Below are 115,343 nucleotides of genomic sequence, written 5' to 3'. Positions count from 1 at the left end.
TGGCGTTGACGCGCTCCGGAACCACGACCGAGGTGCTGGAACTCGTGGAGCGAGTGAAGGGCAAGGTGCGCACGATCGGCGTGATCGGTGACCCCACCTCTCCCCTGGTCTCCTTGGTCGATGATGCAGCGCTTCTCCCCTTCGCTGATGAGCAGTCGGTCGTGCAGACGCGCTTCGCAACCACCGCCCTCGCGCTGTTTCGCGCTTCGCTCGGTGAAGACCTGACCGGCGCGATCAACGACGCTGCCGCCGTTCTGGCTGGCACAGACGACGACGCCCTGCGTGATGCCGAGCAGTACACCTTCCTTGGTCGCGGTTGGGCGATCGGCCTGGCACACGAGGCCGCACTCAAGATGCGCGAGTCATCCCAGTCATGGACCGAGTCGTACCCGTCGATGGAGTACCGCCACGGCCCGATGGCGATTGCCGCACCGGGCCGCGTGGTCTGGCAGTTTGGCGAGGCGCCAACCGGGCTCTCCACCGAAGTGGGCCGCACCGGCGCCCGCTTTGTGCAGCACCCGATTGACCCGATGGCCGACCTCGTGCGCCTGCACCGCGTCGCCCTCGACCGTGCCGTGGTGCGCGGACTCGACCCGGATCAACCACGCAACCTCAGCCGTTCCGTCATCCTGGATGCATGAATGGTATGAACCGTCACGATCCTGCGGCTGGTTCCGCGCCGCCTTTTGAGCCTTCCGGCGCGGAACCATCGCGCGTTGCCGCCATCGGCCCCGGCGCGCCCGTACTCGCCTTTGACGTCGGCGGCACCGATATCAAATCCGCCCTATTTACCGCCGAGGGCACTGCACTGGGGTTGCGGCGCACACCCACGCCGGTGGTCGCGGGCGACCGCACGGCGGCCGTGATCGATGCGCTCGAGGCGCTTGCCGATAACCTCCGCGCGACCTACGCAGACGTGGTTCCGCAGTCGGTCGGCCTCGTTGTTCCCGGCATCGTTGACGCGACCGCGGGCGTCGGCGTTATCGCCACCAACATGGGTTGGCGAAACGCGCCGCTGCGCGATCTCGCCGCCGCGCGACTCGGGCTGCCCGTCGCGTTTGAACATGATGTCAGCGCCGCAAGCTGGGCAGAACGCATGCTGGGCGGCGCGCGTGGATATGATGACGCCGTCGTGCTCGTCATCGGAACCGGCATCGCTGGCGCGCTTCTGATCGGCGGGGTGCCCTACACAGCCGCCGGCTACGCCGGCGAGATCGGCCACTCACCCATCGCCGACGGGCCGCTGTGCGTGTGTGGCGCCCGCGGCTGCCTGGAGGCGGTTGCCTCCGCCGGAGCCATCGCGCGTCGCTACTTCGAGGCGACGGGTATCGAGCCGCAGGGCGCCAAAGACGTCATCGCCCGCGCCATGACTGGCGATGCGGCCGCCGCGGAGATCTGGAACTCAGCGCTTGACGCACTCACTCTGTCGCTGGCGCAGCTCACTGCGGTTTTCGCACCGCAGGCGATCGTGATTGGCGGCGGGCTCTCCCGCGCTGGCGGAGCGCTGTTCGACGAGCTTCGCACTCGCCTGCGTGAGCGGCTGAGTTTTCACCGTATCCCCAAGCTGGTCGCGGCCGAGCTGTCGGGCAACGCCGGGCTCCTCGGTGCCGCGCTACGCGGGCGTGAGCTCGCATGATCGTCACCGTCACGCCCAACCCGGCACTTGATCTCACCTGGCACGTCGACCGGCTCGAGACCGGTGAAACCCATCGCGCCGACGCCGGAGTCTCCCGCGCCGGCGGCAAGGGCCTCAACGTGGCGCGCGTCGCCGCAGCGCACGCGCCAGTTTTGGCCCTGACGACGGCGGGCGGAACCACGGGCGCAGAGTTCGCCGCAGACCTCGCGGCCAGCGGCGTGCCGCACCGCCTGGTTCCGGTGCTCGCACCCACACGCCGCAGCATCGCCATCGTTGATCGTGCTGCGGGCGACACCACGATCATCAACGAGCGCGGCAGCAACCCCAGCGACACGGAGTGGGGCGCGCTTATTGCCGAGGTCGTCGAAGCTATGCCGGGTGCGAGCGTGCTCGTGGTTTCGGGAAGCTTGCCGCCGGGCGCGCCGCCTTCCCTGCTGCCGGTTCTTATCACGATCGGCCGAGATGCTGGCGTTCCGGTGATTGTCGACACCTCTGGCGCCGCGCTCCTGGTGGCGGCTGAAGCCAGTGCGACCGTGCTCAAGCCCAACGCCGCCGAACTCGCCGACGCGACCGGCCTCACAGACCCGCTGGAGGGGGCACGCGCCCTCATCGCGCGCGGCGTCGAGCTGGTGCTGCTTTCACTTGGCGCCGATGGCATGCTCGCCGTGACCGCCACCGAGGCGCACCACGCCAGCCTCGACTCGGCACTTTCGGGCAATCCGACGGGCGCCGGCGACTCCGCCGTGGCCGCGTGCGCTGTGCTCTACGAAGCCGGCGAGCGCGATATCGAGCAGGTACTGCGCCGTGCGACCTCGTGGTCTGCGGCCGCTGTCTTGATGCCGTTGGCTGGCGATATCCACGAGTCGTGGCCGGAGCTGGAAAGCCGACTCACCATTTCACCGTATCCCCGAGAGGACTAGTCATGACCCTCGTGACCGCCCGTGAACTCGTCGCCGCAGCCGCAACCGCAGGCACCGGCGTTGGCGCGTTCAACGTCATCCACCTGGAAACCGCCGAAGCTCTTGTGCGCGCATCTGCCCAGGCCCAGCTGCCGGTGATTCTGCAAATCTCGCAGACTGCGCCGACTACCACGGCGGCCTCGAACCCATCGCGTTGGCAACGCTCGCGATCGCTCGTCGGGCGCAAACGCCGGTGGCGGTGCACCTCGACCACGCCGAGCGCCCGGAACTCGTAGGCGAGGCTGTTGCGCTCGGCTTCGGCTCCGTCATGTTTGACGGCGGCGCCCTCCCCTACGAAGAAAACGTCGCCATCACGGCCGCTGTCACCCAGAATGCGCATGCCGCTGGCGTTTATGTTGAGGGCGAGTTGGGCGAGGTCGGTGGCAAAGACGGCGCCCACGCGCCCGGCGTTCGCACCGACCCGGATGAGGCCCGAGCGTTTGTCGAGGCAACTGGGGTCGACGCCCTGGCTGTTGCCGTTGGCTCCTCGCACGCCATGACCGACCGCACTGCGTCGCTTGATCTTGACCTGATCGCACGCCTGCACAACGCTCTCGATGTTCCGCTCGTGCTGCACGGCTCGTCGGGGGTGGCCGATGACGTTATCGCCGCGGCGGTGCGCGCCGGAATGACGAAGATCAACGTCTCCACTCACCTCAATGGCTTCTTCACGCGGGCGGTGCGCGAGAAGCTGGCAGCCGACCCTCATCTCGTCGACTCTCGAAAGTACCTGGCGCCCGCGCGCGATGCCCTCGCAGACGAAGCGGCGCGCATGCTCCGGCTGTTCGCCCTAGACTCGCAATCGTGAAGCGGGCCGCACGACTCAACACGATTCTTGACCTTCTCGCCGCGTTCGGTGAGGTCACGGTCGATGACCTCGTCGAACGATTCGAAACGTCGCCCGCGACGATCCGGCGTGATCTCGACTCGCTCGCCGAGCAGCGCCTCCTCACCCGCACGCATGGTGGCGCCGTGGCGCAGACCGTCGCGTACGAGCTGCCCATCCGCTACAAAAGCCACCTGCGTACGCACGCCAAGGAGCGCATTGCCGCGGCTGCCGCAGCACGCGTGCTGCCGGGTTCCGTCGTCGGCTTGTCGGGCGGAACCACGACAACAGCGATTGCCGCGGCTCTCGCTGCGCGCGAAGACCTTGCCGAGCGTGGCGGCATCACCGTCGTCACCAATGCCGTGAACATTGCCGCGCAGCTGGCGACGCGCCCCGACATCAAGGTTGTGGTGACCGGAGGGGTGATTCATTCGCGTAGCTACGAGCTGGTCGGCCCGTTTGTCGAGCAACTGTTGCGCGGCGTGCACCTCGATCTGGCCTTCATCGGCGTTAACGGCATCGACGCCGCGGCCGGAGCCACCACGCAAGACGAGCGCGAAGCCGCCGTCAACCGCATCATGGCCGAACAAGCCAGTCGCGCCTTTGTCGTCACCGACAGCACCAAGCTGGGATCAACCGCATTCGCGCACGTCGGCGGCGCAGAACTGTTCGCGGGCGTCCTCACCGACGCTGACGCCGATGACGGCGTCGTTGCAGCACTGCGTGGCGCGGGCTACGACGTCTTCATCGCCGAATGAGCGAACCTCGTCGCGGGTGACGGCAACCCTCCAGGTGCCGCCGCTAAGATGGAGCGGTTCTGCCCCCTGACCCGGAAGAGTTATGACGACGCCACTGCTGGTCGCCTTTGACCTCGACGACACCCTTGCCCCTTCGAAGACCGCGATTGACGCGCGCATGGGTGCGCTGCTCGCAGCCCTCAGCCAGCGCGTTGAGGTGGCCATTATTTCGGGTGGCCAGTGGGAGCAATTCAACAGCCAGCTCGTCGCCAACCTGCCGGCCGACACCAACCTCACGCGCATTCACCTGCTGCCCACGTGCGGCACACAGTACTGGCGCCACGATGGTTCCACCTTCGCGCCGCTGTACGCAGAAAACCTCACCGAGCAGCAAAAGGCTGACGCCCTGCGCATTGTGGAGGCCGAGGCTCGCGAGCTGGATCTGTGGGAGGCGGAACCATGGGGCAACATTCTCGAAGATCGCGGCTCGCAAATCACCTTCTCGGCCCTCGGCCAGCAGGCGCCGCTTGACGCGAAGAAGGCGTGGGACCCGGACGGAACCAAGAAGGCTACGCTGCGCGATGCCGTCGCCGTGCACCTGCCCGAGCTTGAGGTGCGCTCCGGCGGTTCCACCTCAATCGACATCACCCGTAAGGGCATCGACAAGGCCTACGGCATGAACAAGCTGGCTGCTGCCACCGGCATTGCCCTGGCCGACATGCTGTTCTACGGCGATCGACTCGATGAGGGTGGCAACGATCGCCCCGTGCTCGACATGGGCGTCGCCTGCGTGAGCGTTGAAGGCCCGGCGCACACCGCCGACTTCCTTGACGCGCTCATTCCCGAGCTTTCCTAACGCATACGGCAATGGCGGCCAGGATCACTCCTGGCCGCCATTGCCGTATCTGGGTGCTACCCGATCAGACGTTGTAGCCCTGCGGGTTCTTGGTCTGCCACGTCCAGTAGTCGCGGCAGGCATCGTCAATCGTGAGTTGTGCCTTCCAGCCAAGCTCGCGTGCGGCCTTTGCCGGGTCGCAGTACGTGGCCGCAACATCGCCGGGGCGGCGCGGCTTGATGTTGACGGGAAGTTCGCGCCCGATGGCACGCTCGAACGCCGCAACGACGCCCTTCACGCTGACCGGCTCGCCGGTTCCGAGGTTGTAGACCGCGTACCCGGGCTGGGCCTGCTCCAGCGCCACCACATGGCCGGCCGCGAGGTCAACGACGTGAATGTAGTCACGCAGTCCCGTGCCGTCCGGAGTGTCGTAGTCGTCACCGAAGATGCCAACTTCGCTGAGCGTTCCGATGGCAACGCGCGAAACAAACGGCATCAGGTTGTTGGGGATTCCGGCCGGGTCTTCACCGATGAGGCCCGAGGCGTGCGCACCCACCGGGTTGAAGTATCGCAGCACCGTGACGGCCAAATCGGGCGTCACGGCCGCCACATCTTCGAGCACCTTCTCGTTCATGCGCTTGGACTTCGAGTACGGGTTGGAGAGGTCAACGCTCGTCGTTGACTCCTCGGTAAACGGCAGATCCGCAGGGTCGGAATACACGGTTCCGGTGCTGGAGAACACAAACGACTTGAGCCCGCGCTCGAGCCCCACGCGCAGCAGCGCGAAGGTGCTGTCGAGGTTGTTGGCGTAGTACTTCAGCGGCAGCTGCGTTGACTCGCCAACAGCCTTGTGTGCGGCGAGGTGGATGATCGAATCGAACGGACCATACTCGTCAAAAACCCGGGCAACGGTGGCATCGTCTTTCGCATCGCCGATGACGAGGGGTGCCGGCTTGCCGGTGATTTCTTGAACCCGCTCGGCCGCGATCGCAGACGTCGCCGACAGATCGTCAAGCAGAACAACCTCGTGCCCGGCATCGAGCAGGGCAACGGCCGTGTGAGTGCCAATGTAACCGGCTCCGCCGGCAAGAAGAACGCGCATGCACCCAGCTTAGTTTGCCGAGGCGCGCGAGCCGAGGCGATTGCGCGCTCTCTGGCGCGACAGCCAGGCTATTCGGCGGCTGCCGGCAGCAGCACGCCGCCAGACTCCTCCAGATAGCACGCACCGCACAGCGACTCATACGTGACGAAGTGCTCGTCGCGCACGGTGGCGGTGGCGGCATCAATGGCGACCTGGTCACCGTCGAAGATGAACCGACCGCCAATCACGCGGCCGTTAAAGACGGCCTTGCGCCCGCAACGGCAGATCGTCTTAAGCTCTTCAAGCGAATGCGCGATCTCCAACAGGCGGCGGGAACCAGGAAAGGCCTGGGTGCGAAAGTCCGTGCGGATGCCGTAAGCGAGCACCGGAATGCCATCGAGAACGGCGATGCGAAACAGATCGTCAATCTGCTGCGGTGTCAAGAACTGCGCCTCGTCGACCAGCAGACAGGCCACGCGGTGCTCGCCCGGAACCAGGGCCTCCGCGGCGTCGCGCACCAGGCGCGCGCACTCGGCGGCGATCACCTGACGAGCGTCGTCGTCTGGGGCCAGCAGAATGTCGACCTCACGCGTCATGCCGAGGCGTGATTCGACCTGACTGGCGCCCTTGGTATCGATCGCCGGCTTCACCAGCAGCACGTGTTGACCGCGCTCTTCGTAGTTGTAGGCCGCCTGCAACAGGGCAGTCGACTTGCCGGAGTTCATCGCGCCGTAGCGGAAGTACAGTTTGGCCACCAGAAGAGTCTACAAAGGTGTGACGCGCTCCCACGCCGCAATCGGCCCCTCAACCAACACGAACGTGGTTCCGCACCTCGGCTCGCCGGCCAGCCGGTCTAACCAGGCGGGGTCGCGCACACTCACCTTGGCGCGCAGCCAGTCACGCTCGTACGCGAGCTGACCTGTCGCGACGGCGATATGCGGGTTGGCCGCGCTGGGCCGCAAGATGCGCGTGATGTCAAAGCGATAGCCACGAGCGGTCGCCTCCCGCTGTAGATCGGCGAGAAAGTACCCAATCGCATCGAGAGGGTCGGCGCACTCACGAAAGCGCTCCAATTGCGGGTGGCGTGTGTATCCGCGCGTGTTGCCCGCCAGCACCTTTTGCGCGAGCAAAGCTTCGCGCCAACAAGCGACGAGCGCCGCCCTGTCAAGCAGGGCGGGCTCGAGCGACCACAGCCGCATTAGCGGTTGATGTGGAGAGCCTCGGCGGTCTCGGTGACGATCTTGTCTGCCTCGGCCGGCTTGTCGTTCAGCGTCTCGCCGTAGCTCGGAATGAGCTGCTTGAGGCGCGGCTCCCACTCGGCGATGCGGTCGGGGAAGCACGAGTTCAGCAGGTCGAGCATGATCGACACGGCGGTCGATGCTCCCGGCGATGCACCCAGCAATCCGGCAATCGAGCCGTCTGCGTGGGCGATGACCTCGGTTCCGAACTGCAGCTTGCCGCCCTTCATCACCTGTGCGCGCTGGCCGGCGTTGAGCAGCACCCAGTCTTCGTCCTTCGCGGTCGGCACAAACTCGCGCAGCGACTCGACCTTGCCCTTGTGGGTCTTGGCGAGCTCGCTCACCAGGTACTTGATCAGGTTGAAGTTGGTGAAGGCGACCTTCAGCATGCTGAAGACGTTGTGAAACCGCACCTGGGTTACGAGGTCAAGCATGTGTCCGTGCTTGAGGAACTTCGGCGTGAACGTCGCAAACGGGCCGAACAGAATGGAGGTCTCGCCGTCAACCACGCGGGTGTCAAGGTGCGGCACCGACATCGGCGGGGCACCAACGGCCGCCTGCGAGTACACCTTGGCGTGGTGCTGCGCGACGATCGCGGGGTTCGAGGTCTTGAGCCACTGCCCACCAATCGGGAAGCAACCGTAACCCTTGATCTCAGGAATGCCAGAGGCCTGCAGCAACTTGAGCGCCCAACCACCAGCACCAACGAACACGAATCGTGCGTTCATCGATCCCGGGGTCTTGCCCAGCATGTCGCGGAAGTTGAGCTTCCAGGTTCCGTCTTTCTGACGCTTGAGCTTGCGCACCTCACGGTTGGTGTAGAGCGTCGCGCCCTTGGCCGTCAGGTTGTCAAAAAGCTGGCGGGTGACGGAACCAAAGTCAACGTCGGTTCCGGCAGGAACGCGGGTGGCGGCGAACGGCTCGCCAGCGACACGCTTCTGCATCAGCAGCGGCGCCCACTGGTTGATGACGCGGCTGTCTTCGCTGTACTCGATACCGGCGAACAGCGGCTGGTCTTTCAGCGCCTCGTAGCGCTTGCGCAGGTACTTCACGTCTTTTTCGCCCTGCACAAACGTCATGTGCGGGGTCGGGTTGATGAAGGTATCGGGCGCGTGCAGCACGCCCTCCTCCATCAGCGTGGTCCACAGCTGGCGGCTCTGCTGAAACTGCTCGTTGATCGAGATCGCCTTGGCGGGGTCGACGGAACCATCGGGGGCTGCCGGCATGTAGTTCAGCTCGCACAGTGCCGCGTGGCCCGTGCCAGCGTTGTTCCACGCGTTGGACGACTCCTGCGCGACGTCAGAGAGTCGTTCAAAGACGACGATCTTCCAGTCCGGCTGCAGTTCTGAGATAAGGGTGCCGAGGGTGGCACTCATCACTCCGCCACCAATAAGAACGACGTCTACAGTTTCACTCACCCGACTAGTTTACGGCGCTTGGCGCGTGACCCTTGCCCGTAGCGAGGTTCTCCCTGTGCCCAATTGAGCTGACGCGAAAGAAGTCACCTTCTTTCGGCAGTATTGGCGCTACGAGGCGAGGCGCTGAGCGACGACCTCGGCGATTTGTACCGCGTTGAGCGCCGCACCCTTTCGCAGGTTGTCGTTGGAGATGAACAGCACGAGACCCTTGTTCTCGGGTGCAGACTGATCGGCGCGAATACGGCCAACGTAGCTGGGGTCATTTCCGGCGGCCTGCAGGGGGGTCGGAACCTCTTCCAGCGTCACGCCCGGTGCGTTCGCGAGAATCTCGCGCGCCTGATCTGGCGTGATGTCGCGGGAGAATTCGACGTGGATCGACAGCGAGTGCCCGGTGAACACCGGAACGCGCACGCAGGTTCCGGCGACGCGAAGGTCAGGCAGACCCAGAATCTTGCGGCTCTCGTTGCGCAGCTTCTTTTCTTCGTCGGTCTCGTTGAGCCCGTCATCGACGAGGCTGCCGGCCAACGGAATAACGTCGAACGCGATCGGCGCGATGTACTTCTCCGGCTGCGGAAAATCTACGGCCGCGCCATCGTGCACCAGGTCAAGCGTGTTGCCCTGGGCGAGAACGCCCTCGACCTGGCCGAGCAACTCTTGTGCGCCGGCAAGACCCGAACCGCTCACGGCCTGGTAGGTCGAAACAATGAGGCGCTCGAGCCCAGCAGCATCGTGAAGCGGCTTCAGCACGGGCATAGCCGCCATCGTGGTGCAGTTGGGGTTGGCGATGATGCCCTTCGGGAGGGCAAGGGTAGCCTCGGGGTTGACCTCGCTAACGACCAGCGGAACCTCGGGGTCCATGCGCCAGGCGCTGGAGTTATCGATGACGACGGCGCCTGCCTCGGCGAAGCGAGGCGCGTGTGCGCGCGAGCCGGTCGCACCCGCGGAGAACAGGGCAATCTCGATGCCTGCCGGATCGGCGGACGCCACGTCTTCGACGATGATCGAGTGGCCGCCGAAGTCAATGGCGGTGCCTGCGGAGCGAGCGGTGGAGAACAGGCGGAGCTCTCGAATGGGGAAGGCGCGCTCCTGCAGAATCTCGCGCATCACGGTGCCGACCTGACCGGTCGCGCCGACGATGGCAACGGAGTATCCAGTTTCAGAAATGCGCGTCATGTCGAACCCTTCTTGGGAGAGTGCACGCGCCAGGGCCGACGCGTTGCCACGTTCGGCGTTCATTGCCGTTTGCTGATCTTACCGCCGCGCGCTGGGTGGCATGCATTTTGTGACGTTGCGGGTGCGTGTGAGGGTGCGGGTGCGCGTCCTTGCCGCGCCACCCGCGCGACGAAGAATATTCATGGGAATGGAAATCATGGTTCCGTGGTTTCATAGAGCATGAAGAAAATCGGCTTCCTTTCCTTCGGGCACTGGACTCCACATCCCGACTCCCAGACTCGTTCAGCACGCGACGTGCTGCACCAGTCGATTGACCTGGCGGTGGCTGCTGAAGAGATCGGCGCCGACGGCGCGTACTTCCGCGTGCATCACTACGCACGCCAGCTCGCCTCGCCGTTTCCGTTGCTCGCCGCCATCGGCGCGAAGACCTCGAAAATCGAGATCGGCACCGGCGTCATCGACATGCGTTACGAAAACCCGCTGTACATGGCAGAAGACGCGGGCGCCGCAGACCTCATCTCCGACGGCCGACTGCAGCTCGGCGTGAGCCGCGGTTCACCCGAGCAGGTCATCGACGGTTACAAGCATTTCGGTTATGACGCTCCCGAGGGCATGACCATGGCTGATGTCGCTCGCAACAACACCGAGACCTTCTTGCAGGTCATCGACGGGGCACGCTTTGCCGAGCCGAACCCCCGACCGATGTTCCCCAACCCCTACCCCGGCGCGTTGGGCATCGAGCCGCAGTCCCCCGGCCTTCGCGACCGCATTTGGTGGGGCGCAGCCTCCAACGCGACCGCCGTGTGGGCAGCAGAGGCAGGCATGAACCTGATGAGCTCCACGCTGAAGGCTGACGAGAGCGGCAAGCCGTTTCACGTTCAGCAGCGTGAGCAGATCGACCTGTTCCGCGACGCATGGAAAGAAGCAGGGCACGAGCGCGAGGCTCGCGTATCGGTAAGCCGCTCCATTTTCGCGCTGACCACGGACGAGGACTACCGCTACTTCGGCTTTGACCGCGACACCGACGACCAGATCGGCACCATCGGTGGGGACCCCATCGGACGCGCCATTTTCGGCCGCTCGTTTGCCGCCGAGCCCGAGGCTCTGATCGAGCAACTGCGCGGTGACGAGGCCATTGCCGCCGCAGACACCCTTCTGCTGACAGTCCCCAACCAGTTGGGCGTTGAGTACAACACCCACGTGATGGAGAACATCATCAAGCACGTCGCCCCGGCCCTCGGCTGGCGCTAACGTCATACCGCCACCTGACTGGCGCAAGGGCGGGGTCGGAACCATGTGGTTCCGACCCCGCCCTTCGTGCGCTCCGTGGTCCCACCCGGCGGCACTCTGGCGCCCCGCGGCGTTCCCAAATGTCGAACGACTCGACGCAACACGCCGCTAGAGCTGCCCGTCGGGCCCCCTCGGCACCATCGGTTCCGACATTTGGGAAGAACCGGAACCGCGGTGCGGGCACAGAACGGTGTGGGCGCAGACGAAGCAGCCCACCGGAACGCGCCGCGCGGCGTTCCCAAATGTCGAACGACTTGACGCAACACGCCGCTAGGGCCGCCCATCAGGCCCCCTCAGCACCATCGGCTCCGACATTTGGGAAGAACCGGAACCACGGAACGGGCAGAGAACGGTGCGGGCCGCAGACGAAGCAGCCCGCCGGAACGCCCACCGCGGCGTTCCCAAATGTCGAACCACTTGACGCGACACGCCGGTAGAGCTGCCCGCTTGGACCCCTCGGCACCATCGGCTCCGACATTTGGGAAGAAGCGGAACCACGGTGCGGGCAGAGAACAGTGCGGGCAGATAGCGGTGCGCCCGCCGACCACGGTGCGCGCACCACGGTGCGGTCACCGATCGCGGTGCGCTCCGGCTGACGCGGTGACCGTGAAAATGTGGGGCTCCGTGAAGCCGGCGGCAGCAAATGCCGCTCGAACCGCATCCGAGACCGCGCCGACCGCGTGATCTTCAACGAGAGCGATGGCGGCGCCGCCAAAGCCGCCGCCCGTCATGCGCGCGCCGAGCGCGCCGACTGCGAGCGCAGACTCGACCGCCGTGTCGAGCTCGGGCACCGAGATTTCAAAGTCATCGCGCATCGACGCGTGCGAGGCGGTGAGTAGCGCGCCGATGCCGCGAACCCCCTCGCTTCGCAGCACCCGCACGGTGTCGAGCACGCGCTGGTTCTCTGTCACGACGTGGCGCACGCGGCGAAAAGTCACATCGTCCATCAGCGCTTGAGCGCGCTCGAGGTCTGCCACAGTCAGGTCTCGGAGTGCTGGCACGCCCATGATGGCGGCGCCACGCTCGCACGCCGCGCGACGTTCGCCGTAGCCGCCCGTCGAGTGCGCGTGCTTGACGCGGGTGTCGATGACCACAATGCTGAGCTCGGCGTCCGTGAGGCCGAGCGGAACCAGTTCTGCGGCAAGAGTGCGGCAATCGAGAAAGACGGCAGCATCGGGCTCCCCCAGCGTCGACGCCATCTGATCCATGATGCCGGTGGGGGCACCGACCGCCTCGTTCTCAGCCATGCGCCCGATCGACGCCAGCTCCGCGCCACGCAATTCGAGGTTCCACACATCGCTCAGCGCCAACGCAACGGCGCCCTCGATGGCCGCCGATGACGACAGCCCCGCGCCGACCGGAACATCGGAGGCGATGGCAATGTCCACGCCAACAAACTCATCGGGTGCTACCCGAACGCCGTGTTCGTGAGCGCGCTGCGCCAGTTGCATGACCGCCCACGCAACACCGAGCGGGTACGCCGCCCATTCTGGAACGGCCGGATGTTCACCCACCGGGGTCGGGAAGATGGTGGCCAAATCGTCGAGTGCGACCTCTACCGCTTCTTCTGAAAATGCCGACGCCACCCGAATCATGCGGTCGGCGCGAACGTCAACGGCGGCCACCGTGCGCTGCGCGATGGCAAACGGCAGTACGAACCCCTCGTTGTAGTCGGTGTGCTCGCCGATCAGGTTGACGCGGCCGGGCGCCGACCAAAAGCCGCCGGGCAAGCGGCCAGTCATCGCCACGAACAGCTTCGCCGCCGCGTCGTGCGTTGCCTCAGCAGCGCCGGACACGGGGGCATCGGCGGCCGAAGATGTCGGTTCAGTCACGTTGTTCTTTCGTGTTGAGTCGGGTCGGGCGACGCGCGCCTCAGAGTTGTATGCGCGGCTCAGAGTTCTACGGTTTGCAGCGCGTCGCGGAGGCGCGCGGCACCCTGTTCCGGCGTGACTTCGGTTGCCCACGCCCACATCGCAGCCTCCGACCCCGCCAAGAACTTCATCTTGTCGGCGGCTCGCCGCGGACTGGTCAACTGCAGGTGAAGGCGCACGGTGTCACGGCCAACATGAACGGGTGCCTGGTGCCATGCGGCAATGTAGGGCGTCGGAGTCTCGTAGAGCGCATCAACGCCACGCAACAGGCGCAGGTACAGGTGCGCGAGCTCATCGCGCTCGGCCGCACTGGTCTCGGCAAAATCTGCAACGTGGCGGTGCGGCATGAGGTGCACCTCGATGGGCCATCGCGCGGCAAACGGAACGAATGCACTCCAGTGTTCTCCGGCGAGCACGACACGCTCAGAGCGCTGTTCGAATTCGAGAATGCGTTGAAACATGTCGGGCGCCGTGCGGTCAATGCTCTCCAACACACGCGTCGTTCGCGGGGTGATGTACGGGTAGGCGTAAATCTGGCCATGCGGGTGCGGCAGCGTCACGCCAATGGCCTCGCCACGATTTTCGAACGGAAAGACCTGTTCCACCCCGGGCAGCGCCGAAAGCGCGGCGGTGCGATCGGCCCAGGCCTCGATCACGGTTCGCGCGCGTGTGACGCTCTGGGTTCCAAACGATCCCGATGGTTCCGGGCTGAAGCACACCACTTCGCATCGCCCCACCGCGGAGCGCGAACGTCCAAGCCCCAAAGCGGCGAGGTCATCAAGCCCGCGCGTGGGGTTGATCGCCTCCGGCGCTCCCCCGATCGCCTCGTTGAGCGCCGGGCCGAACGCTGGCGACTTGTTCTCAAACACCGCGACGTCGTAGCGCGACGGAACCTCGGACGGGTTGGTTGGTGACTGCGGCGCGAGCGGGTCGGCTTCGGCACCCGGCATCATGACGCGGTTCTGCCGGTTGGCCGCGACCGTGATCCAGTCGCCGGTGAGGATGTCTTGACGCATCGATGAGGTCGCCGGACGCGGGTCGAGCTCGCGCGCGTCGATCGCACGTTCGCCACCCAGCGAGGTATCTGGGTCGTCGTAGTAGATGAGGTCGCGGCCATCGGCGAGCACCGTGGAGCGCCGCACGACACCCGCGGAAAGTGCGGTGACATCCTGATACGTGTTCACGTAAACATGGTTCCACACCCGCCGTGATAACGTCAACATGCATCGATCATGTCGAGGGAGCACGATGATGAGCCAACCGCTCGAACCAGAGCCCAGCCCAGCGCAGCCAACGCATCCCGCACCGGGTGCCACCGGGCGCGTTTCAATGGCGATGGTTGCCGCACGCGCCGGCGTCTCCGGCCAGACGGTCTCGCGCGTAGTCAACGGCAGCCCCCGCGTTGATCCAGCCACACGAGCGCGGATTGAAGACGCCATGGCGGCGCTCGGCTACCGCCCGCATCGGGCCGCACGCACCCTGCGCACCGGCCGCTCGCAGACCATCGGCCTCATCGTGACCACCCTCACCACCATCGGCAACTCACGCATGCTTCAGGCCACGGCCGAAGCTGCCGCCGAGCGGGGCTACGCCCTCACCCTGGTCACCGCGGCACACGGCATCGCCGCCGCCTTCGATTCGCTCATCGCACAGGAGGTCGATGGCGCGATCGTGCTCAACGAAGCCTCGGCGCAGGTTGCCGCCGCCACCCTCCCACCCGACCTCAGGTTGGTGATCGTCGACGCCCCCAAGGCCGCCAACTCCACGTCTGTGCACAGCGATCACGCGCGCGGAGCCTTCACGGCCACCACGCATTTGCTGCAGCGCGGCTACCACGTCGTTCACCACTTGGCGGGCCCCGCCGACTCCTTCGCCGCGAACGAGCGCGAGCGCGGCTGGCGTGAGGCACTGCTGCAGGCGGGTATCGGGGCCCCGGAACCAGTGCGCGGCAATTGGAGCGCCGAGTCTGGGTACAGCGCCGGCGCCTTGCTAAGCGGCGCACCCGCCGTCTTCTGCGCCAACGATCAGATGGCGCTGGGGTTGTTGCGTTCGTTCGCGAATCAGGGCCGCCGCGTGCCTGAACAGGTGGGAGTTGTTGGCTTCGACGATGTTCCCGACGCAGCAAACTACCAACCACCCCTCACCACCATTCGTCAGGATTTCACGGCACTCGCGCACCGCGCGGTCCAGGCGCTGGTGGCTGATATCGAGGGCACCAGCACCACGTGGTCGACGACCGTCATTCCCACCACGCTGATCGACCGCGACAGCACTCGGTGACGCCTCGGCGCCCACCCGCCGCGAATCGCGGATGTCGTCGGCAGCCGATAGTGTCGCAACCGTGTCAATAACGCGTGATGAGCGAGTGCGCGCCGCGCGATCCCTGCCGAGCCGCCCACCGCAGTATCGCAGGCCAACCCCGCGGCGACGACGGCGGCGTCAAACGCACTGGGGGGTCACGGCAGCCCTCATTTTCGTGATCGCCGTTGTCGCGCTCGTCATTTCCTCCCTGCTCGCCCCCGGGGCTTCCGCCCCAACCGGTGTGCACACCCCGAGCGCATCGTCGGCCACCCAACCCGCACCCGCACCCACACCCGCGCCCGCGCCCGCTGCTCCGGCAACCATCGCCTCTGGTTCCGTTGCCGACCCCGCAGGGGCCATCGCGGCCCTCGCGATGGTGCCGTCCAACGACGGCTACTCAGCACCCGACTACGATCGTGACCTCTTCGGGCAGCGCTGGGCAGACGTTGACCGCAACGGCTGCGATACCCGCAACGATGTGCTCGCGCGAGACCTGGTCACGCCGACATTTAAGCCGGGAACGCGCGACTGCAAGGTTCTCTCCGGCACGCTCACCGACCCCTATTCGGGAGCATCGATCGCGTTTGTGAATGGCCCTGATACGTCACCGCACGTACAAATCGACCACGTCGTTGCGCTCGCTTGGGCGTGGCGCCAGGGCGCACACGAATGGACCCCCGAGCAGCGAGAAGCCTTCGCCAACGATCCCCGAAACCTCCGGGCGTCAGGCGAGGTAACGAATCAGGCAAAGAGTGATTCTGGGCCGTCGAAATGGCTTCCGCCCGCGCCAGAGCTGCAATGCCGGTTCGTGATGGAGTGGGTTTCAGTCGTCGTTGACTACAAGCTCACCATTAACGACTTCGATCGCTACTCCGCCCACCAGGTGCTACAAACCTGCCCCACACCGTGAGGCGCAGGGCAGGAGTTCGTCTCGCCTGTTAGCGGCCGGTGCCTGCGTGAACGATGGCTTCGGTCTCCGAGTCGAGACCGTACGCCGTGTGAACCGCCTTGGCCGCCACCATGATGTCGTCGGCGCGCAGCACCACCGAGATGCGGATCTCTGAGGTGGAGATCATCTCGATGTTGATGCCCGCGGTGCTCAGCGCCTCAAAGAGCGTCGCCGACACACCGGAGTGCACCCGCATGCCCGCGCCAACCACGGAGAGCTTGCCGATCTGGTCGTCGTGCACCAGGTTTTCGAATCCGACCTCGGCCTGATCGGCGGCAAGCGCGCGCAATGCAACAGCCGCGTCGGACTTCGGAACCGTGAAAGAAATATCGGTGCGGTTGGTCGCCGCCGCCGACACGTTCTGCACGATCATGTCGACGTTTGCGCCCGATTTGGCGACAATCTTGAAGATCTCGGCGGCCTTGCCAGGCACGTCTGGCACACCGGCAACCGTGATCTTGGCTTGGCCGAGATCGGTGGCAACTCCGGCGACGATGGGCTCTTCCATGGCAGCTCCCTCGAGATTGTGGGGCAGGGTTTGGCCCTCCCCCAGAACATATGTGCCCTCGTTCGACGAGAACGTCGAGCGAGCGTGGATCAGAACGTTGTGGCGGCGAGCAAACTCAACCGCGCGAATGTACAGCACCTTGGCGCCGTTGGCGGCAAGTTCCAACATCTCCTCGCTGGAGATCGTCGACAGCTTGCGCGCGTTCGGAACCACGCGCGGGTCAGCGGTGAAAATGCCGTCAACATCGCTGTAGATTTCACAAACATCGGCGTTCAGCGCCGCCGCGAGGGCGACAGCCGTCGTGTCAGAGCCGCCGCGGCCGAGAGTGGTGATGTCACGGGTGTCGCGGTTGAAACCTTGGAATCCGGCGACGATAACGATCGCGCCCTCGTCGAGCGCTTCGCGCACGCGCACCGGGGTGACATCGACGATGCGAGCGGAACCATGGTGCGAGTCGGTGATCATGCCGGCTTGGCTGCCGGTGAAGGAGCGCGCTTCAAAACCCATCGAGTGAATCGTCATGGCAAGCAGTGCCATCGAAATGCGCTCGCCGCTGGAGAGCAGCATGTCGAGCTCGCGCGGCGCCGGAATCGGTGCAACCTGGTGCGCAAGGTCAAGCAGTTCGTCGGTGGTGTCGCCCATCGCGCTGACGGCGACTACAACATCGTGACCGGCACGGCGGGTGTCAACGATGCGCTTGGCGACGCGCTTGATGCTCGCGGCATCCGCAACGGATGAGCCACCGTACTTCTGCACGATCAACGCCACTATGTCACTCCTGAGTTTGGTGAGCACTGTGCTCAGTTCTCACCAGTTTACGACCGCTCACATGCTCGAACTGCCATGTGACGGTCGGGGGCACCGCCGCCCGCTATGCGCGCGTTGGGTCAGGCTCAGGCAGGATTGCGTCCTTTTTCTTGCCTCCCATGGCCGCAAGCCAGCACCCGAGCAGCACAATCGGTGCACCGATCAGCAGCTCAACGCCGAGGTGCTCGTTGAGAATGAGCACGCCCGCCACCAGGGCAACGATGGGGTTGATGTAGGTGAACAGCGGCGCGTTCACCGGGCCAACTTCGCGAATGAGAGCGAAGAACAGAATGAACGCGACGGCGGTGCACACGACGCCTAGAAGGATGAGCGCGACGGTGGCATCGAGAGTCGGAACCTCGTGTTGGGTGAGCAACGCGAAGGGCAGGTAGCCGACGCCGATCATCAGTAGAGAGAGGGTGATCGAGCCGAGGGCCGGAACATCGTTGAGCTTGCGTGCGACGATGAACGGCGCGATGGCGTACATCACGGCGACGAGCAAGACCTCGCCGGCCGCCAGCAACCATCCGTTGCCGCCGACACCGAGCCCCGGCACCAAGACAATCACCGCGACACCGATGAACCCGAGCACAAGCCCGGCGACGCGGGTGGGCCGCAATGCTCCCCGCTCCCCGCCGAACAGGGCGATGATGGTGGCCCAGAGCGGAACGGTGGCCACGAGCAATCCGGTAAGACCGGAGGGCAGGCTCTGCTCGGCGTGGCCGAGAAGGAAGAAGGGCCCAGCCATCTCAACGAGACCAAACGCCAGCACCCAGCGCCAGTGATTGAGGGCGCCGCGAAGTGCACCGCTGCGGATCGCAAAGGGCAACAGGATCGCGGCCCCGATGAGGGTGCGCCCGGCCACAATCGCGGCGGGCGAGTACGACTCGACCGAGATCTTGATGAGCAAATAGGGAATGCCCCAGATCGCCGCCATTGCGAAGAACAGCAGCCATCCACGCTTGGTGAATGAGCGCGACACGTTAGATCGCAGACCGGCGGCCCTCGAATGCGCGGCCGAGGGTCACCTCGTCGGCGTATTCGAGGTCGCCGCCGACGGGCAGACCCGAGGCGAGGCGTGTGACCTGAATGCTCATCGAAGTGAGGAGTCGGCTCAGGTAGGTCGCCGTCGCCTCTCCTTCGAGGTTGGGGTTGGTTGCCAGAATGACTTCTTGCACCGTGCCGTCGGCAAGACGCCCCATCAGCTCGGTGATGCGAAGGTCGTCAGGGCCACGGTTTGCGATGGGGCTAATGGAACCACCGAGCACGTGATAGAGGCCACGGAATTCCCGTGTGCGTTCAATTGCCGCAACATCTTTGGCGTCTTCGACGACACAAATGATGGTTTGGTTGCGTCGGGCATCGCGGCAAATCGCGCACCGCTCTTGTTCCGAGACGTTGCCGCAGATTTCACAGAATCGCACTCGGTTTCGCACCTCGGCGAGGAGTTCTGCCAGACGGGAGACGTCAAAAGACGGCGTCTGCAGAATGTGAAACGTGATGCGCTGTGCAGACTTCGGGCCGACGCCGGGTAGACGCCCGAATTCATCGATGAGTTCTTGAACAATGCCGTCGTACATCAGTTAAACCTCGTTGGTGGGTTGTACGTGTCTTCGCGCACAAAGGTGGCACCGAGCACTTGTCGCACCACGGCCTCGCCGTAGCGCTGGGCACCTCCGGTCATGAGCGGGCGTGACCGCACGGTGGGCGCCGGGCCGCGCTGCTGAATGGCGAGGTCTTCGTCGTCGCCGTCGGGGCCATCCGCGTCGATCGGCGTCTGGTCGCCGTCATGGGGCGGGGCGACCGGCTTGGCGAGGGCTTCCTCCGGCTCGTCGTCGACAGGCAGAGGCGCGGAGGCGCCACCGGGAATCGCAACAACGGCCCACTCCGTGACGGGTGCCACACGAGTCGGTTGCGGCGCCCGCGGCGGCGCCGTGACCGGCTGCGGAGTCGATGGCCGTGGTGATGGTGGGCGCTGCCAGCCGTCATCGGGCGGCAGCGACTCGGGGTCGTACGGTGGTTCGTCGTCGTGCCAGCCGTCACCCGATGGAGAAGGCTCCGACGGCGACTCACGCGGAGGATGCTGCGGTGCGAACGCGCTCTCGTGCTTTGCAATGTACTTCACGCGCACACCGAGCACATCGACAATCACCTGCCGAAGGTCTTCGCTGACGCCCGCGCCAGCCTTCAGCTCTTTGAACTTCGCGATGTCTGGGTGGTTGGAAAACGCGAGAGTCAGCACCTCGTTATCGAACTGCACCACGCGCGCGTTCGAGACGACCATGAATGCGGCGCGGCTCGTCTCCTGCAGGCGCTGAACGATGCCAGACCAGTTGGCCTCGATCACAGCCTGCGTGACCGGCTCGTCGGCAGAACTTGCTTCTACCGTCTCCGGTGCCGACTCAACAGCGGGTGCCGAAGCGGGTGAAGCAGCCGCCGCGGGCTCCGTTTCTGACCGCGCCTCAAGCTCGGGCTCGGGCTCGGGCTCGGCAGGTGCCGATTGCGGCTCTGGTTCCGGCACAGACTCGGGTTCGGGCTCTACCAAAGCAGGCGCAGCCTCCGACTCAGGTGCAGACTCCGCCTCCGCCTCCGCCTCCGCCTCCGGTGCAGGGTCGGGCTCCGGCACAGACTCCGCCAAAGCCAGCTCCACCGGCACATTCCGAGGTTCCGGCGCGGGAGCAGCAGCCGCCACCGCGGGAGCAGCAGCAGCCGTGGGAGCCTGCTGCGTACCCGCACCAGCATTGCGGTGGCGGGCATCGGCCGACAGCACGCGGGCGACCAGAAGCTCAAGGTGCAGTCGCGGCGACGTTGCGCCAGACATGTCATCCAGCGCCTTCGAAACCACATCGGCCGTCTGCGACAGTCGGATGGTTCCGTAGCCCATTGCCTGCTGCGTCATGCGAGCGAGTTCGTCTTCGGCGATACCGCGAAGCACCGCGCTCGCCTCGGCGCCCGTGGCAGAAATAATGATGAGGTCGCGGAGCCGCTCGAGCAGGTCATCAACAAACCGTCGCGGATCTTGCCCGGTCTGGATTACGCGGTCAACGGCGGCGAACGCCATCGCGGCGTCGCCCGTCGAGAACGCACTGATCACATCGTCGAGCAGGGCGGTGTGCGTGTATCCGAGCAGCGCAACGGCGCGCTCGTACTCCACCGTATTGTTCTCTGAGCCCGCGATGAGCTGGTCAAGAAGCGACAGCGTGTCACGGGGCGACCCGCCACCGGCGCGCACCACAAGCGGCAGCACACCGGTTTGCACGGTCACGCCCTCTTGCGCGCACAGCTCTTCAATGTAGGCGAGCATCGCGGCGGGCGGAACCAGCCGGAACGGATAGTGGTGCGTGCGGGAGCGAATGGTGCCGAGTACCTTCTCGGGCTCGGTCGTCGCGAAAATGAACTTGACGTGGGGCGGCGGCTCTTCGACGAGCTTGAGCAGGGCGTTGAATCCCTGCTGGGTGACCATGTGCGCCTCATCGAGGATGAAGATCTTGAAGCGGTCGCGTGCTGGCGCAAAAACGGCGCGCTCACGCAAATCACGAGCGTCATCAACACCGTTGTGGCTGGCCGCGTCAATCTCCACCACATCGAGCGAGCCGCTGCCGCCGCGTGCCAGCTCGACACAGCTATCGCATACGCCACACGGCGTATCGGTGGGCCCCTCAGCGCAGTTCAAGCAGCGCGCGAGAATGCGAGCAGACGTCGTCTTGCCACACCCGCGCGGGCCTGAAAAAAGGTAGGCGTGGCCAACGCGATCTGCGCGCAGGGCAGTCATCAGCGGATCGGTCACTTGGGATTGACCGATCATCTCCGCGAACGTCTCGGGACGGTAGCGGCGGTATAGAGCGGTGGTCACCGAACCAGCCTACGGGGTGCCACCGACGTTGGCTTCGCGCTGTCGTAAATCACTCCGCGTACGGCTCAACGGGCGTGTGGTGATGCCCCTCATCGTTGATCGCGTCCAGCAACGTTATCGGCGCCGTCGACGTCGGAACCGACACCGAAATCAGCGAGCCATCCTCCAACCGCTGGTCTTCGATCTGACGCACTGAGGGCCGGCCCTGCAGATCGGGCCCCTGCCCCTTGAGCGGAACCACGACGCTGCCGCCGGCGGGAGCGAGGTATCGTTCGCCGCGCACGTGGAAGACCACATCTTCGCCTTCTGTCACGGTCGCCGTCAGCGCATCAGCCGTGATCGAAATGTCAAGCACGCTCGACCCCCAGCGCAGCGGGTAGCGCAGTTCCGGCCAGGAGCTCGGCAGGCGCGGGTCGAAGGTGAGGGCGCCGCGGTGATCGCGCATACCGCCGAAACCACTGACGAGCGCCGTCCACACACCGCCGGCAGACGCCACGTGCACACCATCGGAGGCGTTGTGGTGCAGATCGGCGAGGTCAACGAACAGGGCGGCGGTGAAGTACTCCATCGCCAGATCCCGATAGCCCACCTCGGCAGCCAGAATGGACTGCACCACCGCGGAGAGGGTGGAATCCCCCGTCGTCAGCGCGTCGTAGTAGTCAAAGTCGGCGCGCTTTTGCTCAGGCGTGAACTGGTCGCCTTGCAAGAACAGGCCAAGCACCACATCGGCCTGCTTGAGCACCTGGAACCGGTAGATGACCAGTGGGTGAAAGTGCAGAAGCAGCGGCCGCTTGTCTTTCGGCGTGTTTTCTAGATCCCACACCTCTTTTTCCAAGAAGGCGGAATCTTGCGGGTGAATGCCCAGCGCGTCGCTATACGGAATCGACATCGCATCGGCCGCCACATCCCACGCGTCGGCCTCGGTGGGGTCGAGCTTGAGACGATCCGCCATACGGATGTAGCCCTCAGGGTCAGCCGCCGCGAGCGCGCGAACGCTTTCGGCCGCGTACCGCAGGTTGAACCGTGCCATCACGTTGGTGAAGAGGTTGTCGTTCACGACGGTGGTGTACTCGTCGGGACCGGTGACTCCGTGAATGTGGAAGGAGTCTTCGCCATTCATGGAGCGCCAGAAGCCGAGCGTCGCCCACAACCGAGCCGTCTCGACGGCAATGTCGATGCCCTCGTTGAACAAGAAGTCGGTGTCACCCGATGCCCGAACGTACTTCGCCAGCGCATACGTCACGTCGGCGTTGATATGGTACTGCGCGGTTCCCGCCGCATAGTAGGCGGAGGCCTCTTCGCCGTTGATCGTGCGCCACGGAAACAGGGCTCCCGCTTCGTTGAGTTGACGCGCGCGCTTACGCGCGGACGGCAGCATGAGCGAGCGCATGCGCAGCGCGTTTCGTGCCCACAACGGCGTGGTGTAGGCCATGAACGGCAGCACATATACCTCGGTGTCCCAGAAGTAGTGCCCGGAGTAGCCGCTGCCCGTTACGCCCTTCGCTGCAATGCCCTGCGAGTCGGCACGTGCCGCAGCCTGCGCCAATTGCAACAGGTTCCATCGCACGGCTTGCTGCAACTCGTCTTTGCCAACGATCTGCACGTCAGAGCGCTCCCAAAACGCGCTCATCCACACGGCCTGCGCGCGGAAGATGGCGTCGGCGCCCTGAGCCAGCGCGCGATGCAGCGTGCGACGGGCGCGGTCGATGAGCTCACGCGTCGGCACGGATCGTGAGGTGTGGTACGCCAAGAACTTGGTGACGGTCGTCGGAACACCCGCGGTGGCGTTGACGTGGAACACCACCTTGGCGGTGTCGCCGTCGGCGAAGCCATCCACCACATCAACGTCGTTTGCCGTCTCGACAACGTGATCGGCGGCAACCGCGAGCGTCATACCGGAGTGCGCGACTCGGTACGACAGCGACATCTGTGTGCCCTCGCTGTGGTGCTCCTGCGGCAGCAGCACTCGCCCGCCGACACGCTCCGCCTTGCGCGGGTCAAAGCCCGCAGCGCCGGCCGCCTTGGCCGTGCCGTATACGTCGCCGCCGTCCTGACGGTTCACGAGCTGGCTGCTGATAACGATGGAGGCATCCGCGTCAAGCACGGTCACGCTGATCTGCTCAAGGGCGAGGTGGCGCTCATCAAACGAGACGAGGCGATCCATGTCGATCACCACATTCTTGCCCGAAGGCGTACGCCACAGAATGTGTCGGTGAAGCACCCCCTCACGCATGTCTAGCGAACGCTCGTATTCGCGCATTTCGGCAACATCGAGGGTAAGCGGCTCGTCGTCGACGTACACCCGCATGATCTTGCCGTCGGGCGCGTTAACGATGGTCTGTCCGACCTCGGCGAAGCCGTACGCCTGCTCGGCGTGCCGAATCGCAAACGTCTCGTGCAAGCCGTTGATAAAGGTTCCGTGCTCGTGCGCGTTTCGCCCCTCGGGGTGATTGCCGCGCATTCCGAGGTACCCATTTCCGATGGCAAAGAGGGTCTCGGTTACGCCCTCATCGGTGCTGGAAAATTCGGTCTCTACGAGGCGCCACGGGTCAACCGGAAAGCGGTCGCGATCCATCATCATGCGTTGTGATTCCTTGTCGACAATGCCGGAACAAATTCTGCGAGATCAGACACCACGAGCGTTGCGCCGTGGCTCAGGAGGGCCTCCGCGCCAGCGCCGCGATCAACACCGACCACGAGGGCGATGTCGGCGGCGGCGGCCGAGGCAACCCCGCTGTGCGCGTCTTCAAACGCCGCGATGCGCGAGGGTGAGATGCCGAGATCGTGCGCTCCGCGCGCGAACATATCGGCGGCGGGTTTTGAGGCCAGGTCGTCGTCTTCGGCAACAATGCCGTCAACAATCGTGACGAAGCGGTTGGCGATGCCGGCCGCGGCCAGCACGTCGCGCGCGTTCTTGGAGCTGGAGACGACACCGAGCGGGTAGCCCTGAAGCTGATCAAGCAGTGCGAGGGAGCCGGGGTACGGCGCGATCCCCTGCTCGTTCAGCACGCGCGTGAAGACCTCGTTCTTGCGGTTTCCGATGCCACAAATGGTGTCTGCGGTGATCGGATCACTGGGGTGGCCCCACGGAATTTCGACATCGCGCGAGCGCAGCAGCGAGGCAACGCCGTCGTAGCGCTTCTTGCCGTCGACGTACTGGAAATAGTCGCTGTCGGTATACGGCGGCTGAATATCCCACGCTTCAAAGAGTTCGTCGAACATCGCCTTCCATGCCCTCATGTGCACCTCGGCGGTGGGGGTGAGCACCCCATCGAGGTCAAACAGAAAGGCATCGAATGATGTGAGATCTGGCAACTGAGACACAACACCTCCGATTCGTTTGTGGGACGATCCAGCGTAACTCTGTGGAACGTTCCAGGTCAGCACTCAGGAGATGGCTTGTAGCGTCTGCCGCGCGATCTCCAGTTCTTCATTGGTCGGAACCACGAGCACGGTGACGGGTGAGTCCTCGGTGGAGATGACGCGGATGCCAGATCCGCGCTCCTCATTGCGTGCCTCGTCCATCACGATGCCCGCCCACTCCATATTGGCGAGCGCCTCCGCGCGCACCGGCGCGGCGTTTTCACCGACGCCAGCCGTGAACGAAATCACGTCGACGCCGCCGAGTTGAGCCAAGTAGGCGCCAATGTAGGCGCGCAGGCGATGAACGTACACATCAAACGCGAGCGTCGCCGCCTGATCCCCCGCCGCACGCCCGGTCAACACGTCGCGCATGTCCGCCTTGCCCGTCATCCCCAGCAGGCCGCTGCTCTTGTTGAGCAGGTGATCAAGCTGATCGACTGACATTTCGGCGCGACGGTGCAGCTGAAACAGCAGCGCGGGGTCGATGTCGCCCGAACGCGTTCCCATCACCAGGCCCTCCAGCGGAGTGAAACCCATGGAGGTATCGATGGAGATGCCACCGTTAATGGCACACATTGACGCGCCATTTCCCAAGTGCAGCACGATCTGCTTGAGCGTCTCGTTCTCGCGCCCCAGATAGTCGGCGGCAGCCTGCGAAACGTACTTGTGACTGGTTCCGTGAAATCCGTACTTGCGAATGCGGTGCTGCCGCGCGAGTTGCGCGTCAATGGCATAGGTGTATGCGGCCGGCGCGAGGGTTTGGTGAAACGCGGTATCGAAGACGGCGACGTGTGGCACGGAACCAAAGGCTTTGCGGGCGGCGATGATGCCTTCCAGCGCGCCCGGGTTGTGAAGAGGCGCGAGCATCGAGAGATCTTCAATGTTGATCTCGACCAGAGGTGTGATGATCGTCGGCTCGAAGAAGCGAGCGCCGCCGTGAACAACGCGATGACCGACGGCGATGGGGGCGTTTTCGGTGAGCGAGGGACCATCGAGAGCGAACGCATCGAGCATGGCCTGAAAGCCAACGGTGTGATCGGCAATCGGCTGCTCGCGCTGGGTCGTCTGCTTCTCGATGGCCGGCACGGGCTCACCGGGTTCGGCCCAAAAGTACCGCGTGTGGGTGGTGATTCCCAGGGGCTCACCAATGCGCTCGACGAGGCCAGCGGCAAGAACGCGCTCGTTGGTCATGTCGAGAAGCTGGTATTTGAACGAGCTCGATCCGCTGTTAACGACGAGGACGGTGCTCACGTTTCTCCCTAACCCTGCGCCTGAATCGCGGTAATCGCGACGGTATTGACGATGTCGGCGACCAGCGCACCACGCGACAGGTCATTGATGGGCTTGTTGAGCCCCTGAAGCACCGGCCCGATCGCTAGCGCTCCCGCCGACCGCTGCACGGCCTTGTAGGTGTTGTTTCCGGTGTTGAGGTCGGGAAACACAAACACGGTGGCTTGGCCGGCGACCGCCGAGCCCGGCATCTTCTTCGCGGCAACGGCGGCGTCGGCGGCTGCGTCGTACTGGATGGGACCCTCGACGAGCAGGTGCGGGGCGCGCTCGCGCACCAGCTCCGTGGCTTCGCGCACCTTGTCGACATCGGCACCGGAACCAGAGTCTCCCGTTGAGTACGAAAGCATGGCAATGCGCGGGCTGATGCCGAACTGGATGGCGGTAGCGGCGGAGGAGACCGCGATATCGGCAAGCTGGTCGGCCGTCGGGTCGGGAATCACGGCGCAGTCGCCGTATACCAGCACCCGATCGGCCAGTGCCATCAGGAAGACGCTGGAGACAACGGAGGTCAGCGGCTTGGTTTTGATGATCTCGAACGCCGGGCGAATGGTGTGCGCGGTGGTGTGGGCAGCTCCCGACACCATGCCGTCAGCCAACCCCAGGTGCACCATCATGGTTCCGAAGTACGACACGTCGGTGACGGTGTCGGCCGCCTGCGCGAGCGTGACGCCCTTGTGCGCACGCAATGCGGCGTATTCTGCGGCGAATCGCGCGACATACTCGGGGTCAAACGGGCTGATGATGTGCGCGCCATCGAGCGAAATGCCGAGCTCGGCGGCACGTGCATGAATGGTTTCGGCATCGCCGAGAATCGTCAGATCGGCAATGTTGCGAGCCAGCACGGTTGCTGCGGCGCGAAGGATGCGATCGTCGTCGCCCTCAGGCAACACGATACGTTTGCGGTCAGCGCGGGCACGCTCGACGAGCGCGTACTCGAACATCAGCGGTGTGACAACGGCCGGTTTCGCCAAGCCCACCGCCGCCGCGAGCGCCTCTTCGTCGACGTGGGTGGCAAACAGCGCCAGCGCAGTGTCGTAGCGCCGCTGGGCATCAAGTTCCATGCGAGCGCGGGCGTTCATGACTCGCACGGCGGTGTCGAACGTGCCGAGGTCGGTGGCGATGATCGGCAGCGGCGACGATAGGCCTTCGAGCAGTCGGGTGACCTCGGCGGGCAGCTCGAAGGGGCCGTTGAGGATCACGGCGCTGAGCGCAGGGAAGGTGCCCGACTTGTGTGCGAGGAGCGTCGCGAGCAGCACATCGGTGCGGTCGGCCGCGATCACCACGACCGCGTCGGCGGTGAGGCGCGGCAACACGTTGACCATCGACATGCCTGCGACAACAACGCTGAGCACCTCGCGGGTGAGCAGTTCGCGATCGCCGCGGATGAGCGTGCCGTCAACGGCCCGAATCACATCGCGAACCGACGGTGCGACCAGGGTGCGGTCTTCTGGCACGGCCCACACCGGAACCTGGCGGCCAAGGTCAACCTCGACCGCGTGAGCGACGGCACCGGCAATGTCGACGAGGGCATCGGGGTCGGCACGGTTGACCACGATGGCGAGCAGATCGGCGCGGTTGGATACCAGCTCGGTGACCGCGAGATCTGCCGCCTGCGCAACCTGCAATGCGCTGCGCGCTGTCGTGGTTCCGAGTCTCTCCGCTTGCGCCTGCTGATCCCGCCCACCCAGCACCAGCAGCACGGGCGCGCCGAGGTTGGCGGCAATGCGCGCGTTGAAGCTGAGCTCGGCCGGGCTTGCCACGTCGGTGTAGTCGCTACCGAGAATGACGACGGCGTCGCACTGTGCTTCTACCGCCTTGAAGCGGGCAACGATCGTCGCGAGCGCGGCCTCGGGGTTGGCCCGCACATCGTCGTAGGTCGCGCCAATGCAGTCGTCGTAGCTGAGGTCGGCTCCATCGTGCGCGAGCAACATTTCGAGCACGTAGTCACGCTCAACAGTGGAGCGGGCGATGGCGCGGAACACGCCTACGCGCGGCGCAGATCGAGCCAGGGTGCGAAGCACACCGAGCGCAATCGTTGACTTTCCGGAGTGCCCTTCGGCAGACGAAATATAGATGCTCTTAGCCACGCTCTAACCCTACGCGCCCCACGATATGGGGCGCCCGGGAAAATAAGGCTCTCCGCAGGTCCGCGTCGCACGCCGCGGGCCGTACCTGCACGCCGCGGGCCGCACCTGCACGCCGCGGGCCGCACCTGTCCCCGCACTCCGCGGACGCAGCTGTCCCCGCGCGCGCGTTTCCCCTGCGAAACACATTTTGGTCGGCGAGAAACATGCGGCGCGGCGGTGTTTCGCCGACCAGAGTGCGTTTCGCGGCGGGGCGCGAAACGCGGGTGCGAAGCGCGGGTGCGAGGGGCGCGGGGCGCGGAAATGAAGAAGGGCGCCCGGGCAAATGAGGCTCTCCGAGCACCCGGCCGTCCCGCACTCCGCGGACGCAGCTGTCCCCGCGCGCGCGTTTCCCCTGCGAAACACATTTTGGTCGGCGAGAAACATGCGGCGCGGCGGTGTTTCGCCGACCAGAGTGCGTTTCGCCGGAATGGGCGGGGGCGCGAGGCGTCGGGCCGTGCGGGGAGGGCGCGGGCCAGGGGCGGGCGCGGGCGCGGGCGGAAATGAAGAAGGGCGCCGGGGCGCCCACCACGCGCGGGGGGAACCACGCGCGCGGCGAAGCGCGCGGGAAAAATAAAGACCCTCCGCGCACCCGGCAGAGCCTGGTTACCCTTGCTACGTTTCCGTCCTGGGGGAGTTGGCCTGGATGCCGCCGCGCGGAGAGCTGTTTCTATCTTACAGGCTCATGGGAGTGCTCTCGTTCGCGGGCCGCCCCGATGGCGTTGGGACTACCATCAAGCCAACGATGTTGTTGATCCGGATGGGTGGCCCAATGCAAGACTCCGATACTCCCGAGCTGATGTCGCCCACCGAGTTTCGTGCTCTCACCACGGCCATCACCGACTCTGTCGGAACCGTGATCGACGGCAAGCCCGGTGCTCTGAACGCCGCTCTGGTGTGTCTTCTTGCCGAGGGGCATTTGCTTATCGAAGACGTTCCGGGTGTCGGAAAGACTATGCTTGCGCGCGCACTGGCGTCGTCAATGGATGCCGTCGTGCGCCGTATTCAGTTCACCCCCGATTTGCTCCCCGGTGACGTCACGGGCGTGTCGGTGTTTAACCCGGTGTCTCGGGAGTTTGAGTTCAAGCCCGGCGCGGTGTTTGCCAACATCGTCATTGCCGACGAGATCAACCGAGCCTCCCCCAAAACGCAGTCCGCATTGCTTGAGGCGATGGAAGAGCACCAGGTCACTGTCGATGGCGAGACACACCTGCTTCCCGCTCCGTTCCTGGTGGTCGCGACGCAAAACCCGTTGGAGATGGAGGGAACCTACGCGCTGCCCGAGGCGCAGCGCGACCGTTTCATGATGCGGCTCTCCATGGGATATCCCGATGCCGCGGCCGAGATGGCGATGCTTCGTCAGCGCGATGTTCGCAACCCGCTGGAGGGTATTGCTCCCGTCGTTGACGCCACGACCGTTCGCCGTCTCATCTGGTTCGCGCGCAATATTCATGTCTCCCCTGTGATCGAGTCGTACGCGGTGCAACTGATTCACGCGACGCGCTCCCACCCAGAAGTTCGCCTCGGCGCCAGCCCCCGCGCCACACTTCAGCTCGTGCGGGCGGCAAAAGTGTGGGCAGCGTTGAGTGACCGCGAATTTGTCATTCCCGATGACATCACCGACCTGTTGGAACCAGTGCTGGCGCACCGACTCATTCCGACGCGCGCCGTGTCAGGATCGCGGTCTCGGTCAACGACGGATGCAGTCGCCGACATTCTGGCGTCGATCGCCCGGAGCACTCCGGTTCCGATCGCAACCCGAGGCTAGTGTGCAAACCCGTCTCGTACTGACGATTCGCGGTTGGTGTCTGCTCATCATCGGCGCGGCAGCGCTGTGGGGCGCAACGCTCATCGCGCTGCCTGACCTCGCGTACATCGGATGCATCTTTCTCGCGATACTCGTCGCTGCCGCGCTGTGGCAGTTCATCGGCCGCAAAGCCGGTGAACTCACGCGTAGTGTCTCAACCGAGATCCTGAGCGTCGGCCACGAATCGACCATTGAGGCGCGGTTTCGCGCGCAATCGCTCATGCCCACCCCCGTCGGCTCCTGCACCGATGCGCTGCCCGACGCGCTCCGCGGCGATGCCACCGGCACGGTGCCGACGATCGGCTCGTCGCTGCGACGGGGTGCGCAGACTCTGACGGTGCGGTACCCCGTCACCGGCGTACGGCGCGGTGTGCACAAGATCGGCCCGTTTCGCATCACGACGACCGACCCTTTCGGTCTCGTGCGTCGCCACACCTCACTGGGCGAGGCCACTCCCGTCACTATCGCACCTGCCCTGGTTCCGATCGCCGCACTCCCCATCTCCGCGGGCGAATCTGGCGGATCGCTGCACTCAAGCACATCGCACCTCGGCGAGGGCGCCGACAATCTCATCGCGCGGCCCTACGCGCCGGGCGACTCCATGCGCCGCATTCATTGGCGCGCCACCGCACACCGCGACCAGCTCATGGTGCGCCAGGAGGAGAAGGAGTCGACGCCGCGCGCGATCATCGTCTTGGACCGCGCCGTGACGCGTTGGCACGCGGCTGCCGGACAGTCGGAGGCGAAAGACGCGGCGTTTGAAACCATGCTGTCGATGTGCGTTTCGGTGGCCGCTCGGCTGATGTTTGAGGGGTATCTGGTCGTCGTCTGCGACCAGGACGGCGTGGAGCTGTGCGATCCGCTCACCGACGACGCTGACATTCCCGGCATGCTGTCCGCATTCGCCACCGTCACGACGCACGGCGGCGATCGTTGGGAGCAACTGCGCGCCCTGGCACCCGAGGGCGGAGCTGGGCCGCTCGTGTTGCTGACGCGCGGCGTCACGCCGCAGCAGACCGCGGCCATCGCCCCGCTCGCGCACTCATCGACCTTCGCCGTGCTGTTCGCGGCAGACACCGAAGCCACCGTGCTTGACGAGTGCCACCATGCCGGATGGCGCACCAGCGCCGTTGACGCCGCCGATATTCGTCGCCGCGACGACGCCGTCATTTCAGCCTGGCTGACCGCTCTGGAGCAGGGAGCGTCGCGTGTCGATTCGTGAGGCCGAGCCGCAAGCGTACGTCGAGTCTCTCCCGTCTGGCGCGACGGGCGGAACCATGAGCGGCGGTTTCGAGTCAGAGGCGGCAGCCCCAAAGCGCCGCGCGCCGCGATCGCGCCCCGACCTGCTCCTCAGCGCGCTCACCGCGACGCTGCTGGGAGCCGGAATATTCTCCCTGCTCGGCCCCATCGTGGTCGGCATGTGGATGATGATGACGATCGTCATGATCGCTCTGGTCTTTTCCGCCGGCTACCTGCTGCGCCGCTTGCGGGTTCCGCTTGCCGTGGTTCCGCTGATTCAGGCGCTACTTGTCATCGGCGCACTCACCCTGTTCTTCGTGCCGTCGACGGCGGCGCTAGGCGTGGTTCCGACCGCGAGCGCGATCGAGGGCATGGAACGGTTGTTGTCGCGGGCCGTGAACGACATTGTGTTCGGCATCGCGCCGATGGTTGCCACCGACGCGCTGACCTTCTTGCTCGTCGCCGCTACCGGTGCGCTGGCCGTCGTGCTCGACACGCTCATCGTGAGCGCACGCCTGCCTGTCTTGGGTGGGGCGATTGTGTTGGTGGTGGGACTCATTGCGCCGCTCATCGTTCCGGGCGCGGTCAATCTCAATGCGCTGATCCTCATGCTGGTGCTGATGTTTTTGGTGGTGCGGCGCGTCACCGCGCTCGGGGAGCGCCGGCTGAGCGCCACTGCCGAACGCGGCGGCCCGGCGGCGTCGGCAGCGATCATCGTGGTGTCGGCGCTGGTCGTTGGCGGCGCGATTGCACCGCTCGTCGAGGGGCCGCGTTCTCAGATCATTCCGGGGTTTGGCCCCGCGCTGAGCATCTCCCCCTCTCTCAATCTCGGCAATGACCTGCGCCAGCCGCGAGAAACCGACGTGCTCACCGTCTCCGGTGACAGAACTACTCCGCCGTACTTGCGCATCTCCACCCTCAGCATTTTCGACGGCGAAACGTGGGTCGCCAGCCCCGACAGCGCGGTCGGCTCACTCGCAACGCTGGCGGCATCGCCCACGGTCGAGGTGGGGCCCGATATGCGCGTAACGGAATACACCTCGATGATCGACGTGAAAAACCTGGCGATGGCGTGGCTGCCGTTGCCCTACGCTGCGGTAGAAATTTCTGGTTTGACGGGCGAATGGCAGACGGGCTCTGACACGCGCACGGCCAGGTCAGCTGCCGAAAGTACGAGTGCTGGCAGCCAGAGCTACACGGTGCTCAGCCGCGAAGTGCGCCCGTCGGCCGAGCAAATTCGCGCCGCGGCAACCGGCAGTGCCCGCTATCCAGACCTCGCCGAGTTGCCGGCGGGAACGCCCGCGAGAGTCAGTGAGCTGGCGGCGGCCGTCACAGCCGAGGCAACGAACGACTATGACCGCCTCGTGGCGCTGCAAACCTGGTTCCGCTCATCAGAGTTTGAATACTCGCTCGACGCGCCGGTTGAGGATGGTTTCGACGGCGACAGCATGGCGGCGATCGACCGCTTTCTCGAGGTGCGCGCCGGATACTGCGCGCATTTTGCCGCCGCGTTCACGCTGATGGCGCGCTCCCTCGACATGCCCGCACGCATCGTCGTCGGATTCCTGCCCGGCTCCTCGACGAACGACGTTGACGCCGACAATCAGCGCGTCTACAAGGTGACTTCCAGCCAACTGCACGCGTGGCCCGAGGTGTATTTCGAGGGCATCGGGTGGGTGGCCTTTGAGCCAACACAGTCGCTCGGCACCCCGACGGCATTTGCCGCAGACCAGCCCGCCGAGGCTGGCGGAACGGAGGTGGGCGCCACGGCCGCGCCAACCGAGGCTCCGGTGGTTCCCGAGGCGACAGCGCGCCCGACGGTCGCACCTACGACGGCGGCTGCCCCGGCAACGCAGACGCCGGCGTTCCCGTGGATGCCCGTGCTGCTGGTGGCGCTTGCCGTGTTGGTTGTGGCGCTGATTCCTGCCGGCGCGCGCGCCGTACTCGGTTCCTCCCGCGCGGCGACCATTCGCGATGGTTCCGCCGCCGCCGCATGGCGGGAGGTGGTGGCAACGGCCGCCGACTACGGAACCGCGCCATCGCCCACCATGTCGGCCCGCGAAATGGGGGTGCGCCTCATCGACCGCGGCGCGCCGGCTGACGCCGTGACGACGCTCGTGACGTCCATCGAGCGCGCATCGTATGGTTCCGGAACCACGTGGCAGGCCGATAGCGGCGGCGATATGTGGGCGGCGGTGCAGGAGGTTCGCCGCGGCCTCCGAGCGAAGGCGACGACGCCGCGACGTATCGGCGCGTTCTTCGCTCCGCTCTCGCTGGTGTCGGTTCCGCTCATGAACCTCGCCACCCGAGGCGATGCAACCGCGCGCGATCGATCGATCGATTCACAACAATCGGTCGATGTGGTTCGTCGCACCCTCCGCGACAGGGTAGGCTAGTCGAGGCTTACGCCGAGGAGAATTCGCCTAGTGGCCTATGGCGCACGCTTGGAAAGCGTGTTGGGTGTTAAAGCCCTCGGGGGTTCGAATCCCCCATTCTCCGCCAAAAGTTAACGCGCCGCCCCCAGGGCTGGCGCGTTAACTTTTTCTTCCGCCAGAGTGAGCTACCTCCTCCTTCAGCCAGAGCGAACTCCGACTTGCACGGTCATCCCGGGCGAGCTCGGACTTCCACGGTCACCGCGGGTGCACCTCCACACTCCCCCTCGACTTGCCCGCGGTTCCACACCCCACGGGAGAGCAGGAGATTCACCTGGCACAAAGAGAAAACCGCAATAATCTCCTTCTTTCACGTGAGTCTCCTGCTGTCGCGTCGAAGGTGCAGCGCACCAGGCCGCCACGGCGCGGGTTCGGCGCAAAAGCCTCCACATCGCGGGCGAGCCCCCGCGATCTCCTCAACCTGCTCCGTGGTTCCACACCCCACGGGAGAGCAGGAGATTCACCTGGCACAAGGAGAAAACCGCAATAATCTCCTTCCCTCACGTGAATCTCCTGCTGTCGCGTCGGAAGTCCGGGTCGCAGGGACGGCGCACAGGTTTCCTACCCACACCGGGCCAGACCACATTCCCCCTCCCGCGCGGCGGGGTTGTGTGGGAGGATCAACGCCCAGAGGGCACGATGGTCGGCGAGGAGAAAACGTGAGTGAAATGAAGTTGCCGGCTGCCGTGCAGCGGGTAATCGATGCGATCAACGATGGCGACAGTGATGCGTTTGTCGCCGCATTCACCGACTCCGGAACCATTGATGACTGGGGACGATTGCTCACCGGTGCGAGCGGATTGCGTCAGTGGGCACGAACCGACGCGATCGGCGCCAACGCCACGATGACGGTAATGACCGCGGTGACACACGGAGCGACGACAGCCATGCGGTTCGCGTGGGCGAGCGAAGTGTTCAACGGTGAATCGTCCGGTGTGTTCGAGGTCGAGGGCGACCGCGTCACCCGTTTCACCATTCTCGAGGCCGACGCCGAGCCCGCCGACGCTTAGCCCGACCCCGCAAACGCCGCCGCTAACTAGCTAACTGGCTAGCTACCGCTGCGCCTCCGCGCCGAACGGGCTCTTGCGGGTCGACACGATTCGTGCGCCCAGCGGCATCAGCGACACCGGAATCATCTTGAAGTCTGCGATGCCCATCGGAATTCCGATGATCGTGACGCACAGCGCAATGCCCGAGAGCACGTGTGCGAGCGCCAACCACCATCCGGCCAGAATCAGCCAAATCACGTTGCCGAGAAGCGAAGCAATGCCCGCGTCTTGCTTGGGAATCACGGTGCGCCCGAATGGCCAAATCGCGAACCGCGCGATGCGGAACGACGCGATACCCCACGGAATACCAATGATCGTGATGCACAACAGCGCGCCAGCCACCATGTAGCCGACGAACAGCACCCATCCAGAGAGCACCAGCCAAATAAGGTTCAGAATGAAACGGAACATGTGGCTATCGTCGCACGCATCGCGCGCGGTGGGGTGAGCCGAACCGCGCAGCCCATGAGCCAGACCGCTCAGCCCAGCTGACGGCGCAGCTCAGCACTCGACAGCGTCGCCCCAAACAGCGCCTGCCCTGGCTGCAGCGCATACGTCGACGCCAAGTCTTCGATAACGACAGGATCAAACCCCAACGCATCAACCCACGCGGCAACAATGGCAGCGGACCGGGTATCGTCGGCGACGACCGCAATGCCCCACCGATGGGGGTCACCCGCACGGCGAGATCCGCCCGCGAGGTCTCTGTATGCGACGTGGTTGAACGCCTTCACAACGCTCGCGCCGGGCAGCCAGCGCTTCACCAGCACGCTCGTCGGCATTGCCGCATCATCAAAATCAGGGCGCGGCCCGTCGGCCTCTTCCCAATAATTCATCGGATCCACCACAACGCCGTGGAACAACGCCGAGTCGAGCTCTTCGGCATCGCTCAACCCAATCGCGAGCACCACAATGTCGGCGGCCACCACCTCGTCGAGCGTCGCCGCGACCGCGCCGGGAGCGAAGGTTTCAATGATTCGCGCAGTGCGGGCACGAGGGCCGGAACCATGAAGCAGCACTGAAAATCCGGCGGCGAGCGAGAGGCTCGCGAGGGTTCGCCCGAGCTTGCCTGCGCCGATGATCCCGATCGACTCGGGGTGTGCAACGGGCATTGCGCTCTCTTCCGGGATTGTGCGCGGGGCGTTCCGCGAATAGTGCCAAACTCGGCTGCGCTCTCAGACATTGCCGATAATAGAAGTATGGCCTCGTCACATCCTGGCTACAGCGCGATCTCGAGTGAGTCGCGAGTCCAGATTTTGCACCTGCTTCAGACCCGACCCTTGCGCACCATTGACGAGTTAGTAGAGTCCACCGGGCTCCACCCCAATACGGTGCGCGAACACTTGCAGCGACTGAGCGATGACGGCTATATCGTCTCGCAAACCGAGCGTCGCGAAACACGGGGGCGGCCACGCACGCTGTACAGCGCCGCCACCGGCGACGAAGAGGCCATGAGCCCGGTGGCCCAGCGCAAGGTGCAGGAGGCTGCCGAGCGCGGTGACCTGATGCGACGGGTCTTGCCCGACACCGACAACGGCGACCTCAACGACGACGAGTTGCACCAGATCGACGCGCTTGTCGAAAACCTCATCGACTCCGGCTTTGACCCGATCGTCGACCCGACAGACCTCACCATCGACCTCTCCCCGTGCGCGCACCTTGGGCAGGCCGATGACGCGCCAACAACCCGGTGCGCCGTTCACGTCACGCTATTGCAGGCCATCGTCACCCAGGCTGGCGGACCCCTCAACGTTGACGGCCTCCGCCCCGCCTGCAATCCGCAGGACTGCGTGATTCAGCTGCGCCGTGGTTCCGCCGCAACGTAGCTTTTTATTCACGGCCATCGGGGGTGCGGGTTTGAAACCCGCGTCGTACGGTTGAGCTATGCGTGACAGATCGATGCCACGCGCTCTCGGAGGCCCCCATGGATCTGCTTGACCCACTGGCTCTCGCCCGATGGCAATTCGGGTTGACGACCGTCTATCACTACCTGTTTGTTCCCCTCACCATCGGCATGGTTTTGGCGGTCGCCATCTTCCAAACCGCGTGGGTACGAACCGGCAAGATTCACTACCTGCACTTGACGCGATTCTTCGGCAAGATCTTCTTGATCAACTTCGCCATGGGCGTCGTCACCGGCATCGTGCAGGAGTTTCAGTTCGGCATGAACTGGTCGGACTACTCGCGCTTTGTGGGCGATATCTTCGGCGCTCCGCTGGCCTTTGAAGGTCTGATCGCCTTCTTCTTCGAGGCGACATTCATCGGACTGTGGATTTTCGGTTGGAACAAACTCCCGGCCAAGATTCACCTCCTCACCATCTGGGCAACCGCGTTCGGATCGATCATCTCGGCGTACTTCATCATCGCCGCGAACGCCTTCATGCAAAATCCCGTCGGCTTCGAGCTCAACGCCGACAAGGGGCGCGCTGAGCTCGTCGACTTCGGCGCGCTGATGACCAACCCGGTCGCACTCGCCGCCTTCCCGCACACCATCTTCGCGGCCTTCATGTTTGCCGCCGGCGTCATCATCTCCGTCGCGGCATGGCACGTCTCACGTGGCCAGCACCTCGACTCCATGCGCACGGCATTGCGGTTTGGCCTGTGGTTCATGATCGCTTCGACGATCGGCGTGGTCATCACCGGTGACCAGCTGAGCCTCGCCATGTACGCCACGCAGCCCATGAAGATGGCGGCGGCAGAAGCGACCTTCAATACGGTGTGCGGGCCCGACGCCTCGTTCTCGTTGTTCACGCTCGGAACGCCCGACGGCAAGACCGAGCTGTTCTCCATTCGCGTGCCGTACCTGCTCTCCCTGCTGTCAAATCACACTTTCGACGGCTGCGTGCACGGCATCAATGATCTAAACGCGGAGTACGCGGTGACATATGCCGGAATGGGAATCGATGACTTCACCCCGACCCTGTGGATCACCTACTGGGCGTTTCGCTGGATGATCGGCCTGGGTCTGGTGCACTGCCTCATCGCCGTTGCCGGCCTGTGGGTTACGCGTAAGAAGGCGAAGAAGCCGGTCGCGAAGTGGATGTGGAAGATTGCGATCTGGTCGTACCCGCTGAGCCTGCTGGCCTCCATCGTCGGGTGGATCTTCACCGAGATGGGCCGCCAACCGTGGATCGTGTTTGGTCTCATGACCACGCGTGACGGAGTCAGCCCCGACGTCTCCGGCGGTGAGGTGCTCACCTCGCTGATCGCCTTCACCGCCATCTACGCGGCACTCGCCTTCGTCGAGTTCCGTCTCATCATCCGCACGGCACAAAAGGGCCCCGACGACACGGAACAGGTGGGCGTCGACGACAAGCCTGCCTCGGTCGTCTACTAAGAGAGGGACATCATGGATCTCAACACCCTGTGGTTCTGGATCGTCGCCTTCCTCTTCGTTGGCTACTTCGTTCTGGACGGTTTCGACTTCGGCGTCGGCATGTCGTTGCCCTTCCTGGGCAAAGACGATGTCTCACGTCGACAGATCATCAACACCATCGGCCCGGTATGGGACCTCAACGAGACGTGGGTGATCGTTGCCGGCGCCTGCCTGTTTGCGTCGTTCCCCGAGTGGTACGCCACCCTCTTCAGTGGCTTCTACCTGCCGTTGCTGTTGATTCTGCTGGCGCTCATTCTGCGTGGCGTGTCGTTTGAGTACCGGCACCAGCGGCCCGATTCGGCATGGCGCAACCGCTTCGACTGGATGATCATCATCGGCTCTGCCGTGCCCGCGCTGCTGTGGGGCGTGGCCTTCGCAAACATCGTGCAGGGTGTTCCGCTGGATGAAAACCACCACTTCACGGGCACCCTGTTCACGCTGCTGAACCCGTACGGCCTGCTCGGCGGTCTCACCACCCTGCTGTTGTTCTTCGTACACGGCGTCACCTTTGTCGCACTCAAGACCGACGGCGAACTGCGTGAAAACGCTCGCAAGCTGGCGCTGAAGGCCGGGCTTGTCACCGTGGTCGTGGCCGCAACCTTCTTGGTGTGGACGATCGTCGCGAACTTCTCGGTCGCTGGCCTGATCTTCGCCGCTCTCGCCGCGGTATCGCTCATCGGCTCGGTCGTGGCCAACTGGCGCGGCCGCGAAGGGTGGGCCTTCACCGGTGGCGCACTCACGGTCGCGTTCGCCGTGATCGCGCTGTTCGCTTCGCTCTTCCCGAACGTCATGCCCTCCACCACTGACCCGGCGTTCAGCCTCAACATTTACAACGCATCGAGCTCTGACTACACGCTGGGCATCATGAGTTGGCTTGCCCTCATCGCCCTGCCGCTCGTGCTGCTGTACCAGGGCTGGACGTACTGGGTCTTCCGCAAGCGCGTCACGCGTGCCTCGATTGAGGCGGCGCCCCACCAGGCCAGCGACACCACCCCCGACGAGAAGGTCACCGCATAGGCGGAGTGCGCCACCCGCACTGAGGTTTCATCATCAGCACGAAAGCCCGCTCCGGGCCCGTTGACCCGCGGCTGCTGCGCCACGCACGCAGCGTCCGCGGGTTCTTCGCCGCTCAGGCCGTGATCTCCTTCATCAACACCGTCGCCATCATTGCCTTCGCGTGGCTCATCACCGACGGCATCGTGGACGCGGTAGACGGCACCGGAACCATCGGCTTGGTGCTGTGGCAGCTCGTGGTTGTCGTCGTGGTGCGGGCCGCAATGGTGTGGGCAACTGAGCGGGTAAGCGCGCGAGCCGCGGCGGGAGTCGGCTCCCAACTGCGCACTGCACTGATCACCGCGATCTCAGCACGTGGTTCCGCGTGGCTCGCCTCACAAAACTCGGCGAAACTCACCCTCACCGCCACGCGCGGTCTTGGCGCTCTCGACGCGTACTTTGGCCGGTTTCTGCCCCAACTCTTCGCGACCGTTGTGACCACGCCCACCCTGGTGGCGGTGATGTGGGCGAGCGATCTCCCCACCGGCATCACGCTGATTGTGACGTTGCCACTCATTCCGGTGTTCATGATCTTGATCGGCCTGGCGACCCGCACCGTGCAAGAGAAGCAGTGGAGCACGCTGCAGCGTCTGGCCGTGCGGTTCTCCGATACCGTGCAGGGCCTGGCGACGCTGCGAATTTTCGGTCGTGCCGAACGCGCGGCGACCTCCGTTGAGCGCTCGAGCGACGAATACCGCGTGGCGACAATGAAGGTCCTGCGGGTGACGTTTCTCTCCGGCTTTGCCCTTGAATTGCTGTCGTCTCTTGCCGTCGCGCTGATCGCCGTCTCCGTCGGTCTGCGACTGCTCACCGGAGACCTTGACCTCAGCGTCGGCCTGTTCGTGCTCTTGCTCGCTCCCGACGCCTTCTTGCCGCTGCGACAAGTGGGAGCCCAGTTTCACGCCGCGACCGAGGGCGTTCAGGCGACGCGTGATGTGCTCGATCTGCTCGATGACGACGAGTCTGCCCCGCCGCGCAGGGTCGCCCTGCCCGGCGGCGAATTGGTGCTGCGAGACGTGCGGGTGATCCGCGGCGAGCGGGAGCTTGCGCCGGTGTCTTTGGTGGCGACGCCCGGAACCATCACCGCGTTGGGCGGGCCGAGCGGGGCAGGTAAGTCCAGTGTTTTCGCCGCGCTCCGCGGTGCTGCGCCCTTCACCGGTACGAGCGTGTTTGGTGGGGTTTCTACGGCAGAGCTTGACCCGTCATCTTGGCTCGCGTGGGCCGGGCAGTCGCCGATGCTGTTTGCCGGCACCGTTGGTTCCAATGTGACGCTTGGTTCGTCGCCGGACGATGCGCTCACGGCGTGGGCGTTGCGTACGGCAGGAGCCGCGGAGATCGCGACGAGTACGCCCATCGCAGCCGATGGTTCCGGCCTCTCCGGCGGCCAAGCGCAGCGCGTCGCCGTGGCCCGCGCGCTGTATCGGTGGCGAGTGGGTGCTGCGTCGGTCATCGCGCTGGATGAGCCCTCGAGCGCACTCGATGCCGAGGCCGAAGCCGCGCTGTGGGCAGGGCTTCGCCAGGTCGCCGATGAGGGTGCCGCGGTGCTGCTGATCTCGCACCGCCCGTCGGCGTTTGAGCTTGCCGACGCGGTCGTTGTGATGGCGGAGGTGCCCGCATGACCACTCGCGAGGTGCTGCGCGCAGCGATGCCGAGTCGCAAGAAGTTTGCCCTCGCCCTGTTTTGGGGCTTCCTTTCGGCATCGGCCGCCGTTGCCCTGCTGACGGTGAGCGGCTGGCTGATCGTGTCGGCCGCGATCGTCAATTCGCTCGTGTATCTCAATGTGGCGATCGTTGGCGTGCGTTTTTTTGCCACTTCGCGTGCGGTGTTCCGTTATTTGGAGCGTCTGTCCGGGCATGACGCCGCCTTCGGGCAGCTCGCGAAGAGCCGCGCCGATATTGTGCGACGGCTCACCCCGCTCTCCCCCGCCGGGTTGGGGCGTACCGATCAATCCGGCGTTCTCGCGACGCTCGTCGACGATGTGGATGAGCTGCAGAATCTCTCATTGCGCGTCGTGCAGCCCCTGGTCGTTGGTGCCAGCGTGTCACTGGGTGCGGTCGTCGTGGTGACGATCATTTGGCCGCTAGCAGGCCTCACGCTGTTTGTTTCGTTGGCCGTAGCCACGGTCGCCGCGGTCACGCTCGGCTGGCTGGCCGGCGGGCGGTCGGAACGTGCCATCGCCGGTGCCCGCGCACACCTGTCGCAAACGGTGACGGCGTACGTGCAGGGCTTCGATGTGCTCACCGCCTACGGCACCGAGCCACAGGTGCGAAACGATGTGTTCGCCGCCGACGCGGCGCTCCGCTCAGCCCTCACGCGGGCGACGAGCGCGCAAGGGTTGTCATCGGCCATGGTGTCACTCGCCGCCGGGCTGGCATCGATTCTGGCGCTGGCCGTTGGCTCCCCCGCCGTGATTGCCGGAACGCTCGATCCGGCGTGGTTTGCCGTCACCGTGCTCGTGCCGATGGCCGTCTTTGATGTGTTTGCAACGGTTCCGGCAGCCGCCAGCGCCTGGCGAATCGTGCGGGCAAGTGCCGAGCGCATCGCCACGGTGGTGCCCGAGCAGATTCCCGCGGGCGTCGTCGTTGATACCGATGGCGCCGCGCCCTCCGGAACGGCCATCCACATGCGGGAGGTCAATATCTCCTGGCCAGGTGGGCCCGACGTATTGCACGGCGCAAACTTTGATATCGCCCCCGGTGAGCGCGTGCTGATCACCGGCTCAAGCGGAACGGGCAAGTCGACGTTGGCATATGCGCTGACGCGGTTCTTGGCGGTGCGGGGCACCTTCACGATTGGTGGCGATGCGGCGTCTGACCTATCGCCGGTGGCGGTGCGCACTCGCATCGGACTGTGCGAGCAGCGCCCCTACCTGTTTGACGAAGACCTTCGCCAGAACCTGCTGTTCGCGAAAGATGATGCCACCGACGCCGAGCTGTTCGCCGTGCTCGATCGTGTGGGCCTGGCCGCGTGGGCGCGAGAGCGCGGCGGCTTGGATGCCCGCGTGGGCGAACGCGGCGCGCTGGTGTCTGGCGGACAAGCGCAGCGCATTGCGCTCGCGCGGGCGCTGCTGCGCGGGTTCGACGTGCTGATTCTGGATGAGCCCACCGCGGGCGTCGACGGTGACACCTCCGACGCCCTCCTCACCGACCTGCTCACGGCGGCCGGTGTCGATGGCCGCACCGTGGTGCTCATCTCCCACGTCGCCCCTCCCGCGGGGCTCGTTGACCGCACCCTGCGCCTGCGGGACGGCAAGCTCGTCGTGTGAGCGGGGAGCCTGCGGCGGGCAGGTGTGGGATGCCTGCTGGGGCGGCGGCGGAACGAGTGAGGTGATTGGGGCGGCGGAACCAGTGCCGCGGTAGCGTGCGCCGGAACCAGAACTGGCGCTAGTCGAGTCGCATGCCGTAGGCGGCCGCGTCGCCCGCGTCAAGGCGCTCGAAGCCCAGCTTCTCGTAGAACCGTTGGGCGTTCTCATTGTCGAGTGATGCCACCAGGTGAACGCCGGGCACGCCGTGCTCGCGCAGCTGCGCGGTGAGGGTTTCGATCAGGGTGCGCCCCCACCCGCCGCCACGCAGATCGTCCAGCAGGTTGATGTGCAGGTGCGCGGGGTAGGTATCGGCATAGCGGGCGGCATCTTCGCGGCGGCGCGCCACCCCGTCGATGAGGGCGAGCGTCTCAGCATTCGCGTCGGCACGATAGGCCGCGTCGCGCTCGGGCCACCATGAGGTGATAAACCACTCCTCAAATGCCGTGGTGTCGGGGGTCGCCACCAGATATCCCTTGGCGCCCTCGCCATCGTCAACAACCCACGCCCAGTGCGGATCGCGCACCGCGTACGGCACCGCGTAAATGTCACCCAACACGCGATCGTCGCTGTACCGGCCGGTCGCATCGAGGCCAGAGGAGCCCGTCAGCAGGCAGATGCGCGTGAGGGCATCGGCGTCGTGGGGCTCATACCGTCGCAGGGTGGCGGGCATCATTCTCCTTTTCCAGCTGCGCAGAAAACACACCAAGCATCACCAACGCGGCACCGGTTCCGATCGCAATTCCTGCAATCGTATCGGTGAGCCAGTGCGCGCCCAGATACGTGCGCGACCAGGCCATCGCGATGATCCACACCACGCCGATGATCGTCATGACCGGGTTTCGCAGCAGCACAATCAGCACCACCATGACGGTGGCGGCATTTGCTGCGTGCCCGGAGGGAAACGAGCCGAAGTCACTCACCACGAGCATGTCTTCTGGCCGAGCCCGCGCAAATATCGATTTGAGAAGTTGCACGAGAATCACGGAGAGCAGCGCCGACGACGCGAAGAAAGCGATCCCCCACGGCCGGCGGAGCAGCGCCAGCGCCGCAACGACAATTCCCGGAACCAGCAGCGTTGCGCGCCATCCGCCGCCCAGCCAGTCGAAGAAGCGACCCACCGCCACCATCGGATCAACGCGCGCCTCGACCATGAGCGCCATCCACCCGCGATCCAGCGCGTTGACCGGGCCAATTGCGGTGACCACAACGCCAATCAGCACGCCCACCAGAATCAGCGCGACGCCCCACAGTGAGATGGTCAGTGCCCGCGTCCGTTTCATTCGACCATTGTGCCGCGAGCGCCCCGATTCGCACGCCGCCGCGCAACGAAACCCGTGGTTCCGCCCGACCTTCTCCGACTCTTCCCCCTGCATTCGCCGGAATTTGCGGTACGCGCGCTCTCCTTGCTTACACGAGTTTCCGCGACGCTCGTCATGGTTCTGCAGGATCCGTTGGGGCTGGTGTTACTGAAGTGACAGGTGAGGCACTTTTCGGCCCAAAATTCGCGAGCGATCCTGCAGAACCGCCGCGCGGCGTTGTTCCGCGGCCGCTGGCACCCCACCGCGGCGTTGTTCCGCGGTCCGTTCTTCCGCGGTCGCCCGCACCCCATCCGCCGGCACCCCGCGGCGCCTCCGGCGACCCGCGCCCCGTGGTTCCGCTCGGCGCAGCCGCGTCTTAAGGGTTGAGTAGCCCGACGGTGCGGGGGCGCACCAGGGTCCACAGCGAAATGATGCCGATGGCCGCACACCCCACCATCACGACAGCCATGGTGGTCGCCGTGATACCGGAGCCCGCCGAAATCAGGCCAACGAGGGGTGAAATCAGGGCGGCGACCGCGTTGTTGCTGGCACCGAGCAGGGAGGCCGCGGTTCCGGCGGCGCTGCCGTGACGGTCAAGTGCCAGCACCTGAACGCAGGGGAAGGTAAAGCCGCACGCCGTCATGAAGACGAAGAGCGGAACCACGGTGCCCCAGAGCCCGAGATCCAGCGCGTCGGTGATGAGAATGGCGACGCCAGCCAGCAGTAGCGCTACCGTCGACCAGGCCAGCACCCACTGCGGGCCGAAGCGCGCCGCAAGCCGCGCGGAGACCTGGTTGCCGGTGATGAGGCCGATCGAGTTCGCGGCGAACAGCAGACCATACTGCACCGCGGTGAAGTCGTAGGTCACCTGAAAGAGGAAGCTCGATGCGCTGAGATAGCTGAACAGTCCGGAGAAGGTCATGCCGCCGATAATGAGCACGCCGACATAGACGCGGTCGCTGAGCACATTGCGGTATCGGCGCCACACGGTCTCGTTGCCCTTGTCGTGGCGACGTTCCTTCGGCAGGGTCTCTGGCAGGAAGAAGATTGAGCAGATGACCATGAAGAGGCCGTAGCCCATCAGCACCCAGAAGATGCCGCGCCAGTCCATGTGTTCGAGCAACCACGAGCCGATCAGCGGCGCCACGACGGGTGCCACACCCATCACCAGCGCCAGGCGTGACAGCATCACAACAAGGCGTTTGCCGCCAAAGAGGTCGCGCACAATCGCCATCGCGACCACGCTGCCGGCCGCCGCGCCCATGCCCTGCACCACGCGGGCGCCAGCCAGAATCTCCAGCGTCGGTGCGATAGCGGCGACCAAACTCGCGAGAATATGGAGCGACGTTGCGACCAGGAGCGGAATGCGCCGGCCGATCTTGTCGGTCAGCGGCCCGACAATGATCTGCCCGAGCCCGAAGCCCAGCATGGTTCCGGTCAGGGTCAACTGGATCGCCGACGGCGAGGTCGCAAAGTACTCTTCGAGCACCGGGAAGGCCGGCAAGTACAGGTCAACGGTGAACGGCCCGAGAGCGGTGAGCGCACCGAGCAGAATCACGTAGAGCACGCGGCGCCGCGACGACAGCGCGTCGCCGGGGTGCAACATGATCGGCGCCGTGGCGGGGTTTGCGCCGAGCGAGCGGATGGCGCCCGTGCTGGTGGGAACCACAATTGACCCGGTGTGCGTTGCCGCGCCAGCGCGGGTGGCGGCGTCAAAGGGTTCGTCGGCCTGCCGTGCGGCGGAACCTGAAACCGGGTTGCCGGAGGCGTCGCGGGTATCGCGGTGGTCTGGGTTAACTGGGTGTCTTGGGTCTTCTGGGAATGCGGCAGAGGTGGGGGTGCTCACGATGGCTTTCGGCTTATCTAGTTTCGAAACGATTCGGCGCTGGGCGGTACTATGTTACTCCTGCGGGCAGCCGAGCGAAACGCCTGGCGCTGGCGGGTGGGCGTCGGATCGATCGCCACATCCCGTGCGGTCGAGAGCAATACCACAGCCCGTTACCGCGGGCTCTGCCGCGGCCAGGTCTGTGCCTTTTCACAGTGATGTTTTCATCCACTCGCATACGATGACGACATGAGCTCGACGCCTCCTCGAAAAAGCGGAAACCCCGCTAAGAACAACGGCACGATGAATGCCGCCTCGCAGAAGCAGCAGCGCCAGGAAGAACGACAGGCGAAGCTCGCCGAGTATCAGCGCAACATCGCCCGCCGCAAGCGCAATAAGACGCTCGCCTGGGTGCTCAGCGGCGTCGGCGTGATCGCGGTCGTTGGCCTCGTGGTGGCTTCGTACATTATGACGCCGCGCCCGGTGAGCTATGAATCGGCCAACGGCTCGATGACCATCGAGGGCGTCGAGACCTTCGAGCACCAGACCCTGCACACCGAAGATCCGGTGGACTACGAACAATCCCCGCCGGCTGGCGGTCCGCACTCTTACCGGTGGTTGACCTGTGCCGTGTACGAAGAGCCCGTGCGTGACGAGAACGCCGTGCACAGCATGGAGCACGGCGCCGTCTGGGTGACCTATGACCCCGCACAGGTGACCGATGAAGACGTGCAGAAGCTTAAGAGCATGACGCCCGACACCTACGCGATTCTCAGCCCCTACGAGGGCATGGATACTCCCATCACGATGAGCGCTTGGAACGCGCAGCTCAAGCTGGACTCGGTCGACGACGAGCGCGTCACCGACTTCTTCACAAACTACTGGCGCAGCAACCAGGTGCCGGAGCCCGGCGCCCTGTGCGTAGAACCGAATGGCGGTTGGCCCGAATAATGTCGGCTGACGCAATCGATTCGTCGACCCTGCCCGCGGAACCTCCGATGCCGCGCTGGCAAAAGGTGCTCGCGGTCACGGTCGCTGTGGCGACGATCGCGGCGGCGGCCTTCGCTATCGGCCGCTTCAGTGCCTTTGACTCGACACCCGCAGCCCAGGTTCCGCTTGACTCTTCGGCAGAAGCCGGCTTCGCCCGCGACATGCAGAGCCACCACCAGCAGGCGGTGGAGATGGCGATGATCATCTACCCGAAGACGCAAGATGCAGACCTGCGTGCGATCGCGTACGACATCGCGACGGCGCAGTCGGCGCAGCTGGGCCAGATGCAGCAGTGGCTCATCGACTGGAACCTGCCGGCGTATGGTTCCGCCCCCGCGATGCGGTGGATGGCAAGCAGCAGTGAGCACAGCGGCCACGGCGACCCGGCACTCACCCCGGAGGAGCTCAACGCCCAGATGGGCATGGCGACCGACGAGCAGCTGAAGCAACTCGCTGCAGCAAGCGGAACGGCCGCCGACTGCCAGTTTCTTGAGCTGATGATCCGCCACCACGAGGGTGCGATCGACATGGTTGATGCGATTGAAGAGCTCGGCTCCAACGCAAACGTGCTGGATCTGGCCGGAAAAATGGCGGCCACCCAGACCAGCGAGATTTCTGCCATGCAGTCGCTGCAGAGTCGGTTTGGCTGCTCCGGCTAAAGCCGCCCGCCAAAAATTCAGGGGGCCCGTGACAATGTCACGAGCCCCCTTCCCCCGTTTTCCCCCTACCCCTTCGTCGCGCCTGCGAGCAGGCCGCGAACGAAGAAGCGTTGCAGAGCGAAGAACACAATCAGCGGAACGATGATCGCGATGAACGCACCCGCCGACTGCAGGAACCATTGGTCGCCCCAACTGCCGGAGAGCGAGTTCAACGTCTGCGTTAGTGGTAGCGACGTATCTGGCGCGAATATTGTCGCGACCAGCAGGTCGTTCCAGACCCACAAGAACTGGAAAATACCGAACGATGCGATAGCCGGCATCGCCAGCGGCAGGATGATGCGGAAGAACACCTGGCCGTGGCCGGCACCATCCACACGTGCTGCCTCAATAACCTCGTTCGGAATTTCCGAAATGAAGTTGTGGAGCATGAAGATGGCCAGCGGCAGTGCGAAAATCGCGTGAGCGATCCACACCGTCGCGAAGCTGTGATCAGCATCGCGAAGCGCTAGACCCGGGAAGATCGTCACGTCGTTGATCGTGAGTCCGCGAGAGAACATCGACAGCAACGGAACCAGGGCCATCTGAATCGGCACGATTTGCAGCGCGAAGACAAAGATGAACAGGCCGTTGCGACCCTTGAACGGAATCCACGCGAAGGCGTATGCCGCAAGCGATGCGACAACGATCGGAATGATGGTCGCCGGAATCGAGATCGCGAGGGAGTTGATGAACGACTCCCCCAACGTCAACGAGGTTCCGCCTGCCGTCAGCGCCTGGAAGTAGTTGTCCAGCGTGAACGACGGGTTGACGAAGACTGTCCACCAACCCGTGCTCGACGAATCAGCACCCGGACGGAACGAGGTCACCAACAGTCCGAAGGTGGGGATGCTCCAGAAGATTGCGATAATTGCTGCCGCAATCGTGGCACCCTTCGAGGTCAACCGCTTGTGAGCGGTCTTCTCGTTGCGGCGCGTTTCACGCTCAATCTGGCGCGCATTGCGCTGATCCATGACGATGGCCGTTGTTTCGCTCATCAGCGGATCTCCCTCTGCTTCGCAAGCTGTCTGGCGTTGAAGATGATCAACGGCAGCACGAATATGAACAGCACGACCGCAAGCGCCGACGAGTGGCCGTAGCTCTGGAATCGTTGCTGCTGGTTCACCATCTCAAAGCCCAACACGGTGGTGTCTGCGCGGCCACCGGTCATCACCGCGACGATGTCGTAAACCTTGAGCGACATGATGGTGATGGTGGTGAGCACGACGATCAGCGAGCCGCGAATGCCTGGCACGGTGACATTGACGAAGCGCTGCCACGAGTTTGCGCCGTCGAGACCAGCGGCCTCGGTTTGCTCGGTGGGAACCGCCTTGATGGCGGCCGACAGAATCACCATCGCGAAGCCGGTTTGGGTCCAGATGAACACGATCAGCAGGAACAGCGTGTTCCAAATGGGGCGTGCATCGAGCCAGCTGACCGGGTCGCCGCCGAAGGCAGTCACGATCGCGTTCAACAGACCGATCTGCTCGCCCTCGCGAACGTCGTACATGAACTTCCAGATGATACCGGCGCCCACGAACGAGATGGCGACCGGCATGAAGACGAGAACCTTGAGCACCTTCTCGCCACGAGCGCGGTCAATAAAGACCGCGTACGCGAGACCAATCGCGGTAGAAATCGTTGGTGCCAGCAGCGCCCAAATCAACGTGTTGATGATCGACCAGGTGCCCTCTGGGTTGGTAAGCACCCAGTGGTAATTCTCGAGCCCGACGAAGTTGTCACCCGTCTTGTCGAAGAATGACTGCACGACCGTGGAGATCGCTGGGTAGATCAGGCCGAGGGCCAGAAGAATGGTCGCTGGGGCCATGAAGAGCACCAGCTGGAACAGGTAGCCGGAACCTTCGCGAGCGCGAAGGTCTGCGAAGAACAGCAAGCCACCGCTGGCGAGTGCGATCGCGACGACGTACAGCAGCGCGTTCGCATACGGACGCAGCAACATGAAGGCGATCAGCGGAATCACGAAGCACGCGATGAGGCGGATCCAGAAGTACACCGGACCGCGGCGAGGCGCGTACTCCACCAACAGCAGGATCAGACCAACGACCGCCGCGAAGACCAAGACCACAATGGGGATCTGCACGAGCGGGCCGAGATTGCCCAGCCACTGGAAGAACGAGTTGAGCGAGAAACCCAGCGACCGCGGATTGGCATCCGGGTTCGGGGTGCTGAAGACGAGCGCGACGATCAAGCCGACGATGAGAATGATCCCACCGACCACGCCGAGCGTCGTCACCTTGGGGTTGTACCCACCAGATTTCGCTTGTGCTTCGGTAGCAACGCTATGGGACATGAAGACCTCCTTCTGAGTGCGACAGTGAACTCAAAGTCCGCCAGGGTCACGTGAGGGGCCGGGGCGCTGGGCCTCGACCCCTCACGTTGTCTGACGAGACCAGACTAGTTCTCGTAACCAGCCTGAATATCGCTAAGCACGTCCGGCGTGCTCTTGCCGTCGATCCAGCTGACCATTCCCTTCCAGAATGATCCGGAACCAACCGTGGTCGGCATGAGGTCGGAGGCGTCAAAACGAACAACCGTCGTGTCGTCCTGCAGCACCATCATTGCCTCGGTCAAGAACTCGCTCGAAGCCAGCGACGGGTCGGCGTTCTTGTTGGCCGACATGGCGCCACCAAGCTCAACGCGAGCGTCAGCGAACTCCTTGCTCGCCATGAACTCCAGCACAGCCTGCGTGGCAGCGTCATCGCTGAAGCCAACGACGAACTCGCCACCAACCTCAACCTGCAGCTCGCCCTCGGTCATGCCGGGCATGATGAACGCGTAGACGTCGCCGTCCGGTGCGATCTCGGGCGTCTCGCCATCCGCGGTCTTGGTCGTCAGCAGGTTTGCCGTAAGGAACGATCCCTGGTGCGTCAGCGCACAGGTTCCGTCTGCCAGCTTGGCTGCAACGTCTGCAAACGCGGTGGTGTTGATGCTCTTCACATCACCAAAACCGGCGTTGACGTAGTCGGGGTTCAAGAGAATCTCACCAACGGCGTCGAAGGCACTCTCGATCTCCGGGTCGGTGAACTTGACGTCGCCGGCGATCCACTGGTCGTAGACATCGGCGCCAGACTGACGCAAAACGAGGTCTTCAACCCAGTCGGTTCCGGGCCAGCCTGAAGCGGCATCGGAGGCGAAGCCCGCACACCACGGTGCGTCCCCCGTGGTCTCCTGGATCGTCTTGGTAAGCGTGAGCATTTCATCCCACGTCTTGGGAACTTCAACACCCCACTCCTCGAACTGCTTCGGCGAGTAGAAAACGTAGCCCTTCACGTTCGCAAGCATCGGTGCCGCGTAGAACGTGCCGTCGACCGTTCCGTAGCCCTTCCAGTCTGCTGACCAGTTCTCGTCAACGAGCGCCTCAACGGCTTCGGGGGCGGGCTTTGCCTCACCCGTCGCGATGAGCGTGTTCATCAGACCAGGCTGGGGAACGATCGCGATGTCGGGGGCGGAGCCACCGTCAACCTTGGTGACGATGTTGCCTTCGAAGCCCTTGTCACCGGTGTATTCCACCGAGATGCCGGTGTCTTTTTCAAACTGCAGGAACGAGTCATTCAGCGCTTCTGCTTCGGTTCCGGTGATGCCGCCGGAGATCTTGACCGTCTCGCCCTCGAGCGAGGAGCCATCGCCCGGTGCAGCGCCACCGTCTTCCGACTCGGCGCATCCGGCGAGAGTTAATGCAGCGATGCCAGCGACAGCAAAGCCAACCAGCACACGACGTCGGCGTGGAACACCCATGTCGACACTCCTTTCTAGCGCGAGGAGCCCTTCCTTGCGCTCCCGGTTCCGAATGAGGAACCGCTTCCAGCAGAATCTATTGATACTTCGGCTTGAGCACAAGACTTTGGTGTATTACGACTCGATAACCTCTGTGAAACGCGTTTGGGAGCGCTCTCACGACCAGGATGCTCAAGCCGACCCCGACTCGTCAATGTGGAACCGGTTCCATTTCGGCTGTGATTCACCTATGCTGGAAATCACGTTCGAGAGGAGGAGCCGGAATGAGCGGAATTGCAGACGTTGCTCGGAGAGCCGGAGTATCCAAGTCCACCGCCTCGCGCGCGCTCACGGGCAGCGGATACGTGTCTGACGCCACGCGGCAGCGCGTGCGCGATGCCGCAAACACGCTGGGATACGTGCCATCAACCCACGCCGTTTCTCTCGCAACCGGCAAGACCCAAACGATCGGCGTGATTGTTCCACACGTCACCCGCTGGTACTTCGGCGAAGTGGTTGACGGCATCCAAAACGCGCTGATCGCCCGCGATCTGGACTGCGCCCTGTTCTCCGCCGAGCCCGGCTCCGCCAACCGCCAACGAATGTTTGACACCTACCTTGGGCGTCGCCGCTTCGACGGCCTCATCACCGTCGGTCTGGAACCATCAACACGCGAGCTGGACCGCATCACCACGATCGGCAAGCCGTTGGTCACCATTGGCAGTTATGACGCTGGCACCAGCGCCGTGTCGATCGACGACTTTGAAGCCGCGCTCAGGGCAACACAGCACCTCATTGCGCTCGGACACTCCAACATCGTCTTTCTCGGCGGCGCGCCAGAAGACTCCGATCACAGCTTTGGTGACGCCCGGCGCGTGGGCGGTTATCGAACCGCCATGACCGAGGCGGGGCTCGCCGAATTTGTACAGCACATACCCTGCGACGTTGACATGCCTGACGGCTACGCCGTGGCGGTCGATTTTCTCAGCGGTAGCCACGCCCGACCGACCGCCATCGTCGCGGTGTGTGACGAGGTCGCGATCGGCGCGATTATTGCGGCCCGCCGCCAGGGAATCGGGGTGCCGAACGACCTCAGCGTCATCGGCATTGACGACCACACGCACGCCGAGATGTTCTCCCTCACAACGCTGCGCCAAAGCCCGCGCGAGCAGGGCGAGACGGCCGTCGAACTCCTCTCCCGCCTGATCGCCAAGCCGCGCAGCACGCCCGAGCGCGTGTGGGCGCCCGCCACAATGGTCATCCGCAGCTCCACTGCCCCACCGCCCGAGCCCGCCCGCCTCTGACCCTGGTTCCGTGGGTCTGTGGGTCTGGTTCCGTGGTTCCGTCGTTCCGGCGTTCCGCAGCTCTGTGGTTCCGAGGTTTTGTGGTTCGGGGATTCTGAGGTTCTGAGGTTCCGTGGGTCCGCAGGGCGTGTCGGACGTTCCCAAATGTCGGAGCACTCGGCACGACACGCCGACAACCACAGCGCCCAGGGCATTGCCGACGGCACCGGTCCGACATTTGGGACCGGAACCACGATCGGCCGGGGCACGCCGCCTGCGGAACCACGCAAAGCGTCGAACCACGCAAAGTACGGTCGCGGGGTTCCCAAATGTCGGAGCGTCCGCGCCGACACACCGAAATCCGCGGCGCTACGGGCTCAGCACACGGCGCCGGTCCGACATTTGGGACCGGAACCACGAAGCACCGGGTCGCGGCGCCGGTGGAGCCACAACAGGCGCGCCTCCTGCAGAACCGCGGGGACGGAACCACGGAACCACAGATCCACGGAAACAGTCGCCTGCGCGAAACGTCTCACAAACGAACACAGGGCCCCGGGAAAACCCGGAGCCCTGTGCGAAACGCTAAAGCGTAATTACTTAACGGAAACCGTTGCACCAGCCTCTTCGAGAGCTGCCTTAGCCTTCTCGGCCGTCTCCTTGTTTGCGCCCTCAAGAACAGCCTTGGGTGCACCGTCGACGACAGCCTTAGCCTCGCCGAGGCCGAGCGAGGTGAGCTCGCGAACGACCTTGATGACCTGGATCTTCTTGTCGCCAGCTGCCTCGAGAACGACGTCGAACGAGTCCTTCTCTTCTTCAGCCTCAGCAGCGCCAGCGCCAGCAGCGCCTGCAACAGCAACCGGAGCTGCAGCGGTAACGTCAAACTTCTCTTCGAAAGCCTTGACGAACTCGCTCAGTTCAACGAGCGTCAGGCCGGCGAACTGCTCGAGCAGCTCCTCAGTGGTGAGCTTAGCCATGGTTTATCTCCTAGATATATGTTTTTGTCGAAGAATCGGGGGCTGCTTACGCAGCTTCGGCCGACTCCAGCTTTTCGCGAAGAGCGTCGATGGTGGCAGCTGCCTTGCCCATCGTGGCCTTCATCATGCCCGCAGCCTTCGCCAGCAGAACCTCACGGCTCTCGAGCGAGGCGTACTTGTTGACCTCGTCAGCGGTGAGAGCGTTGCCCTCGAACACGCCGCCCTTGATCACGAGAAGCGGGTTTGCCTTGGCAAAGTCACGCAGAGCCTTCGCGGTGGCGACGAAGTCACCGTGCACGAATGCGATTGCCGACGGACCCTTGAGGTCGTCGTCAAGCGCCGTGATTCCTGCCTTGTTGGCAGCAATCTTGGTCAGCGTGTTCTTCACCACGGCGTACTCAGCGTCCTGGCGGATAGCCGTACGCAGCTGCTTGAGCTGGGCTACCGTCAGACCGCGGTACTCGGTCAGCAGGACGGCGTTGGAGTTCTCGAAGTTCTTCGTGAGCTCAACGACCGATGCATCCTTCTGCGCCATGGTCACTCCTTGATGTGTACATAACACCTCGCGGGTGCGGGGTGTCTGCCTTGACCTCACGCAACAAAAAAGCTCCGGCGCAAGCGCACGGAGCAAAATCTTCAGAAGATAATTCGTGTCACCTGCGTGGGCCTCTGCGATGCAGTGCTTCGATTGTCACGCGAACATGACAATGACCGACGGTCTTTGGCTTCCCCCAGAATAGCCCACCGATTCGGTCACGCCAAATCGAGCGCGTGGTTCACGCGACCCACGCACACAACGCCAGCCTCGAGCGCAAACAGGCGTAGCCTCGAAGGGTGACTCCCGAACTTGCCGCCCGAATTGTTGCGGACTCCCGCGATCGGGTGGCGTGGGTGCGGGCCCGCTCGCGCGGCATCACCGCAACCGATGTCGCAACGCTGACCTCCGCCGCCTCGATTCAGCGGGCGGCCACCGCAAAACTCGGCGGCGGTGCCCGGTTTGGCGGCAATGCTTACACCGATCACGGGCGTCGTCGCGAGCCCGAAATTGCCGGCTGGATGGCCGCCACTCACGGCATCGTGTCGTCGTCGGCGCTGTTTCACGCCGAGGTTGAAAAGCGGCACCTTGCGACGCCCGACGGCATCAAGCAAGACGGCGAAGGCCGCGTAACGCTGGCCGAAATCAAGACCACCAACAAGCCGTTCCGCTCGATTCCGCGCAACTATTTGCGCCAGATCTGGTGGCAGCAGCACGTGCTGGGCGCCGAGCGCACCCTGTTTGTGTGGGAAGAACACGACAACTTCGTACCGTTGCATGACGAGCCAAAGTGTCAGTGGGTTGACCGCGACGACGCCGAGATCGCCAAGCTCGTTGGCCTCGCCACCACCCTCATCGACGAGCTCTACCGCCGCACCACCGGCAACGTGGTTCCGCAGCGCGCCGCGCGCGAGCAGTATCGCGCGCTCGCCCTCGCAGACTAGCCACGAACACTAGTCACGAACGGAACCACGGCACCCGCGGGAGCGGAACCACGGAACCACGGCACCCGCGGGAGCGGAAGTGCCAGCGGAACCACATCACGCTCGCCGGCCGAGCACCGCCCTACAGGCGAACCGTGTGCGCGACGGCCTTACGAACCTCTTCGCGGTCGTCGATATCGATGAGGGCACCCGCGATGTCTTGCACGGTCTCGTGACCGCGACCGGCGACCACGACGACGTCATCCGGCGCCGCCATCTCAATCGCCGCGGCGATGGCATCTGCCCGCGGGAAGATTTCGAGAACCTCACGGCCGTCACGAAGGTTCGCCTGCGCACCGTGAAGCACCTGCTGACGAATCGCGGCGGCATCTTCGGTGTGCGGGTCATCATCCGTGATGATCGCGATGTCGGAGAAGCGCGCGGCAATCTCCCCCATTGATGCCCGCTTCAGCGCGTCACGCTCTCCGGCCGCACCGAACACCAAAATGACGCGACCATTCGTGGTCTGCACCGTCTCCAGCATGCGCATCAGACCACCGGGGTTGTGCGCGAAATCGACGTATACGGTCGGTGAGGTGTTGACGATCTCCATGCGACCGGGAACACCCTGCGATAGCGGCTGGGCGGCAGAGGCTGTAGCCGCCGCCACCGCGTCAACATCGAAGCCAGCTTCAATAATCATCACGAGCGCCAGGGCTGCGTTTGAAACGTTGAATCGACCCGGGAGCCCGACGGTGGTGGTGAGTGAACGCCCGTCACGGTGAGCCAGGGTGAAGGTGTACCCGATCGGTTGCGGCACAACGTCTGTGACAAACCAGTCGCCGTCGCGCGTTTCGTCGGTGCTCAGGGTGACGTGGTCGACGCTCACTTCTCGCGCCATCCGCTCGCCCCATTCGTCATCGATCACGATGACGGCGCGCGCGATGTGGTTCGGGTCAAACAGCGCCTTCTTGGCCTGAAAGTAAGCCTCCATGGTGCCGTGCAGGTCGAGGTGATCCTGTGACAGGTTGGTGAAGCCGGCGACGGCAAACTCCAGCCCAGCGGTGCGCTGGAAAACCATGGAGTGCGACGACACTTCCATCACGGCGGCTCCGAGGCCGCTCTCTGCCATGCGCGCCATGAGACCGTGCAGTTGTGGGGCTTCTGGCGTCGTCATGGTGGAGGGCAGGTAGTCCTCGCCGACCGTAATGCCGATGGTTCCGATGGTTCCGATACTGACGTCAAGCGCCCGCAGCAACGACGAAATCATGAACGTCGTCGTGGTCTTGCCGTTGGTTCCGGTGACGCCAAACAATTGCGGCTGCAACTGCGCGGTGTTGTAGACGATGCCGCTGACGACTCCGAGTTGGCGGCGCACGTCGTCGATAATGATCGCGGCAGCGCCAGCCTCGCGAGCGGCCCGCAGGCCTGCGGTGTCGGTCACAACGGCACGCGCACCACGCTCGATCGCCGCGCGAATAAAGTCGCCGCCGTGAACGTGCGCACCGGGCAACGCGGCGTACAGATCGCCGGGCAATACCGATCGGGAGTCGAGCGAGATTCCGGTCACTTCGACCGTGCCGTCACCTTCGAGTCGGGCGCCGCGCAGGCGTGCGGCGAGGTCGGCAAGAGATACCGGAACCACGTGCTGCGGTCGAAAATGCCGTTCTCGATCGGCTGCTACCGCGAATAGATCGCGCGGTTCTTCAGCGAGCGCCAACTTCGTCCCATCGATCGGCCTGTGAGGCGCCTATGGAACGCCAATACGAATATCCACATTACTCCTGCCCGCATCAGATTCCTGAGAGTCTTTGCGCAGTTACTCAGCTAGGCGCCGCTTTGGGCGTTTTCTCGAGATCCTCAACTAGTTGATCTTTGTCAACATGTTTGCTGTATAGTTGACCTACCTCAACTAATGAATGGCAACACTCCCCTATGACGTCACCCGCAACGACCCCACAGATGAGCCACAGGCAGGTTCTCGAGGCGCTGTCTGGCCTGCTCCTCGGCATGTTCGTCTCGATGATCGCCGGCACCGTGGTTTCCACCTCGCTGCCCGTTATCGTGCACGAGCTCAAAGGCGACCAAACCGCTTTCACCTGGGTCATCACCTCCACCCTGCTGACGACAGCGATCTCAACCCCGATCTGGGGAAAGCTTGCCGACCTCTTCAACCGCAAGCTGCTGATCCAAATCGCCCTCGTGCTGTTCGTCGCCGCAAGCGCCGTCGCGGGCTTCTCCGACTCGGCAACCTCGCTCATCGCCGCCCGCGCCGTGCAGGGCATCGGCGCTGGTGGCCTCGCCGCCCTCAGCCAGATCATCATGGCCGACATCATCAGCCCGCGCGAGCGCGGCCGTTACGCCGGCCTCTTCGGCGCGGTCATGGCGCTGGCAACGGTCGGCGGCCCGCTCCTCGGCGGCCTCATCACCGACACGCTGGGGTGGCGCTGGAACTTCTTCGTCGCCGTGCCTTTTGCTATCGCGGCGCTCATCATGCTTCAGCTCACACTGCACCTGCCGCGCTACCCCAAGCGCCGCGTGCACATTGACTATCTCGGCATTGTGCTGCTGTCGGTATCGGTGTCGCTCCTGCTCGTGTGGGTCACCATGGGCGGCTCGCAGTTTGAGTGGAACAGCCTCACCTCGATTCTCATGGGCGTCGGCGCCGGCGTCGGCATCATTGCCTTCGTCATCGTGGAGCACTTCGTCAAGGAGCCCCTGGTTCCGATGTCACTGTTCCGCAACCGCACCTTCACGCTGTCTGTCATCGCCTCGATCGCCACGGGCCTTGCCATGTTTGGCATGTCGGTCTACCTCAGCCAGTACATGCAGATGTCGCGCGGCGCCTCCCCGACGGAGGCGGGTCTGATGACCCTGCCGATGATCGGCGGCCTGCTGATTTCAAGCATCGTCATCGGTCAGCGGATTAGCCGCTACGGACGCTGGAAGGCCTTTATGGTCACCGGTGCCGCCATGCTTGCCGTCGGCTCCTTCCTGCTGACCACCATCCACTACGACACCAACTTCTGGCTGCTCTCGGTCTTCATGTTCTTGGCAGGCGCCGGCGTCGGCGTGACCATGCAGAACCTGGTGCTGGTGGTACAGAACACGGCCAATCCGTCTGAAATGGGCGTCGCCTCCTCCGGCGTTGCGTTCTTCCGTTCGGTGGGCGGCACGGTGGGTGTCTCCGTCATGGGCGCGATGCTCGCGTCGCGTCTGCTGGAGGTTTTCGGAACCAATGCCGCCGCCTTGAAAAAGGCCGCGGTCGCCGCGGGAGACAAGGGCATTGAGGCGCTTGAGCAGTTGAGTTCTGGCACGATTCCCGAAGTACGTTTGCTGCCGGACGGCCTCCGCGAAATCGTGGAAGACTCCTATGCGCAAGCCATTGCCTTCTCGTTCTGGATCGCGGTTCCGCTCGCCATCATCAGCCTGATCGCGATCATTGCGTTGCCCAACATTCCGCTTGCTCGCCAGACAAATGTGGAGCGTCTCGCCGACGATGAGGCGGCCCTCGCCGCGGTCACCGCCAATGTTGCGGTGACAACCGGAACCATTGATCTGCGTGAGGTAGCGGCGCGCGCCGCCGCTGATGGCCGCCGCACAGTAGGCGCGACGCCGCCCAGATCGAGCGACACACGCTCACCCGATGGCACCGGCGGATCGTCCGGACAAACACCATGACCGAGACCACGCCCGACGCCTTCGATACCGCGATCCGTGGCCTCGAGAGTGAGTTCGCTCATCTGATGGGTCACATTCGCCGGTCGTTTCGAGAGACTGCGCATCGTGTGTCTCCCGGCATGTTGCCCGGCACCTACAAGGTGTTGTCGTTTCTTGCCTCGGACGGCCCACTGACCGCGTCTGATGTGGCTGAACGGCTCATGATCGACAAGGGTCACCTGAGCCGCATGATCAAGGATCTTGATGAGCGAGGCCTGGTGCAACGAGACGTTGACCCCAGTGACAAGCGGGCTAGCCTGTTGTCGGTTAGCGATCTCGGGCGCGAACGCCTCAACGCGGCGCGTCGCCCCACCCGCGAGAGCCTCAAGATCGCCCTCGTCGGAATCGACCCGGCCGATATCGACACAACCTCACGGGTGCTTCGGGCACTGTCGGAATTGTCGGCAGAAAGCCAGGGGTTGGTGCAGTAGCACGCCATCGAATGGTTGCTGTCGCGCCGGGAACCAGGCGCGCCAGCAACCAGAAATGCCATACCTGGAGGTATGGCATTTCTGGTGTTGTGACTCGTGCGGCCTCTACTGATTGGAGAACGCCGCGTCGAATGAGGCGGTCGGCGGGGTGAACAGCAGCGATCGCACGAAGTTCACGGCCTGGGCTGCTCCCTGCAATCGATCCATGCCGGCGTCTTCCCATTCGATCGAAATCGGGCCGGTGTATCCCACTGAATCCAGCGCACGAAACGCGTCTTCCCATGGCACGTCACCGTGCCCCGTGGAGACGAAGTCCCATCCGCGACGCGGGTCACCCCAGGGCAGGTGCGAGCCCAGCACGCCGGCGCGACCATTGTGGGGGCGCAGGCGCGTGTCTTTGCAGTCCACGTGATAGATGCGATCTTGAAAGTCCCAAATAAAGCCAACGGGATCGATGTTCTGCCACATCATGTGGCTCGGGTCCCAGTTAAAGCCAAACGCGGCACGGTGATCGATCGCCTCCAGCGCGCGCCTGTGCATCGGCCGCGGGCTCGGCGCCAAGGGCCGCCGCCGCTTCTGCCGAGCGCTCCGGCGTCGACGCTGCCACGGCAACAACGGTGCCGCCAGCGCCTCGGATTGCGGTGGCGTGCACACGCGCCATGAAGCCGGCGCCGATCACGCCCGCTCGAATCGTGGCGGTGTGGGCCATTCCAACACCGGTCAGGGTGACATCCATTGTCATGTCGGCCATTCTGACACGACACAACAGACTTTTGCTAGCCCGTCGTCAAAATTATTTTCTTGGTGATCAAAAGTCGCTTGTTTGACGTCAGGAGTGCAAAGATGGCGCCATGGCTTCAGACGTGCGTGCGACAACCTCGGTGACCGGCGCGGGTGAGATCTTTCAACTGCTGCGCGACGGCGTCGCCCGCACCAAAGCCGAGCTCGCCGCCCTCACGGGCCTGGCTCGTTCCACCGTGTCTTCACGCGTCGACGCCCTCCTGACCACCGGCCTCATCCACCCTGCCGGCGAGGCGATGTCAACGGGTGGTCGCCCGCCCGCGCGCGTGGCGTTTAACCCACGCGCCGGAACCATCATCGCAATCGACCTGGGAGCCACCCACGCCACCGTCGCAATCGCGGATCTTGGCGCCACGATCCTCGCCGCCCACACCCGTGAGCTCGATATCGCGCTCGGGCCCGAGGCTGTGTTGCGCGCCGTGCTTGATGATGCCGCCCGTCTGCTCGCCGAGACGCACGCTTCGGAACGCCTCGTGGGCGTTGGCATCGGGGTTCCCGGCCCCGTCGAACATTCCACGGGCACACCAACCAACCCGCCGATCATGCCCGGGTGGGATCAGTTCGATGTGCCCACCTTCGTGCAGCAAACCTTCGATGTTCCGGTGCTCGTCGACAACGATGTCAACCTGCTGGCGCTCGGTGAGCACGCCCTCCGCTGGCCAGGCACCGACAACCTCATCTTCATTAAGGTCGCCACCGGCATCGGCGCCGGCATCATTCTTGGCGGGCGCATCCAGCGCGGCGCGCAGGGTTCCGCCGGGGATATTGGGCACGTGCAGGTTCCGTACAGCCACGACTCGCCACGCGATGCGGCCGACGAGCGCGACCTTGAAGCAATCGCGAGCGGACCGGCGATTGCAACCGAACTACGTCGCGCCGGCGTAGACGCGACGGGAAGCGCTGACGTTGTGGCGCTGGTTCGGGCCGGAAACACCGCAGCCATCGATGCCACCCGCCAAGCCGGACGCGAGGTCGGCGAGGTGTTGGCAACCGTGGTCAACATGCTCAACCCGTCGGTCATCGTGATTGGTGGTTCCGTCGCCCGCGCCGGCGAGCACCTACTCGCCGGCATTCGCGAGGTGGTCTACCGACGTTCCATCCCGCTGGCGACGAAGCATCTTGGCATCGTGCAGTCTGAGGGCGGCGACCGCGCCGGCGTGCTGGGCGCCGTGATCATGGTGAGCCAACTCGTGCTCGCGCCCGCTCACGTCGACGCGCTCGCGTCAGCCCCGTAGCCGCAGGCCTGCGCCGCCCCGAGCGGGGGCGCCACACCCCTACCCTCCCGCGAAACACATTCTGGTCGGCGAAACATCGGATGGCCGCATGTTTCTCGCCGACCAGAATGTGTATCGAGGTGGGCTGTTGCCTGCTTAGGCTTCGGAAGCTTCTTGCTTTCCGGCCTGCTGCTCGGCAATCTGGCGACGCACATCGTCCATGTCGAGGCCCTTGACGGCGGTAATGACCTGCTCCAGGCCCTCGGCGGGCAAGGCGCCCGGCTGCGAGAACACCAGGATGTTGTCACGGAAAGCCATCAGCGTCGGAATCGACGTAATCTGGAAGGCGCCGGCGAGCTGCTGCTCGGCCTCGGTGTCAACCTTGCCAAACACCACGTCTGCATGTTGCTGTGAGGCCTGGTCGTAGATGGGGGCGAAGTTGCGGCACGGGCCACACCATTCTGCCCAGAAGTCAACGAGCACAATGGGGTTGTCGATAACGGTCGATTCGAAGTCGGCCATGGTCAAGTCGCGAGTAGCCATGCCACCACGCTACCCGCCAACGCGAAGGTGTGGGCCGGTGTTCGGCGTTAGCGCAATGCGGCCAGCAAATTCTCAGCGCCGCATCACTCCAAAACGGCGCGCGCGTGGCGCAGCACGGCGTCGGCCACGGCATCGAGCAACTCCGAGCGCATGTTCCACTGTTGCCAATACAGCGGAACCTCGACGTGCGAGTCATCGAGGGCGTGAAGTCGCCCTGCGGCGATCGCTTCGTCCATCTGAAACGGCAGCAGTTGCCCCCAGCCGAGGCCCATGCGAATCGCGTCGGCGAAGTCACTCGATGCTGGCACCCGGTGCCGCGGCGGCATGGCAGGATCAACACCGCGCTCGATCAGCCAGCGCGTTTGCAGGTCATCGCGCCGGTCAAAATCCACCAGCGGAGCGCGCTCCAACGCGACCCTGGTGACACCGTCTGCGAACCACCGGGCATGAAACGCCGTGGTGGCGACGGGCGTATAGCGCATGCTGCCGAGCGGAACCACGCGGCAGCCAGCCAGTGGTTCCGCTCGGCTGGTGACGGCCGCGACCACGACGCCCTGCTCTAGCAGCCGCTCGGTGAAATCCTGGTCGTCGCGGTGCAGGTCAAAGGTCACCGGAAGACGCTCGGCAAGCTCGACCAGCGGCGGCAGCATCCAGGTGCTGAGCGAATCGGAGTTGACGGCGATGGGCAGGCTCGTGCGCGTTGCGGTATTGCCCATGCCGAGCGCGGCGATGGCATCGCGCTCTAGGTGCGCGAGTTGCCGCGCGAAGCGAATAACCGACTCCCCCGCCTCGGTGGGGCGCACCGGGCGCGATCGCACCAGCATGACCTGGCCGGTCAGCGCCTCAAGCGCGCGGACGCGCTGACTCACCGCGGGTTGCGTGATGCCTAGCACGGCGGCCGCTCCCTCCATGGTTCCCTCATCGACAACAGCCGCCAGGGTGAGGGCGTTTTCGGGTGGGATTCTCATGCGACCTCCGATCGACCGCTGCGACGTCGTCGCCGCGAGTATAAGCAAGCCTAATAGTCACTAAGCAATCTCTATTCGATCTTTTGTTCAGGCGGTCGCAGAATATTGACATGTCATTCTTGATCGGCCTCGGAATCGGCCTCTCGCTCATCATCGCCATCGGCGCACAGAACGCCTTTGTGCTGCGACAGGGCGTACGCCGCGAACACGTTTTCGCGGTCGCCCTGGTGTGCGCCCTGTCGGATGCGGTGCTGATTCTGCTCGGCGTGGCCGGCGTTGGCGTCGCGCTGGAAGCCGCCCCGTGGCTCATCGTCATCGCACGATGGGCGGGCGTCGCCTTTTTGGTGACGTACGCCGTGCTGGCCCTGCGCCGCGCACTCAAGCCGGCAGACACCGGCCTGGTAGCCGAGGCGGAACCAGCAGCTGGCGACAGCACCGCTGGCACCGCAGCGGGTGGTTCCGTTGGAACACTCACCGCGAAGAAGACGCTCACCAGCACGGTGCTGGCGGCCCTTGCGATTACGTGGCTGAACCCGCACGTTTACCTCGACACCATCGTGTTTCTGGGATCAGTCGCGCAGACCGAGGGCGACGGCCGCTGGCTGTTTGCAATGGGCGCTTTCACCGGCAGCTTCGTCTGGTTCTTCGCGCTCGCCTACGGCGCCCGCTACCTCGGCCGCTTTCTCAGCAGCCCGCGCTCGTGGCGCATCCTCGACATCATCATCGCCGTCTTCATGCTGGTGATTGCGGGCATCCTCGCCTTCGGCGGCTGAGGTAGCGGCGGCTGCGCAAACGACAAACGGCTCTCACCCGAAGGTGAGAGCCGTTTGCGTGAAGCGAATTAGATCGCGTTTACATCGAGCGGGATGCCCGGGCCGAACGTGGTCGACACAGCACCCTTCTGGATGTAGCGGCCCTTCGAGCTCGAGGGCTTGAGGCGAACGATCTCCTCGAGAGCTGCCTTGACGTTGTCGTCAAGCTGCTCAGCGGTGAACGATGCCTTGCCAACGATGAAGTGCACGTTTGCGTGCTTGTCAACGCGGAACTCGATCTTTCCGCCCTTGATCTCTTCAACAGCTTTCGCAGGGTTCGGCGTAACGGTGCCGGTCTTGGGGTTCGGCATAAGGCCGCGCGGACCAAGAACCTTACCCAGACGACCAACCTGGCCCATGAGCTCAGGGGTCGAGACGGCTGCGTCAAATGCGGTCCAGCCGCCAGCAACCTTCTCGATGAGCTCTGCGCCACCGACCTCGTCAGCGCCAGCAGCGATTGCTGCCTCTGCTGCCGGGCCCGTTGCGAAAACGATCACGCGCGCGGTCTTACCCGTGCCGTGCGGAAGCATAACCGTGCCGCGGACCATCTGGTCTGCCTTACGGGGGTCAACCGAGAGCTTGAGAGCAACCTCAACGGTCGAGTCGAACTTTGCCGAACCGGTCTCCTTGGCGAGTGCAACAGCCTCGGTGGGCGTGTAGAACTTGCCTTCTTCGATCTTGGCGGCAGCAGCCTTAAATGCCTTGGACTTCGTAGCCATGATGTTCCCCTTAGCCCTCGACCGTGATGCCCATGGAGCGAGCGGTACCGGCGATGATCAGCGAAGCTGCATCGAGGTCGTTCGCGTTCAGGTCGGCCATCTTCTGCTCTGCGATCGCGCGAACCTGGTCAGCGCTGATCTTTGCAACCTTGACGGTGTGCGGCGTGGACGAACCCTTGGCAACACCAGCTGCCTTCTTGATGAGCTCGGCTGCCGGCGGCGTCTTCAGGATGAACGTGAAGCTGCGGTCTTCGTAAACGGTGATCTCAACCGGAACAACGTTTCCGCGCTGCGACTCGGTCGCTGCGTTGTAAGCCTTGCAGAACTCCATGATGTTCACGCCGTGCTGACCCAGAGCGGGACCAATCGGCGGAGCGGGGTTGGCTGCACCGGCGTTGATCTGAAGCTTGATCAGGCCGGTCACCTTCTTCTTAGGTGCCATTTCCTTTTCCTTTCTTCGAACGAAACTTGCGCCTCGTTCTCCCGCATTTCCGGCCGTTCCGGAACGCGGTTTGCTTGCACGCGCCAAAAGCGGCGCACAAACCACACAAGTCTACCCCATCTACAGCCTCACGAGCGACGCCTTCCGCGCGCCTTCATCCGTGGTTCCGGCGCTCCGGTTCCGGGCCTGTGGTTCCGCGCCTGTGGTTCCGCGCCTTTGGTTCCGCACCTGTGGTTCCGCGCCTGTGGTTCCGCGCCTTTGGTTCCGCACCTGTGGTTCCGCGCCCGATTTCTCGCCGGCAATTCCTGTTCTGCACGATGAACACGCGCCACGACCGCAAAATCACGGCGTGTCGCCGCAATCGGCGCATCTCATCGTGCAGAACAGGATTGGCATCGTGCACAACAGGAGGCAGCGCGGAACCATGAGTGCGGGGCGGGACGGAACCATGCCACGCGGCAGGGCGGAACCATGCCACGCGGCAGGGCGGAACCATGCTGCGCGGCAGGGCGGAACCACGCGGCAGGGCGGAACCATGCTGCGCGGCGGAACCATGCCACGCGGCAGGGAGGGACGACGCGACCCCGGAAATGCAGAAGGCCCCGGCGAACCGGGGCTTTCTGCAGGAAAAGTCTTAGATCATCTTGGTGACCTGGTCGAACGACAGCTCGACCGGGGTCTCACGCTCGAAGAGCGACACCAGCACCGTGAGCTTGCCGCTTTCCGGCTTGATCTCGGAGATGGTTCCGGGCAGACCCGCGAACGAGCCTTCCTTGATGGTGATCGTCTCGCCGACCTCGAAGTCAACCTCGGCGGCCACAGAGCGCACGGGAGCGGCGATGCCGTTCTTGCCTGCTGCCTTCGCGAGCTGAACGTCCTTCACCTCGACGAGCGACTTCAACATGTTGAAGGCCTCTTCGAAGCGCAGGGGGGTCGGGTTGTGGGCGTTGCCCACGAAGCCCGTAACGCCGGGCGTGTGGCGAACAACCGACCAGGTGTCTTCGTTGAGCTCCATGCGCACGAGCACGTAACCCGGGATGCGCACGCGGGTCACCATCTTGCGCTGGCCGTTCTTGATTTCGACGACGTCCTCCATGGGGACCTCGATCTGGTAGATGTCTTCTTCTACCTCAAGCGTCGACTTACGCTGCTCGATGTTGGCCTTAACCTTGCGCTCGAATCCAGCGTACGAGTGGATGACGTACCACTTACCCGGCAGCGTGCGCAGTTCAAGGCGGAACGCCTCGTACGGGTCTTCGTCGCCAGCCTCTTCGTCGCCCGCCTCGTCCTCGTCGCCATCGATCTCAATGTCGATTTCGATGCCGTCGGTTCCGGGCTCGGGGCCCACGTAAGGGGTGACCTCGTCGGCGGCCTCAGCGGCCTCCTCTGCCAGTTCGTCAGCGAGCGAATCGGTGAGAACCTCGGCTGCCGCTTCTGCTTCTGCCGTCTCGTTGATGTCGAGCGCGTCGTTCACGATTGCGTCAGCCTCCGGGTCGTTAATGTCAATGTCGTCGAGATCGCTGTCATCAGCATCTTCGTCGTCGACGATGTGCATAGCGGCCGTCTCTGCGGCGTCGCTAGCGTGCTCTTCTACGGCGAGGATGTTGCCCTCTTGGGCCTCGTCGTCCTCGCTGGACTGCTCTGCCGCGGGCGCCCAATCGGCGTCGTCGTGAATACGTTCAGTCACTGGAATCTCTTTCGTCGATGATTGGCGGAACCCCTTCCGCCAATGGGTTCGCGAAGCGAACCGTGCGTCAGGATGGGACTCCGAAGACGATGTTGGCCATTGCCAAGAACAGCGTATCGAGGCCAAACACCAGGGCCATCATGACGACGACGAAACCGAGCACAACCGCAGTGAACTTGATGAGTTCTTTGCGTGTCGGCGTGACGACTTTGCGAAGCTCGGCGAATACCTGGCGGAAGAACAGCGCAATGCGCGCGAAGACGTTCATCTTCTTCGCTGCTACTGCACCATTCGTCGCGAGCTCGCCGCGCGAAGCGTCATCAACCATCGTGAATGTACCTTTCGTGAGCCAGCGTGCGCTGACGCGCAGGGCGGACAGGAATCGAACCTGCAACCTGCGGTTTTGGAGACCGCTGCTCTGCCAGTTGAGCTACCGCCCTAGAGACCTTGCGATCTCGAGGTGAAACCTACAACCCCTCACCATGACGGGCATGGCAAAAGAATGCAGACTTCAACTGCATCACCAAGCATACGGCATGCCACAAGCGTCGGCGAACCACGACGGAATCCCGCGCGCGTCGAAAGCGGCACTCTGCACCGCAAACCGCGCCGCTGGTTCCGCCCCACCGCCAGAACCGCGTTGCCCACAGCGCCCGCATCGTTTCGCGTGAAAGTGATGCGCCGCGTAGAGTCGAAGTTCTGGTGAGAGCGCGAATTTGGGAGCCCATGTGACCTCGTCCCCACAACAGTTTCAGGTGGATCTGCGCGGCGTCGTCGACCTACTGAGCCGCCATATTTACTCAAGCCCGCGGGTGTATCTACGCGAGCTGCTACAAAACGCCCGCGACGCCATCACCGCACGCCAGGCGCTTGACGGCGGCGGCGGTTCCATCCGCATCACCCCCATCGCGCCAGCCTCAACCGAATTTGTGCTGCGCGATGACGGCATCGGTCTCACCGCAGACGAGGTGGCCGAGTTGCTCGCCACCGTTGGGCGCAGCTCCAAGCGAGACATTTTCGACCTGCCACGCCAAGACTTTCTCGGCCAGTTCGGCATTGGCTTGCTCTCGTGCTTCATGGTCGCCGACGAGATTGTCATCCGTTCCCAAAGCGCAACCGGCGCCCCCGCCGTCGAGTGGGTCGGCAAGACCGACGGCACGTTCACGGTGCGAGAACTCGCGGAACCATTGGCTATCGGCACCAGTGTTCACCTCTCGCCGCGCGCGGGTCAAGACGAGCTGCTGCGGTCGGCGACCGTGCGCACGCTTGCCGAGACGTTTGGTGAGTTTCTCCCCTACCGCATCGCCATCGATCTCCCAGGCGGCGGCGACGACGTCGTCAATCACGAGCCACCGTTTCTGGGCGCGACGGAACACCCGGAGCGCGCCGCGGAGTACGGAACCACGCTGCTCGGCACCCAGCCGTTCGACATGATCGACCTGTCGGCACCCGCAACCGGCTCCCGCGGCATCGGCTACGTGCTGCCCTTCATGCCTCCACCGAGCGCTCGACAGACCAGTCGCGTCTACCTCAACCGCATGCTGCTTGGCGAGCGCATTCCTGACCTCCTGCCCGAGTGGGCGTTCTTCGTGCGCGCCGTGGTCGATTCGACCGGCATGCATCCGACGGCGAGCCGTGAATCGCTCGTCGAAGATGACGCGCTCGAAGAAACCCGAGAGGCGTTCGGGCAGGCCATTCGCCGCTGGGTGCTCGACCTCGGCCTGACGCAGCCGCACCGGTTGCAGCAGTTCGTCGCCATTCACGAGGTTTCACTCAAGTCTCTGGTGCGACACGACGAAGAGCTCGCACAATTCATCGTGCGGTGGCTAACTGTCGAGACAACGCATGGCCGCATGGCAATCGGCGATATGGTGCAGCGGTTCGGGCGCGTGCGCTATGCCGAGACCGTTGACGAATATCACCAGGTGGCGAGCATTTCTGACGCCTCAAGCGTGCTCGTCAACGGCGGATATCTCTACGACGCCGACATCGTTCGCATGCTGCCCGCGCTGTACCCCGCCGTGCTCGTTGAGCGCGTCGACGTGGTCAGCGAATTTGAACGCCTCGACCCGCCACCGCTCGATGATCGTGACGCGACGGTGGCGCTCGAGGCACGCGCTTCGGCCGTGCTCGCCGATGTCGACACCACGGTCATCGTTCGCACCCTTGACCGCCAGAGCCTGCCAGCGCTGTACGTTGCCGACCCCGAAGTGCTGCGCAAGATCGATCGCACCCGCGCGCAGGGCATCTCCGGTTCGCTGTGGTCTGGCGTGCTCGGCAAGCTCGATGAAATCACCTCATCGATGCGATCAGATGACACCGATCTGTCTGCCCGGTTGTGCCTCAACTGGGGCAACAAGACGGTTCGCACCCTCACCAGGGTCACCGATGACGCAGTGTTCAGCCGCACCGTGCAACTGCTCTATGTGCAGGCATTGCTTGCCGGCCACCGCCCGCTGTCGGAGCGCGATCGTTCGCTGATGACAACGGCGCTGTCCGATCTCATCGCGCTGTCTGCCGGTGAGTTCGAACCCGACTTCCTGCCACCCCTCGAGAACGGCGACGCATGACAACGGCCGACGACATCCACGCCCTGTTTCAACAGATCGACCACACGCCCTGGGGCGCCGAAGAGCGTGAGCTCACGGCCCGTGCCGTGGCGATGGCTGTCGAGCTCGGCGACGAAGATCTCGAGTATCGTGCCCGCATGCGCCAGACCTCGTCTGCCAACCAGGGCGGCGATACCACGTTGCTGCTCAGCTCGTTTGCCTGGTGCCTGGCCAAGCACGATGCCGACCCCACGCGCTTCCCGTCCGACATCGGCAACGGTGGCGCCGACCTCATGTGGCACTTCAAGTGGATGGCCTCCACCCTGCGGGCGAGCCCCGAGTTCAGCACCGAGCAGATTCAGGCGGTGCTGGACGACATGGAGGCACACTTCCGCGCCGAGGGTCTCGGCCTGAGCGCCGTCGCCATGGCGCGTTTCGAGGACGCGTGGGGCTCTGGCCGCCTTGCTGAGGCGGAAGAGCGGCGGCTCGTGCTGGAAGCAACTCCCCGCGACGACCACAGCCACTGCGACGCGTGCGGTCGCAGCCAACTCGTTGGCTACTTCGCCGACACCGACCGCGACGCCGACGCTATTCGACTCGTTGAAGAGATGATCGAAGGCGGTTTCGGCTGCGGCGAAGAGCCTGAGCACGCCCTCGCCCGCTCGCTCCTCCCCTTCCTGCGTGCTGGTCGCTTTGCCGACGCGAAGCGCGCGCACCTTCGCAGCTATCGCCTTGCCCGTGACAACGCCGACAACCTGGGCATGGTCGCCACCAACATCGTGTTCGCCGCGATCACCGGCAATGAGGCTCGCGCTCTCGCCATGGTTGAGCGTCACGTGCGCTGGCTCGCCCACGATGCTCTCAACGTTGCCGGTCACGCCCGGGCACTGCGTTCCTTCGGCGTCGCGCTTGATGCCGTCACCCGCTCGGGGCACGGAACCAGCGTTGTTCGCGGCGCGGATGCAGCCGAGCTCGTGCGCTTCTTTGGCGAGCACGACGGCCCGTGGACGGCCGCCGAATTGGCGCCGATCGCGTGGGCGAAGGCGGCTGAGATTGGCGCACGCTTTGATGCGCGCAACTCAACCACGGCTTTCGCTGACGTCTGGGCGCGCGATCGCCAGGTGGCTGAGTTGCGTTTTGATGTGCCGATTCTCTCTGAGGCTTTCACCCCGGAACCGGCAGCCCTGGTTCCGCAGACCGCCGCGGAGCGCTTCACGCGCGCCATCGAGCTGAGCGATTGGGGCGACGCCGCCGGCGCACTGACCGCCCTGCAGGCAGCTCTCGACGACAACGATCCGAAGCACGCGGCCGACCTGCACGGCCTCATGGTTGGTGCGTTGCTGGCCTGTGACCGACAGGACGACACCAGCCCGCACTTGGCCGCCTACGCCGCTGCCAGCCGTGCCGACGGTCACGATGAACTCGCGGGCCTCATCGAAGACCTCGGGCTCACGCTGTTCGGCGTTGAGGGCGAATCCTCGGTTTCACGCATGATGCAGGCGGCCGAAACGGCCGTCTCGCCGGGCGTTCGCGCCGTCACGCTGAGCGGCATCGCAAGCGCGTATCTGCGCGACGGCAAGGTGCAAGACGCGCTCGACATGGCGAAACTGTCGCACGAGGCTTTCGTGTTGCACGGCGACCGCGAAGACATCGTCGACGCACTCGCCAACATCGCGTTCTACGCCGGTATCGCCGGCGACACCGCTGCTGCCCGTGCGGCCGCCGATGCTGGCCTCGAGATGCCCGAAGCCTCGCAAGGTCAGCGCGCCTCGCTGCTAGAGATTCGAGGCCGCATTCGCGGCGGTGAGGGCGAGTTTGTTGCCGGCGCGGCTGATGCCGATGAGGCTTCGCGCCTGATCGCGCTGATCGGCGCAACATGGGGCGCCGCTCGCGTTTCCGTTCTTGCGGGCGCGATGTATGAAGATGCCGGAATGCCCAGCGAGGCAGCGGCGCGCTACCGCGTGACGCTGCGCCAGGTCGAGCGTGACGGCGACGATACGTCGGCGGTGCGGTTCCGACTTGCCCGCGCCCTGCTCAGCTCCGGAAACGCCGGCGAAGCGGCGGAACTACTCTCGGCCGTCCACGAAGAGGAGGCCGCAGCAGATGCCCCGCCCGCCAGCCGCGCCGAAACGGTGGCGCTTCTGGCCGAAGCGTTTGAGGTTGACGAGCAGTACGGCAATGCGGTCGGCGCCTGGGGCTACGCCGCCGATCTGTTCGAGCAGGCGGAGAGCGTCACGGGCCGCGCGCACGCGCTCTCCATGCAGGGACGGATTCTCGGCCAGTTTGGCGAGACGGAGGAGTCGGTCACTCTCCTGGAGCAAGCAATCGACCTGGCCCGCCAAGAACCCGACAACGTGGTGCTGCTCAGCCGCTCGCTGCACCTCCTTGCGCAAACGCTTGGCGCCGTCGGGGACGAACGTGCCCTGTCGGTTCTCGACGAAACCGAACGCCTGGCCGTCGAGCACGACGCCCCCTGGCTGCTCGCCGACGTCACCGATTCCCGCGCCCGCGCGCTCGGCGCGATGGGTCGGCTTGACGATGCGATTGCGGCAGCCCTGCGCGCCGCCGACGGCTACGACGCGGAGTCTGACACCGAATCCGCAGGCGGTGCGGAACTCTTCGCCGCTCGCGTGCTCGCTGGTTCCGATCGTCTCGATGAAGCGGTCAGCATCTATCGCTCGCTGTTGGCGCGCCCCCTCGCCGGCACGCCGGTGCACCAGGTCGGAGCGCTCGAACTCGGCAATCTGCTGACGGCACTCGGCCGCCACGGCGAAGCCGCCGAGGTCCGCGCGGCGCTCAACGAGTAGCGAACTACGAGTAGCGCAAAGGCGGGGCGGAACCATGTGGTTCCGCCCCGCCTTGAGCTCGCGTCGTCGCGTTATGCGACGCGGATGAGCTTCTTGTTGACGAATTCTTCCGTCGCAAGCGACCCCATTTCGCGGGCCGTGCCGGAGCGCTTCACGCCACCGAAGGGCAGCTCAGGCGAGTCAGCCAGCACGATGTTGACGTAGACCATGCCAGCGTCGATCTTGTTGGCGACGCGTTCGGCCTGCTCGGCGTCCGTCGTGAAGACGTACGACCCGAGACCGAAGGTGGTGTCGTTAGCGAGATCAATGGCCGCGTCTTCGTCGGCGACGCGGTACACAACACCGGCCGGGCCGAAGAGCTCTTCGCCGTACACGTTCATGTCGCGCGTGACATCGGTGAGAACCGTCGGCTGGAAGAAGGCGCCATCGCGCTTGCCGCCGGTCACGACGCGCGCGCCCTGCGCGACGGCCGTGTCGATCTGCTCCTGCAGACGCTCGGCAGCCGCAACGGAAGAGAGCGGGCCAAGCACCGTGTCTTCTTCCAGGGGGTCACCGACAGAGGCGGCAGCCATCTTTTCGCTGAACTTCGCCAAGAACTCGTCGTACAGCGAGTCGACGACGATGAAGCGCTTGGCGCCGTTGCACGACTGGCCGGTGTTATCCAGGCGCGCATCCGTTGCCATTTGTGCGACGCTGTCGAGGTCGTCAGTGGAGAGCACGATGAACGGGTCAGAGCCACCCAGCTCCAGCGCCACCTTCTTGAGGTGACGGCCAGCCACCTCGGCAACCGCAGCGCCGGCGCGCTCGGAACCAGTGAGCGAAACGCCCTGCACGCGCGGGTCGGCGATGATCGTCGCCGCCTGCTCGTTCGTGGCGTACACGTTCACGTAGGTTCCACCGGGGAAGCCGGCGTCAACGAACATCTGCTCAATGGCGGCAGCCGACTCCGGGCACTGCGGAGCGTGCTTGAGGATGATCGTGTTGCCGTTCATGATGTTCGGCGCCGCGAAGCGGGCGACCTGGTAGTACGGGAAGTTCCACGGCATGATGCCCAGCAGCACGCCGAGAGGCGCCCGACGAATAACCGCGGTGCCCTCACCCAGAATGTCGATCGGGGTGTCAGCCGTGAACTTCTCGGCGTTGTCTGCGTAGTACTCGATGATGTCGGCGGCGAAGTCGACCTCGCCGAGGCCACCCTCGCGGGTCTTACCCATCTCGCGCACGATGATGTCAGCAAGAATCTCGCGGCGTTCGCGGTGCAGCTCTGCCACGCGACGCAGCAACGCTGCGCGCTCGCTCACGGCTGCGTCACGCGCCCATGAGGTGTAGGCCGAGTGGGCAAGGGCAATGGCGCCCTCGATTTCGGCATCGGTTGCTACCGGGTAGCTGGCAACGGTTTCTCCCGTTGCCGGGTTGATAACGGTGTAGTCACTCATCTCTGGTCCTTTCAGATCAGCTGATAGGGATCAGCGTGTACTTCGTCGACAGGTATTCGTGGATGCCCTCGAGCCCGCCTTCACGGCCGACGCCCGACTGCTTGACGCCACCGAAGGGAGCGGCAGCGTTCGAGACGACGCCAACGTTCAAACCCATCATGCCGGTCTCCAGCGCGTCAATCATGCGGTGACCGCGTGCCAGGTCTTCGGTGAATACGTACGACACCAGGCCGTACTCGGTGTTGTTGGCCATCTGAACGGCCTCTTCTTCGGTTTCGAAGGTGGCGATGGCGAGCACCGGCCCGAAGATCTCCTCGCGGAGAATGGCGGAACCATCGACAACGTCGGTGAGCACGGTCGGCTCGTAGAAGGAGCCGTCGCCAACCAGAACCTTGCCGCCGGTGGTGAGGGTGGCGCCACGGGTGACCGCATCCTGCACCAGCTCGTCAGCCTTCGCGACAGCGTCGTTGTCAATCAGCGGACCAATTTCCACGCCATCTTCGGTGCCGCGGCCGATCTTCATCGCGCTGACGCGTTCGGTGATGCGGCGAGCAAACTCGTCCTTCACCGAAGCGTGCACGATGAAACGGTTCGCTGCCGTGCAGGCCTGGCCGATGTTGCGGAACTTCGCCGCCATGGCGCCGGTCACTGCCTTGTCGAGGTCGGCGTCATCAAACACCACGAACGGAGCGTTGCCGCCGAGTTCCATCGATACTCGCAGTACGCCCTCTGCGGCCTGCGCGATGAGCTTGCGACCCACCTCGGTCGAGCCGGTGAAGGAGAGCTTGCGCAGGCGCGGGTCGGCGATGATCGGAGCCGACAGCGCCGACGAACGCGAGGTCTGCACGACGTTGACGACACCGGCAGGAACACCAGCCTCTTCCAGCAGCTGCGTGAAGAAGATGGTGGTGAGCGGCGTAAGCGCCGGCGGCTTGATGACGACGGTGCACCCTGCCGCGAGCGCGGGAGCGATCTTGCGCGTTGCCATCGCGAACGGGAAGTTCCACGGCGTCACGAAGAAGCAGGGGCCAACCGGGCGCTGCGAAACCACCATGTGTCCGGTGCCCTCGGGGTTGGTTCCGTAGCGACCAGCAATACGCACGGCCTCTTCGCTGAACCAGCGGAGGAATTCGCCACCGTAGGCGACCTCGCCGCGGGCCTCGGCCAGCGGCTTACCCATCTCCAGCGTCATCAGCAGGGCGAGGTCTTCCTTGCGCTCCTGCACCAGATCGAACGCACGGCGCAGAATGTCGCTGCGGGTGCGCGGAGCGGTCGCCGCCCACGCATCCTGCGCGGCGACGGCGGCGTCAAGCGCACGCAGGCCGTCAGCGGGCGTTGCGTCAGCGATGGAGGCGATGACGTTGTTGGTCGCCGGGTCGTGCACGTCGAACGTTGCGCCCGACTCGGCCGGCACCCACGCTCCGTTGATGTACAGGCCAGACTGCACGCCTGCCAGCAACTGAGTTTCGCGGTCGCTCATTATTTCTCCTCTTCGGATCGGGGGTTAGCGGGTCGAACGCACGCGTTCGCTGGGCGGTGCGTACACACCCAAAGTCTTGCCGCGGAAGAAGTCCGGGGCGCGGAAGTACTGGATGATCATGATGACGACGCCCAGCAGAATGACGCCCATTCCCAGCACAAACACCAGGCTCATGCCGAACAGGGTGGCATCGCTACCCAGCTCGCCGCGCCATGCTTCTCCCATGGAGAGCACGAACAGGCCGAGCAACATGACGCCACCGATGAGCGGGAACAGGAAGGTGAAGAAGGTGTTGCGCACCGAGTCGAACCACTGGTGACGGAAGTACCAGACGCACGCGAAGGCAGTCACTCCGTAGTAGAAGCAGATCATGATGCCCAGCGCCGCAATGGTGTCCCACAGCGCGTCTTCGCTGACGAAGCGCATCACCGCGTAGAAACCACCGGCGGCAACGGCCGAAGCAATCGTGGCGTAGCCCGGGGTGAAGAACCGCGGCGAGACGCTCGCGTACTTCTTGGGAAGAGCGCCGTAGTGCCCCATCGCCAACAGCGTACGTGCGGGCCCCACCATCGTGGACTGCAGCGAGGATGCCGATGAGGTCAACACCGCGAGCGACACCAAGAACGCCAGCGGCCCGAAGATCTCACCGGAGAGATAGAAGAACACGTTGCCGCTGATGTCGGGGTTACGAAGGCCGAGACCATCCGTTCCCATGCCGGCAAACATCGTCATACCGATGGTGAGCAGCAGGTAAACGATGATGATCGACACGATCGTCAGCGCCGCGGCACGGCCGGGGGTGCGCTCCGGGTCTTTCGTCTCCTCGTTCATGGTGAGGGTGACGTCCCACCCCCAGAACATGAAGATCGAGACCGAGAGTCCCGCAACGACCATCATCAGATCGGGTACCGCGAACGGGTTGAACCAGCCCCAGGAGAACGGCGTCGGGTCATAAGCGTCACCCTGTGAGGCGCGCACGATGGCAACGATGGCAAATGCAATCAGCACGAGCAGCTGGAAGCCCACCAGCCAGTACTGCAGCTTCTGCGAGGTCTGCATATCGCGGTACGAGATCCACGCGGCCGCCGCCACAAACAGTAGGCACACAGCCACGTTGATGAAGGGGTTCAGCGTGATATCGGCGATCTCGGGGTTATTGGTGATCTGCGCGATCAGCAAGAACAGAAAGTCCACCGCGATTCCGGCGAGGTTAGACAACACCAGAATGGTGGCCGCAATGAGGCCCCATCCCGCCATCCAACCCACCCACGGACCGAACGCGCGCGCCGCCCACGTAAACGAGGTTCCGGAGTCTGGCATCACGCGGTTCAGCTCACGGTAGCCGAAGGCCACGAGCAGCATCGGGATGAAGCCGACCAGCAGAATCGCGGGAATCTGCGTACCAACCGCATCCGCCGCGCCGCCGACGCCTGCGGTAAAGGTGTAGGCCGGCGCAATGCACGAGATGCCGATGACGACGGCACCAATCAATCCGACGGTTCCGGTGCTCAGACCCTTTTGAGAGATCCCGGTTGTTACCGGATCCACCTCTTTGTGGATGTCAGTCATGTCAGTTGCCTTCGTTACGGGTTCGAGGAACCACAATCATGGGAACGGGCAGCACGCGCAGCATTTTGCTCGCGGTGGAACCCAGAAACAGCCGGCGAGGCTGAGCGAGACGACTGGAACCCACGATGACAAACTCGCCATCACTCCAATCGAGGCGAGCAACCGCGTCTTCGATGCTGGTTCCGCTGGCGATGATGGCCTCGGCCTTCACCTCTGCTGGCAGCGTGGCCGTGGCCTGCGTCAGCAGTTCGTTTGCGTGGGTTGCCCCCGCCAGTTGCAGCGCCTGCGTGTCCAGGTTTGCCGGCATGTCGATGGCAACCAGCGACACCAGACGGAGCTCCGCACCGGTCGCCGTCGCCAGGCTCACGGCCTCTTCGAGGAGGGCATCTGACCCTGCGCGCTCCCCCACCGCCGCGGTAAAGCGCGTGATGGGGGTGGTGACTCCCGCGTAGCCGGCGGGTGCCAGCACCACGGCGACGTCACTCGCGTGCAGTAGGTCGTTGGCGACCGACCCCAGACGGTGCCGCCCGAAGGATCCGGAATTTGCCGCGCCGATAACGATGTGGCTCGCACCAAACTCGGCGGCGGCGTTCACCAGGCCCTCGGCAAATGACTCAGCCCCGCGCACGTGCGCCGCGGTCGAGATGCCCTTCGGAACCAGTGCCGTGGCCTCACGCAGCCACTGTCGCGACTGCTCGCGCAAGTGGTCGGTGTAGCCGTCGAGCGGCGGAACCACGCCGCCGCGTGCTGTGAGGGGCGTCACCATGATGAGTTCCAGCGGCGCACCCAGTGCTGCCGCAAGGCGAGATGCGACGGCAATCGCGTCGGCACCCGCCGGAGTCGCGGTGTAACCGACGACCAGCGGGCGGGTCATGCCCGTGCCAGTTCGATGAGCTGGTCAGCGACCAGGCGACCCATGCGAATAGCGCCATCGACGTGCTGGTAGCCGGCGCCGGCGATGTCCGAGCACGCGAAGTGAATCGGGCCCACCGCGGTGCGAACGTCCTTGCCGTAACGGTGCAGGCCGCCGAAGTCGAAGCTGGCGGCGTAGGCGCCGCGCGTCCACTCTTCGCTACCCCAGTCCGATTCGTAGTAGACGACGGGGTTCTTCGCCTCGTCACCGTAGTAGTGCGAAAGCGACTCAAGAATGCGCGCCTTGCGCTCCTCAGCCGTCAACTCAAACACCCCATCGGCGTTCTTGTCACTCACAAAGCCGACGAGGGTTCCGCGCTCGTCCTCAAAGTTGGTGTTGTCGTAGGCCTCGTGCGAGAGCTCGTACGGGCCAAACGCGGTGCCAGACAGGCCCTGCTCACGCCAGAACGGTCGGTCGTACACGGCGTGAACCTTGATGACGAAGCCCATCGAGAGGTGCTGGTGCATCTGGTGCTGGCGGCGCGGCAGCGGCGGAACAAACGAGATGCGCTCGTAGAGCACGGGGGCGTGAGCAAGAATCGCATAGCGAGCACGCACCGTAATGTCGCCGTCAGCGTGCGCGACAACACCGTCGTCGCCCCACTCAAGGGTGCGAACCGGTGCGTTCAAGAACACGTCGTCACCGAGACGCTCAGCCAGGTGAATCGACACCTGCTGCAGACCGCCAACGACGCGCTTGTCGAGAATGAAGTCTTCGTCAACGAGGTTGGAGAAGCTGCCGGCACTTGCCGCCATCAGCAGCGCCTGAAGCAAGGAGAAGGCCTTCGCGGGCTTGGTGAGCATGGCGCCAGCAATGAACAGCGCGATGTTGTCTTGCGCCTCGACGTCGTCGGTCTGCTGGGCGAGCCAGTCGGCGAAGGTGATCTCGTCGTATTCTTCGGCGCGGGGGTGTGCCCACGGCTCGTCGGGGTCAACCTCAGCCACCAGCACGTCAAGCTGCTCGATCAGTGCCAGCATTGCGGCCTTGGTCTGCTCCGCCACCGGAAAGATGTCGCCGGTGTAACGGTGTGCTTCGCCGTCGGCACCGATGTAGATCGATTCGCCCTCGCGGTAGCGCGAGTAGGTCTCCAGCCCCAGCTCCTCAATCGTTTCGATGAGGGCATCCTGGTCGGGCGAAACCCACTGGCCGCCGATCTCCAGCATGGCGCCGTCGATGATGTCGGTCCAGGTGCGACCGCCAACGCGATCGCGCGCCTCCAGCACGGCAACCGAAAGGCCGGCCTTCTTCAGCTGGTTTGCCGCCGTGGTGCCCGCGGGCCCCGCTCCGATGATGACGACGTCTCGAGTGATTTCAGTCATTACATGCTCCTTTGCAGACTCCGGAGACCTGCGCCACCGGTCACGATTTACCGAGGATCCGCCCCCTCCCCACGAGTTGACGGATCCTCGGGGGCTTTAGTTTGCGGCCAGGGCCGCGGCGACGACGTCGAGGCCGTCGTTAAGCAGGGCGTTGTCGATCGACAGCGGCGGAAGGAAGCGAATGACGTTTCCGTAGGTTCCGCAGGTCAGCACGATGACGCCTTCGCTCATCGCCTGCTTCGCGATGGCGCCGGTGAGCGCGGCGTTGGGTGCGCCGTTCTCGTCAACGAACTCAATGCCGATCATGGCGCCGTGGCCACGAATGTCGCCGATACGAGCGTCGCTGGCGGCGAGTGCGGCGAACCGGCTGGTGATGATCTCGCCGATCTCACGAGCGCGTGCCGCCATGTCTTCTTCTTCGTACGCCTCGATGGTGGCAAGCGCTGCCGCACACGCGATCGGGTTGCCGCCGTAGGTGCCACCGAGGCCACCGCCGTGCGAAGCGTTCATGATGTCTGCGCGGCCGGTGACACCGGCCAGCGGCAGACCGCCGGCGATGCCCTTCGCGGTCGTCACGAGGTCGGGAACAATGCCGAAGATTTCCGAGGCGAACCACGCACCGGTGCGTGCAAAACCGGTCTGTACCTCATCGGCGATGAAGACGATACCGTTCTCACGGCACCAGGCGACGACAGTTTCGAGGTATCCCTCGGCCGGAACGATGAAGCCACCCTCACCCTGAATGGGCTCGATGATGACGGCAGCGGTGTTTTCGGCGCCGATCTGCTTCTCGATCATGGAGATGGTCTTGGCCGCAGCCGCAGGGCCCGTCAGGCCATCGCGGAACGGGTACGAGGCGGGTGCGCGGTAGACCTCGGGGGCAAACGGGCCGAAGCCGCTCTTGTACGGCATCGCCTTGGCAGTCAGCGCCATTGTGAGGTTGGTGCGGCCGTGGTAACCGTGGTCGAAAGCGACGACGGCCTGACGACCGGTGAACTTACGCGCGATCTTGATCGCGTTCTCCACTGCTTCGGCTCCCGAGTTGAACAGCGCGGTGCGCTTCTCGTGGTCGCCGGGGGTCAGCTCGTTCAGCTTCTCGGCGACGGCAACGTAGCCCTCGTAGGGCGCGATCATGAAGCAGGTGTGGGTGAACTGCGCGACCTGTGCCTGCACGGCTGCGACCACCTTGGGGTGCGCGTTTCCGACGGTGGTGACGGCGATACCGGCACCGAGGTCAATGAAGGAGTTGCCGTCGGCATCGACGACGACTCCGCCGCCTGCGGCAACCGCGGCGATCGGAACGGTGTGGCCGACGCCGGTGGGCACGGCAGCAGCCTTGCGGTTCAGCAGTTCTTGCGAACGGGGGCCGGGGATCGCGGTGACGACGCGGCGCTCCTGTGGGAGGGTCGGTCCGCCGAGTGGGGTCTGGACGGTTGCATCGATGGTGCTCATACCGCGACTGTAGGCCGATCCCCCGCGCAACGCACTATCCCGGCTGTATAGTGTTGGCAACGCATATATACAGAACGGACAACAATGCCGTCGTCGCCCTCCGAGCTCACCCCGACCCTGCGGGCACTGCTTGATCGCCCCGCCCTCGGGCTGCGGCTCGTCGGGTCGGCAGGCGATGTTCCGGATGGCGCATTGGACCGCACACTGCGGTGGGTGCACACCACCGATCTGGCTGACCCGACGCCGTTTCTGGCCGACGACCTCCTCTTGCTGACGACGGGCACGCAGTTCGCGACCGGAACCATGCACGAGGCTCAGCAGTACGTACAGCGGCTTGCTTCGCGAGGTGTTGCCGGGCTCGGCTTCGGCACCGAGGTGGTGCGCAACGGCGTGCCACCTGCCCTCGCTGAGGCGTGCGCGCAGGCCGGGTTGCCGCTGTTTGAGGTGCCCTACCGCACCCCCTTCATCGCGATCGCCCGCGCGAACGCCGAGGCGGTCGCCGCGCAGGCCTACGCCCGCCGTTCGTGGGCGCTGGATGCCCAGCGCGCGATCTCTCTTGCGGCGCTGCGCCCCGACGGCCTGGGAGCCACCGTGGCAGAACTCGCGCGTCAACTTGGTGCCTGGGTGGCACTGTTTGATGCCGCCGGAACCATGACGCGCGAGTCGCCGATGGGCGCGCTTTCGGCACAAACCCGCGCGGCCGTTGACGACGAGGTTGCCGCCGTTCTGCGCCGGGGCGCGCGCGCTGGTTCCGCTCTGGCCATTGATGATCAACCGTTCACGCTGCAAACGCTCGGGCGCGGTGGCCATTTGCGTGGCGTGATTGCGATCGCCTCCGCGGAGCTTGACCAGGAGGGCCGCGGCGTCGTTACCTCTGTGATCGCGATGGCCGGGCTTGCCCTCGAACAGCATCAGTCACTCGGGCGATCGCGCGCGGCTCTCCGCGGCGGACTCATCGACGCGCTGCACGCCAGTCACACCGCTTTTGTGCGGCGCGTCGTTCGCTCCTCCGGTGACGCGCTGCCGCCGGCGCCCGTCATCGTCGCGGCTGCGAAAGTGCCGTCGCGACTCGACGCGGTGACCGAATGGCTAGAACTTCGCGGCGCCGAAGCACGCGGCTCGGTGTTTTTTGGCAGGCACGAGGGCGATCTGGTGGTGATCGTACCCGCCGATGACCCCACCCTGGTGCGCGAACTTGCGGCCCGCTTTGACCTGACGGTGGGGCTCTCCGACCCGAGCGACTACGACGGCTTTGCCGACGCGTTGGCGCAGGCCCGACTCGCGCGAGACCGCGGAACGCCGGGCATCAACAACTTCGCCGACACCCAGGCTTCCGGGGTGTTGAGCACCCTGGGTGCCGAATCGCGCGTGGTCGCCAACGGCGTGCTGGCGCCCCTCATTGCCGCCGACGAGAATGGTGCAAGCGAGCTGATGCGCACCGTTCGCACCTATCTCGAATGCAATGGTTCCGCCGAGGCCACCGCAACAGCACTCGGCGTGCACCGCCACACCGTCCGCGCCCGCATGAAGGCCGCCGAACGAGCCCTGGGCCTGAGCCTTGAAACATTCGCCGCGCGTGCTGAGCTCTGGGCCGCCTTCATGGCCCACACTCCCCCCACCCGCCGCTAGGGCCGCGCGCTTCCGCGCGCTGAGCCACGCATCGGCCCCCCACCCCACCAGTTGCGCCCATACGGTTCCGATCTCGGAGCCACCTTCACGGCCCACACTCACCCACCCGCCGAGACCACGCGGTTCGAGCTCTGACCCACCTGCACCACCCCACACCCATCCTCCGAGGCCAGCCGGTTCCGCCCCAGCCGCACCGTGGTTCCGCCCTTTGGGTTGTTTCAGGTCGGAGACGTTGCTGAATGTTTCGAGACACGCCGGGAATCCGCCTCACCAGTCACAGAGGTTCCGACGAAGGGCAAGCGGAACCACGAGACTGGGCTGCGAGCCAAGGGGTCAGCAGTACGGGGCTCACGCGAACGACTCCTGGCGAGCGAGTCCGACCCGCGCTGCCGCGAGCCTCGCCGCCTCCCCCGCCTCACCCGTCTCACCCGTCTCACCTGCCTCGCCGCCTCGCCCGTCTCGCCGCCTCGAGCATCACCCACCTCCCAGCCGCACCGTCTCGCCGCCTCCCCCGTCTCACCTGCTTCACCTACCTCGCCCGCCTCACCTGCCTCGCCGTCTCGCCGCGCGTCGGAAGCGGTGTGATCAAAGTGACAACTCCACCGCGTGTCGGGGTACACTGCGCACGATCTCCGACGTGAGACAAGGCGCCCCCGCGAAACCTCTGACGGGAAGCAAAGCGCACCGCGCGAGCAAACGCGCACACGCGAAAAACCACCGAGGTGGGCCAAAGCGACCCGCGCGGGCAAAAAGCACGCGCGCGGGCTCCCATGTCGATGACGCAAGCACAGTTCGGGATATTCTGATCACCGACTTTTGAACCCGGGGATAAAAGGGGAAACTATGGCAAAGCGATCGGCATCCGGTGAGCTCATCTACAACACGCGGCCCAGCGCTCGCGCCCTTGGTGGGTTTATCTTTGCCAGCCGCTGGCTGCAGGCGCCCATCTACCTTGGCCTCATCGTCGCCCAGCTCGTCTATGTTGTCGTCTTCGTCTTTGACCTGATCGGTCTTGTTGGTGACGATGTGATCGGCAAGATCGCAAGCGGTCACCACCCAGAAGAAGCCACGATCATGCTGGGCGTTCTCGGCCTGATCGACGTCGCGATGATCGCGAACCTGCTCATCATGGTGATCGTCGGCGGGTATGAGACGTTCGTCTCCAAGATCAACCTCGACGAGCACCCCGACCAGCCCGAATGGCTCAGCCACGTCAACGCCAACGTGCTCAAGGTCAAGCTCGCCATGGCGATCATCGGCATTTCGTCAATTCACCTGCTGAAGACCTTCATCGAGGTCACCAACATGAAAAACGGCACCGCCCCCGGCATCAACGAAGGCGGAACCCACGGTCAGGGCGTCACCGAAGAGGGCGCGTTCTGGCAGGTCATCATTCACATGGCCTTCATCTTCTCGGCACTCGCCCTCGCGTGGATCGACAAGATGCAGGTGACCGCCGACCTCAAGGGTCGCCTGGCCGAGGCCGAAGCCGCACGCATGCGCGCGGAGACCACCGTCATCGCAGAAACCCGCGTGCTTCCGGCCCCCGCCGTCGTCGCACCGCTTCCCGCATCACATGATGCGGGGCGCGATTCGGCCTAGCCTGCGAGCGCGTCGATCGCCGCAGGGGTGAGCTCTCGGGTGTTCGCGCCGGGGTACTGCGCGAGAATCGCACCGGCGGCGGAACCACGGCGCAGCGCCGCGGGAAAGTCGGCGCCGATGGCGATCGCGGCAGCGAACGCACCGCAGAACGCGTCGCCAGCACCCGTGGTGTCAACGGGTGTGATGGCAAAAGCGTCAATGTGAATGGGCTCGTTGCCGATGAAGTAGCCATCGACGCCGTCGCCACCGCGGGTGACGACAACCATCTCAACGCCCAGACTCTGAAGCGCCTCGACACCGCCAAACTCGGCGCACTCGGTTTCGTTGACGACCACCGCATCGGCCAGCGACAGCACGGTGAGAGCGTCGGGATTCGCGGGTGCGGCATTCACGATCGAGAAGGCACCGGCTTCGTTGGCGGCGGCCAATGCAGCCGCCACCGTCTCCAGCGGAACCTCCAGTTGCGCCAGCACCACCGCGGCGCCGGCGACGGCAGCCTCGACGTGCTCGGGCGTGAGGTGCGAGTTGGCGCCGGCGGCGACCACGATGGAGTTGTCACCGTCCGGGTACGAAAAGATGTGCGCGACTCCGGTGGGCGCCTCTTTCGTGATCAGCATGGTTCCGCTCACCCCAGCCGACTCCAATGTCTGCTGCAGATACGCGCCCGCATCGTCGTCGCCCACCATGGCGGCGAAGCGCGTGGGCGCCCCGGCGCGAGCTGCCGCGATCGCCTGGTTGAGCCCCTTGCCCCCGGCGTGGCGTCCGAGCGCATCGCCGAGAAGGGTTTCGCCTACCTGCGGCGGGCGTGCCACGCCCACCACGAGATCGAGGTTGGCACTGCCTACGACAACAACGTCACGCGACATCACATCTCCTTCGTTCCAGCCAGGCTAGCGCGCCCGCCGGGCGGCATGCACACCGCGTGACGCCTGCACGTCGCGCTCAGTCTGCGCGATCAGCTCGTCGACGTGAGCGAAGGCGACGGTCGTGCGCAGCAGATCCAGAATCTGCACGGTCATGGTGTGGCCGTAGAGGTCAATCGTCACATCGTGGAGGTACACCTCAACGCGGGGCGCGCGCTCCCCACCAAAGGTGGGATTGGTTCCTACCGATACCGTGGCATCAAACTCGTCATGCATGCCCTCGATGGTGGCGATCGCGACGTAGACGCCGTCGGCCGGAACCTCGTGCTGCGCTAGTTGCAGATTGGCCGTCGGAAAACCGAGCACGCGACCGCGACCGTCGCCCGGCACGACAACGCCGCATACCTGCACCGTCGCGTCAATCGCGAGTGTCATCGGTCTGGATGGCACGGTAACGGCTCTGGTGAAACAGCAGCGGTTCGACATCTTCAAAGACCGTGACGTCCAGAATTTCGTACAGGCCAATGACGTGGTCTCCCGCGTCGACCGTGTTGTACGGGCGGCAGGTCAGCCACAGCGCGGCACCCTCAAGCAGCACGGCGCCGCCAGCCGAGGTGTTCCACACGTGGTGCGCAAAGCGGTCTTCGGCGTCACGAGATGACAGCAGGCGGCTCAGCGGCTCCTGCGTGTTTGCGAGCACGCTCATACCCAGCTCTGGCAGGGCCGAGAGCACGGGCCAGGTGCGCGACGTCTTTGCCGCGCTGACGGCTACCAGCGCCGGATCGAGTGAGATCGAGGTAAACGAGTTGACGGCCATGCCGACCGGTCGGCCATCAACAACACCCGCGAGCGCCATGACGCCTGTCGGGTACACCGAGAAGGCCCTGCGAAGGTCGTGGCTGCGAGACGCGTTTTCAGAAGTAGCAGTGGACATGGTCCCTCCCGTTCATATAGTCAACATTGACTAGTTTGAAGTCTATTAAGTTATTTCCGGTATGACAACCTTCAATTGGCCAAATCACGCCTATACGATGGACGCATGTCAACGACGCGACTCATTGTGCTTGGTGCCGTTAAGCAGTTCCAGCCCGTTCACGGATACTTCCTGCGCCGGGAGCTCATGACGTGGCACATTGACGAATGGGCGCACATTCAGCCCGGGTCTATCTACAACGCACTGCGGGCGCTCGAAGTCGACGGCTACATCGAAGAGCGCAGCACCGAGGCCGAGGGCAAGCGCCCGGCCCGCACCACCTACCAAATCTCCTCGGCAGGCGAGGTCGAGCTGCAGCGCATGCTGCGGGAAAACCTGTGGAATGTTGCCCCGTTCGACACCCAGGCCATCATGACCATTGCCTCGTTCATGTTCGTACTCTCGCGCCAAGAGGTCATCGCGGGCCTGGAAAACCGACTCACCAAGATTGACGCCCTGGTGCTCACCAATGGTTTCCAGGTGCAAGACACCCTGGTCTCCCCCACAACACCCAAGTACGTGCGCGAGATCTTCGATCTGTCGACGGCACGACTGCTCGCCGAGAAGCAGTGGATTCTCTCGCTACTGGAACGCCTCAAGCACGGCGAATACCACTTCGCTGGCGAGTAACCGAAGCGCAAAAATGACAAAGCGACCTCGGGCGATTCAATCGCCCGAGGTCGCTTTTCGGTTCTAGCGGCGGTACGCCGAGCCGGGGTGCGACTCTGCCAAATCTGGGCTATCGGTGCCCAGCAGGCGCTCACGCAGGGTCGACGTCTCCTCACTCACCGGCGCCACGACACCGCGCTCGCGAAGAATCGGCAGCACGTGCTCCACGAAGTCCTTCGTCGACGCCGGCGGAATCGTCGGCGCAAACAAGAAGCCGTCCAGATCGCCGCCATCGGCGAGCTCGATCATCTTGTCGGCCACCTGCTCCGGCGTGCCAACGATCGGGCGCGCGCCAACACCGTGTGCGTGCCAGTCATCCAGCACGTTGCCAACGGTCTTGTCGGCAAAGCGCGCCACCTGCGTCTGCGACAGCTCGGTGTGCAACTCCTTCATGGGAGTGTCACGGTCAAAGCTCGACAGGTCAAGACCGGTGAACCAGGCATATGACGCCACCGTGAGCGCGGGATCCTGTGCATCGGCAACGGACGCGTACTTGGCCTTCGCCTCCTCCTCGGTCGAGCCGACGATGGCGGCCATCGCCGACATCACCTTGACCTCATCGGCACGACGCCCATTCTTGACGGCCTCCGCGCGAATAGCCGATGAGTGCCCCAGCAACTGCTCCGCGGTTCCGGAACCAACAAAGATCGCTTCGCCATGCTTGCCGCCAAACTCCCGACCCGCAGGCGATGCGCCCGCCTGGAACAGCACGGGCGTGCCCTGCGGCGAGCGCTGCGTGTTGCCGTAGCCGTGTGAGCGGAAGTACTTGCCCTCGTGCGCGATGCGGTGCACCTTGTCGGCGTCGGCGAAGACGCCGTTCTTGTCACGCACCAGCGCGTCGCGCTCCCAGGCTTCTTCCCACAGCTTGTAGACGACCTGCATGAACTCATCGGCCATGACATAGCGCTCGTCGTGACCAACCATGTCAACGCCGAATGCCTGCACGGCGGTGTCTGCGGTTCCGGTGGTCACAATGTTCCAGCCGATGCGCCCACCCGACAAGATGTCGAGCGTAGCCATGCGACGTGCGAACGAATACGGCGGCTCCAGGAGCACCGATCCGGTTGCCACCAGCCCCAGCCGCGTCGTCTGCGGAATCAGCGCTGCGAGCACGATCGCCGGGTCAAGCCGCGGCAGGTCGAGCCCCTCAGTGGTGGCGATATCGGGGCGGGTGCCATTGACCTCAGCCCAACCCCACGCGTCAGCGAGGAAGAGGAAGTCGAATCCGGCATCTTCGGCCAGCTTGGCCGTCTGACCCCAGTAGTCAAGACGATCAAAGAGGTAGCGCTGGTTGTCGGGGTGGCGCCACGTGGACGTTCCCGAGTCGTTCGCCTGCGCGTTCTCAAACAGTCCGAGTCGAAGCTGCTTGACCATGGATATTTCCTTACCTTCAGGCGGCCGTCGGTTGACGGCCCGCTGGATTTATTAGCCCTTGGCGACGATGTCGCCGTCAGCCCACCACAGCACGCGCTTGCGTACCAGGGCGAGGATGGCGATCAGCGCGACACCCATGACACACAGCAGGGTGATTGCGCCCCACGTGACGGGCAGGTTTGCTTGGGCGGCCGATGTGGTCACGAGCGAGCCGAGACCGGCCTGCTGACCGGCTGCCACAAATTCTGCGACGGCCGCACCAACAACGGCGAGCGGGAGTGCGATGCGAAGGCCCGCGAACACGAACGGCATGCAGCCGGGCAGACGCAGGTCGCGGAAGATCTCCCAGCGGCTCGCGTGCAGCGTCTGGAAGACGTCAAGAGCACGCGGGTCAACATCGCGCAGACCTGCCAGGGAGTTCACCAGCATGGGGAAGAACACCACGAGACCGGTGACGATGAACTTCGGGATCATGCCGAAACCGAACGCCACAACCAGGGCCGGGGCGATCGCCACAATCGGGGTCACCATGATGATGATGACCAGCGGCATGACGGCACGCTCAATGATCTGAAACTCGGCCATGATGACTGCCACCAAGAAGCCTGCAATGATGCCGCCGCTCGCGCCAACCACGACTTCGAGAAGCGTCACCAGGAAGTTCTGCCAGTACATGCCGGCGTCTTCCACCAGGGTTTCGACGATCGCATCGAGCGTGGGGATCACATACGGATTGGTCCACGCCACGACCTGCCACAGCACACCGGCGATGACGAAGGTGATGAGGGTGGGAACCCAGTTGGCCCATTTCAGCCACGACGGAATTGTCCGTGGCTGTGTCGCGCGCTCCTGTGCCGCCATGGTTGCTGTTGCGGTTCCAATTTCAGGCATATGCCTTCTCCATCTGCGTGTGCAGCGAACGACGAACGATGCCCTCGAGTTCACGGAACTCTTCGGTGGCGTACGACTCAGCCGTGCGCGGTCGGGGCAGGTTCACGTCGATAATCTCGGCGATGCGGCCGGGGTGGGCGGCCATCACCACGATTCGATCAGAGAGCACGATGGCCTCTGGCACCGAGTGGGTGACAAACATCACGGACTTTTGGTTGGACTGCCAGAAGTCCAAGAGCGCGATGCGCTGCTGGTCACGATTGATCTCATCGAGGGCCGAGAACGGCTCGTCCATCAGCATGATGGTCGGGTCGAACACGAAGCCACGGGCGATCGCCGCACGCTGCTGCATGCCACCGCTGAGCTGACCGGGGAACTTGTTCATCGCCTGGCCGAGCCCGAAAGACTGCAGAAGCTCGGCCGGATCGCGAAGCTGGCGCCCCGCGTTGCCCTTGCGGTTGACCTTGAGCGGAACCTTGACGTTGTCGATCACAGACTTCCATGGCAACAGCGCCGGAGACTGCGGAACCAAGCCGATGAGCTTGTCGCGCGATGCCTCCTTGACGGACTTGCCGCCAACGGTCACGGTGCCCTCGTCTTGTTCCACGAGCCCAGCGACGACCTTCAGCAGCGTTGATTTGCCGCAACCAGAGGGGCCAATAACCGAGACGAACTCGCCGGAGTTGATGGTCAGGTTGATGTCGTGAAGTACCGTGACGCGCGAGCCGGGCTTACCAAAAGCCTTGCTGACGCCACGAACCTCAACACCCGAGTGCGCGGTCATTCGCTCGGCCATGTCAGCGTGTCTCCGTCGTAGAGGTCGGCCACGAGGTCGGTGTCCATCATGTCGGCGATGGCCGGGAGGTCTTTGACGTCGCCGTACTTCTTCACGAGCGCGTACTCGGGCTCCCACATTTCGGCTGTCTGCACACCGGGGTTTCCGCCCTCAGAGGTGCGGATCCACTCCGATTCGACCGCCCAGGTGCGTGCCAACTGCTCGCGTGGGAAGGCAGCGCCCTGACCGTTCTTTTCCGCAAGCTCAGCGATCATGTCGATGCACTTGTCGTCTTCTGTCAGGCAGAAATCGAGAGCCTTGAGGGTTGCGCGCATGAAGTCGGCGGCCACTTCGCGGTTCTCCGCGAGCCACTTCGAGTTCGTCTCCATGACGTTATAGGTGCCCTTGACGCCGAACTCGCTCGGTAAGAACTCAACGAACGGTTCGCCCGCGGCCTTGAGCGCCTGCGGCTGGTTGGAGGCGTAGCCAACGATCGCGTTGACCTGATCGCGCACGACAACGGTCGGGTCGTAGTTGGTCATCTTGACCATCTCAACCTTGGAGGTGTCAACGCCCGCCTCATCCAGCATCGCCGAGGCGATGGGCGTGAGGTTGATGAAGTAGCCGAGCGATCCGCCTTCAAGATCCTTGAGGCTATCCAGCTTCTCGTTGCCGAAAATGGAGAACGGCGGGGTGGTGCCGTAGGTGGCAACGGCCGTCAGGTTCTTGCTGTTCGCGGCGGCGAGCATGACGTCAGAGGCTGAGCCGAGCGCAGTGAACTGCGCCTGACCTGATGCGACGAGCTGCTGGCCGTTTGCGCCGGAGGCGTTGATTTCGACGTCAAGGCAGAGATCGTCGAAGTAGCCGAGCTCCTCGGCGAGGAAGACCTCAAGCTGTGCGGCACTCGCGGAGTATCCGTAACCGGAGATATAGGTAATCGTGCCGGCAGCCTTGTTGCGTTCACAGAAATCGCTGGACGATTCTGCTCCCGCACTCGGGGTGTCAGCGGGTGTTCCGGCGCAGGCGGCCAGCAGCAAGCTGGCAGCGAAGACGCTCGTCAGGGTGGCGACTCGACGTCGAGTCATTCCTGAAAAGGAAGTAGCCATGGTGGTCCCTTCTCGGCCGTTCATCATTGATGGCTCTGCGAAAGTAACATAGTCAAGATTGACTAAGCAAGATCAAATTACTTCGTTCTCACCTTTTGAGACGATTCCGCACTCTTTTGAGGCTGCTTAGGCTTCCGCTTGATCCACCCGTGACGAGTACGCTGGGATCGTGAGTTCTGAGATTCCCGAGGTTGACGTCGACGGCGACATGATTCGTCTCGGACAGTTCTTGAAGTACGCCAGTCTGGTCGACACCGGCGGCGACGCCAAGGCTGTTTTGGCAGACGGGCTGGTCTTCGTCAACGGTGAAGTAGAAACCCGTCGCGGCCGTCAGCTCCACGATGGCGACATCGTGGACGTTGCCGAATCAGCCATCGCGCGCGTCCGACTGCGCGGCTAACCCCCGCACCCTACGCGCCCCGCACCCCGCGTCAGATTGCGCGAGACACATTCTGGTCGGCGAGACACAATGAACCACGCTGTGTTTCGCCGACCAGAATGTGTTTCGACGGGGATGCGTGCGAGAGCGTGACGCGTGCGGCGGGCTCGACCGCGTGTAGCGTGTCGAAAATGACTGATGAGGGACGAACCCAATGGCCCGCTGAGTTTCGACCCTTCGCACGGCCGTTCCGCCCGGTGGCCTACGCGGCCACCGGCATGATCTGGGGGTTGCCGTTCGCCAACGTATGGCTAGCGCTGATACTGCTGCCCCTGGTTCCGGTGTTGGGAATCTTCGTGAGCGCGGTCGAACGCCGCCGCGTGGCGATTCTCGGCATGCCAACTATCCCCTCGAGCCACATCCCGATCCCCCGTGAGGAGCGACGACGCTGGCTGTCGATCCGACTGCGCGAACCCATCACGTGGCGCGAAGCCGTACTCACCCTCATGGCCTCGGCAATGGGATTCGCCACCGGCGCCCTCGTCGCTTTCGGGGTACCGCTGGGGTTCGTCTTTCTGCTGGCGCCCGGGTTTGAGTCGTCGGATGGGTCGGGCGCCATCATCATGGTGCCCGTAATTCTTGTCGCAATGGTGTACGGGTGCGCCTGCGTCACCTGGGCGCAGTACACCCTCACGCGAAAGATCTTTGCACCGTTCATCCCGTCGCCGCCCGAGATCCCGCGGCCCCCGCGCTACTGAGGCGCGTGCGCCGAAAGGAACTCGTAAACGTCGGTGGTGTCGACGCCCGGAAAAGCGCCGGTCGGCAGCGTTGCGAGCAACGTTCGCGGGGTGCGCACGTTTGGCCACGAGTTCTGCCGCCACTCACTCTCCAGCTCGGCCGGCGCCCGACGGCAGCACACCTCGACGCCATGACGTGAGAGGCCGCGGTGTTGGGTATCGCGCCCCAGGAACCACTTGGTGTCGTCAAAACGCACGCCAACGCTGACAGAGTGCGTGCCTTCGCTGGACTGTTCCACGCGCGCGGTGCACCAGTAGGTTCCGTTGCCGGTATCGGTGTACTGGTAGTAGGGGTTGAACTTGTCTTCAACCTCGAAGACCTCGCGGCTGGTCCACTTGCGGCAACACATTTGACCTTCGATCGACCCGAAACGGTCGGTCGGAAAGTTCACGTCGTCGTTTTCGTAGGCCTTGGTGATGGTTCCGGATTCGTGCACCTTCAAAAAGTGCACCGGAATGTCGAGGTGACGGGTGGCGAGGTTGGTGAAGCGGTGCGCCGCCGTCTCGTACGACACCGAGTAGGTGTCGCGGAGGTCTTCAATAGAAATGGCGCGGCGGGACTTCGCGTCTTGCAGGAAGCCGGCGGCATGGTCTTCTGGAATCAGGATGGCGCCGGTGAGGTAGTTCGTCTCGACGCGCTGACGCAAGAAGTCGGCGTAGCTTGTCGGCTCGGCATGGCCCAGAATGCGCGAGGAGAGCGCCTGCAGTAGCGCAGTGCGCGGATCGCCCTTGGCTGTCAGCGAGCGGGAGAGGTAAAGCCGGCCGTTTTTGAGGTCGGCAATCGAGCGCGTGGACTGTGGCAGGTCGCCGACGTAGTGCAGCGTAAAGCCCAGGTGGCCGGCAATGTCGGCGGCGGTTCGCTGGGTGAGCGGGCCGCCAGGGTGGCCAACGGCGGCAAGCAATTCGCGTGCCTGCGACTCCAGGTCGGCAAAGTAGTTGTCTTGACTGCGCATCAGGTGGCGAAGCTCGACGTTGGCGCGCCGCGCCTCCTCCGGTGTCGCCGACCGCTCATCGCGCAATCGATCGATTTCGCCGTGTAGTGCAAGCATCGCGCGCAACACCTCAGACGACATCGTCTTAGTGATACGAAACGCATCGATACCCAGCGCCTGAAAGGTTTGCCCAGACATCGCGCGCTCGAGCGCGATCTCCATCGTGGCGCGCTCATCCAGCGTCTCCGCCTCCCACAGCGATTCCATCGTGACGCCCAGCGCCTTGGCAATGGTTCGCAACAGCGTGAGTTTCGGTTCGCGCTTGCCGTTCTCAATCATCGAGATCTGACTCGGGGCTCGATCGACGGCGGCGGCGAGCTGTTCCAGGGTGATCCCGGCGGCCGTGCGCACCTGTCGAATGCGGCGGCCCAGCGTCAGCGCATCCAGTTCTTCCGACTCATCTGCGAGTGTCATGCGAGCCATTCTGTCACAACAGCAGAAATTTTCAGAAACTTCTCTTTGAAATTGGTCAATCATGCCTCACTTCTTCTCGCAGAGTGGAACCAGACCAAGCAGCTCCCCCGCTCCCTCCACTCAATTCGAGGAGACAAGACGATGACGAACCCATCCCGCGGCCTCCGCGCCGGCGACCAGACCCAGACCGCAGCAGAGCTCCAGGAGATCTGGGACACCGACCCGCGCTGGGACGGCGTCGAGCGCACCTACACGGCAGAAGACGTCATTCGCCTTCGCGGCTCGGTCCGTGAAGAGTCAACGCTTGCTCGCCGCGGCGCCGAGAACCTGTGGAACCTGCTCCACACCGAGGAGTACATCCGTGCGCTGGGCGCATACACCGGTGGTCAGGCTGTGCAGCAGGTGCGCGCCGGCCTCAAGGCTATCTACCTCTCGGGATGGCAGGTCGCAGCCGACGGCAACCTCGCGGGCCAGACCTACCCCGACCAGTCGCTCTACCCGGCAAACTCGGTTCCGTCGGTCGTGCGCCGCATCAACAACGCGCTGATCCGCCAAGACCAGATCGAGCACGCTGAGGGAACCATCACGCAAGACTGGCTCGCACCGATCGTCGCCGACGCCGAGGCCGGCTTCGGTGGCCCGCTCAACGCATACGAGTTGGCAAGCTCCCTCATCAACGCTGGCGCGGCTGGCATCCACTGGGAAGACCAGCTGGCAAGCGAAAAGAAGTGTGGCCACCTCGGCGGCAAGGTACTGGTTCCGACTCAACAGCACATTCGTACGCTCAACGCAGCACGACTGGCGGCCGATGTCGCTGACGTTCCCACCATCATCATCGCCCGCACCGACGCTCTCGCAGCAGACCTGCTCACCAGCGACGTTGACGAGCGCGACCGCGAATTTACGACCGGCGAGCGCACCAACGAAGGCTTCTACCGCGTCAACCCAGGCCTGGACGCCGTCATCTCGCGCGGCCTCGCCTTTGCGCCCTACGCAGACCTGATCTGGGTGGAGACGGGTGAGCCCGACATCGAGCTGGCTCGCGCATTCGCCGAGGCTATCCACGCAAAGTACCCGGGCAAGATGCTCGCGTACAACTGCTCCCCCTCCTTCAACTGGAAGCGCCACCTGAACGACGAGCAGATCGCAACGTTCCAGGCCGAGCTTGCGGCGCTGGGCTACAAGTTCCAGTTCATCACGCTCGCCGGCTTCCACGCCCTGAACTACTCGATGTTCGACCTTGCTCGCGGCTACGCCGAGCGTGCCATGAGCGCGTACGTCGAGCTGCAGGAGGCCGAGTTCGCCGCCGAGGCTGTTGGCTACACCGCCACCAAGCACCAGCGTGAAGCTGGTACCGGCTACTTCGACCTCGTCTCCACCGCTCTGAACCCAGACAGCGCCACCCTCGCGCTCGTTGGTTCCACCGAAGCCGAGCAGTTCCACTAAATCACCAGCTTCTGGGGGTGCCGCCCCGCAGCGGCGGCACCCCCGAATACTCCAAAGGACACATCATGAGCACCGCAATCCTCGACGACACGACGACCCGCCCCGCAACGGGTTCGATCCCGACGGCTGGCCCTGACGTAGAAATCACCGGCCCCATCCGCGAGCGATACGAAGAGATCCTCACCCCCGAGGCCATTCGCTTTGTCGCGGAGCTCCACCACCGTTTTGCCGGCCGCCGCCACGACCGCCTCGCCGACCGCATGCGCCGCCGGTTTGAGATTGGCAACGGCCGCGACCCGAAGTTCCGCAAGGACACCGCGCACGTTCGCGAAGACGCCCGCTGGCAGGTTGCCGGCGCTGGCCCGGGTCTCGAAGACCGTCGCGTTGAAATCACCGGGCCGACCGACCCGAAGATGACGATCAACGCCCTCAACTCGGGCGCCAAGGTATGGCTGGCTGACCAGGAAGACGCCACCAGCCCGACCTGGCGCAACGTCATCGAGGGGCAGCTGTCGCTGCGCGATGCGATCCGAGGCGAACTGACCTACACCAGCCCCGAAGGCAAGCGCTACGAGGTCACCGCGACCGAGACGCCCACGATCGTGATGCGCCCCCGCGGCTGGCACCTGGTCGAAAAGCACATCCGCTTCACCGACCGGCTGGGCCGCCAGATGGCCACCAGCGGATCACTGGTCGACTTCGGCCTCTACTTCTTCCACAACGCGCAGGCACTGATTGACTCTGGCCGCGGTCCGTACTTCTACATCGCCAAGCTCGAATCCAGCGAAGAAGCCCGCCTCTGGGATGACGTGTTCAGCTTCAGCGAGGAATACCTCGGCATCGACCACGGGACCATCCGCGCGACCGTGCTGATCGAGACGCTGCCAGCAGCGTTTGAGATGGAAGAGATTCTGTTTGAACTGCGCGATCACTGCGCCGGTTTGAACGCTGGTCGTTGGGACTACATCTTCTCCATCATCAAGAACTACCGCGGTCGCGGCGCCCGCTTCGTGATGCCAGACCGCAGCGAAGTGACCATGACCGTTCCGTTCATGCGTGCCTACACCGAACTGCTGGTGAAGACATGCCACAAGCGTGGTGCACACGCGATCGGCGGCATGAGCGCCTTCATCCCGAACCGCCGCGACGCCGAGGTCACGCAGCGCGCGATGGAGAAGGTATCGGCAGACAAGCACCGCGAGGCTGGCGACGGATTTGATGGCACGTGGGTGGCACACCCCGACCTGATTCCCATCGCTCGCGCCGAGTTCGACGCTGTTCTCGGTGACCGCCCCAACCAGATCGACCGCAAGCGCGACGATGTCAAGGTGAAGGCCGCCGATTTGCTCGACGTTCACATCGGACGCCCCATCACGGCGCAGGGCGTGCACGACAACGTGTCGGTTGCGATCCGCTACATCGAGGCGTGGCTGCGCGGCCAGGGTGCGGTCGCTATCGACAATCTGATGGAAGACGCGGCAACGGCCGAGATCTCCCGCTCACAGGTGTGGCAGTGGATTCACCAGGATCGCACCACGGAAGACGGAACCCCGATCACGCGTGAATACGTCGAGCAGTTGATCCAGCAGACCCTCGCCGAGGTTCCGCGCACCGCAACTGACCGCTTCGATGACGCCGCCGAGGTGTTCCGCGAGGTGTCGATGGGTGATGACTTCCCGACCTTCCTGACCACGGTCGCTTACGCGAAGTTCCTCACCGACGAAGACTAAACAACGCAGCAAAAATGACGGGCCCTGGCATTCGCTTCATGAATGCCAGGGCCCGTTGTCGTATGGGTGTTAGGTCATCGGAATGACGGCGTACACCGCCCACGTGATCAAGAATCCCGCGATGCCGAGAATCGTGGTCATTGGGGTCCAGGTGCGCAGGCCGTCCTTAACCGACAGGCCGAGGTAGCGGGTGACCACCCAGAAGCCCGAGTCGTTGACGTGGCTGAGGCCGAGCGCGCCGTAACCGATCGCCACGGCCACCAGGGCGATGTGAATGGTGTCGAGCCCGAGAACTGCGAGCGACGGAACCAGCAGGCCGGCGGTGGTGGTGATGGCCACCGTGGCGGAACCTTGGGCCGCGCGCATGATGAGGGAGATCAAGAAGGCGGCGAGTAGCAGCGGCATGCCGGAACCAGCGATCACTTCTGCGACAGCGCCACCGACGCCCGTTTCGGTCAGGATGCGACCGAAGGCGCCACCGGCACCGGTGACCAGGATGATCACGGCGGCAGCCGGAAGCGCCGACTCCATGACCTCACCCAGCTTCGCAGCCGACCAGCCACGACGAACACCGAGGAAGAACATGGCGGCGGCGATCGCCACCATCAGCGCAAAGATCGGCTGGCCGATCATCGCGAGGAAGCCGTTCCAGAACGATCCCTTTTCAAACTGCGGCGCAACGGCCGTGCCCAGCATGATGAGCACCAGCGGCAGCAGAATCAGCGCGAGAACGGTGAACGCGCTCGGTGCCCGCTCGCCGTCTTTCAGACCAGCGTGGGGCGAGCTCTGTTCGGTGCCGAAGCTGTCAAACATGGCCTTGGTGGCGGCCAGCATCGGGTACTCACGACGGTTGAGAATCTTGCCAACCCAGTAGGCGAGGGCTGCGAGCGGAATCGAAATGAGCAGGGCGAAGATCGTGACCCAGCCGATGTCTGCGCCAAGAAGCGTCGCGCCACCAACGATGCCGGGGTGCGGCGGTACGGCCACGTGGACGGCCAGCATGATGCCGGCAACCGGCAGGCCGAACTTGATCGGGTTCAACCCCGCCACCTTCGAGAACGCGAAGATAATCGGAACCAAGATGATGAAGCCGGCGTCGAAGAACACCGGGATCGCCAGGATGGCGGCCGCGATGACGAGGGCAACGCCCACGCTCTTGGGGCCAAGCCACGAGGTGAACTTGCCGGCCAGCGCCTCGGCGCCACCCGAAAGCTCAATGATCTTGCCGAGCATGGAACCCAGCGCAACCAACACGGCAACCGAACCGAGGGTTCCGCCGACGCCGGCGATAATCGCCTGAATAACACCGAGCTGTTCTGGCGTGGTTTCTGTCGCCGGAATTGTCGTCATCGGCAGGCCAGCAGCAAGGCCGACGACGATGGAGACGAGGATGAGGGCGTAGAACGCCTGCACCTTGAATCGGATGATCAGCACCAGCAGCAGGACGATACCTGCCAAGCCAATCGCAATGAGTGCGGATAGAGGGAGCATCTTTGGATCTCTCGTTTGATATCAGGCGGGAAAGCCGGAGGGGTTGGTTCAGGAACGGCGGGTGGGTGCGATGACGCGAATGACGGCGGAGTCATCGAGCGCCCCGAGGCCCTGAGCCTCGCCGAGCAAGAACAGCTGCTCTGCCGCGTTTGCGACGGGGGTAGACAGGTGGGCGCCTCGGGCGGCATCGCCCACGATTCCCATGTCTTTGACGAAGATGTCTAGGCGGCTAAGCACTTCGGCGCCGCCGTCGTCATATGCCTGCAGCGCGCGGGGGCCGCGGTTGCCGAGCATGAACGAGTTCGCAGCGCCCGCGGTGAGGGCTGCCAGGGTCTTTTCGCGATCGAGACCGAGAGCGTCTGCCAGCGCCAGCGCCTCCGCGGCGGCGGCAATGTGTACGCCGCACAGCAACTGGTTCACCGTCTTCAACGCCTGACCATCGCCCGGCTTGTCGCCCACGATCGACAGCGTCGATGCCAACTGGTCAAGCACAGGGCGGGCCACCTCGAGTGCGGCGGGCGTCGCGCCAACGACAATCAGCAGGTCACCCTCACCGGCGCGCACGGGGCCGCCAGACAGCGGGGCGTCAACGAGTTGGGCGCCGTGCTCGGCGAGGCGCGTTGCGATCTCGTCGATGCCGTCGGTGCCGACCGTGCTGGTGAGAATCACCACGGCGCCGTCGTCGAGGTGGGTGGCAAGGCCCGCCTCGCCGAACAGCAGGTCGTTCAGCTGCGCGCCGGTGCGTACCGCGACGAGAACGGCCTGCGCGCCGGCAACGGCATCGGCTGCCGAAGATGCCGCCTGCACGCCCTTCTCCGCCGCGAGCGCAACGCGATCGGCGGCAATATCGAAGCCACGCACGCTAAAGCGCTCCGCGAGGCGTGTGGCCATGGGCAATCCCATGGCTCCGAGACCGATGACGGCAACGTTGGTGGTCATGTCTGTTCCTTTCACGATTTACTGTTCGTCCGCAAGCTTCGCGACCACGCGAGCAAGGGAGTCTTGGGTGCCGACGTTGCCGGCGAAGACGATGTAGGGGATGCCGACGGCGGGGCCGGTCTCCGGCTGCCACAGCGACACAATGCCCGGGAGCATGGGGCCAACGACCGTCGCGCGACGAATTTCGAGCGCTTCGCTGGCAACGTCGCTGGAGGTGATGCCGCCCTTGGCGATAACGAAGCGCGGCGGTGCGATCGCCAGCACGCGGCGAACCAAATCGACGACGCCGCTGGATACCTTGCGGGCAATTTCTAGGCTCTCCTCGCCCGAGGCGCCGGTGAGAAGCTCACGGGTCGTATGTACGATGACGGCGCCAGAAGCCAGGGCCTCGGCAACGGTGGCGGCCTGCTCATCGAGGTAAGCGTCGCGGCTGTCACCGATCAGGCTACGAACATCGAGTTCGATCGTCGCGGTGGTGGGTCGCTGGCGGCGCAATTCGGCAAGCTGAGCCGTGGTGAGCGGCACGTGACTGCCGACGACGATGAGACCGCCGCGGTCGTAGGCGAACGGAATATCCGCGGTCGAGACCGGCTCGGCGATGTCTTGGCCGATGTGCGCGCGAACGTAGGGCGGGCCAACGCGCAGCAGCACCGCCCGGCCCAGGCCGTGAAGCGCCAGCGCGACGACGCGCATATCGCTCTCTTCGACAACGTCGACGGCAACGACGGAACCAGTGGGCAGCTCGCGGAGGAAGGTACGCACGGCCTCGACGCCGGAACGGATGATGTCAATGGTGAGCGCGGCGACCTGGTCGGCCGCGATGCGCCCCGCCGTCTTCTCCGCAACCCAATCGCGCAGGTTGGACGATGTGAATCCAAACGTTGCGTCTTGCGCGAAGGCCGTTTCACCGACCGGCACGGCTTCGCCGTCTGTGACCCAGTAATGCACCGAGTTGACGGTGATGCGACCGGCATCGGGGAACGCCGGAACCAGCAGCGTCAGCTCCGGGGCCGCGCCACCGCGCGCAGTGATTTCTGCAGCCAAGACGTCGGTTTCCAGCGGGAAGTGACCGCGCAGGGTGGAGTCGCCGCGGGAGACGAACGTCACCTGCTTGCCGGCGTCTGCCGCCGCCGAGAGCGCCACCTCAACAACTTCGCGGTTGCGCTGTGCGGCGGTCGCCTCATCGAGGGAGCGCGTGTTGGTGAGCACGTAGACGGCGGGGGCGCCGGTGGCGAAGGCGCCGTCAAGATCACTCTTTTCCCAGCGCGTGAGAACGGGTAGGTTCACGACGGACTGGGTACCGGTGGGGTCATCATCCAGCACGACCAACACGGTGCTGGCGTCGAGCGCCTCGCGAACCTGCGCCGCAGCGATTTCGAGCGGGGCCGGGAGAGGGGCCAGAAGCGCGTCGATCTGCACGGGAACTCCTTCGTTCAGTAGGTCTGGGTTCGATCTCGGCGTTATCCGATATCAGATATCGATGGTACGCCCAGTTTTCTCTACAGGCAAGACCCCAGCGGTTATTCCCCCAGCACGTAGTGCAGCAGATCGTCGCGCGTCTGGCGCATGTGGCTCGCCATTGCCTCACGCGCGGCCTCCGGCGATCGCGTGCGCATGGCCTCGAGCACGGCGGCATGCTCAGCCAGGGCGTGCTCGCGAATGTCAGAAACCGCGCTGGTTTCGGTGCGCGAATCTTGCAGGATGGTGGTGAGCGGGCGCACCGAGGCGACGAGAATGCGGTTGTCTGCTGCCGCGAAGATCACGTCGTGAAACGCGAGGTCTGCCGCGACAAACCCGGGCACGTCACCGTGCTCGTGGGCATCATGCATGCGTTGCAGCAACGTCTCCAGCTCTTCGATGTGAGCATCGGAACAACGGGGCGCGGCAAGTTCTGCGGCCCCCGTCTCAAACATCACGCGCATGTCGAGCAGGTCAAGCGAGGAGCGCCTGCGCGCACCACTGCTACGCGAGTAGCGCACCACGGCTTCCAAGCCCGTCCACTCATCAACCGGCGCGACGCGGTGCCTGCTGCCGGGAACCGGAACGATAACGCCCTGGGCTTGCAACAAACGCACGCCCTCGCGCAGGGTGAGCCGCGAAACCCCCAGCAGGTCGGCGAGGTCGGCCTCTGCCGGCAGGGGCTCGCCCGCCACCATGCGCCCCGCGATAATTTCGTCCAGCAAGCCGTCAACGACGGACTGTGTGCGGGTGATGCGCTCGACCTTCATACGACAACGGTACTGGCCACAGCGCCCGAGGCGGCCACTTGCGTTCTGGCGCCCTCCCCCAAGCCGCACGCCCAGGTTCCGGCGATCTATATGGTTCCACCGAAAAAGTCGCGATCTTTCGCCGTCATCGTCCTGTTTCCGCCGCGCACCGCAGAGTAATCTCGAAGGGTGACTGAGCGTGCACCCCTTTCTCGTAAACTTTCCGCCATTGCCGAGTCGGCGACCCTCAAGGTCGATGCCAAGGCCAAAGCCCTCAAGGCCGAGGGCCGTCCGGTAATTTCTTATGCCGCCGGCGAGCCTGACTTTCCGACGCCACAGTTCATCGTGGATGCCGGCATCGAAGCCATGCACAACCCGGCGAACTTCCGTTACACCCCGGCCGCGGGCCTGCCGGAGCTGCGCGAAGCGATCGCGGCCAAGACGCTGCGCGACTCTGGCCTGGCCGTCGAGCCGAGCCAGATCATCGTGACCAACGGTGGCAAGCAGTCGGTGTACCAGGCGTTTCAGGCGGTCGTGAACCCGGGCGATGAAGTCTTGCTGCCCGCACCGTACTGGACCACCTACCCCGAGGCCATTGCCCTCGCCGACGGCGTGCCCGTTGAGGTGTTCGCCGGCAGCGACCAAGACTACAAGGTCACCGTCGACCAGCTCGAAGCCGCCCGCACCGACAAGACCACCGTGCTGGTTTTTGTCTCGCCGTCGAACCCGACCGGCTCCGTCTACACGCCGGAAGAAACCCGCGCGATCGGCGAATGGGCACTGACCCACGGCATCTGGGTCATCACCGATGAGATCTACCAGAACCTGGTCTACGAAGGCATCAAGGCCGTCTCGATCGTCGAGGCCGTGCCGGAGCTGGCAAACCAAACCATTCTCGTAAACGGTGTCGCCAAGACCTACGCCATGACCGGATGGCGTGTGGGCTGGATGGTCGGCCCGAAGGACGCCATCAAGGTGGCCGCCAACCTCCAGTCGCACCTGTCAAGCAACGTCAACAACGTGGCACAGCGCGGCGCGATTGCGGCACTCACCGGCCCGCAAGACGAGGTCGAGCAGATGCGCCAGGCATTTGACCGCCGTCGTCAGCTCATCGTTGCTGAGCTCAGCAAGATCGACGGCATGAAGGTGCCGAACCCCCTCGGAGCCTTCTACGTGTATCCCGATGTCACGGGCCTGCTGGGCAAGACATGGCGCGGCAAGACGCCGCAAACGAGCCTGGAGCTTGCCGACCTGATCCTCGATGAGGTGGAGGTTGCCGTGGTTCCGGGCGAAGCCTTTGGTCCGTCTGGCTTCATCCGTCTGTCGTACGCACTCGGCGACGAAGAACTGCTGGAGGGCGTTCGCCGCCTGCAGGAGCTGTTCTCCTAAAGCCTCAGATCACCGGTGGGCCGGCTCTTCGCGAGCCGGCCCACCTTTCTGTTTGCTAGGAGCAGCCGCGCGCGGCGTCAATCATGCTCTGCGGCGGCTCGCCGTAAACGCTGACGCCATTGCCTTCGCCGGTGTAGCCCTGCACGATCGCCCACGCGGTCGCCCACTGCTCGATACTCTCTTGCGTTGACCAGTCGTACAGATCACCGCAACGGATCGTCAGCGCGTGGCCAATTTCGTGAGCCACCAGCGCGCGAACCATATCGTCGTATCGTGAGCCCCACAGCTCCGCCACCGAGTCACTCAGCGTGATGGTGGCGTAGCCCGGATCCATCCACCAGTGCGTGGTTCCGCCGACCGAGAGGCCATCACCGGCACCCGCAACGATCGGCGCCCAGTCAAAGTCCAACATGAGGCCGGGGGCAAGGTCTCGGGCAAACTGCTCAACCTCCAGCCGGTCGGCGAGGAGCGGCCCCCGCTTTTCATCAAGCTCCGCCTGCTGCGATGCCGCGAGCGCCGCGGCCGCATCGACGTAGACGGTGACTACAGAGGCGGTGGAATCATCGAGCTCGTCGAGCTGCGCGACGTCGTCTGCCGCGCGTTGAAACGCAACCTTGGTGGGGTTCTCAGCCGAGATGTTTTCGTCGAGCAGGGCTTGGGCCGTGTCGGCAGCGGAACCAAAGAGGTCGGCCGCCGCTGTGTTCACTGCCGTCGTTGCCTCGGCGACCGTCTCGATTTCTTGCGCGTAGTCGTCGAGGTCGTCGCGCGTCTCGTCGGCCAGCGCCTCGATCTGCTCTGCCGTCTGAGCACGCTCCCACGGCATCGCCGGCAGGTCAGCTGGCTCGCTCGGCGGCAGGATCTCCGCCGGCGCGGCGGCAAGAACGGTATCGAGCGTGGTGATGCTCACCGTGAAGTCGTCATACCGCGCCGCGTCAAAGAGGCCATCGACGGACTGGGTTTGAATCGTGTCGGCCGCGAGCTGCTGCTCGCCGCCGTATTCGATCACGTCGGTGGCGGCGGTGCTTGCGGCGACGACGTTATCTCGCGCCTCGTCAAGATCGGCAACGGCCGCATCGTATTGCGCCTTGGTCGCGTTCTGCCACATCACAAAGCCCGCAACGCCACCCGCGACGAGGAGGGCTGTCACGCTCAGCGTCACCCACGCGGTGGCCTTGCGACGCTTCTTCGGCGGCGGAGGCGGCGGCACCGCGGCGTAATACCAGGGCGGAGGCGGCGCGGAACCGGGATACTGCGGATCCGTCATCGCGCCTCCCTGCACTTAAATTTCGACGCCCACCAAGATGGGTTCCGGCTCCATGAGGAGTCCGTATTCTGAATGTACGCGACCCCGAATGTATCGGGCGAGTTCTGCCAATTCTTCTGCGCGCGCGCCGCCCCGATTAGTCAGTGCGAGAGCATGTTTGGTTGACAGCCCGGCGCGCGAACCAGGAAAGCGAAAGCCCCGCTTCACTCCAACGCTCTCAATAAGCCAGGCGTTGCTCACCTTGAAGAGTCGCTCGGTGTGAATCACCGGTTGCAACACACCGTCGTATTCGTCCAGCCCAATAACGCGGTCAGCCACCTCGGCGACGCCCGGCATGAGCCAGCGCGGGCATTCTGACGGCAGCGTGCGCACGAAAGACTCCGGAACCACGGCGTTTTGGAAGAACGATCCGGCGCTGTACGTGTCGGGGTCGTCGGGATTCAGCACCATGCCTTTGGAGGCACGGGTGGCGAGCACCGTGTCGCGAATCTCGGCGAGCGAAATCAGCGCATCGTCCGCAAGTTGCAGTGCTTGGCGCAACTGCTCCCCCGCGACGGCAACCGGCTCGGTTCCGACGGCGCGAAGATCAAACGTTGCCGACAGAATGACGGCGTCACGTTCGGCGACGGAACCATAGTGCGCCTTGAGCACGGAGGTGCGAAATCCGAGCCCCAGGCTTGCGGCAGGCTCGGTGGTGACATCGCCCGTCGCCGCGTCGATCAGTTCGACCTCGTGCAGGGTTTGCACGACCTCTTGACCGTAGGCGCCAATGTTCTGCACCGGGGCGGCACCAACGGTTCCGGGAATACCGGAGAGTGCTTCGACGCCGGCGAGCCCAGCCTGCACCGTCCATGCCACGAACGCATCCCACTCGTGGCCAGCTTCAACGCGCACTCGCACGACGCCGGGCGTGGGTGAGCCGACGACGGCGATTCCCTCGTTGCGGAGTCGAACAACGGTCAGTTCGAGGTCATCATCGCCGACGAACAGATTGGAACCACCGCCCAGCACGAGCACATCCTCGCCGCTGTTCCACGTATCGCGGAGTACGTCGATTGCCTCATCGCGTGAGGTCACCTCGATGAGGCGCCTCGGGATGCCACCAACACGCAGGGTGGTGAGTTCGGCGAGCGGCCGGGGCGTAACTTCGGGCACGTTACGCCGTCTCGGGTGTGACGAAGACCTGAGCCTTACCCAGCACGGCCTTGCCGTCAAACACCACGGTCAGATCAATGCGGATCGCCTCATCGGTGATGCTGGCTACCTTCGCGGTGATGTCAATGTCGGCACCGTTTCGAGCGTCAACGACAACCGGACGGGTGAATCGAACACCGTACTCACGAATGCGACCCGAGTCTCCCAGGGCCGAAATGATGGTTCCGACCGCAATGCCCATCGTGAGCATTCCGTGCGCCAATACGCCGGGCAAGCCGACGGATTGCGCGATGTCGTCACGATAGTGAATCGGGTTAAAGTCGCCCGAGGCGCCGGCGTATTTGACCAGCGAGTCACGCGTGATGTGGAGCGAGCGCTCCGCGACAATGTCGCCAACCGTGTACGTCATGCGCTGGCCTCCCCCGCGAGCAGAACCGAGATGGCGGTCACCACGTGGTCGCCATTGGCATCGACGATCATGGTCTCGCTGTTGATCATGGTGGCTGGCCCCATGGCGCGCAGCCCGGTCACCGACAGTGTGGCGGTGAGTTCGTCGCCCGCAACGATCGGACGCGAGTATCGAAACTTCTGCTCGGCATGAATCAGGTTCTGCAGTTCAATGCCGGAGCCTGGGGAGTTGAGCAGTTGGTGAATCGTGAGGTCTTGAATGACCATCGCGAAGGTGGGTGGCGCCACAACGTCGGCGTATCCGAGCGCACGGGCGGCCTCGGGGTCGTGGTGTTGAGGGTCCTCGGCGAACGTGGCGCGCGCAAACTCGCGCACCTTCTCGCGGCCAACAAGGTACGCAGCGGTCGGCTCAAACTCCTGGCCGACAAGATCCGGATTCACGGGCACGTTGCCAGTCTATCGGGCTGCGCTCATCCGCTCCGGTGTGGTGGACGCGCCTTCTGGTTTCAGTAGGCTGTGGGGGTGAACACCGCCTCACGTGACGTCGCCGAAGACGTGCCTGAGCGCGCCCCAAAACCCGTGGCACGAAAAATGTCTCGAGGGCCGCGGTCAGCGATCCTCGGAACTGCCATCGCTGTCGTAGCGATCGCGGCGTTCGCGATCGGCGGAGGGCTCCGCGCCGCTGTTCCCACCCCGAGCGATGCGGCTTACGGGGTTGAGGTTGACACCACGTTGTACAGCGCGACGGTTATCGACGCCGAAGCGGTTGCCGAGGCCGAAGAGCAATATTGGGAGGCGGAACCAGGCGAAATCCTCGTGCTGGTCACCGTGCGGATTGAGAATCGGGCGAGCTACCCGGTGATGGTCTTGGGCGCCGTCGATAGCGCGGCTTCGCGGCTCGTGCAGGGCGATGAACCGTTGCTGCGTCTGGCAGGGGTGGAACCAGTGGACTCCCCGCGCGTGTGGCGCGCAGATGGTTCCCCCCGCGGCCCGATCCTGCAGCCCGGCGTTCCCGCCGATGTCGTCATCGGCTGGCCGGTTGACCAAGAGCAACTCGCTGACGCGGGTGCGGTGCTTGAGGTGTACGACGCGAGCGAAAAATTCGGGCGGTTCGTGGTTTCGTCGAGCGCCGTCACCTGGAAGGCAACGGATATCGCGGCTCGCGTCGAGTTGGAGGTTTCGCGATGAGACGTAAGGCGGTGGCGACGGTGGCCGCGGCTGGGCTCATCGTTGGCGCGCTGGCGGTGACGGCGGCAATTCCCGCCGAGCAACGCCTCACCGCCCCGTTTGTGATTGCCGGAGACGGCTCAAGCACGCTCACGTCTCGCACCATCATTGCCACCGTCACCGAGTGGAACTTCGCCGATTCGATCACGTTCGATGACGAGTGGAGCGCCGAGGGCAATTGGCTCGTCGTGACGCTTTCGGCATCGGCGCCGCACACCGAAGATGACGCGCAGATTGGCTTGGCAACCCTCACCGTGGATGGCCGAACCTACACGGCCAGCGAGCGGGTGCCGGAGTCTCTGTGGCGATATCCGTTACGCGTGGGTATCGGTACCAGCGGCGTGCTGGCCTTTGAGCTTCCTGCCGGCGTGCGCAGCGGTTCCGCCGAGCTTCGCCTGTCATCCAATGACACCACCCCCGCGCTTGACGACGTGATTTCTATCTCGGTCAACCTGACCACGCTCGATCACCGCGAGCGACTCACGATCTCGTCCCCCACGGTGGGTGCGCCATGAGCTGGTGGCGCAGGCAGCGCACGGCGGCGATCGCGCTCATGATTGCCGCGATGGTGGCCGCCGGCACGATCTGGCTATTTGAGGTTGTGCCCTCGCGCGACGAGCCGACCGTTTCCACCACCGTGGCAACCACCACCGTCACGGTCGACGGCAATACGATCGACCCGCCGACGGTACGCGTCGACGAATTCGCTGGCCCGGCGGGTACCACCACCGTCAGCGTGCGCGTGCCGGCCCGCAGCGACGCGGATGCCTCGTCGTGTGGATCGTTCACCCTCACCGAGCAGGCGACCGGTCGTGTCTGGGTCACCGCTGGCTCCGAGGTCGACGTTTCTGACGACGATGCCGAACGCTCCTGCGTGCCCGATTCTGCCAGCTACACGATCTTGGCGGTGTTCTTGCTACCGGATGATGTCCCGGGGCTCTTCTGGTTCGACATGACCTTTGACGACACCGTCGTTCGGTTCGAGCTGACGGGGTGAGGAAACGGGCTTCGCGGTAGGCGGCTCGGGGAGCGTGCGACTGCGTGCCAGCACCGCATCGCAGGCGGTCGCGACAATGGCAACGCGGAGCGGCTCTGCCACCATGGCAACCGCAAGCAGGGCGAACGGCAGCACCGCTTGCCAGAAGTCGGGCTCATGGGCACCGATGAGGGCGAGCGTGCCACGGGCGACGCCGCGCTCGGCAGATGCCCACAGCGCATAGACCAGCGCGAACGCGCCAAAAATCAGCGGCCCGCCGCGCCAAATCGCCGAGACCGCCGCCCACAGATCTTCGACGCGGCGTGCGAACGGGCGAAACAGCGCGACGATTCGGCCGTGTCGCGGATGAAGCTGCAACACCAGCGGCGTCAACCGGGCGCCGTAAATGACCGCGGCGATTGCCAGCCACGCACCCGGAACAATGAGAGCCGTGATCGCGAGGGTGACGAGCTGCAACAGCCCCTCCCATGCGGCAGCCACTGGCGGCGCATTGATCGCCAAGGCGTCGCCGATCTCAACCAGCCACACCACGCCCGCGCGCGTCGAGAACCACGACGTGAGTTGCGCCAGCCACTGCACCACCATGGTGAAGAACATGAACACCCACACCAGCTCGGCGTAGGAACCAACAATGGCGGCGGCCGTGGGAAGTCGAGAGGAGACCCGTCCGAGCACAGACCGAATCACAAAGGCGACCAGCAGAATCGTCACCGGCAGCCAGCCCACCGCCAAGAATCCGCCGCGATCACCGAACGCCTCATCAACGCCGTAACCCGTCTGCAGAAGCGCATTCGACATCGCGATGCGGATGAACGCCGTCTGATCGCTCTCGAGCATTCCCCACGCGGTATAGAAAATAGTGAAGGGCAGAATCGCCACGCCCACGGCATGCAAAAAGGGTCGAACGCCCGGCTTGGCCAGACGGTCCGTCGTCGTCAATGACGGGCGCACGGTGAGATACATCGCAACGTAGGCGACGAGGCGAGCACCGACCGCGAGCGGCAGCAGCAACAGCCCACCCAGCGTCGTGTAGCTTCCCACGAAGCCAGCCAGCTGCAAGAGCGCGCGATGCGCGGCGTCACCGGCGAGGTACCACGCCATGAGCGCGAGCCCATGCTGGCCCACGATTGCGCCGAACGTGCGCACCGGGTTCGGCGCTGTGCGCCAAAGGGCCGCGATCCGACGGGCACCACGGCGCAGCGCCGGCGCACGCTCGGTCATCGGCCCCGCCCCTTGATGGCCTTCATAGCCATCTGCACGGCGATGAAGACGAGGTAGCCGGCAAACAGTGCATTGGCCAGGCGTGGGTCAATGTGCACGGCAATCCACGCGCCACCCGCGGTGGTAGCAGCCGCCGAAACGCCAATCAGCAAGCCACCCAAAATGTCCACGTTGTTGCGACGCAGGTTGCCGATGGTTCCGCTGATCGCCGTCGGAATCATCATCAGTAGCGACGTGCCCTTGGCGATAAGGTCGCTCGCGCCGAACGCGACCATGAGCACCGGCACCACGATGATGCCGCCGCCAACGCCCAAGAGGCCGGCAAGAACGCCGGTGATGAGGCCGAGCAAGACAAGCCCCGTGATTGTCACGGCGGTGAGGTGCAGTTGCGCATCGCGTGAGGGCACCACCACAAACAGACTGACAATCACAATCACGATGAAGGCAACGAACCCCCACCGCAGCGCCGTTTGCGAAATTTTGGGCAGTAGCGCGGTTCCGATTTGTGCGCCAACGACGGAACCAGCGGCAAGGATGAGCGCCGGAACCCACGCAACGGAGTCAGACATCGCGTACGAGATCACGCCAACGGTCGCGGTCGGCACGATGGCGGCGAGCGACGTGCCTGCCGCCAAGCGTTGATTGAAGGCGAGAAACATCACCAAGAACGGAACAATGATGGTTCCGCCGCCAACACCGAAAAGCCCCGACAGCAGTCCGGCGGTGACGCCGATTGCAAGGTAGGTGACAATCGTTCGCGGCGTGCGGGCTGGGGCGTCTTGATGCATGTTCTTCTTTCGTGCTCCTCGATGGGGCGACGATGGCTGGTGGGTTTGGCCTACACCGTGCTTCGCAGGGCGAGCAGTTCGCGCGCGTGGGCGAGGGCAGCGTCGGAGTCTGCCATGCCGGAGAGCAGGCGCGCCATTTCTGCCTCGCGTTCTGCGCCATCGAGGGTTCGCACGCTCGATGCGGTAACGCTGCCGTCGCTCTGTTTCACCACGCTCAGGTGATTGTTGGCAAAGGCGGCAACCTGAGCGAGGTGGGTGACGGCGATGACCTGAGACGATTCGGCCAGCCGGGCAAGGCGGCGCCCCACCTCAATCGCGGCGGCGCCGCCGATGCCGGCGTCGACCTCATCGAAGACGAATGTTGGCACCGGGTCTGACGCGCTCATCACCACCTCGATGGCGAGCATGACACGGCTCAGCTCACCACCGGACGCGCTCTTTGCGACGGGGCGCGGCTGAGCGCCGGGGTGTGGTGCGAGCAATAGTGTGACCTCGTCGCGACCGCTCATGGTGGGCGCGCCAGCCGCGACCTGCACCTCGAGCCGCGCGTCGGGCAGCGCTAGTTCGCGCAGCTCCGCCGTGACGGCCTCGCCCAACCGAACGGCCGCCTTCGTGCGCGCCGTCGTCAGCGTTGTCGCGCGGTCATCAAGTTCGGTGTGCAGCGCCTCGCGCTCGGCGGTGAGGCGCTCCAGCGTGTCTGGGTCATCATCAAGTTCTGCCAGGCGAGCGGAACCCGTTGAGAGCAGGTCAATCGCCGCGGCCAGCGAACCATGCGCACGCACGAGCGAGCCGAGCACGGCACGGCGCTCTTCAACCGTCGCGAGTTCGTGGGGGCCTGCCTCATCAAGATCGGCGAGGTAGCCAGACAACTCCTGCGCAATATCGGTGGCCCGATAGCTCAACTCAGCCAGTTGTTCCGCCAGCGCCACTAGCGCCGGATCGTGGGCTCGCTCGAGGGCACGACGGGCCTCGCTGATGAGCCCCAAAACATCGGGCACGTCTTCTTCGCTGGAGAGCGCTTCGTGCGCTGTGGCGGCGGCCACACGCAAATCTTCGGCATTGGCCAGGCGCTCGGCGCGCTGGGCAAGCTCCTCATCTTCACCCGGCTGCGGATCTGCCTGCTCAATATCGGCGAGCACCCCGCGAAGGTGCGCGGCCTCGGCCACGCGGGCATCATGGTGTTCGGTAATTTCAGCGATGCGCGCATCGAGCGCGGTGAAGCGCGCGTAGGCGTCGCGGTAGGCGTCGAGCGCGCGGGCAATCGGTTGCCCGCCAAACCGGTCAAGCGCATCCCGCTGCGCACTGGCCGACCGCAATCGCAGCTGATCAGACTGGCCGTGCACCACGATGAGTTCATCAGCCAGATCGCTCAGCACGCTGGCGGGCGCCTTGACGCCGCCGACGCTGGCACGGCTGCGCCCCTCGGCCGTGATGCTGCGCGAGAGATACAGTTCGCTCGTCGCGCTGTCTATGGCCTCCAGCTCGCCACCGGCATCGGCGACGCGATCGGCGACGGCGCCGGTCGATGGAACCACCCACACGCCGGCAACGCTGGCTTGTGTTGCGCCGGCACGCACGGCGGAGAAGTCTGCGCGCTGGCCGAGCAGCAGGCCGAGTCCGGTGACCACCATGGTCTTGCCCGCGCCGGTCTCACCGGTGATCGCGGTAAAGCCCGCGCCCATCGGCAACGTCGCCTCGGCAATGACCCCGAGATCGCGCAGCCGCATCTCTTCGATCATGCCGGCGCGTCCTTGATGGTGGGAATCGCCGATGTGGTCGGCTCGGCACCGCGCCAGCCGTCGACCGGAAGCTGAAACTTGTTCACCAGTCGGTCGGTGAACAGTGCCGTGTGCAGGCGTGCCAGACGCACCGGCTGCGCAGAGCGACGCACAATCACGCGAGCGCCGGGCGGCAAATCGTGGGATCGACGGCCATCGCACCACAGCACTCCGGTGCCGTGATTGCGCTGCAACACCTCGATCGCGACAGACGATGACGGATCAATCACCAGGGGGCGCGCAAACAGCGCGTGCGCAGAAAGCGGAACCACGCTGATGGCTTGCACGGTTGGCCAGATAACAGGGCCGCCCGCAGAGAAGTTGTAGGCCGTTGAGCCCGTCGGGGTCGACAGCACCACACCGTCGCAACCGAAGCTTGAAAGGGGGCGGCCATCAATCTCAATGACAACCTCAAGCATGCGTTCACGCGATGCCTTCTCGACGGTGGCCTCGTTCAGCGCCCACGTCTCGTAGATCGTCTCGCCAGCGCGGTTCTTCACGCGCACCGAGAGCGCCAGGCGCTCCTCAACGGTGTACTCGCCTGCAATCACGCGGCGAACGGCCTCATCCATGTCGTCGCGCTCGCTTTCGGCGAGAAAGCCGACGTGGCCCATGTTGATGCCAAGAATCGGCGCCGCGCGGCCCCGCACCAGCTCTGCAGCCCGCAGGATGGTTCCGTCGCCACCCAATACGATCGCAAGCTCAACGTCGTCGACGGCAACCTGCTCACCCAACACCCGGAAGTCGTCAAGCATGACGGGGTTGCCCGCCACTTCGCGGAGATCTCGCAGGTCGTCTGCGCTTACAACGCAGCGCGCGCCCGCCGCCGTCAGCGCGCGATAAATGCGTTCAGCTGCGGCCACGGTGTCGTCACGGTGGGCGTGCACGACAACGAGGATGTTGCGTTCGCTCATGCTCGCCTCGTCATTCGTTGAATCTGGTCTCGGTATTCTGTCGGGTTTTGACCGTTGGCGTCAGAAAGATACACAAGGTACTCGCAGTTGCCGTGCGTTCCGACGAGGGGGCTCGGCGCCAGGCCGCGAACCCCGAGGCCAGCATCCCACGCCGACCACAGCACGCGACTGACAGCGTCGGCGCGAGTGTCATCGTCGGTGACAAGCCCACCCTTGACGGCGGTGCGGCCAACCTCGAACTGGGGCTTGATCAGCAGCACGATGTCGGCGCCGGGTGCGGCCGTCGCGGCCACCGCGGGTAGCACGTGCTCGAGCGAGATAAATGAGAGATCGGCCGTGACGAGGCTCGGGCGCTCGGTGATGCCCGTGACGCCAGCGAGGTTCTCGGGGGTCATGTACCGAACGTTAAAACCCTCGACGGCGATAACGGCGGGGTCGCTGGCAATCTGAGGGTCAAGCTGGTCGTGACCGACATCAACGGCCATCACGGTTGCGGCGCCGCGTTCGCGAAGCACCTGCGTGAAGCCGCCGGTGGAGGCACCCATGTCAAGGGCGACGCGACCGGTCGGATCGATCGCAAAAGTGTCGAGGGCAGCCAGCAGCTTGTGGGCCGCGCGACTCACGTAGTGGTCGGCACCGGCGACGGCGAGCTGATCGCCGTCGCTGACGGCATGCGACGCCTTCACGACTCCCCGACCGTTGACGGTCACGAGCCCATCGGCGATCAGTCGGGCAGCGTGAGTGCGCGATCGAGCCAGCCCGCGATCCGCGAGCGCCGCGTCAAGCCGGGTCATTCCGCGGTCTCACTGGCATGACGAATGATGGGCGCATCGAGACGCTTTGCGAGCTCATCGTGCAGGCTGGCGTAGCCGACGGCGCGCGACTCAAGCGGTTGCTCTTCAATCACACGCACACGGCTGACAAAACCCGCACTCTGCTCACTAGACGCGTTGCTCACGCCTCCAGACTACGCGTTTCCGGCGGGCTGTAACCGTTAGCGGCGAACCAGAAATGGGTCTTCGTAGAGCTTCTCCGGCACGTGGAATCCGAAGATCTGCCGTCCGGTCGCCCAGATCGCGTGCGAGGCGGCACGCAGCAGGTCGATCTGATCGCCCTCGGAGACGATGCGAACGTCGTTGCCGTCAATGCGCACTGACGCACCGCGCACGCTCACAACGTCACCCTTCACCGTCGTCACCGGATACGGCTCAAACAGTCCACGTAGATCCGGCAGGATGTACGTCGGGTGCGCGTGTGATGGCGCCGCCAGCACATGCTTGGGCCGGTCAATGCCGGTGAGCACGAGCACAGATTCGATTCCGGCCCGCTGCGCTCCGGCAATATCGGTGTCGAGTCGGTCACCGATGAACAGCGCCTTCTTCGCGGCGAAGCGATCAAGCGCAACGTCGAAGATCGGTTTCTCCGGCTTGCCAGCGACCGTCGCGAGACGCCCGACGGCGGTGTGCACAGCCGAGACGAGGGTTCCGTTGCCCGGCGCGGTTCCGCGTGCCTGCGGAATCGTCCAGTCGGTGTTGGTCGCGATCCACGGGATGCCACCGTCAGCTTCTGGCAACGCAAGCGCAAATGCCGCCTCAGCCAGTTGGTTCCAATCGACGCTCGGCGCAAAGCCCTGCACAACGGCCGCAGGGTTGTCTGCCGACGAGCGGGTAACGACGTACCCGGCCTTCTCCAGTTCGAAGACGAGGCCTTCGCCGCCCACCACGAGCACGGTGGAACCAGGTGCAATGATGGTGCGCAACAGGCGAACAGCCGCCTGAGGGCTGGTGACAACCTCATCGGGAGCGGTCTGCAGGCCAAGCTCCGTCAGGTGCGCGGCAACCGTGGCGTCGGTGCGCGCCGCATTGTTGGTGATGTACCCCAGGCGCGCGGTTTGACGCGCGCGATTGAGTGACTCAACAGCGTGCGGTAGCGCGCCGGGGCCAGCATAGACGACGCCATCAAGGTCGGCGAGAATCGTGTCAACGCCGTCCAACGGCATGACCGTCGACGAACGGGAGAACAGACCCATCAGTCCTCGGCCGCCTCGACAGCCGCAACCTCGGCAGCTTTAGCCGCCTTCTTGGCCTTCTTCTTCGCCTTCTTTTCTGCGTCAGACTTCTTGGACTTCTTGTCCTTGTCCTTCTTCGACTTCTTCGACTTCTTCTTGTCGTTGTCGTCGTGGTTGTCGGCCTTCTCGGCCTTCTTCGACTTCTTCGACTTATTGGCGGATGCGTCGTTGTCGTCGGAGTCTGCAGGTTCCGAGGCCTCGTCGTCGCCGGACTCGGCGAGCTCCGCGGCCTCTTCGTCGATCGAGTCAGCATCATCGGAGGCCGCTTCGTCGGTGACGGCGGAACCCTGTTGCGCGGCCTGCTCAGCTGCTTGCGCTGCTTCCGCCTCGAGGAACATTGCCTCTTCGGCTGCGTACGCGGCCTCGCGCTCGGCTTCCTTCGCGGCGCGCTCCTGCGCTTCAAGCTCGCGAACCAGCTCTTCGTCTTCTGACTCGTCGACGACGATCAGTTCGTCGGAGTCGTCGGTTGCGGTTGCTTCGGCCGCGACCTCGGCGCGGCGCATCCATTCGGCGGCTTCCTCAGCGCGTCCGAGATCTTCAAGAACCGCGGCGCGGGCGGCAAACAGGCCGGCGCTGTAGCTGTAGGCGACGTCCGGGTTGAGCTCTGGAATATCGAGCTCTGCGAGGGCACTTTCGGTTTGACCAAGGTCAAGACGGGCACCCGACATCGCAATAGCGAGCTCAACACGCGTCGATGCGTCAAGCTTCGAGCGGTCGACGGCGCGTCCTTCCTCGAGAGCCTTCTCGGGGCGGCCGATGCCACGCTCGCTGTCAACGATCAGTGCGATCTGCTCGTCGCTGCCGGTGATGCGACGGTAGGTTCGCAACTCGCGAAGCGCGAGTGCAAAGTCACCGGTGGCGTAGGCCGTGATGCCGACAGTTTCGCGGACGACGCCAACACGACCGGCGCGACGCGACGCAGCCATGGCGTGAGCGTGCGCAAGCTCGGGATCGACATCAATGTACGTGGACGCGGCGGCGAGGTGGCGGGCAACAGCATCGGCGTTCTCGGCCGACAACGTCTTCAGCTCGTTGCGGGCCGAACCGTGCAGGCTACGCGCGGTGATCTCGTCGGGAAGTTCGGGGTCGCGCGGGCGGTCGGCACGCACGTCCTGCGGCGGACGCGAAGCACGGCGATCGTCGCCACGGTCATCACGACGCTGGTATCCGCCTTCGCGGTTACCCTGGTAGCCGCCCTGTCGGCGGTCGCCATCGCGGCGCGGGGCTGCACCGTCACGACGCTGGTATCCGCCTTCACGGTTACCCTGGTAGCCGCCTTCACGGCGGTCACCCTCACGACGCGGAGCGCCGCCATCGCGACGCTGGTAACCACCCTCGCGGTTCCCCTGGTAGCCGCCCTCACGACGGTCGCCATCACGACGCGGAGCGCCACCATCGCGACGCTGGTAACCACCATCGCGGTTGTCACCATCGCGGCGCGGAGCTCCACCATCACGACGCTGGTAGCCACCTTCACGGTTACCCTGGTAGCCACCCTCACGACGAGGAGCGCCACCATCACGACGCTGGTAGCCACCTTCACGGTTACCCTGGTAGCCACCCTCACGACGAGGAGCGCCACCATCGCGACGCTGGTAGCCACCTTCGCGGTTGTCACCATCGCGACGCTGGTAGCCACCTTCGCGGTTGTCACCATCACGACGCGGAGCAGCACCATCACGACGCTGGTAACCACCGTCGCGGTTACCCTGGTAGCCGCCCTCACGACGGTCACCATCGCGACGCGGAGCAGCACCATCGCGACGCTGGTATCCGCCCTCGCGGTTACCCTGGTAGCCGCCTTCACGGCGGTCACCCTCACGACGCGGAGCGCCGCCATCGCGACGCTGGTAGCCACCTTCACGGTTCCCCTGGTAGCCGCCCTCACGACGGTCGCCATCACGACGCGGAGCAGCACCATCACGGCGCTGGTAGCCGCCTTCGCGGCGGTCACCGTCGCGCTGCGGGCGACGATCACGGCTAGAGCCGCCATTGTCGCGGTACTGCGGACGCGAGGAGTCGCGAGATGAGCGCGATCCACCTTCTCGGGGCTCGTGCGCTTCTGTCATTGCGATCTCCTCTGTCAAATTTGTGGGTGTAAATGCAAAATGGCCACCCAGCGTTGGGTGGCCATTTTGACTTTAAAAGGAGTCCGGCGGTGTCCTACTCTCCCACAGGGTCCCCCCTGCAGTACCATCGGCGCTGAGAGGCTTAGCTTC

Annotated in this window: 101 protein-coding genes, 2 tRNA genes, 1 rRNA gene, 1 other RNA gene and 2 pseudogenes (1 of these 107 running past the window's edge); 40 read left to right on the top strand and 67 right to left on the bottom strand. The window is 64.5% G+C overall.

Annotated features, from left to right (window positions below; all coding sequences use genetic code 11):
* The 6 genes and pseudogenes from FVP60_RS12305 to FVP60_RS12280 all read left to right on the top strand — a co-directional run.
* Nucleotides 1-641, top strand: partial view of an SIS domain-containing protein gene (locus tag FVP60_RS12305; protein ID WP_147826582.1) — the 3' portion only. The gene continues 256 nt to the left of window position 1, outside the view; 641 of the gene's 897 nt are visible here — the last part of the coding sequence; its start codon lies off the left edge, out of view; it ends in the stop codon at nt 639-641.
* Nucleotides 638-1,636 (top strand): ROK family protein, encoded by a 999-nt coding sequence (locus tag FVP60_RS12300; RefSeq protein WP_246132605.1) that lies wholly within the window; start codon nt 638-640, stop codon nt 1,634-1,636. Before FVP60_RS12305 ends, FVP60_RS12300 begins: the two co-directional genes overlap by 4 nt.
* Entirely contained in the window at nt 1,633-2,556 is a 924-nt protein-coding gene (locus FVP60_RS12295) for a 1-phosphofructokinase family hexose kinase (RefSeq protein WP_147826581.1), read from the top strand. The genes FVP60_RS12300 and FVP60_RS12295 overlap by 4 nt, the downstream gene beginning before the upstream one ends.
* A gap of 2 nt (nt 2,557-2,558) precedes the next feature.
* Nucleotides 2,559-3,403, top strand: a pseudogene (locus tag FVP60_RS12290) (class II fructose-bisphosphate aldolase).
* The gene (locus FVP60_RS12285) at nt 3,400-4,179 is read left to right on the top strand and encodes a DeoR/GlpR family DNA-binding transcription regulator (protein ID WP_147826580.1); all 780 of its coding nucleotides are present in this window, start codon (nt 3,400-3,402) and stop codon (nt 4,177-4,179) included. The pseudogene FVP60_RS12290 and the gene FVP60_RS12285 overlap by 4 nt, the downstream one beginning before the upstream one ends.
* 82 nt (nt 4,180-4,261) lie before the next feature.
* A complete protein-coding gene (locus tag FVP60_RS12280) occupies nt 4,262-5,014 on the top strand; it encodes an HAD-IIB family hydrolase (protein WP_147826579.1) in 753 nt (250 codons plus the stop codon).
* A gap of 64 nt (nt 5,015-5,078) precedes the next feature.
* Here FVP60_RS12280 and galE read toward each other — a convergent pair whose 3' ends face one another.
* The 5 genes from galE to FVP60_RS12255 all read right to left on the bottom strand — a co-directional run bounded on the left by galE (nt 5,079) and on the right by FVP60_RS12255 (nt 9,903).
* Complete coding sequence (gene galE / locus FVP60_RS12275) at nt 5,079-6,095, bottom strand: UDP-glucose 4-epimerase GalE (RefSeq protein ID WP_147826578.1); 1,017 nt, start codon at nt 6,093-6,095, stop codon at nt 5,079-5,081.
* A 68-nt stretch (nt 6,096-6,163) separates the two neighbouring features.
* Nucleotides 6,164-6,829, bottom strand: coding sequence for a thymidine kinase (locus FVP60_RS12270; RefSeq protein ID WP_147826577.1), 666 nt, complete (start codon nt 6,827-6,829; stop codon nt 6,164-6,166).
* A gap of 9 nt (nt 6,830-6,838) precedes the next feature.
* Nucleotides 6,839-7,273, bottom strand: a complete 435-nt coding sequence (locus FVP60_RS12265) for a pyrimidine dimer DNA glycosylase/endonuclease V (RefSeq protein ID WP_147826576.1) — start codon at nt 7,271-7,273, stop codon at nt 6,839-6,841.
* Nucleotides 7,273-8,730, bottom strand: a complete 1,458-nt coding sequence (mqo, locus tag FVP60_RS12260; protein WP_147826575.1) for a malate dehydrogenase (quinone) — start codon at nt 8,728-8,730, stop codon at nt 7,273-7,275. Before mqo ends, FVP60_RS12265 begins: the two co-directional genes overlap by 1 nt.
* A 108-nt stretch (nt 8,731-8,838) precedes the next feature.
* Nucleotides 8,839-9,903, bottom strand: a complete 1,065-nt coding sequence (locus FVP60_RS12255; protein ID WP_147826574.1) for an aspartate-semialdehyde dehydrogenase — start codon at nt 9,901-9,903, stop codon at nt 8,839-8,841.
* A gap of 219 nt (nt 9,904-10,122) precedes the next feature.
* On the opposite strand from FVP60_RS12255, the gene FVP60_RS12250 reads away from it, so the two are divergent.
* Nucleotides 10,123-11,154, top strand: coding sequence for an LLM class flavin-dependent oxidoreductase (locus FVP60_RS12250; protein WP_147826573.1), 1,032 nt, complete (start codon nt 10,123-10,125; stop codon nt 11,152-11,154).
* A gap of 608 nt (nt 11,155-11,762) precedes the next feature.
* On the opposite strand, the gene galK is transcribed toward FVP60_RS12250, so the two are convergent.
* Both galK and galT read right to left on the bottom strand, forming a co-directional pair.
* Nucleotides 11,763-12,989, bottom strand: coding sequence for a galactokinase (galK, locus tag FVP60_RS12245; protein ID WP_425463457.1), 1,227 nt, complete (start codon nt 12,987-12,989; stop codon nt 11,763-11,765).
* A gap of 95 nt (nt 12,990-13,084) precedes the next feature.
* Nucleotides 13,085-14,248 carry a galactose-1-phosphate uridylyltransferase gene (galT, locus tag FVP60_RS12240; protein WP_246132604.1) on the bottom strand — a complete coding sequence of 388 codons (1,164 nt, stop codon included), beginning with the start codon at nt 14,246-14,248 and terminating at the stop codon, nt 13,085-13,087.
* A 64-nt stretch (nt 14,249-14,312) separates the two neighbouring features.
* Between galT and FVP60_RS12235 the strand changes: the two genes are divergently transcribed.
* Both FVP60_RS12235 and FVP60_RS13260 read left to right on the top strand, forming a co-directional pair.
* On the top strand, nt 14,313-15,344 hold the full coding sequence (locus tag FVP60_RS12235; RefSeq protein ID WP_342779487.1) for a LacI family DNA-binding transcriptional regulator: 1,032 nt from the start codon (nt 14,313-14,315) through the stop codon (nt 15,342-15,344).
* Between the two features lie 61 nt (nt 15,345-15,405).
* Nucleotides 15,406-16,275 (top strand): HNH endonuclease family protein, encoded by an 870-nt coding sequence (locus FVP60_RS13260; protein WP_246132603.1) that lies wholly within the window; start codon nt 15,406-15,408, stop codon nt 16,273-16,275.
* 28 nt (nt 16,276-16,303) lie between these two features.
* On the opposite strand, the gene FVP60_RS12225 is transcribed toward FVP60_RS13260, so the two are convergent.
* The 9 genes from FVP60_RS12225 to ffs form a co-directional block, all read right to left on the bottom strand.
* Nucleotides 16,304-17,590: an aspartate kinase gene (locus FVP60_RS12225; protein ID WP_147826570.1), complete on the bottom strand. Its 1,287-nt coding sequence runs from the start codon at nt 17,588-17,590 to the stop codon at nt 16,304-16,306.
* 103 nt (nt 17,591-17,693) lie between these two features.
* A complete protein-coding gene (locus FVP60_RS12220; RefSeq protein ID WP_246132602.1) occupies nt 17,694-18,611 on the bottom strand; it encodes a DMT family transporter in 918 nt (305 codons plus the stop codon).
* Nucleotide 18,612: 1 nt separating this feature from the next.
* The gene (gene recR, locus FVP60_RS12215; RefSeq protein ID WP_147826569.1) at nt 18,613-19,209 is read right to left on the bottom strand and encodes a recombination mediator RecR; all 597 of its coding nucleotides are present in this window, start codon (nt 19,207-19,209) and stop codon (nt 18,613-18,615) included.
* Nucleotides 19,209-21,482: a DNA polymerase III subunit gamma and tau gene (locus tag FVP60_RS12210; protein WP_147826568.1), complete on the bottom strand. Its 2,274-nt coding sequence runs from the start codon at nt 21,480-21,482 to the stop codon at nt 19,209-19,211. Before FVP60_RS12210 ends, recR begins: the two co-directional genes overlap by 1 nt.
* A 49-nt stretch (nt 21,483-21,531) precedes the next feature.
* Complete coding sequence (locus FVP60_RS12205; protein WP_147826600.1) at nt 21,532-24,060, bottom strand: glycoside hydrolase family 65 protein; 2,529 nt, start codon at nt 24,058-24,060, stop codon at nt 21,532-21,534.
* Nucleotides 24,060-24,806 carry an HAD family hydrolase gene (locus FVP60_RS12200; protein WP_147826567.1) on the bottom strand — a complete coding sequence of 249 codons (747 nt, stop codon included), beginning with the start codon at nt 24,804-24,806 and terminating at the stop codon, nt 24,060-24,062. Before FVP60_RS12200 ends, FVP60_RS12205 begins: the two co-directional genes overlap by 1 nt.
* Before the next feature lie 63 nt (nt 24,807-24,869).
* Entirely contained in the window at nt 24,870-26,096 is a 1,227-nt protein-coding gene (locus FVP60_RS12195; RefSeq protein WP_147826566.1) for an acetate/propionate family kinase, read from the bottom strand.
* Nucleotides 26,097-26,104: 8 nt separating this feature from the next.
* Entirely contained in the window at nt 26,105-28,222 is a 2,118-nt protein-coding gene (gene pta / locus FVP60_RS12190) for a phosphate acetyltransferase (protein WP_147826565.1), read from the bottom strand.
* Nucleotides 28,223-28,830: 608 nt separating this feature from the next.
* An RNA gene (gene ffs, locus FVP60_RS12185) (signal recognition particle sRNA small type) lies at nt 28,831-28,927 on the bottom strand.
* A gap of 103 nt (nt 28,928-29,030) precedes the next feature.
* Here ffs and FVP60_RS12180 point away from each other — a divergent pair.
* From FVP60_RS12180 to FVP60_RS12160, 5 genes are all read left to right on the top strand, one after another.
* The gene (locus tag FVP60_RS12180) at nt 29,031-30,026 is read left to right on the top strand and encodes an AAA family ATPase (RefSeq protein ID WP_147826564.1); all 996 of its coding nucleotides are present in this window, start codon (nt 29,031-29,033) and stop codon (nt 30,024-30,026) included.
* A 1-nt stretch (nt 30,027) separates the two neighbouring features.
* Nucleotides 30,028-31,287 carry a DUF58 domain-containing protein gene (locus FVP60_RS12175; RefSeq protein WP_187240672.1) on the top strand — a complete coding sequence of 420 codons (1,260 nt, stop codon included), beginning with the start codon at nt 30,028-30,030 and terminating at the stop codon, nt 31,285-31,287.
* Nucleotides 31,274-33,700: a transglutaminase TgpA family protein gene (locus tag FVP60_RS12170; RefSeq protein ID WP_147826562.1), complete on the top strand. Its 2,427-nt coding sequence runs from the start codon at nt 31,274-31,276 to the stop codon at nt 33,698-33,700. The genes FVP60_RS12175 and FVP60_RS12170 overlap by 14 nt, the downstream gene beginning before the upstream one ends.
* 16 nt (nt 33,701-33,716) lie before the next feature.
* Nucleotides 33,717-33,806: transfer RNA gene (locus tag FVP60_RS12165), tRNA-Ser, on the top strand.
* 589 nt (nt 33,807-34,395) lie between these two features.
* Complete coding sequence (locus FVP60_RS12160; protein WP_147826561.1) at nt 34,396-34,746, top strand: nuclear transport factor 2 family protein; 351 nt, start codon at nt 34,396-34,398, stop codon at nt 34,744-34,746.
* Nucleotides 34,747-34,788: 42 nt separating this feature from the next.
* Here FVP60_RS12160 and FVP60_RS12155 read toward each other — a convergent pair whose 3' ends face one another.
* Nucleotides 34,789-35,196 carry a YccF domain-containing protein gene (locus FVP60_RS12155; RefSeq protein WP_147826560.1) on the bottom strand — a complete coding sequence of 136 codons (408 nt, stop codon included), beginning with the start codon at nt 35,194-35,196 and terminating at the stop codon, nt 34,789-34,791.
* A 68-nt stretch (nt 35,197-35,264) separates the two neighbouring features.
* Complete coding sequence (locus FVP60_RS12150) at nt 35,265-35,897, bottom strand: NADPH-dependent F420 reductase (RefSeq protein WP_147826559.1); 633 nt, start codon at nt 35,895-35,897, stop codon at nt 35,265-35,267.
* Nucleotides 35,898-35,984: 87 nt separating this feature from the next.
* Here FVP60_RS12150 and FVP60_RS12145 point away from each other — a divergent pair, with 87 nt between their 5' ends.
* From FVP60_RS12145 to cydC, 5 genes are all read left to right on the top strand, one after another.
* Complete coding sequence (locus FVP60_RS12145) at nt 35,985-36,611, top strand: helix-turn-helix transcriptional regulator (RefSeq protein WP_147826558.1); 627 nt, start codon at nt 35,985-35,987, stop codon at nt 36,609-36,611.
* Between the two features lie 98 nt (nt 36,612-36,709).
* Entirely contained in the window at nt 36,710-38,122 is a 1,413-nt protein-coding gene (locus FVP60_RS12140) for a cytochrome ubiquinol oxidase subunit I (protein WP_147826557.1), read from the top strand.
* 12 nt (nt 38,123-38,134) lie between these two features.
* The gene (cydB, locus tag FVP60_RS12135; RefSeq protein WP_147826556.1) at nt 38,135-39,178 is read left to right on the top strand and encodes a cytochrome d ubiquinol oxidase subunit II; all 1,044 of its coding nucleotides are present in this window, start codon (nt 38,135-38,137) and stop codon (nt 39,176-39,178) included.
* A 119-nt stretch (nt 39,179-39,297) separates the two neighbouring features.
* Nucleotides 39,298-40,833 carry a thiol reductant ABC exporter subunit CydD gene (cydD, locus tag FVP60_RS12130; RefSeq protein WP_246132601.1) on the top strand — a complete coding sequence of 512 codons (1,536 nt, stop codon included), beginning with the start codon at nt 39,298-39,300 and terminating at the stop codon, nt 40,831-40,833.
* Nucleotides 40,830-42,479: a thiol reductant ABC exporter subunit CydC gene (gene cydC / locus FVP60_RS12125; protein ID WP_147826554.1), complete on the top strand. Its 1,650-nt coding sequence runs from the start codon at nt 40,830-40,832 to the stop codon at nt 42,477-42,479. Before cydD ends, cydC begins: the two co-directional genes overlap by 4 nt.
* Nucleotides 42,480-42,597: 118 nt before the next feature.
* On the opposite strand, the gene FVP60_RS12120 is transcribed toward cydC, so the two are convergent.
* From FVP60_RS12120 to FVP60_RS12110, 3 genes are all read right to left on the bottom strand, one after another.
* A complete protein-coding gene (locus FVP60_RS12120; protein ID WP_147826553.1) occupies nt 42,598-43,188 on the bottom strand; it encodes a GNAT family N-acetyltransferase in 591 nt (196 codons plus the stop codon).
* Nucleotides 43,163-43,798, bottom strand: a complete 636-nt coding sequence (locus FVP60_RS12115) for a phosphatase PAP2 family protein (RefSeq protein ID WP_187240671.1) — start codon at nt 43,796-43,798, stop codon at nt 43,163-43,165. The genes FVP60_RS12120 and FVP60_RS12115 overlap by 26 nt, the downstream gene beginning before the upstream one ends.
* Nucleotides 43,799-44,192: 394 nt before the next feature.
* A complete protein-coding gene (locus tag FVP60_RS12110; RefSeq protein ID WP_147826599.1) occupies nt 44,193-45,422 on the bottom strand; it encodes a multidrug effflux MFS transporter in 1,230 nt (409 codons plus the stop codon).
* Nucleotides 45,423-45,890: 468 nt separating this feature from the next.
* Between FVP60_RS12110 and FVP60_RS12105 the strand changes: the two genes are divergently transcribed.
* Together FVP60_RS12105 and FVP60_RS12100 are read left to right on the top strand one after the other, a co-directional pair.
* Nucleotides 45,891-46,592: a thioredoxin-like domain-containing protein gene (locus FVP60_RS12105; protein ID WP_147826551.1), complete on the top strand. Its 702-nt coding sequence runs from the start codon at nt 45,891-45,893 to the stop codon at nt 46,590-46,592.
* On the top strand, nt 46,592-47,290 hold the full coding sequence (locus FVP60_RS12100; RefSeq protein ID WP_187240670.1) for a DUF305 domain-containing protein: 699 nt from the start codon (nt 46,592-46,594) through the stop codon (nt 47,288-47,290). Before FVP60_RS12105 ends, FVP60_RS12100 begins: the two co-directional genes overlap by 1 nt.
* 65 nt (nt 47,291-47,355) lie before the next feature.
* Here the strand turns inward: FVP60_RS12100 and FVP60_RS12095 are convergent, their stop codons facing one another.
* From FVP60_RS12095 to FVP60_RS12085, 3 genes are all read right to left on the bottom strand, one after another.
* Nucleotides 47,356-48,324 (bottom strand): carbohydrate ABC transporter permease, encoded by a 969-nt coding sequence (locus tag FVP60_RS12095; RefSeq protein ID WP_147826550.1) that lies wholly within the window; start codon nt 48,322-48,324, stop codon nt 47,356-47,358.
* Nucleotides 48,324-49,637 (bottom strand): carbohydrate ABC transporter permease, encoded by a 1,314-nt coding sequence (locus FVP60_RS12090; protein ID WP_147826549.1) that lies wholly within the window; start codon nt 49,635-49,637, stop codon nt 48,324-48,326. Before FVP60_RS12090 ends, FVP60_RS12095 begins: the two co-directional genes overlap by 1 nt.
* A gap of 104 nt (nt 49,638-49,741) precedes the next feature.
* The gene (locus FVP60_RS12085; protein WP_147826548.1) at nt 49,742-51,082 is read right to left on the bottom strand and encodes an ABC transporter substrate-binding protein; all 1,341 of its coding nucleotides are present in this window, start codon (nt 51,080-51,082) and stop codon (nt 49,742-49,744) included.
* A 263-nt stretch (nt 51,083-51,345) separates the two neighbouring features.
* Between FVP60_RS12085 and FVP60_RS12080 the strand changes: the two genes are divergently transcribed.
* On the top strand, nt 51,346-52,365 hold the full coding sequence (locus FVP60_RS12080; RefSeq protein WP_147826547.1) for a LacI family DNA-binding transcriptional regulator: 1,020 nt from the start codon (nt 51,346-51,348) through the stop codon (nt 52,363-52,365).
* A gap of 572 nt (nt 52,366-52,937) precedes the next feature.
* Here FVP60_RS12080 and rplL read toward each other — a convergent pair.
* Nucleotides 52,938-53,318, bottom strand: a complete 381-nt coding sequence (rplL, locus tag FVP60_RS12075; protein WP_147826546.1) for a 50S ribosomal protein L7/L12 — start codon at nt 53,316-53,318, stop codon at nt 52,938-52,940.
* A gap of 46 nt (nt 53,319-53,364) precedes the next feature.
* Nucleotides 53,365-53,853, bottom strand: coding sequence for a 50S ribosomal protein L10 (gene rplJ, locus FVP60_RS12070; RefSeq protein WP_147826545.1), 489 nt, complete (start codon nt 53,851-53,853; stop codon nt 53,365-53,367).
* Nucleotides 53,854-54,152: 299 nt separating this feature from the next.
* Here rplJ and FVP60_RS12065 point away from each other — a divergent pair, with 299 nt between their 5' ends.
* Entirely contained in the window at nt 54,153-54,797 is a 645-nt protein-coding gene (locus FVP60_RS12065; RefSeq protein WP_147826544.1) for a YqaJ viral recombinase family protein, read from the top strand.
* A 121-nt stretch (nt 54,798-54,918) separates the two neighbouring features.
* Here the strand turns inward: FVP60_RS12065 and FVP60_RS12060 are convergent, their stop codons facing one another.
* Nucleotides 54,919-56,421, bottom strand: a complete 1,503-nt coding sequence (locus FVP60_RS12060; RefSeq protein WP_246132600.1) for a UDP-N-acetylmuramoyl-L-alanyl-D-glutamate--2,6-diaminopimelate ligase — start codon at nt 56,419-56,421, stop codon at nt 54,919-54,921.
* A 290-nt stretch (nt 56,422-56,711) separates the two neighbouring features.
* On the opposite strand from FVP60_RS12060, the gene FVP60_RS12055 reads away from it, so the two are divergent.
* Nucleotides 56,712-58,457 carry an MDR family MFS transporter gene (locus FVP60_RS12055; RefSeq protein ID WP_246132599.1) on the top strand — a complete coding sequence of 582 codons (1,746 nt, stop codon included), beginning with the start codon at nt 56,712-56,714 and terminating at the stop codon, nt 58,455-58,457.
* Nucleotides 58,454-58,927, top strand: a complete 474-nt coding sequence (locus FVP60_RS12050) for a MarR family winged helix-turn-helix transcriptional regulator (protein ID WP_147826542.1) — start codon at nt 58,454-58,456, stop codon at nt 58,925-58,927. The genes FVP60_RS12055 and FVP60_RS12050 overlap by 4 nt, the downstream gene beginning before the upstream one ends.
* 105 nt (nt 58,928-59,032) lie before the next feature.
* On the opposite strand, the pseudogene FVP60_RS12045 reads toward FVP60_RS12050, so the two are convergent.
* Both FVP60_RS12045 and FVP60_RS12040 read right to left on the bottom strand, forming a co-directional pair.
* Nucleotides 59,033-59,458: pseudogene (locus FVP60_RS12045) on the bottom strand (sugar phosphate isomerase/epimerase family protein); the annotation flags it as partial.
* Nucleotides 59,415-59,636 carry a Gfo/Idh/MocA family oxidoreductase gene (locus FVP60_RS12040; protein WP_147826596.1) on the bottom strand — a complete coding sequence of 74 codons (222 nt, stop codon included), beginning with the start codon at nt 59,634-59,636 and terminating at the stop codon, nt 59,415-59,417. The gene FVP60_RS12040 and the pseudogene FVP60_RS12045, both read right to left, overlap by 44 nt.
* Before the next feature lie 142 nt (nt 59,637-59,778).
* Here FVP60_RS12040 and FVP60_RS12035 point away from each other — a divergent pair, with 142 nt between their 5' ends.
* Nucleotides 59,779-60,963, top strand: a complete 1,185-nt coding sequence (locus FVP60_RS12035; RefSeq protein WP_147826541.1) for an ROK family transcriptional regulator — start codon at nt 59,779-59,781, stop codon at nt 60,961-60,963.
* Between the two features lie 135 nt (nt 60,964-61,098).
* Here FVP60_RS12035 and trxA read toward each other — a convergent pair whose 3' ends face one another.
* Together trxA and FVP60_RS12025 are read right to left on the bottom strand one after the other, a co-directional pair.
* Nucleotides 61,099-61,485 (bottom strand): thioredoxin, encoded by a 387-nt coding sequence (gene trxA / locus FVP60_RS12030; RefSeq protein WP_147826540.1) that lies wholly within the window; start codon nt 61,483-61,485, stop codon nt 61,099-61,101.
* 83 nt (nt 61,486-61,568) lie between these two features.
* Nucleotides 61,569-62,453 carry a LysR family transcriptional regulator ArgP gene (locus FVP60_RS12025; RefSeq protein ID WP_147826539.1) on the bottom strand — a complete coding sequence of 295 codons (885 nt, stop codon included), beginning with the start codon at nt 62,451-62,453 and terminating at the stop codon, nt 61,569-61,571.
* A gap of 110 nt (nt 62,454-62,563) precedes the next feature.
* Here FVP60_RS12025 and FVP60_RS12020 point away from each other — a divergent pair, with 110 nt between their 5' ends.
* Nucleotides 62,564-63,226, top strand: a complete 663-nt coding sequence (locus FVP60_RS12020; protein ID WP_147826538.1) for a LysE/ArgO family amino acid transporter — start codon at nt 62,564-62,566, stop codon at nt 63,224-63,226.
* 68 nt (nt 63,227-63,294) lie between these two features.
* Here the strand turns inward: FVP60_RS12020 and rplA are convergent, their stop codons facing one another.
* From rplA to FVP60_RS11995, 5 genes are all read right to left on the bottom strand, one after another.
* Nucleotides 63,295-63,984 carry a 50S ribosomal protein L1 gene (gene rplA, locus FVP60_RS12015; protein WP_147826537.1) on the bottom strand — a complete coding sequence of 230 codons (690 nt, stop codon included), beginning with the start codon at nt 63,982-63,984 and terminating at the stop codon, nt 63,295-63,297.
* Nucleotides 63,985-63,994: 10 nt separating this feature from the next.
* Nucleotides 63,995-64,426 (bottom strand): 50S ribosomal protein L11, encoded by a 432-nt coding sequence (rplK, locus tag FVP60_RS12010; protein WP_147826536.1) that lies wholly within the window; start codon nt 64,424-64,426, stop codon nt 63,995-63,997.
* A 634-nt stretch (nt 64,427-65,060) separates the two neighbouring features.
* Nucleotides 65,061-66,113, bottom strand: coding sequence for a transcription termination/antitermination protein NusG (gene nusG, locus FVP60_RS12005; protein ID WP_147826535.1), 1,053 nt, complete (start codon nt 66,111-66,113; stop codon nt 65,061-65,063).
* Between the two features lie 67 nt (nt 66,114-66,180).
* Complete coding sequence (gene secE / locus FVP60_RS12000) at nt 66,181-66,441, bottom strand: preprotein translocase subunit SecE (RefSeq protein ID WP_147826534.1); 261 nt, start codon at nt 66,439-66,441, stop codon at nt 66,181-66,183.
* A gap of 39 nt (nt 66,442-66,480) precedes the next feature.
* Nucleotides 66,481-66,553 (bottom strand) — tRNA-Trp (locus FVP60_RS11995).
* Nucleotides 66,554-66,841: 288 nt separating this feature from the next.
* Between FVP60_RS11995 and FVP60_RS11990 the strand changes: the two genes are divergently transcribed.
* Nucleotides 66,842-68,683: an HSP90 family protein gene (locus FVP60_RS11990; protein ID WP_147826533.1), complete on the top strand. Its 1,842-nt coding sequence runs from the start codon at nt 66,842-66,844 to the stop codon at nt 68,681-68,683.
* On the top strand, nt 68,680-71,469 hold the full coding sequence (locus tag FVP60_RS11985) for a tetratricopeptide repeat protein (RefSeq protein WP_147826532.1): 2,790 nt from the start codon (nt 68,680-68,682) through the stop codon (nt 71,467-71,469). The genes FVP60_RS11990 and FVP60_RS11985 overlap by 4 nt, the downstream gene beginning before the upstream one ends.
* A 71-nt stretch (nt 71,470-71,540) precedes the next feature.
* On the opposite strand, the gene FVP60_RS11980 is transcribed toward FVP60_RS11985, so the two are convergent.
* The 6 genes from FVP60_RS11980 to gabT form a co-directional block, all read right to left on the bottom strand.
* On the bottom strand, nt 71,541-72,905 hold the full coding sequence (locus tag FVP60_RS11980) for an NAD-dependent succinate-semialdehyde dehydrogenase (RefSeq protein WP_147826531.1): 1,365 nt from the start codon (nt 72,903-72,905) through the stop codon (nt 71,541-71,543).
* A gap of 16 nt (nt 72,906-72,921) precedes the next feature.
* Complete coding sequence (locus FVP60_RS11975) at nt 72,922-74,385, bottom strand: NAD-dependent succinate-semialdehyde dehydrogenase (RefSeq protein WP_147826530.1); 1,464 nt, start codon at nt 74,383-74,385, stop codon at nt 72,922-72,924.
* Between the two features lie 24 nt (nt 74,386-74,409).
* Nucleotides 74,410-75,954: an APC family permease gene (locus FVP60_RS11970; protein WP_147826529.1), complete on the bottom strand. Its 1,545-nt coding sequence runs from the start codon at nt 75,952-75,954 to the stop codon at nt 74,410-74,412.
* A 1-nt stretch (nt 75,955) separates the two neighbouring features.
* Nucleotides 75,956-76,828 (bottom strand): universal stress protein, encoded by an 873-nt coding sequence (locus FVP60_RS11965; RefSeq protein WP_147826528.1) that lies wholly within the window; start codon nt 76,826-76,828, stop codon nt 75,956-75,958.
* The gene (locus FVP60_RS11960) at nt 76,825-78,186 is read right to left on the bottom strand and encodes a flavin monoamine oxidase family protein (protein ID WP_147826527.1); all 1,362 of its coding nucleotides are present in this window, start codon (nt 78,184-78,186) and stop codon (nt 76,825-76,827) included. The genes FVP60_RS11965 and FVP60_RS11960 overlap by 4 nt, the downstream gene beginning before the upstream one ends.
* 96 nt (nt 78,187-78,282) lie before the next feature.
* Nucleotides 78,283-79,638: a 4-aminobutyrate--2-oxoglutarate transaminase gene (gabT, locus tag FVP60_RS11955; protein WP_147826526.1), complete on the bottom strand. Its 1,356-nt coding sequence runs from the start codon at nt 79,636-79,638 to the stop codon at nt 78,283-78,285.
* 84 nt (nt 79,639-79,722) lie between these two features.
* Here gabT and FVP60_RS11950 point away from each other — a divergent pair, with 84 nt between their 5' ends.
* Entirely contained in the window at nt 79,723-81,267 is a 1,545-nt protein-coding gene (locus FVP60_RS11950; protein WP_147826525.1) for a PucR family transcriptional regulator, read from the top strand.
* A gap of 843 nt (nt 81,268-82,110) precedes the next feature.
* Nucleotides 82,111-82,869: a TIGR00645 family protein gene (locus FVP60_RS11945; RefSeq protein WP_147826524.1), complete on the top strand. Its 759-nt coding sequence runs from the start codon at nt 82,111-82,113 to the stop codon at nt 82,867-82,869.
* On the opposite strand, the gene FVP60_RS11940 is transcribed toward FVP60_RS11945, so the two are convergent.
* Genes FVP60_RS11940 through FVP60_RS11930 form a run of 3 tightly spaced genes read right to left on the bottom strand, consistent with a single transcriptional unit; the run spans nt 82,866 to nt 84,666 of the window.
* Complete coding sequence (locus FVP60_RS11940; protein WP_147826523.1) at nt 82,866-83,735, bottom strand: PfkB family carbohydrate kinase; 870 nt, start codon at nt 83,733-83,735, stop codon at nt 82,866-82,868. The genes FVP60_RS11945 and FVP60_RS11940 overlap by 4 nt on opposite strands.
* A gap of 24 nt (nt 83,736-83,759) precedes the next feature.
* Nucleotides 83,760-84,167, bottom strand: coding sequence for a riboflavin kinase (locus tag FVP60_RS11935; protein WP_147826522.1), 408 nt, complete (start codon nt 84,165-84,167; stop codon nt 83,760-83,762).
* Nucleotides 84,151-84,666 (bottom strand): flavin reductase family protein, encoded by a 516-nt coding sequence (locus tag FVP60_RS11930; protein ID WP_147826521.1) that lies wholly within the window; start codon nt 84,664-84,666, stop codon nt 84,151-84,153. The genes FVP60_RS11935 and FVP60_RS11930 overlap by 17 nt, the downstream gene beginning before the upstream one ends.
* Nucleotides 84,667-84,771: 105 nt before the next feature.
* Here FVP60_RS11930 and FVP60_RS11925 point away from each other — a divergent pair, with 105 nt between their 5' ends.
* Nucleotides 84,772-85,335 carry a PadR family transcriptional regulator gene (locus FVP60_RS11925; protein WP_147826520.1) on the top strand — a complete coding sequence of 188 codons (564 nt, stop codon included), beginning with the start codon at nt 84,772-84,774 and terminating at the stop codon, nt 85,333-85,335.
* A 63-nt stretch (nt 85,336-85,398) separates the two neighbouring features.
* On the opposite strand, the gene FVP60_RS11920 is transcribed toward FVP60_RS11925, so the two are convergent.
* Genes FVP60_RS11920 through FVP60_RS11905 form a run of 4 tightly spaced genes read right to left on the bottom strand, consistent with a single transcriptional unit; the run spans nt 85,399 to nt 89,520 of the window.
* Nucleotides 85,399-86,748, bottom strand: coding sequence for an NtaA/DmoA family FMN-dependent monooxygenase (locus FVP60_RS11920; protein ID WP_147826519.1), 1,350 nt, complete (start codon nt 86,746-86,748; stop codon nt 85,399-85,401).
* 51 nt (nt 86,749-86,799) lie between these two features.
* Entirely contained in the window at nt 86,800-87,639 is an 840-nt protein-coding gene (locus FVP60_RS11915; RefSeq protein WP_147826518.1) for an ABC transporter permease, read from the bottom strand.
* On the bottom strand, nt 87,632-88,435 hold the full coding sequence (locus FVP60_RS11910; RefSeq protein ID WP_246132598.1) for an ABC transporter ATP-binding protein: 804 nt from the start codon (nt 88,433-88,435) through the stop codon (nt 87,632-87,634). Before FVP60_RS11910 ends, FVP60_RS11915 begins: the two co-directional genes overlap by 8 nt.
* The gene (locus tag FVP60_RS11905; protein ID WP_246132597.1) at nt 88,420-89,520 is read right to left on the bottom strand and encodes an ABC transporter substrate-binding protein; all 1,101 of its coding nucleotides are present in this window, start codon (nt 89,518-89,520) and stop codon (nt 88,420-88,422) included. Before FVP60_RS11905 ends, FVP60_RS11910 begins: the two co-directional genes overlap by 16 nt.
* Before the next feature lie 169 nt (nt 89,521-89,689).
* Here FVP60_RS11905 and FVP60_RS11900 point away from each other — a divergent pair, with 169 nt between their 5' ends.
* Together FVP60_RS11900 and FVP60_RS11895 are read left to right on the top strand one after the other, a co-directional pair.
* On the top strand, nt 89,690-89,920 hold the full coding sequence (locus tag FVP60_RS11900; RefSeq protein ID WP_342779483.1) for an RNA-binding S4 domain-containing protein: 231 nt from the start codon (nt 89,690-89,692) through the stop codon (nt 89,918-89,920).
* A gap of 170 nt (nt 89,921-90,090) precedes the next feature.
* Nucleotides 90,091-90,657 (top strand): sensor domain-containing protein, encoded by a 567-nt coding sequence (locus FVP60_RS11895; protein ID WP_187240668.1) that lies wholly within the window; start codon nt 90,091-90,093, stop codon nt 90,655-90,657.
* Here the strand turns inward: FVP60_RS11895 and FVP60_RS11890 are convergent.
* Nucleotides 90,651-92,111, bottom strand: coding sequence for a helix-turn-helix domain-containing protein (locus FVP60_RS11890; protein ID WP_425463456.1), 1,461 nt, complete (start codon nt 92,109-92,111; stop codon nt 90,651-90,653). The genes FVP60_RS11895 and FVP60_RS11890 overlap by 7 nt on opposite strands.
* Nucleotides 92,112-92,243: 132 nt before the next feature.
* Here FVP60_RS11890 and aceA point away from each other — a divergent pair, with 132 nt between their 5' ends.
* The gene (aceA, locus tag FVP60_RS11885) at nt 92,244-93,548 is read left to right on the top strand and encodes an isocitrate lyase (RefSeq protein ID WP_147826514.1); all 1,305 of its coding nucleotides are present in this window, start codon (nt 92,244-92,246) and stop codon (nt 93,546-93,548) included.
* Nucleotides 93,549-93,613: 65 nt separating this feature from the next.
* Nucleotides 93,614-95,278 (top strand): malate synthase A, encoded by a 1,665-nt coding sequence (gene aceB / locus FVP60_RS11880; protein WP_147826513.1) that lies wholly within the window; start codon nt 93,614-93,616, stop codon nt 95,276-95,278.
* Between the two features lie 69 nt (nt 95,279-95,347).
* Here aceB and FVP60_RS11875 read toward each other — a convergent pair whose 3' ends face one another.
* From FVP60_RS11875 to FVP60_RS11860, 4 genes are all read right to left on the bottom strand, one after another.
* On the bottom strand, nt 95,348-96,769 hold the full coding sequence (locus FVP60_RS11875; protein ID WP_147826512.1) for a GntP family transporter: 1,422 nt from the start codon (nt 96,767-96,769) through the stop codon (nt 95,348-95,350).
* Nucleotides 96,770-96,817: 48 nt separating this feature from the next.
* The gene (locus FVP60_RS11870; RefSeq protein WP_147826511.1) at nt 96,818-97,708 is read right to left on the bottom strand and encodes an NAD(P)-dependent oxidoreductase; all 891 of its coding nucleotides are present in this window, start codon (nt 97,706-97,708) and stop codon (nt 96,818-96,820) included.
* Between the two features lie 18 nt (nt 97,709-97,726).
* A complete protein-coding gene (locus FVP60_RS11865; protein ID WP_147826510.1) occupies nt 97,727-99,127 on the bottom strand; it encodes a four-carbon acid sugar kinase family protein in 1,401 nt (466 codons plus the stop codon).
* 101 nt (nt 99,128-99,228) lie between these two features.
* Complete coding sequence (locus tag FVP60_RS11860) at nt 99,229-99,936, bottom strand: FadR/GntR family transcriptional regulator (RefSeq protein WP_147826509.1); 708 nt, start codon at nt 99,934-99,936, stop codon at nt 99,229-99,231.
* 168 nt (nt 99,937-100,104) lie between these two features.
* Between FVP60_RS11860 and FVP60_RS11855 the strand changes: the two genes are divergently transcribed.
* On the top strand, nt 100,105-101,304 hold the full coding sequence (locus FVP60_RS11855; RefSeq protein WP_147826508.1) for a pyridoxal phosphate-dependent aminotransferase: 1,200 nt from the start codon (nt 100,105-100,107) through the stop codon (nt 101,302-101,304).
* Nucleotides 101,305-101,359: 55 nt separating this feature from the next.
* Here the strand turns inward: FVP60_RS11855 and FVP60_RS11850 are convergent, their stop codons facing one another.
* Genes FVP60_RS11850 through FVP60_RS11835 form a run of 4 tightly spaced genes read right to left on the bottom strand, consistent with a single transcriptional unit; the run spans nt 101,360 to nt 104,578 of the window.
* On the bottom strand, nt 101,360-102,568 hold the full coding sequence (locus FVP60_RS11850) for a hypothetical protein (RefSeq protein ID WP_147826507.1): 1,209 nt from the start codon (nt 102,566-102,568) through the stop codon (nt 101,360-101,362).
* 15 nt (nt 102,569-102,583) lie between these two features.
* Nucleotides 102,584-103,723 (bottom strand): UDP-N-acetylmuramate dehydrogenase, encoded by a 1,140-nt coding sequence (locus FVP60_RS11845; protein WP_147826506.1) that lies wholly within the window; start codon nt 103,721-103,723, stop codon nt 102,584-102,586.
* Between the two features lies 1 nt (nt 103,724).
* Entirely contained in the window at nt 103,725-104,132 is a 408-nt protein-coding gene (locus FVP60_RS11840; RefSeq protein ID WP_147826505.1) for a MaoC/PaaZ C-terminal domain-containing protein, read from the bottom strand.
* Nucleotides 104,129-104,578 (bottom strand): FAS1-like dehydratase domain-containing protein, encoded by a 450-nt coding sequence (locus FVP60_RS11835; protein WP_147826504.1) that lies wholly within the window; start codon nt 104,576-104,578, stop codon nt 104,129-104,131. Before FVP60_RS11835 ends, FVP60_RS11840 begins: the two co-directional genes overlap by 4 nt.
* Nucleotides 104,579-104,653: 75 nt before the next feature.
* Between FVP60_RS11835 and FVP60_RS11830 the strand changes: the two genes are divergently transcribed.
* The 3 genes from FVP60_RS11830 to FVP60_RS11820 are packed head-to-tail and all read left to right on the top strand — an operon-like array spanning nt 104,654 to nt 106,355.
* Nucleotides 104,654-105,319, top strand: coding sequence for a hypothetical protein (locus FVP60_RS11830; RefSeq protein WP_147826503.1), 666 nt, complete (start codon nt 104,654-104,656; stop codon nt 105,317-105,319).
* Nucleotides 105,316-105,873: a hypothetical protein gene (locus FVP60_RS11825; RefSeq protein ID WP_147826502.1), complete on the top strand. Its 558-nt coding sequence runs from the start codon at nt 105,316-105,318 to the stop codon at nt 105,871-105,873. Before FVP60_RS11830 ends, FVP60_RS11825 begins: the two co-directional genes overlap by 4 nt.
* A complete protein-coding gene (locus FVP60_RS11820; protein WP_147826501.1) occupies nt 105,870-106,355 on the top strand; it encodes a hypothetical protein in 486 nt (161 codons plus the stop codon). The genes FVP60_RS11825 and FVP60_RS11820 overlap by 4 nt, the downstream gene beginning before the upstream one ends.
* On the opposite strand, the gene FVP60_RS11815 is transcribed toward FVP60_RS11820, so the two are convergent.
* The 9 genes from FVP60_RS11815 to rrf all read right to left on the bottom strand — a co-directional run.
* Nucleotides 106,275-107,576, bottom strand: a complete 1,302-nt coding sequence (locus FVP60_RS11815) for a hypothetical protein (protein WP_147826500.1) — start codon at nt 107,574-107,576, stop codon at nt 106,275-106,277. The genes FVP60_RS11820 and FVP60_RS11815 overlap by 81 nt on opposite strands.
* A complete protein-coding gene (locus tag FVP60_RS11810) occupies nt 107,573-108,364 on the bottom strand; it encodes a sulfite exporter TauE/SafE family protein (RefSeq protein ID WP_147826499.1) in 792 nt (263 codons plus the stop codon). The genes FVP60_RS11815 and FVP60_RS11810 overlap by 4 nt, the downstream gene beginning before the upstream one ends.
* A 50-nt stretch (nt 108,365-108,414) precedes the next feature.
* A complete protein-coding gene (gene recN, locus FVP60_RS11805) occupies nt 108,415-110,103 on the bottom strand; it encodes a DNA repair protein RecN (RefSeq protein ID WP_147826498.1) in 1,689 nt (562 codons plus the stop codon).
* Nucleotides 110,100-111,056 carry an NAD kinase gene (locus FVP60_RS11800; RefSeq protein ID WP_147826497.1) on the bottom strand — a complete coding sequence of 319 codons (957 nt, stop codon included), beginning with the start codon at nt 111,054-111,056 and terminating at the stop codon, nt 110,100-110,102. Before FVP60_RS11800 ends, recN begins: the two co-directional genes overlap by 4 nt.
* On the bottom strand, nt 111,053-111,850 hold the full coding sequence (locus FVP60_RS11795) for a TlyA family RNA methyltransferase (RefSeq protein WP_147826496.1): 798 nt from the start codon (nt 111,848-111,850) through the stop codon (nt 111,053-111,055). The genes FVP60_RS11800 and FVP60_RS11795 overlap by 4 nt, the downstream gene beginning before the upstream one ends.
* Complete coding sequence (locus tag FVP60_RS13110; RefSeq protein ID WP_187240667.1) at nt 111,847-112,014, bottom strand: hypothetical protein; 168 nt, start codon at nt 112,012-112,014, stop codon at nt 111,847-111,849. The genes FVP60_RS11795 and FVP60_RS13110 overlap by 4 nt, the downstream gene beginning before the upstream one ends.
* Before the next feature lie 36 nt (nt 112,015-112,050).
* Nucleotides 112,051-113,085 carry an HAD-IIA family hydrolase gene (locus FVP60_RS11790; RefSeq protein ID WP_147826495.1) on the bottom strand — a complete coding sequence of 345 codons (1,035 nt, stop codon included), beginning with the start codon at nt 113,083-113,085 and terminating at the stop codon, nt 112,051-112,053.
* Complete coding sequence (locus FVP60_RS11785) at nt 113,085-115,193, bottom strand: primosomal protein (RefSeq protein ID WP_147826494.1); 2,109 nt, start codon at nt 115,191-115,193, stop codon at nt 113,085-113,087. The genes FVP60_RS11790 and FVP60_RS11785 overlap by 1 nt, the downstream gene beginning before the upstream one ends.
* A gap of 81 nt (nt 115,194-115,274) precedes the next feature.
* Nucleotides 115,275-115,343, bottom strand: a 5S ribosomal RNA gene (gene rrf, locus FVP60_RS13375); the annotation flags it as partial.

It is taken from the genome of Microbacterium mitrae (assembly GCF_008017445.1).
Taxonomy (GTDB): Bacteria; Actinomycetota; Actinomycetes; order Actinomycetales; family Microbacteriaceae; genus Microbacterium; species Microbacterium mitrae.
The sequence above is the reverse complement of the archived record's forward strand: the minus strand, read 5'-3'. Positions and strand labels throughout refer to the sequence as shown.

Coding starts and splice junctions, on each gene's coding strand:
- FVP60_RS12300 (WP_246132605.1), top strand. CDS start 638: ATGAATGGTATGAACCGTCACGATCCTGCGGCTGGTTCCGCGCCGCCT.
- FVP60_RS12295 (WP_147826581.1), top strand. CDS start 1,633: ATGATCGTCACCGTCACGCCCAACCCGGCACTTGATCTCACCTGGCAC.
- FVP60_RS12280 (WP_147826579.1), top strand. CDS start 4,262: ATGACGACGCCACTGCTGGTCGCCTTTGACCTCGACGACACCCTTGCC.
- galE (WP_147826578.1), bottom strand. CDS start 6,095: ATGCGCGTTCTTCTTGCCGGCGGAGCCGGTTACATTGGCACTCACACG.
- FVP60_RS12265 (WP_147826576.1), bottom strand. CDS start 7,273: ATGCGGCTGTGGTCGCTCGAGCCCGCCCTGCTTGACAGGGCGGCGCTC.
- FVP60_RS12255 (WP_147826574.1), bottom strand. CDS start 9,903: ATGACGCGCATTTCTGAAACTGGATACTCCGTTGCCATCGTCGGCGCG.
- FVP60_RS12250 (WP_147826573.1), top strand. CDS start 10,123: ATGAAGAAAATCGGCTTCCTTTCCTTCGGGCACTGGACTCCACATCCC.
- FVP60_RS12235 (WP_342779487.1), top strand. CDS start 14,313: ATGATGAGCCAACCGCTCGAACCAGAGCCCAGCCCAGCGCAGCCAACG.
- recR (WP_147826569.1), bottom strand. CDS start 19,209: ATGTACGACGGCATTGTTCAAGAACTCATCGATGAATTCGGGCGTCTA.
- FVP60_RS12205 (WP_147826600.1), bottom strand. CDS start 24,060: ATGATGGATCGCGACCGCTTTCCGGTTGACCCGTGGCGCCTCGTAGAG.
- FVP60_RS12180 (WP_147826564.1), top strand. CDS start 29,031: ATGCAAGACTCCGATACTCCCGAGCTGATGTCGCCCACCGAGTTTCGT.
- FVP60_RS12155 (WP_147826560.1), bottom strand. CDS start 35,196: ATGTTCCGTTTCATTCTGAACCTTATTTGGCTGGTGCTCTCTGGATGG.
- FVP60_RS12150 (WP_147826559.1), bottom strand. CDS start 35,897: ATGCCCGTTGCACACCCCGAGTCGATCGGGATCATCGGCGCAGGCAAG.
- FVP60_RS12145 (WP_147826558.1), top strand. CDS start 35,985: ATGGCCTCGTCACATCCTGGCTACAGCGCGATCTCGAGTGAGTCGCGA.
- FVP60_RS12140 (WP_147826557.1), top strand. CDS start 36,710: ATGGATCTGCTTGACCCACTGGCTCTCGCCCGATGGCAATTCGGGTTG.
- cydB (WP_147826556.1), top strand. CDS start 38,135: ATGGATCTCAACACCCTGTGGTTCTGGATCGTCGCCTTCCTCTTCGTT.
- cydC (WP_147826554.1), top strand. CDS start 40,830: ATGACCACTCGCGAGGTGCTGCGCGCAGCGATGCCGAGTCGCAAGAAG.
- FVP60_RS12120 (WP_147826553.1), bottom strand. CDS start 43,188: ATGCCCGCCACCCTGCGACGGTATGAGCCCCACGACGCCGATGCCCTC.
- FVP60_RS12115 (WP_187240671.1), bottom strand. CDS start 43,798: ATGAAACGGACGCGGGCACTGACCATCTCACTGTGGGGCGTCGCGCTG.
- FVP60_RS12110 (WP_147826599.1), bottom strand. CDS start 45,422: ATGTTGCACCCCGGCGACGCGCTGTCGTCGCGGCGCCGCGTGCTCTAC.
- FVP60_RS12105 (WP_147826551.1), top strand. CDS start 45,891: ATGAGCTCGACGCCTCCTCGAAAAAGCGGAAACCCCGCTAAGAACAAC.
- FVP60_RS12100 (WP_187240670.1), top strand. CDS start 46,592: ATGTCGGCTGACGCAATCGATTCGTCGACCCTGCCCGCGGAACCTCCG.
- FVP60_RS12095 (WP_147826550.1), bottom strand. CDS start 48,324: ATGAGCGAAACAACGGCCATCGTCATGGATCAGCGCAATGCGCGCCAG.
- FVP60_RS12090 (WP_147826549.1), bottom strand. CDS start 49,637: ATGTCCCATAGCGTTGCTACCGAAGCACAAGCGAAATCTGGTGGGTAC.
- FVP60_RS12085 (WP_147826548.1), bottom strand. CDS start 51,082: ATGGGTGTTCCACGCCGACGTCGTGTGCTGGTTGGCTTTGCTGTCGCT.
- FVP60_RS12080 (WP_147826547.1), top strand. CDS start 51,346: ATGAGCGGAATTGCAGACGTTGCTCGGAGAGCCGGAGTATCCAAGTCC.
- rplL (WP_147826546.1), bottom strand. CDS start 53,318: ATGGCTAAGCTCACCACTGAGGAGCTGCTCGAGCAGTTCGCCGGCCTG.
- rplJ (WP_147826545.1), bottom strand. CDS start 53,853: ATGGCGCAGAAGGATGCATCGGTCGTTGAGCTCACGAAGAACTTCGAG.
- FVP60_RS12055 (WP_246132599.1), top strand. CDS start 56,712: ATGACGTCACCCGCAACGACCCCACAGATGAGCCACAGGCAGGTTCTC.
- FVP60_RS12050 (WP_147826542.1), top strand. CDS start 58,454: ATGACCGAGACCACGCCCGACGCCTTCGATACCGCGATCCGTGGCCTC.
- FVP60_RS12040 (WP_147826596.1), bottom strand. CDS start 59,636: ATGGCCCACACCGCCACGATTCGAGCGGGCGTGATCGGCGCCGGCTTC.
- FVP60_RS12035 (WP_147826541.1), top strand. CDS start 59,779: ATGGCTTCAGACGTGCGTGCGACAACCTCGGTGACCGGCGCGGGTGAG.
- trxA (WP_147826540.1), bottom strand. CDS start 61,485: ATGGCTACTCGCGACTTGACCATGGCCGACTTCGAATCGACCGTTATC.
- FVP60_RS12025 (WP_147826539.1), bottom strand. CDS start 62,453: ATGAGAATCCCACCCGAAAACGCCCTCACCCTGGCGGCTGTTGTCGAT.
- FVP60_RS12020 (WP_147826538.1), top strand. CDS start 62,564: ATGTCATTCTTGATCGGCCTCGGAATCGGCCTCTCGCTCATCATCGCC.
- rplA (WP_147826537.1), bottom strand. CDS start 63,984: ATGGCTACGAAGTCCAAGGCATTTAAGGCTGCTGCCGCCAAGATCGAA.
- rplK (WP_147826536.1), bottom strand. CDS start 64,426: ATGGCACCTAAGAAGAAGGTGACCGGCCTGATCAAGCTTCAGATCAAC.
- secE (WP_147826534.1), bottom strand. CDS start 66,441: ATGGTTGATGACGCTTCGCGCGGCGAGCTCGCGACGAATGGTGCAGTA.
- FVP60_RS11985 (WP_147826532.1), top strand. CDS start 68,680: ATGACAACGGCCGACGACATCCACGCCCTGTTTCAACAGATCGACCAC.
- FVP60_RS11980 (WP_147826531.1), bottom strand. CDS start 72,905: ATGAGTGACTACACCGTTATCAACCCGGCAACGGGAGAAACCGTTGCC.
- FVP60_RS11975 (WP_147826530.1), bottom strand. CDS start 74,385: ATGAGCGACCGCGAAACTCAGTTGCTGGCAGGCGTGCAGTCTGGCCTG.
- FVP60_RS11970 (WP_147826529.1), bottom strand. CDS start 75,954: ATGACTGACATCCACAAAGAGGTGGATCCGGTAACAACCGGGATCTCT.
- FVP60_RS11965 (WP_147826528.1), bottom strand. CDS start 76,828: ATGACCCGCCCGCTGGTCGTCGGTTACACCGCGACTCCGGCGGGTGCC.
- FVP60_RS11960 (WP_147826527.1), bottom strand. CDS start 78,186: ATGACTGAAATCACTCGAGACGTCGTCATCATCGGAGCGGGGCCCGCG.
- gabT (WP_147826526.1), bottom strand. CDS start 79,638: ATGAGCACCATCGATGCAACCGTCCAGACCCCACTCGGCGGACCGACC.
- FVP60_RS11950 (WP_147826525.1), top strand. CDS start 79,723: ATGCCGTCGTCGCCCTCCGAGCTCACCCCGACCCTGCGGGCACTGCTT.
- FVP60_RS11945 (WP_147826524.1), top strand. CDS start 82,111: ATGGCAAAGCGATCGGCATCCGGTGAGCTCATCTACAACACGCGGCCC.
- FVP60_RS11940 (WP_147826523.1), bottom strand. CDS start 83,735: ATGTCGCGTGACGTTGTTGTCGTAGGCAGTGCCAACCTCGATCTCGTG.
- FVP60_RS11935 (WP_147826522.1), bottom strand. CDS start 84,167: ATGACACTCGCGATTGACGCGACGGTGCAGGTATGCGGCGTTGTCGTG.
- FVP60_RS11930 (WP_147826521.1), bottom strand. CDS start 84,666: ATGTCCACTGCTACTTCTGAAAACGCGTCTCGCAGCCACGACCTTCGC.
- FVP60_RS11925 (WP_147826520.1), top strand. CDS start 84,772: ATGTCAACGACGCGACTCATTGTGCTTGGTGCCGTTAAGCAGTTCCAG.
- FVP60_RS11920 (WP_147826519.1), bottom strand. CDS start 86,748: ATGGTCAAGCAGCTTCGACTCGGACTGTTTGAGAACGCGCAGGCGAAC.
- FVP60_RS11915 (WP_147826518.1), bottom strand. CDS start 87,639: ATGCCTGAAATTGGAACCGCAACAGCAACCATGGCGGCACAGGAGCGC.
- FVP60_RS11910 (WP_246132598.1), bottom strand. CDS start 88,435: ATGGCCGAGCGAATGACCGCGCACTCGGGTGTTGAGGTTCGTGGCGTC.
- FVP60_RS11905 (WP_246132597.1), bottom strand. CDS start 89,520: ATGGCTACTTCCTTTTCAGGAATGACTCGACGTCGAGTCGCCACCCTG.
- FVP60_RS11895 (WP_187240668.1), top strand. CDS start 90,091: ATGACTGATGAGGGACGAACCCAATGGCCCGCTGAGTTTCGACCCTTC.
- FVP60_RS11890 (WP_425463456.1), bottom strand. CDS start 92,111: ATGGCTCGCATGACACTCGCAGATGAGTCGGAAGAACTGGATGCGCTG.
- aceA (WP_147826514.1), top strand. CDS start 92,244: ATGACGAACCCATCCCGCGGCCTCCGCGCCGGCGACCAGACCCAGACC.
- aceB (WP_147826513.1), top strand. CDS start 93,614: ATGAGCACCGCAATCCTCGACGACACGACGACCCGCCCCGCAACGGGT.
- FVP60_RS11875 (WP_147826512.1), bottom strand. CDS start 96,769: ATGCTCCCTCTATCCGCACTCATTGCGATTGGCTTGGCAGGTATCGTC.
- FVP60_RS11870 (WP_147826511.1), bottom strand. CDS start 97,708: ATGACCACCAACGTTGCCGTCATCGGTCTCGGAGCCATGGGATTGCCC.
- FVP60_RS11860 (WP_147826509.1), bottom strand. CDS start 99,936: ATGAAGGTCGAGCGCATCACCCGCACACAGTCCGTCGTTGACGGCTTG.
- FVP60_RS11850 (WP_147826507.1), bottom strand. CDS start 102,568: ATGACGGATCCGCAGTATCCCGGTTCCGCGCCGCCTCCGCCCTGGTAT.
- FVP60_RS11840 (WP_147826505.1), bottom strand. CDS start 104,132: ATGACGTACACGGTTGGCGACATTGTCGCGGAGCGCTCGCTCCACATC.
- FVP60_RS11825 (WP_147826502.1), top strand. CDS start 105,316: ATGAGACGTAAGGCGGTGGCGACGGTGGCCGCGGCTGGGCTCATCGTT.
- FVP60_RS11820 (WP_147826501.1), top strand. CDS start 105,870: ATGAGCTGGTGGCGCAGGCAGCGCACGGCGGCGATCGCGCTCATGATT.
- FVP60_RS11815 (WP_147826500.1), bottom strand. CDS start 107,576: ATGACCGAGCGTGCGCCGGCGCTGCGCCGTGGTGCCCGTCGGATCGCG.
- FVP60_RS11810 (WP_147826499.1), bottom strand. CDS start 108,364: ATGCATCAAGACGCCCCAGCCCGCACGCCGCGAACGATTGTCACCTAC.
- recN (WP_147826498.1), bottom strand. CDS start 110,103: ATGATCGAAGAGATGCGGCTGCGCGATCTCGGGGTCATTGCCGAGGCG.
- FVP60_RS11800 (WP_147826497.1), bottom strand. CDS start 111,056: ATGAGCGAACGCAACATCCTCGTTGTCGTGCACGCCCACCGTGACGAC.
- FVP60_RS11795 (WP_147826496.1), bottom strand. CDS start 111,850: ATGACCCGGCTTGACGCGGCGCTCGCGGATCGCGGGCTGGCTCGATCG.
- FVP60_RS11790 (WP_147826495.1), bottom strand. CDS start 113,085: ATGGGTCTGTTCTCCCGTTCGTCGACGGTCATGCCGTTGGACGGCGTT.
- FVP60_RS11785 (WP_147826494.1), bottom strand. CDS start 115,193: ATGACAGAAGCGCACGAGCCCCGAGAAGGTGGATCGCGCTCATCTCGC.